Genomic DNA, 115,343 nt, shown 5'->3' on the forward strand with positions numbered 1-115,343 from the left:
GTTGGCGTTGGCGTTGGCGTTGGCGTTGGCGTTGGCGTTGGCGTTGGCGTTGGCGTTGGCGTTGGCGTTGGCGTTGGTGTCGGCGTTGGTGCTACCATTTTGAGATGGACAGTATTGGCATCACTGTAGTCTGGTACAAAGTCTACCAGCAGGCTATTATCAGTGAAGCTTTTAAATTCACCTACGCGAGTTGTGGCTTTTACAATATCCTTCCACTCATTACTACCAGTCATTTTCGTCACAGCTTCTGAGGCATAAACTTTTAGTTCGCCTTTACTGATGTCAGCCGTACCATTGACTAATAATTTACCATAACTGTCTAAATTACCTTCCTCTTCGACATCAAGAGCTATACCTAGCGAATCATTTGCCGCCATAATATAGTTGCCGTTTAACTTGAGAGTACCCTCTGTAATTAATGTCTCACCAGTCCATTGCTTGCTGTTAGTAGAGAGTTCTAAAGTGCCAGTGCCAACTTTAGCAAACCCTCCCTTAACATTTTCCCAATCTACAGAACCTACATTACCTGTCAATACTGCATTTGGATTAATAGTGACATTATTTTCAATGACATCAATTATCAGACCATTTGAACCAATTTTAATAGGTTGTTTATCTGTAAAGTTGGCAAAAAGATTAGTCTGATCATTTCCAATAGTTAAATCTGCATGATCGAAATAAACATCAGAAAGTGTCGAGTCAACACCGCGCGAAATATTATCAACAGCTAGAAATCCATTATTAACAACCCTTAGAGTCCCTGACCCTTCATTACCAACTATAAGGTTACCAGCATCGACAAGAGCACTATCAATATTGAGCTCGCCGATACCTGTTGTAGTATCACCAATAATGGTATCTTCTGAGATCTCCATTCCAATAGACCAAGCATCATCATCAACATCATAAGTGTTGTTAATGTTTACGATGCCTTTGCCTTCTCCGCCTATTACGAGACGCTCACTATCAATGCTACTCTCAAAAAAGTTTGAGCCGCCATCTAAATTAACAGTACCAACTCCTGTTGTAGCATCTCCCACTGTCATAAGGCTATTTACCGATACACTACCGCCATTTTTAACGTCAAGTGTACCTGTTCCAAATAAACCAACAGCAAGACCGTTATTACCAATGCTAATCGTTGATTTATCGACATTAACTGTACCTACAGAGCCATCGTTATAACCGATACGCATCTGGTCTGCAGTTAATCGAGACTGTTCGGTTACGTTCAAGTTCCCTTGAGTTTCTGCACCGACTAACACTTCATTGGCAATGTTAACTGTGGCGTTGTCAATATCGACATTACCTTTATTACCACCTTGGGCATTGGGCTCTTGATTACCAATCCAAAGATTATCTGCAGTAACTGAACCATTGCTTTTTACCAATAAATTACCACTACCGTCGTTCTGTCCAATGAGTATACCTTTTGCATTGAAAGAACTACCTTGGCCAGATACTTCAATGGTGGCATTGCCTACCACACCAGTAATGTCATTGACAGTAACAGTGCCTTTATTATTAATAGATAGCTCTGAGGGCTGTCCTGCTTCTGTTTTTTCCAAAATTAGTTTATTGACTCCTAGTTCAGTTCCTTCTTTGCTAACCGTATCGTTTTCAACAAAATATACATCATCATTTATAGTGGTCGTCTGACCATTATCATAAGTAACGGCCATCGCTGTCCCTGACAATCCCATCATCGCAATAGCAATTGGTGTAAGCAAAAGCTTGGTTGCTACTTGAGATTTGCCAGAAGACTTACCACGAGATTTGGCAAGCTCAGACACACACTGATAAACACCTAGAGAATGGTTAAACACAACACGATAGACATGGTTCATACATATACCTTGATAATGGGCGATGAGGACATAACAATTGCTTATAAAGTTACGAGTATATTACTCTAAGTAATGGTTTTGTCTATCTATTTTTACACAAATGTTTATATATAGAATTTTGGATATAAGTTAGTGATTTTATTACTCACAAAAAAAGCTCGAACCGAATAATTAGGTTCGAGCTTTGTTATAACTATCTATAGGTTATAAAGCCTACATCTCTTTAATTATATTACCAGTATCGATTAGATCGCCCGTTTTGGGTGTGACTTTGCCGCTAACCAGTTTTTTATTGGCGACATCTTTGTCCAGTCCTGCCGCATACTCACGAACGTTTTGTGTGATTTTCATCGAACAAAATTTCGGTCCACACATAGAGCAAAAGTGGGCTGATTTGTGTGCGTCTTTTGGCAGGGTTTCGTCATGAAATTCACGCGCCGTATCAGGATCGAGCGCCAGATTGAATTGATCATCCCAGCGGAACTCAAATCGTGCTTTGGATAGCGCATTATCTCGCGCTTGCGCACCTGGATGGCCTTTGGCAAGGTCAGCCGCATGGGCAGCAATCTTATAAGTGATGATACCGTCTTTGACATCTTTTTTATTGGGCAGACCCAAATGCTCTTTTGGCGTGACATAACAGAGCATCGCGGTGCCAAACCAGCCAATCATCGCCGCGCCAATAGCGCTAGTAATATGGTCATAGCCGGGAGCGATATCAGTCGTCAATGGCCCCAAAGTATAAAACGGCGCATCGGCGCAAAGCTCAAGCTGCAAGTCCATATTTTCTTTAATACGGTTCATCGCTACGTGCCCAGGTCCTTCGACCATCACCTGTACATCGTGTTGCCACGCGATTTGAGTGAGCTCGCCGAGGGTTTTTAGCTCAGCAAATTGCGCTTCATCATTGGCATCTTGCAGACAGCCGGGACGCAGACCATCGCCTAAACTAAATGCTACGTCGTACTGCTTCATAATCTCGCAAATGTCTGCAAAATGGCTATACAAAAAGTTCTCTTGTTGATGCACCAAACACCACTGCGCCATGATAGAGCCACCTCGCGAGACAATTCCTGTCAAGCGTCCAGCCGTCATGGGCACATAATCTAGCAGCACGCCTGCGTGAATGGTGAAGTAATCAACCCCTTGTTCTGCCTGTTCAATCAGCGTATCGCGATAAATTTCCCACGTAAGATCCTCTGCCACGCCATCTACTTTTTCGAGCGCTTGGTAAATGGGCACCGTACCAATCGGCACCGGCGAGTTACGAATTAGCCATTCGCGCGTTTCGTGAATATGGTTGCCCGTGGATAAATCCATGATGTTATCAGCACCCCAACGTGTCGCCCACGTCATTTTGGAGACTTCTTCATCAATAGATGAACCCAGTGCTGAGTTACCAATATTGGCATTGATTTTCACTAAGAAATTACGCCCGATAATCATGGGTTCAGATTCAGGATGATTGACGTTATTGGGAATAATGGCGCGACCTGCCGCTACTTCACTGCGCACAAATTCAGGGGTAATAACGGACGGGGTATTTGCCCCAAAATTTTCACCATCATGTTGACGCATATCCGTCAGCTCATGCTGCTTTTGTGTCTCACGAATGGCGATATATTCCATCTCAGGGGTGATAATACCGCGACGGGCGTAGTGCATTTGGGTGATGTTGCCTGTCTGACCAGCGCGTGCTTTGGCGCGGCGTGGCTTATCAATATGGGCGAATCTTAAATTAGCAGTACTGATATCGCGAGCACGAGCTTGACCGTAGGTGCTTGACAAACCGTGTAGTTGTTCGGTATCGCCACGCTCTGCAATCCAGCCTTCACGCAGTTTAGGTAAACCACGGGTCAAGTCAATCTCGACATCAGGATCGGTATAAACGCCTGAGGTGTCATAAACGTAAAAAGGCGAGTTCTGCTCCCAGTCATTTTCAGAGATTCCTTGCACAGGAGTAGGGTCAAGGATGATTTCGCGCATCGGTACTTGAATGTCAGGACGTGAGCCTTCGATATAGACTTTACGAGAGGCGGGGAGGATACGATGTAGGTCGCGAGCGTCTTCTTCAAAACGTGCGTCACTTGCCATGCGATGAGCAGGCGTTTTTAGCGCCTCTGATTTTTTGTCTGCTTTACTGCTGGCTGCATCAGTCGTCTTTGGGAGAACAGGCGTGTCGCTATCTGGGATAGTGGCTTGGGATTTCTGTACGTGTAACGTTGTCTGAATATTTGAAGGTTTCATATGCTGTCCTAGCGTGTTGGTTTTTGAATAAAATCAACACCGCCAGTAGCTGCGGGGGTAAGGCTATGAGGTATAAACAAATGCAATCATAAGACAAACGCACGCTCAAAATTAAACGTAGTGAGTCATTCTTCAATGATGGCTGGGCACAACTTATTATTAGGACGGTACACCTGCAAACAAAATGTTGGTAGATGTTGGCACTAATAATAAGGCATTTCTGCGCGCCCTTTGTACATATAAAACATAGTCTTAAGACTTCCCTGCGTCGGTACTAACCGCATCAGGTTCGGCGGGTGATCTCTCAGCGAATGCATCAAGGCCGCTACTTTAATAAATAAAGCAGGCCAATAATACACCGCACCCCGAGTCTGTCAGTGTTGTAAATCAACTTCATACTAGCAAAGTTCTACACTAACGGCTAATGATATTTAGTGATAAGTATCGTACTCAAAAGATGACAGCTTTATATATGTCGTTTATAAATAGGTATTTTAAGAAAAAAATTCATGTCGTCGGTTCAAAATAAAAGATTCATTCATTGTCATGAAACTGTCATAAAAACTTGTCAATATAGCTCGCATGTCACAAACAATATCTTTTTGTATCGTTGTTAAACTTTAGGAGTCTTACATGCGTTATTCGTTATTAGCAGTGGCCGTCAGCTGTACATTAGTACTTACGGCATGTAATAAATCGACCGATACAACAGAGCCAGCTGCTGATACGAGCAGTAGCGCCGCCGCAACCACCGAAACCACTGGCGCTGCAACGACCAGTACAGCCCCTGCAGCTGCCACAGGTTTTAAATCTGCTGAAAACATTGCCATGAATATCACTGGCGCAGGCGCTTCGTTCCCGCAGCCTATCTATGCCAAATGGTCTGCCGATTATAATGCAGCCACTGGTGGTCAGGTCAACTATCAATCAATCGGTTCTTCTGGTGGTATCAAACAAATTCAATCAAAAACAGTCGATTTTGGTGCCTCTGATGCGCCTATGACGCCTGAAGAGCTGGATGCAGCGGGTCTTATTCAGTTCCCGACGGTTATCGGCGGCGTCGTACCAATTGTTAACATCGACGGTATCGAGCCAGGCGCGTTGAAATTGGACGGTGAAACGTTAGCCAATATCTACTTGGGTAAAATCAGCAAATGGAATGATCCTGCTATCACAGCGATGAATCCAGATTTGAAACTACCTGATGCTGCTATTACGACGGTTTTCCGCTCAGACGGTTCAGGCACGACCTTTAACTTCACCGATTATTTGGCGAAAGTGTCAACGGATTGGAAAGATACGGTCGGTGTTGATAAAACCGTTAAATGGCCAACGTCTGCAACTGGTGCTGGCGGTAAAGGCAACGAGGGCGTTTCAAGTTACGTCAATCGTATGAAAAACTCTATCGGTTATGTTGAGTATGCCTACGCCAAGCAAAACAACATGTCACACACCGCGCTGAAAAATGCGGCGGGCAACATTGTTCAGCCATCTGCGGAAACCTTTGCAGCGGCAGGTGATATCGATTGGTCAAAACAAGAAGGCTTTTATAAAGTCATCACCAACTCTGGAACGGCTCAAGCATGGCCTATTGCTGCTGCTACTTTCATCTTAGTACATAAGCAACCAGAGAATCCTCAGCAAGTGGCTGGCGTATTGAACTTCTTTGATTGGGCTTATACCCAAGGTGATGATGACGCGATGGCATTGGATTATGTGCCTTTCTCAGATACCGCAGTGGCGTTATTCAAAACAAAATGGAATGACGTGAAGGGCAGTGATGGACAGCCTGTCTATAAGCCTGCACAGTAACCTGTTTATGGTAGCGCCTGTTTAATTGCTCTACCGTTATCCTCTCAAATCACTATTCTCCGGTAGTGATTTGAGAGGTTTTATCACAGCAAATTTAATCGTTATTCGGATAGATTTTATTGATAAATATATCCGATGATACTTTTGACGTTTGTTGTCATAAAACCTACGTAATACTCCTGATCTTTTGACTTGATCCTATTCAATGCTGAGACACTTATGAATGACTTAAGGTCCCAATTGGCCAAACAAAGACGTTACGATACGCTGTTTGTCAATGCAACTAAGGCTTTTGCCATACTGGTACTGTTATCTTTAGGCGGTATTTTAGTCTCCTTAATCGTCGGCGCGTGGCCGAGCATTCAAACATTTGGTCTTGGCTTTTATACCAGTAATAATTGGGATACTGTCGGCAATGAGTACGGTGCGTTAGCGCCTATCTATGGCACGTTGGTGACGTCATTTATTGCGATTATGATTGCCGTGCCAGTCAGTTTTGGTATCGCGATATTTTTAACTGAGATGTGCCCAAAATTCCTAAAAAAACCATTGGGTATCGCCATTGAGCTGTTGGCAGGGATTCCTTCTATTATTTATGGTATGTGGGGATTGTTTGTCTTTGCGCCTTTCTTTGGCGATCACATTCAGCCATGGTTTATCGAACACGTGGGACCTTTACCGATTATCGGCAAGCTATTTACTGGCGCGCCAATGGGACTGGGTATGTTCACCGCCTCATTGGTGCTTGCCATTATGATTATTCCTTTTATCGCTGCCACCATGCGCGATGTCTTTTCTGTTGTGCCTGACTTATTAAAAGAGTCGGCTTACGGTATGGGTGCAACGACATGGGAAGTCATGTTTAAGATTATCCTGCCTTATACCAAAGCGGGTGTCGTCGGCGGTGTGATTTTGGGACTGGGTCGTGCACTGGGCGAAACGATGGCAGTGACTTTCTTAATTGGTAACGCCTTTAATATTAGCCCAAGTCTGTTTACCTCTGGCGTGACGATTACTTCAGCCTTAGCCAATGAATTCGCTGAAGCATCGAGTGAGCTACATCTGGCCTCCTTACTACATTTAGGCTTAATCCTATTTGTCATTACCTTCATTGTGTTATCCCTTGCCAAGCTGATGCTGATGCGCATGGACAATAAAGCGGGCAACCGATAGTCATTCGTGCGCCTTGGGAAGTTTTAAGCGTTGTCGGTATTGACAAAAAAACGGGACACAAATTTTATGCTTTCTAACAATACAATCAATGCGCCACTGCCGGTTAAGACAGGTTTTGAAGGTCGTTATAACCGAAGTCTTTATAACAAGCGCCGCTGGGCCAATAAGCTTGGTCTTGGTTTTGCGATGTCGGCGATGATTTTTGGTTTGTTTTGGCTGTTTTGGATTTTGTTTACGCTGTTTGTCGAAGGTTTCCAAGGTATCGTACAGTTGCCAGTATTTACGGCTGATACCCCGCCGCCCATGAGCGCAGGCGGTTTACGTAATGCCATTGTTGGTTCGATAATGTTGGCATTTTCTGGACTGTTTATTGGTGCTCCTATAGGCCTTATGACGGGTATTTATTTATCTGAATTCTCACAAGGCAGTATGCTTGGCAAAGTGACGCGCTTCTTAAACGACATTTTATTATCTGCTCCATCGATTGTGATTGGTCTCTTTATTTATGCGCTGATGGTAAAAGGTCAAAGCTTCTCTGGTTGGGCAGGCGCGTTGGCATTAGCACTGATTGTCATTCCGGTGGTCGTACGTACCACAGAAAATATGCTCAATCTGGTGCCCAATAGCATTCGTGAAGCCGCGTATGCACTCGGTACGCCCAAATGGAAAATGGTGACGCAAGTGACTATTAAGGCGGCCAAAGCGGGCCTCACCACTGGGGTATTATTGGCCTTTGCCAGAATCACTGGTGAGACAGCGCCGTTGCTATTTACCGCGCTGAACAATCAGTATTTTAGTACAGACATGAGTCAACCCATTGCCAACTTACCCAATACCATCTATCAGTTTGCGATGAGTCCTTATGAGAATTGGCACACACTAGCGTGGGCTGCTGCACTCCTGATCACAACCTCTGTATTGGTATTAAATATTTTGGCTAGATTCATTGGTAGTAGAGGTCAGGCAAAATAAAGGCTGACAACAGAACACATGACACCAAGTATTTACTTGAACTGATATGAATTTTAATTGAGCTGGGTTGGATAACACTATGAATGACGTCATAAGCAAAACTCGTAAAAAAACGACAGCTGATCGTTTCAATGAGACCGTGAGCAATGAGATCGTGAGCAATGAAACAGCAGGCAATAAAGCAAAAGGCAATCTATTGAATAGAACGATGTCTACTAGCAAACAAATGGAACAACCAGATATTGCCACTTTGACCAAACAAACGCTTCATGACATTCCTAGAAATATGCCTGATGCAAAAATGCAGATTCGTGATTTAAGTTTTTATTATGGTGACTTTCAAGCGTTAAAAAATATCAACATTGATATTCCTGATAAAAAAGTGACCGCCTTTATCGGCCCTTCAGGGTGCGGAAAATCCACGCTATTGCGTACGTTTAACCGTATGTATGATCTATATCCAGGTATGCGTGCCGAAGGTAATATCAACCTTGATGGTAAAAACATCTTGGACAAAGACATGGATGTGAACTTACTGCGCGCGCAAGTAGGGATGGTTTTTCAGAAGCCCACACCGTTTCCGATGTCCATTTATGACAATGTCGCTTTTGGTGTACGTCTCTATGAAAAAATGAGCAAAGCCGAGCTTGATAACCGTGTGGAATGGGCATTAAAGAAAGCAGCATTGTGGCCAGAAGTAAAAGACAAACTAAAAGCCTCTGGATTGTCTTTATCAGGCGGACAACAGCAGCGTCTTTGTATCGCGCGCAGTGTCGCAACCAAGCCTGAGGTTTTGCTACTTGATGAGCCGACCTCAGCACTCGATCCCATCTCGACGGGCGCTATCGAAGATTTGATTGAAGACTTAAAAAACGACTATACCATCGCGATTGTCACCCATAATATGCAACAAGCAGCACGGGTATCGGACTATACGGTCTATATGTATTTAGGTGACATGATTGAGATGGGTGAGACGGATCAGATATTTACCAAGCCGAATCAAAAAGCGACGGAAGACTATATTACTGGTCGTTATGGCTAACGATGAGATTTGAGCAGGCATGTGATGCTCGATACGTCTAATGATATCTGATGAGTCGCTGCATTGGCTCAAAAAGCACACCGCCTTATTACCATATAGATTTTAGGGAATACCTCTTATGCAAAGCGAAAAGCATATCTCAAAAAGCTTCGATCAAGATCTCGATGAAGCCATCCGTCTGTTTTTATACATGGGTGACAGCGCTGCCAACCAAGTTGCCAAAGCCATTCATGCGCTTATCGATAAGGATGAGACGCTCGCAAAAGAGGTCATCGATATGGACTTCGAGATCAATCGAATGGAGGTAGAGCTGGACGAACATATCTTGTTATTGGTCGCCAAACGCCAGCCCGCTGCCAGTGATTTGCGCTTGGTGATGTCCATCAGCAAAGGGGTGGTTGATCTAGAACGCATCGGCGATGAAGCGGTCAAAATTGCTCAAATGGCCAAAAAAATCGCCGTACAAGGTAAGTCATCTTACGGTTATGCCGAAGTACAACACCTTAGCAACCAAGTTCGTCTCATGCTGCATAATGCGCTAGAAGCTTTTAGCCAATCAAATGCTGAGCAAGCGTTTGAAGTCATGCGCAATGACGATATGGTCAACGATGAGTACCAATCGGCCATTCGTGCTTTGATGACTTATATCATGGAAGATTCGCGGCACGTCTCAAAAGTGATTAACATTATGTGGGTATTGCGCGCGCTTGAGCGCATTGGCGATCATGCCCAAAACGTGGCTGAGTTGGTGATCAATTACATTAGCGGTCAAGATGTGCGGCATTCGGATTATGCACAGGTCGAAAAAGCCGTGCAAGAAGCCAATGACCGTATGGCAGCCCGTCAGGTCAGTACCTTACCAGCCAGCATATTAGCGACTGATTTTGAATCATCAGATAATGATAAAGGGTAAAAACATCTCGTTGGTGTTTTTATCACAATTATTTTTATATAGTCAGGGAAAAGTAATATCGATACATTACTCACTGCTGGAATCAATTTTTCTGGCTTGCTGTGCCTGCGCAGACAGAGGCTGCAAAACACTCATTAAAAAACATGGATTCCAGCGGTACCGTAGCGTTTTTAAAGTATTTTGACGATAGCAATTATCTTGAGTACAATAAAAAAACGCGCTATAGCAATATAGCGCGTTTTTTATGAATAGCAGAAAATAAAAAGCGATAATTAGCCTTCTGGTGTCCAGCCTTGTGCACGCTCATAATCTTCGTTATCTAAGAACTTATCACGTTGTTCAGTCAAGAAGGTTTTGGCCTTAGGATCCATCATGCTCAAGTGATTTTCGTTAATCAGCATGGTCTGATGCTCAAGCCATTCTTTCCATGCTTTTTCAGATACCGTTTCTTGCAGCTCTTGACCTTTTTTGTTAGGGAAGGGCGGATGCGGCATTTTTGGCAATTCTTGCTGATATTTACGGCAAAACACGGTATTGGCTTGCGGATTAAATGTCTCAGTCATAAAACGTTCCTTATTTATTATATTAAGCAAAAGCTTTTAAGCGTGCACGACCATTGACCACGGCTTGTTTCACTTGGTTGGGTGCCGTACCGCCTAAATGGTCACGGGCAGCCAATGAGCCTTCTAGTGTTAGATAATCAAAGACATCATCACCGATGGCATCGCTAAACTGTTTTAGCTGTGCCAAAGACAAATCGCTCAAATCAACGCCTTCTTTGATTCCTAAAGCGACCGCATTGCCGACCACTTCATGTGCATCACGGAACGCCACGCCATTGCGTACCAAATAATCTGCCAAGTCAGTGGCAGTTGCATAACCTTTCATGGTAGCGGCGCGCATATTTTCTTTATTTGGCGTGATATTCGGTAGCATGTCGGCAAAAGCCAGTAGCGAACCTGTCAATGTATCCACGCAATCAAAGAGGGGTTCTTTGTCTTCTTGGTTGTCTTTATTGTAAGCAAGTGGTTGGCTTTTCATTAGACTAAGCAAGGTCATCAGTTGACCAAATACGCGTGCCGCTTTACCGCGTACCAATTCTGGCACGTCAGGGTTTTTCTTTTGCGGCATAATAGATGAGCCAGTACAGAAGCGATCTGGTATCTGTACAAAATTAAACTGCGCTGACATCCAAAGAATGATTTCTTCACTCATGCGCGACATATGCATCATGAGAATAGAGGCCGCTGAGGTGAATTCAATCGCAAAATCACGGTCTGAAACCGCATCTAGTGAATTTTGACAGATACCTTCGAAACCCAGCAGCTCAGCGGTAATCGTCCGATCAATCGGAAAAGTCGTACCAGCGAGCGCTGCGCTACCAAGCGGCATCTGATTGATACGGCGGCGCGCATCGACCAAACGTTCGGTATCACGATACAACATCTCAAACCATGCCATGACGTGATGACCAAAGCTCACAGGCTGCGCGGTTTGTAGATGGGTAAAGCCTGGCATAATGGTATCGGTATGTTGTTCAGCCAAATTAAGCAAACCGCTTTGTAAGCGTACCAACAAGGCAATAATGTTGTCCGTCTCTTCACGCAACCAAAGACGAATATCGGTGGCGACCTGATCGTTACGACTACGCCCTGTATGTAGTTTTTTGCCGACCGCACCTATCATATCAGTGAGGCGTGATTCGACGTTCATATGCACGTCTTCAAGTGCAATTGACCAGTTAAACTCACCCGCTTCGATTTCGCGCAACACTTGCTGAAGACCATCGACGATAGTGGCCACTTCATCAGTCGTTAAAATATCACACTTTCCAAGCATGGTTGCATGAGCAATGGAGCCTTGAATGTCATGACGGGCAAAACGTTGATCGAAACCAACTGACGCAGTAAAAGCGGCAACGAAACTGTCGGTCGCTTCACTAAATCGTCCGCCCCACATCTGCTGACCCTGACTGCTGGTCGGGCTGTTTTTTGCCGCGTTGTTTATAGAAGTATCTGTGCTAGAATCAGAAATAGATGAATTCATATTCGATTCGGGATTACTAGGGTTTGAAAAATTGGCGTTCATATCGGTACAAGACAAGTCAAGAGAATGAGAACTCAAGTATAGCAAAGGATGAGGTTGCCTTACTAGCGGAGCGCTTAGAGTTTTTTATTCCCAAGCTTATGGAGATGCTAAAGCCTTGGCAGTGGCTATTGTACGTCTTTTTTTGGTCACTGTGCCTGACTGCAATTGAGCGTCATGGTCTAGCAACTTGGTCAGATTTTCTAATCAATTTTTTGTGTAGATGGATTCAAAACACCTTAATCGCTATTCCTTCATTGTATTTGGTAGATTATCTGCGGCCTCGCTTCAAACATGCCACTATATCGAGTGTGAGCGTACGTATCGTACTGTTGCTGATGTTTGCCTCCGTTATATCCATGACTTTAACTATGCTAATCATGGTTAATATGGGCTGGATGGAATATAGTTTACAAGGATTTATGTTTGATTTGCTGTTCGATACGTTAATCACTGGTGGCTTTACGGTTGTGTTTTTATTGTATTTTTTGCATAACTACCGTGAGCTAAATGCCCTTAAGTTATCGTTTGAGTATAAGCTAACCGCGCAAAATGACTTGATAAAATCTCGTTTGGCTCCGCATTTTTTCTTTAATACCATTAATACGCTGGTGTCACTTATCGAGTCCAATCCAGCAAAAGCGTCTTCTCTATTACAGCACGCTTCCGCGCTGTTCCGTGCTAGTTTTACAGGGCCGCATGAGATTAGCTTTGAAGAAGAAATTGCACTTTGTGAGCATTATTTAGCGATTGAATCCAGCCGTTTGGCGGATAAGCTTGATGTGAGTTGGGAGTTGCCTGACGAAGATGTCATGTATGACATGGTTATCACCGCCTTAACGTTACAAAGCGTGCTAGAAAAAATGCTGATTCATGTGGTTGAGATGACCACCGAAACTATCCATATCCATATTAAAGTAACGTGGCAGCAGCATCGAATTGTTATTACCATCGGTGTTGAGCTTCCTAAAAAAACACTCATAATCAATCATGATTTGCGTCATCAGATGAATTTTGATATTCAAGCTGAGCGTTTGCGTGCTTATTTTGGTCACAGCGCTGAGATCAATAGTGTCGTGACCAGCGCCCAAATTGTCACTACTATAGACTATCCTCTGCATGACGTTGGCTTATAACTTATTGTCTGGCACACTGACTTTTCGATGTTCTTCTTTAAATAAATAATCATGGCATATTTATTGCTTTATATTAATGGCATATTTATTGCTTTATATTAAATGTAGTAAACTTATTAATAATAGAGTTATATTGATTGTGATATAAATTAATAACTTATTAAATATTCAGTTTTTTATTACAAGTGGTTGGTAATGGCTGCTAACACGATTAAAAACATATTAAGTCTGTCCTAAGACGGGAGTTTGCATGCGTATTGTAGTTTGTGATGATGAGCCGTTGGCGCGTGAGCGTTTGGTCAGAATTGTAAAAGAGTCAGGTCATGAGGTCGTTGCTCAAGCCACAACAGGTTCAGAAGCCATTATTGCGGTAAAAAGCCAGCAGCCAGATATTATCTTATTAGACATTCGTATGCCTGAGATGGATGGCGTGCGCTGTGCTCAGGAGCTTGCTAAACTTGAGCATCCGCCAGCGATTATATTTGTTACCGCTTATGACCATTATGCGATAGCCGCTCTCAAGGCCAGCGCTATTGGCTATTTATTGAAACCTGCCAATAAAGATGAGTTGGTCGAGGCGTTGAATAAAGCGAAAAATCTAAACGCAGCGCAGTTAAATGAGATCCGTAAGCTTGAAAACCCAACCGCTCGGCCCGTACGCGAACACATTGCGGCTCGTACTCATCGAGGCGTTGAGCTCATTAAGTTCAAAGATATTTATTATTTTACGGCCGATCAAAAATACGTCAAAGTGCGTCACAAAGAAGGTATCGTGTTGATTGATGAGACTCTAAAAGAGCTTGAGCAAGAGTTCGGAGATAAACTCTTCCGTGTACATCGCAATGCAATTATTAATCTCAGTTTTTTAGATTTTTTAGAAACGTTGGATGCAGGGCAGTATCAGATACGCTTTAAAGGCATTACTGAGACATTGGCGGTGAGCCGTCGTCACTTGCCAGCGTTACGTGATAAAATTCAAAGCATGTAACTTTTGATGCTTATAACGAAATAATCATCCCATATCATCAAACCCTTATTTATGCTTAAATGGGGGTATTTTTTTGCGTTAGCATTTACGATCAATGGTTGATATCGCCTATTTTCTTTGGCAAATCTACCGTATTTTTAGGTACTGATAGTTGAGTGCTGACGTTTAATTACTAATATTCAAGTACTAACGTTTAAGTACTAATATTTGAGTGCTAACATTATATTATCGAACTTATCGAGATACTTTATGAGCAATTTGCAGCAACCTGCTTTGACTACCTTAACGATTGCCACGCGACAGAGCCCTTTGGCATTATGGCAAGCTGAGCATATTCGTGCTCGTCTACTAGAGATGTATCCTCAGTTGACGATTCACTTGCTAAAAATTGTCACTAAAGGTGACAAGATTTTGGACACACCTTTGGCCAAAATCGGTGGTAAGGGTTTGTTCGTCAAAGAGCTTGAGCAAGCTCTCTATGCCAAACAAGCCGATATCGCGGTGCATTCATTAAAAGATGTGCCGATGCAGCTGCCTGAAGGCTTGGCGCTTGGTGTCTATTGCAAACGTGCCTCACCAACCGATGCTTTTGTCTCTAATACTTACCATAGTATTGATGAGTTGCCACAAGGGGCCGTCGTTGGAACGTCAAGTTTGCGCCGTCAATGTCAAATCAAAGCCTATCGCCCCGATTTACAAATCAAGACCTTGCGTGGCAATGTGGGCACCCGTTTGGGTAAGTTGGATGCAGGCGAGTATGACGCTATCATCCTAGCGACCAGCGGATTGCAGCGCATTGAGCTGGACGAGCGCATACGTGGCGAGCTTGAGATTGATACGTGCTTGCCTGCGGTTGGACAGGGGGCGCTAGCGATTGAATGCCGTGAAGACGATGCTGACGTATTGAAGCTACTCGCGCCACTTAACGATGACAAAGCTCGTATTCGTCTCATCGCAGAGCGCGCGCTAAACCGTCATTTAGACGGTGGTTGTCAGGTTCCGATTGCTGCCTATGCTGTTTTACAAATGGCTGATGAAACAGGTGCCAATAATGACCATAATGGTGACAATGGCAATAACGATGATGGCAATGTGTTATGGCTACGTGGACGCGTGGGTCAATCAGATGGCAGCGAGCTATTAAAAGCAGAAAAACGAGTCACTTTGGTTGGTGCGCAAGACGAGCAAGAAGCACAGGCCAATCAACTGGGTATTGATGTTGCAAATATACTACTTGCTGATGGTGCTGGTGATATTTTATCTGCGATTTATCATCCTGAATAACGCATAAAATATTACAGTTACAGAGCAATCATTGCCTATATTGGTCTAATGATTCAGCCAATTTTATAAGCCTTTTGTCATGGTATGTCTATGTCATCGTCAGCTCAATATAATGCCACGGGTAAAAACCAACCCACGGACAAGTCTGTATCAGCGTCGCGAGTGGTTATCAACACGCGACCAGTAGAGCGCGCAGTCTCATTGACAAACTATTTACAAAAAGCTGGACTGACAGTGGTTGAGATGCCAATGTTGACGCTACAATCGCGGCCAACGACAGACAATGACATGGCACTGATGCGCCAATGGTTGACAGGTGATTACAAGGCGCTTGTTATCGTCAGTCCAACGGCGGCGGCTTCTGGTTTGGCGATTTGGCAGTCACTAGCGCATCAGCTTAAAGCAAAGGCCAATACTGATAAACAAGCGCAGATAGACCTTGAGGCTTTAGAAATACCAAGCCCTATCATTGCGGTTGGTGAGGCAACTGCTGCTGTACTGAATCATGCTGAGTTAAATACGGCAAACTATCAAATACGCCAGCCTGAAATTGCCAATAACGAAGGTATGCTAGCAATGCCTGAGATTGAAAGTCTGCAAGCAGGGGATAAAATATTGATATGGCGGGGACTTGGTGGGCGACGATTATTGGTCGATGCATTACAGGCGCGCGGTGTCCATATCGACAGTATTGCTTGGTATGAGCGCACCATGCCTATTGATGCGGCGACTCAATATCGACAGTGGTTACAAGCGTTTCTGACGTACAAGGCCATGCAAGATAGCACTCCATTAGAGCAGTCAAAGCCAATTGTTGTCATCAGTAGCGGTACAGCCTTCGAGCATTGGGCAACTATCGTAAAAGAAGTACGGGCAGAAACTTTGCAGGCGCAGTCAGATGATTTGTTAGCGAGCGCTATGGATAGCCCGATGGGACTCACTTTGTCAGACTTTACCTATATAGTATTGGGTGAGCGCTTAGCCAACCTAGTTGCTGAGCAACAATTAAGCTACTGGCGTGTGGATGATTTGGCACCAGAAACCATCCTTGCTGCTATCAGCTCGTAAACTTGATATTCATCCTCAACGGATTCGCTGTAAATATGTCCAAAATTATCAATAACGGTACTGCCTTATGTCAATGAATTCTGAATCGTTATCTAAGGATCCTTCTGCTGTACAGCAGCGCAGGCAGGCAACGGTGTTTTTGCTTCGTTTGCAGTGGTTGGTTATTCTATTACTAATCGCCGCATTATTATGGTTATATATTAGTCAACAGCGTTTTCAACATAACGTTAACGAGCGCTTGCAAAGTAATGAGCAGGTCGTTAGTCGATTGAATGAGATGGATGATCGCTTGTTTGCGGTGAGTCAGCAGCCTTTGTCAGCGCCTAACACCGCCGATAGTAACCAAGCCCAAAATCAGTTAGATCTATTGCGTATTCAGACACGAGCTGCGGATCGATTGTTGGCAGATAATAACAATGGTGCAGCGATAGACTTGTTGCGCGGTCTGCATTGGCAGCTTTCACAAAGCAGTAATGAGATTGCCCCAGCGCTTACTATCGTTATCAAGCAAGGTTTGATTAAAGATATTGAACGCTTGCAGGCAAAAAGCGCTCAGCCCAGTCCTTGGCAGCTACAAAATCTCGCCATTCAAAATATTCAAGATTTCTTGCATAGCCATGAACGGGCTACGAATGCGAATGCGCCGATTAAAGCCACCGATAATAATACGGGTCTAACGCGTAGACAGCTTGCGATTCACGAAGTCATCATGACCTTGAATCTCGCGAATCAAGCCAGCAATATGCGTGAGCGAGAGCAATTGATTGATTATCTGCAACAAGCGCGCAAACAGCTGCTGACCCTAGTACCGGAACAATCAACGCCAAAAACATCAACGCCAAAACAAGCCACCATTAATAATAATGCAAAAACCTCTCGTCCAGCGTTGACCGCCAAAACAAAAACGTCTGATGAGGACAGTTTATCAACCAAATCATCTCCTACTGATCTTCGAGAAGTCATAGAGTCGTTAGACCAACTGATTGCCAATGCGCCAAAAGCCACGGCATTGCTCACCACTCAAATTTTGGAAAAACCTCAACGCTAATGGCGGTTGCGCTAAAAACTTAAAAGACTTATGCATATAAAAATAAGAGAAACCAAGTTATGGATCGTTTCAAACAAACCTTGAACCCAACCTCTGATAGGTTAGAAGAGTACTGCCCTGACGAATTGGCACATTATCCCATTATTCATCATCAGCCCATACATTGGGGTGAAATGGATGCCTTTAATCACTTAAACAACGTGGTCTACTATCGTTATTCTGAGTCAGCGCGTATTGGCTATTTGCAAGCTTTGGGGATGTTCGATGGGAGTATGATAACGGTATTGGCTCAATCAAGCTGCCAGTATTTACGCCCCGTGACTTATCCTGACACGTTGTTGCTAGGCGTGCGCTGTCAGCGTTTGGGCAATACCAGTATCGTGATGGAGTATAGTTACTACAGTACTGCACAAAAAGTCGTCGTCGCGACGGCTGAAGCTGTCGTGGTGCGTTTAGCCAGCAATGGCAAAGATAAGCTGCCTTGGACACAAGAAGAACGTGAACGGTTGCTCGCATTAGAGGCAAAGTTTGATCATATATCTAAGTTGTGAAACTCTCGCTGACTTAATGAGTCGACAGTATTTATAAAAACTTGGGTATCGTGTTATATAGGTAGAGAACAATAAAATCACTACAGTACTACTGGAGTGAATTTTCGAAGCCTCTGTCAGCAACGACACAGCAAGCGAGAAAAATTTATACCAGTAGTATCTGACTATGAATGTATCGATTTAACTTTTCGTTGACTATAGCAATAAAAAAGGCACGCTAATATTAGATTAGCGTGCCTTTTTCTATGACTTATTTTTTCTATGAATCGTTTTTTCTATGACTTGTTTTTTTGAATCAATTGCTTAGCGAATTATCAGTCTTGCTGCGGCGCATGAACGAAATCAACCACATTTAGATCAAAGCCCGATAATGCATAAAACTTCATCGGTGATGATAGTAAGCGCATATCACGAACGCCAAGATGACGTAATATCTGTGCGCCCACACCGATACTACGATATGGCTGCTGCGTAATCGTCGATAGTGACTGATTGTTTGAGGCTTTATCTAACGCATCTCCCAGATCAACAGGTTGATGACTACCAACCCAGACCAAGACGCCGCGATCTGAAGCACTGATCTCTTGCAGTGCTGATTGTACGCTCCAGCCACCGCGACCCGTCATATCATTTTTAGCAGCAAATAAATCACGCAATGGATGGAACCCGTGTACGCGTACCGTACTGACGCCTTCGCTCACATCACCTTTGACCAACGCTAAATGCGTTTCTTCAGCGCCAAACTCACGAAAGCGATGCAAGGTAAAAGTACCATACTCCGTTTCAAACGGATGGGTTTCGATCTCTTCTACTGTTTGCTCGTTGGCGATACGGTAGTTGATGAGATCAGCAATCGTACCCATTTTGATGTTGTGTTCTTTGGCAAATATCTCAAGATCATCTCGGCGTGCCATCGTGCCATCAGCATTAATGATCTCTACAATCACTGCGGCAGGCTCTAGCCCTGCGAGGCGTGATAAATCGCAACCCGCTTCTGTATGGCCTGCACGGTGAAGGACACCGCCGTTTTGTGCCATAATTGGAAAAATATGCCCAGGCTGTACGATGTCTTCTGGCTTGGCTGAAGAAGACACGGCTGCTTGAATCGTACGCGCCCGATCCGCAGCAGAGATACCAGTGGTAACGCCTTCTGCGGCCTCAATAGACACCGTGAAATTGGTGCTAAATTTAGCTTCATTGCGATCTGACATCAGCGGCAATGCCAACTGTTGGCAACGCGCTTGCGATAGGGTTAAGCATACCAAGCCACGTGCATGGGTAATCATAAAGTTAATATCTTCAGGGCGGACATGGGTTGCTGCCATGATGATATCGCCTTCGTTTTCGCGGTCTTCATCATCCATCAAGATGACCATTTTGCCAGCACGAATGTCTTCGATAATCTCAGGAATCGTATTTAAACTCATAGTAAGTCTCGGTATTTTATTATTAATAAATAGATGTGATTTGGAATATAAAATGTTATCTGCTTATTGTAGCAGTAGATAGCGCAATGCGCTGTTGTGGTTGAGCAAAGCGCGCTGTACTCGAATAAAATAATTGAAGCTATTATAAAAGCTATCCACTCATGGCTTCTACATATCATTATGGTGACATTTTAACGCTTTTTGCCTCAGTGTGCTGCCTCAAAGCTAAACTATAACGCTTAGTCTCTCAAATATAGAGTTAAATATTATCAATATTCGGTAGTGGCAGTCTCTAAGCAATCGCTTTGGGCAGCCAGTCATTATCAATCAGTCATTATCAATCATTACTGGCCGCTTGGCTTTTTAGCCAATCCATAAACTGCTTACTGTGTTGCTCTCGCTGATTGTCCGCAAACTCGTAAAAGCTTGTCTCTATTAAGTTGTCTGGTAAATAACTTTGAGGATAATAGTGATTGGGATAATCGTGCGGATAGTTATAGTCTCGACCGTAACCTTGATTGCGCATTAGCTTGGTCACGCCATTACGCAAATGTAGCGGAACGGGTGATGCGTCTTTTTCTGCCAATGCCATCGCTGCATTGATGGCTTTATAAGTGCTGTTGCTTTTGGCACTGGTCGCTAAGTAGACCACCACTTGTCCTAAAATGATGCGTGCTTCTGGCATACCAATCGATTGCACACTGCGTAATGCTGCATCAGCAAGGAGTAGCGCATTGGGATTGGCATTGCCGATATCTTCACTGGCCAAAATAACCAAACGCCGCGCGATAAAATCGGCAGGCTCGCCACCAACCAGCATCCGCGCCATCCAATACAGCGCGGCATCTGGATCTGAGCCACGTACCGACTTTATCATGGCCGAAACGATATCATAATGCTGCTCGCCATCTTTATCGTAACGCACTAACGCTGTCTGCGCTACTCGAGCCACCAGTTCATCATCAATGATAATCGGTGATTGCTTGGTATCAGCCGTTTGAATGGCAAGCTCTAATATATTCAGTGCTTTTCTCGCATCGCCATGCGCCAATTGGCTGATGGTATCTTGAGCCTGTAAATCGATGGTCAGTTTTTGCAGCACGCTATCTTCCAAGATGGCCCGCTGCAATACCGCGCTGATTTGCTCAGGTGTCAAAGGCTCTAAACGATACACTTGGCAACGTGATAACAGCGCATTATTGACACTGAATGAAGGATTCTCCGTGGTAGCACCAATCAAGGTAATATCCCCAGACTCCACAGCGCCCAATAACGCATCCTGCTGGGCTTTATTAAACCGGTGAATCTCATCGATGAATACCACAGGCGACTCAAAGCTTAGCGAATCTTTGCTGTCTAATACTTCACGCAATTGTTTAACACCAGTATTGAGAGCCGACAGCGCATGAAAAGGTCTGCCAACCGCATCGGCCAATAACATCGCAATGGTGGTTTTACCGATACCTGCTTCACCATGCAATATAATTGAGGACAAATGCCCTTGTTCTACCAACCGTCGTAAGGGCGCGCCAGCTGATAATAAATGCGCTTGACCAATAATAGCATCAAGTGTAGTCGGGCGCATACGCTGAGCAAGTGGGGTGTCGGCATGAAAATTAGGCGGCATAAGACTCTCTATTGATAAATTTAAAAGCGATCTGTTGGATACAAATACAGGGATTGAAAGATTTTTATAGCCAATCTAAATAATGGCACACTACTATACATTTATCATTTTCATTGCCGTTGGGCGCTTTTACTTGTTTGGCATGATTCTCGCAGCAATTTTACAATGACAATGAATATTAGACATTCATAGTAATTAGACATTCATAGTAGAAGTAGGCTAATTTATAAGAATGCTGCTGGTTAGTTTTCATTAACGTACTAGGCTAACGCAAAAACATGTTAATGAAAGCTAACTAAGCGTATAGCTTATGTCCTTAAGACTTTAGTTTTCACAATTCATCTATATTAATAGTTTAATCGTATCGACAAGAGCAGTTGATCAAGCATCACTTCTCAGAAGTAAACGATCAAATATAAGGTATTACATTGATGATGTCTGAGCCAAATTTCAAGCGCTTCTTTAATCGACATGTGCGTAGCAGCTCAAAGCAGCAGTCGCGTTATCTGACGGCTGGAGAGATAACTCTGGCGCGTTCGGTGTTCGGTGACAGTATCCATCTCGATGAGGTTCGGCTAAAGACCACTTGGTGGGTACTAAAAAACTATGCGGTCAGCCCCAATGGCAATATTTACTTTCATCCAGCAGATTGGATTGTGGATTTTAGTGCCGCATCCCTTAGTAAACAAAGCTGGCTAATACATGAGCTAACCCATGTATGGCAGTTACAGCAAGGATTAAACGTTGTACGTGGCGCGGTTATCAATCGACGCTATGATTATGTGCTCAAGACAGGCAAATCATTTTTTAAGTACGGTATCGAGCAGCAAGCACGTATGGTACAGGATTATTTTGTGCGTCGTCAGCGTGGACAAGACTGCCAAGATTTAGAAACCTGCATTCCATTTCTAAGTCTAAAGTCTGCGGACAAAACGACGTAAAAAATTGGCAATGAGCTGCGTCGATCATGTTATTTGTTAAAATTTTGCCTTAATAAGGATATGTATTCTCATGTTTAAATTTTTGCCAGCGACGTTTGCTATTGACGCAAGCCATCAAGCCAGTACAGAGGTGATTTCTAAAACGCCTATGAAACAAAAGATTAATCCGCTACATCAATCGTCAACCTTGCTTATAGCAACGCTCACTGGCGTACTATTTTTGACTGGCTGTCAGCAGCAATCAGAAACACCGCCCGTGACAAAGGATACTCAACCTACCGAAAAGACCAGTGCTGAAGATAGCCAGCCGATGCAGCAAAGTGATTCGGCAGCGGCACGTATTGAACAATTTCAGCCTATATATCTCGCGCAAGTACAAGGATTGCAGCGCCGCTTACAAGCAGAGTATGAGTCTTTGCAAGCTGCTGATGCCTCAGACAGTGAAAATTCACTACTGTCAAATGACACAGTTGACGAGACCAGTGATGCTAGTAGCATAAATACTAGTAATATTGATACTAGTAATACAAATAATAATGACGAAATGGCGGGGAGTGATGGCGAGTCCATCACCGCTTCTAATAACATGAATGCCAATCAAGCAGCAGATGTCACTGCTACAGAGGGCGAAACTGACCCTGCTATTGAGGGCGACATCAATACCAGTACGGAAGTGGGCGAGCGTGATTTGACCGTGTTAAAGCGCATCAGTCTTGAGCCGCGTAAACCCACCATGCTGACGGACGATCAAATTATTGACCGCTACCAGCAAGCGATGGATGCGCTGTACCAGCCTGTGACGACACCGCTTGGTACAGAAGACGTTGAGACCTTAATTGATGTAGCGACTTTAGTGCCGCAGTTATTTGAACATGCAGAGATCGCTGGGCGAGTGAGTGCCAAGAGTCCTGCGCTGGCACGATTAATTATTCAACATCAGGTTTGGGAGCAGATACAAGCTCAGCAAATTATTGATATGCAGCAAATGAAAGTAAACCAGCACGAAGAGTTTGAAACGCTCATGGGTAAATTTAATGACACGATTAAAGGGTATGACGAGCAAATCGCCAAGTACGAACAGACATTGAGAACCTTTCAATAGTTAGGCAAGATAATATATTGAACAGATTATAACGATTTTTTATTATCCGTAAGCGATCAGAGACGTTTAATTCACTGCATTAAAGCAATAATAAAAAGAAAAGTAAGACCATAAAAAATCCCGCACGATGGCGGGGTTTTTTTATTCAAAAAATATTATTTATGCTTATTTGCGATCTTCGGCTTTTACAAACTCGCGACGCGTTTCACCTGTATATAACTGGCGTGGGCGACCGATTTTGAAAGGTGCGCTATGCATCTCTAACCAATGGCTGATCCAACCAGAAGTACGAGCCAATGAGAAGATAACCGTAAACATTGACGTTGGGATACCGATGGCTTTTAGGATGATGCCAGAATAAAAATCAACGTTTGGATATAGGTTACGTTCGATGAAGAACGGATCTTCTAACGCAATCTTTTCTAGTGCCATAGCAAGCTCAAGCTTAGGATCGTTGATACCAAGTGCCGCTAGTACCTCGTCGCAAGTCTCTTTCATTACTTGTGCACGTGGGTCAAAGTTTTTGTAAACACGGTGACCAAAGCCCATTAGCTTCACTTCACGGCTTTTCACTTTTTCCATGAATTCAGGCACGTTTTCAACTGAGCCGATTTCATCTAACATCTCAAGAACTGCTTCGTTAGCACCGCCATGCGATGGGCCCCATAATGCAGCGATACCAGCAGCGATACAAGCGTAAGGATTTGCGCCTGTAGAACCCGCTAGACGTACGGTAGAGGTTGAAGCGTTCTGCTCATGATCTGCATGCAATGTAAAGATTTTGTCCATTGCGCGAGTAATGACATCGTTGGTTTTATAATCAACATCAGCAGGCGTTGCAAACATCATATACAAGAAGTTTTCAGCGTAGTTGAAGTCGTTGCGTGGATACATGAACGGTTCGCCCTGTGAGTATTTATAACTCATCGCAGCAAGCGTTGGCATTTTAGCAATTAGGCGAATAGCAGTGAGTTCACGATCTTCTTCATTGCTCACATCTAAGTGTTCATGATAAAACGCTGATAAAGCACCAACGACACCAACCATGATAGCCATTGGATGCGCGTCACGGCGGAAGCCTTCAAAGAACTTACGTAATTGATCATGAACGCCTGAATGTTCGCGAATTTTTTGGAAGAAATCTGCTTTTTGCTCGCTGTTAGGGAGATCACCATGAATCAGCGCATAAGCCACTTCTAGATATTCTGCATTGTTTGCTAACTGATCGATAGGGTAGCCACGGTGTAATAGCTCACCTTTACCACCATCGATATAAGTAATCTTTGATTCAACAGGAGCCGTTACCATAAAACCAGGGTCATAAGACCAAAATCCTGATGCTTGTAGAGCAGCAATATCGATAACTGGGCGTCCTAAAGTACCTTGAATAATAGGCAGTTCGTATTCTTTACCATTGACGGTTAGTTTGGCATGAGTGTCAGCCATAAATTGCTCTCCATTGTTTATAGTTTGCTAGAATAAAATTATTACAGACGCATACCCTCGCGTCATCATTAGTCAAATAGTATATAACTCATTTGATACGCAGAGTATATTAGCAGCAATTCCTAATGATTTGAAAAGACTTTTACCAACAGTGGCGCTAATTGGCACGCTCTAGACGTGTTTATTCACTGTAATTTTTGTATCAAAATATGTCTGTTTGGTTATTTTGCTTAAAATTATACTTTTTATGACCACAATCAAAGCGACATTATTCATATAGTTTTTAGGAGATTTTACTAAAACAATGAAGTATGCCTTATAAGTTATCGTGTTAAAAACAGACAGAGTATGAATAATAGACGGATTGAGTTAATTCTAAATCTCGATGTAATCAGGCGATTTCGAAAAATTAGTATTACTTGTCTCTATTTGTTTGTTCATTCAGTGTTTATCTTTGATTACTTGGGGGATAAATTTGTAATTATCGTCCAGTCATTTTATAATTAGAGGAATATAACTGACACTAGCTTTGTGCGAATTGATAAGTGGTCATGATATAGTATCGTTTAGAGTCTTCTCTATTGATGCTGGATGACGATTCGACGATGTTTTGATAGACAAGAACAGCAATCAGTGGCTGGGATATTCTTGTTAACTGTTCTATTTTTAAGCACTTAGCGCAAATTTTAAGTACTTAGCGCAACGTTTTTATTGATAAAGTTGACAAAGTCACGTTACTTTTATTGATATACCCCATAAAAATAGACTAGTTAATCGATCTTCCTCATGTTTATTTTCTTTGCTGTATAATAGATGAATTGTCTTATACGTTTGTCATTTTGATAAGCGATATTAAACAGTGCATCCATAACTTGCATTACGTAATCGTTTTTTCATATTTAGCACAAACTAAATGAAGTCAGCTAGCTCTTCCTTACTTTATTCGTCTCGTGTGTTGCTCGCTGTTTGACACCATTTACGTCAATCATTGATAGCAGATACAGGAGTATAACCGCAAAAGGATGCCCGCTGTGAAAAGCAACCGACCTATTGATCTGCCTTTAAGCCAAGTGATTAGCGTTAATCGCTCACCGATCGCAATCGCCTCTATTTTGCATCGTATCTCTGGCATTATTCTATTTTTATTAATTCCTGTAATGCTGTGGCTACTACAGAACTCACTGGCATCGCCTGAGAGTTTTGAGACCGTATTTGACAACGTACTTGTGCGCTTTTTGGCATGGATATTTGTTGCCGCCATCGCATATCATTTTGTGATGGGTATCAAACATCTATTTGCTGATATGGGCATGAACGAAGAGCTGAAATCTGGCCGTACTGCCTCTATGGTCAGTTTTGTCATTGCAGCGATTTTAATTGTCGCGTCATTTATATGGGTGATGTTCTAATGATTAAAAATGATTCAGGAATTAAAAGTGCTACTGGTCTGACAGGTTCAGGCTCACGCGATTGGATTATTCAGCGTATTAGTGCTGTTGTTTTAGCCGTTTATAGTGTGGTGTTGCTGGGCTTTTTCTTGACCCACGGCGATGTCACTTATCTTGAGTGGTCATCATTTATGACTAGCCTACCGATGCGTTTATTCAGCTTAGTGGCAGTACTTGCGCTAGCTGGTCATGCTTGGGTTGGAATGTGGACAGTATTTACTGACTATATTACGACGGGCAAACTGGGCTCAAGCGCAGCAGGGCTACGTTTGGTGCTACAGTCATTGATGATTATCGCTATTTTAGTATTCCTATTTTGGGGCATCATGATTTTTTGGGGTAGCGGCTTCGGTGTCGTTGCTGTTTAACCATTGAATAACAAGCTTTAGTATCTATATAAGTATTTACATAAGTACTTATATAAGTATCTATATATAAAACGGATGCGCGCAGCTGATATGTCGGCTGTTAGAGTGTTTTAAAAGTGTCCGTTGATAGCCAAAAATAGCCATAGCATTGGACTGACACCGCCCGCTATTTAGATTGTAGCTGAATGAGCAATAATATTGAGCAGGCTTGGTCCAGTATAACGATAGATATGCAAATTAAAGTGGTCAAAAGTTGTTTTTGTTTTCAGCTTGAATATTGCAAGTATTGACTAGATAAAGAATATCTAGCCCTGCAATCAGATGATTCATAGAACAGCCTTTTTATCTACTTTTGAGCATTAACAGGCATTAGGAAAACCGTCATGGCAACTAGACAAGACAATACTATTAGTAACATAAAGACCCTAAACTACGATGCAGTTATCGTTGGTGGCGGCGGCTCGGGTATGCGTGCATCATTGCATTTAGCAGAAGCGGGCATGAAAGTTGCCGTTCTGACCAAAGTATTTCCAACGCGTTCGCACACCGTTGCGGCTCAAGGCGGTATCGGGGCAAGTTTGGGTAATATGAGTAATGACAACTGGCACTTTCACTTTTATGACACCGTTAAAGGTTCAGATTGGTTAGGTGATCAAGACGCTATCGAATATATGTGCCGTGAAGCGCCAAAAGTTGTTTACGAGCTTGAGCACATGGGTATGCCGTTTGACCGTAACGAAGATGGTACGATTTACCAGCGTCCGTTTGGTGGTCATACGTCGAACTATGGCGAAAAAGCCGTTCAACGTGCTTGCGCTGCTGCTGACCGTACAGGTCACGCGCTGCTACACACGCTATATCAGAAAAACCTAGAGCAAGGTACTGAGTTCTTTATTGAGTGGATCGCGCTTGATTTGATCAAAGATGACGCTGGCAATATCAACGGTGTTATCGCACTTGAACAAGAAACCGGTACTGTTGCCGTATTCCAATCACCAATTACTGTCCTAGCGACAGGTGGTGCGGGTCGTATTTTCGCTGCTTCTACCAATGCTTATATCAATACTGGTGACGGTATTGGCATGGCGGTTCGTGCTGGTATTCCGTTGCAAGACATGGAATTTTGGCAGTTCCATCCTACAGGCGTTCATGGTGCAGGCGTACTATTGACTGAAGGGTGCCGCGGTGAAGGTGCGATCTTACGTAATAAAGATGGCGAAGCTTTCATGGAGCGTTATGCGCCAACGGTTAAAGACTTGGCACCACGTGATCTAGTATCACGTTCTATGGACCAAGAAATCAAAGAAGGCCGTGGTTGTGGTCCTAACGCTGACCATATCGTCATGGATATGACGCATTTAGGTGTTGAAACCATCATGAAGCGTTTGCCATCAGTATTTGAGATTGGTAAAAACTTCGCGAACGTTGATATTACTAAAGAGCCTATCCCCGTTATTCCAACCATTCACTATATGATGGGCGGTATTCCGACGACGATTCATGGTCAAGTAATCACACCTGATCTAGAAGCGGGCGCTGATGAAGAAGGTCTATATACCAAGGGTACGGTCGTCAAAGGTCTTTATGCCATTGGTGAATGTGCTTGCGTCAGTGTTCACGGTGCCAATCGTTTAGGTACCAACTCACTGCTTGATCTATTGGTATTTGGTCGTGCAGCTGGTAAACACATCGTTGATGAGTTCCATCATGCTGATCACAACTATAAACCACTTGATCCTCGCGTACTTGATTACACCGTTCGCCGCTTAGACAAGTTACAACAGTCTACCGAAGGCTACAATGCACAAGACGTGGCGGATGAGATTCGTGCGACTATGCAGAAACATGCCAGCGTATTCCGTACGCAAGCGATGATGGATGAAGGTGTTGAAAAGATTTTAGCGATAGGTGATAAGATCGAGAAAATCCACTTGGGCGATAAATCACAAGTATTTAACACAGCGCGTATTGAAGCTTTTGAAGTGGCTAACTTATATGAAGTGGCAAAAGCGACAATGATATCAGCCGCCATGCGTCACGAAAGCCGCGGCGCACACAGTGTATCTGATTATGATCGCCCAGAAGATGATGACTACGCACCAAACGGTCGTAATGATCACGAATGGATGAAGCATACTTTATGGTATTCTGAAGGCAACCGTATCATTTATAAACCTGTTCGCAAAGTGCCATTAACCGTTGATTATATTGAGCCAAAAGTTCGCGTCTATTAATACTAGATCGTATAGCTGATATATAAAGACAGTGTTAACGTTTTATCCCTTATTAATTTATTAAAAAGGTGACCGCCAGCTACATGCTTATACTAGCGCTACTTATCGATAGCATTTGATGCCAGTCGATAGCTAGCGCGAATATGTTGCAACCTTTGTATGCCCGCCATCACCTACGTGTGGAGTTTAGCATTATGAGCCGAGGTACTCGCACCATCGAAATCTATCGCTACGATCCTGATCTGGACGCAGCGCCGCGCATGCAAACCTATACGATTGAGCTACTTGATTCAGATCGTATGTTGCTTGACGTGTTATTACGCCTAAAGAAAGAAGATGAAACACTCACCTTCCGTCGCTCTTGCCGTGAAGGCATCTGTGGCTCTGATGGCATGAACATTAATGGTAAAAATGGCCTAGCATGTCTAATTAACATGAATACTTTGCCAGAAAAAGTAACCGTTCGTCCGTTACCGGGCTTGCCAGTGGTTCGTGATTTGGTTGTCGATATGAACCAATTCTATGAACAATACGAAAAAGTACATCCGTACTTAATCAACGACCAGCCAGCGCCACCAACAGAGCGTTTGCAGTCACCTGAGCAACGTGACAAATTAAACGGTCTGTACGAATGCATCTTATGTGCCTGCTGCTCAACCAGCTGCCCATCATTCTGGTGGAATCCTGATAAGTTCTTAGGCCCATCAGCATTATTGCATGCTTATCGTTTTGTTGCTGATAGCCGTGATGGTGATACTCAAGCCCGTTTGGCTCGTTTAGATGATCCGTTTAGTCTATTTCGTTGCCGCGGTATCATGAACTGTGTATCAGTTTGTCCAAAAGGCTTGAATCCAACCAAAGCGATTGGTCATTTACGTAATATGCTCATTGACCAAGCGGGTTAATAGTTTATAATTGTATTGTTTTTTTGTAGATACAGTACGGAAAACACCACCTAATTAATTAGGTGGTGTTTTTTGTTAAATATCATCGTGACTTTTATAAGTAAAGCGATAGTAAAACTGTAGAGGCAATACGTTGGTCGTATGTAAGAAAACATAGTATATAGATAATCAAGCTATATAATTAGAAGTCGTAATAAGATAAGCAATCGTAATTCGCATAATCTTTTTATAAATGGGGTTGAACTAGTATATTAATTGAATAATAGATTCTAAGACTCGTGTGACAAAGGTTTTTATCGCGCATAAATACCTATATCAGATAATAATAAAATCTTAGAGACTATTAATAGTTAAGTACAATCAATAGCTAAGTACAATGAGCAGAGCAGTTTGATGAATCAAGCGTTTGGATAGAGTTAAAATATTATAAGAGTGGCTTTAATTTATACCACATATTCATTACATAAATACCAAGTATTGAACAAACAAACTATGTGGCAAAAGACAAGCGTGCTACTCTATACAGCAACGTATTCGCAGCTAAAATGAAACGATTTTCTTATAAATAAAAAGGATTTTCAGCGAAAATAGCCGATTTATAGGCTGGCTGAAAACACTGTTCACTGAGTAACACTGTTCATTGAGTCGTGACTTATCATTAATGAATTAGTTATGACTGATAGCAGTATATATAAATTAATGTTGTGGAACGAGTCGGATAAGAAAACTGAACGTTCACAAATAAATATATTATTAGTAGAAGTATTGCAATGAAACTTATTATCACTATTTAGCATTGTTAATGATCATCGATGATGACATTAAATTTTTATAGCGATAAGTAATTTTATCGAAAAATACGCTATGGCCTATGACAAAGTGTCGATTAGCGAAGTATCAAAAAAGTAAAAGTATCAGCACAGTAAAAGTCTCAGAATAACGAAAGTATCAAAATAGTTAATGTACGACAGATTACACAAAAATAAGCATGATTCCATTCATTTATCTATCAAATAGACGATCATTATGAATAGTATAACTAAAGAAGCAGCGCGCCCAGAACATACAGAACTGGCTGCTGATAACGCCAGCTATGTAGAAGCTCTTTATGAGCAATATCTAAACGATCCCGATAGTGTTGATGCAGATTGGCAAACGTATTTTGAACAATACAAATCGCCGAACGATGCACAGCATAATGCTATTAAAGACCAGTTCTTGTTGCTCGCTCGCAATCAGACGGCAAATAAAGGTAGTACTCAAACTACTGACGCAAACATTAACAGCTCATCAGAAAACTGTGCTGACCCGAAACAAATGGGTGTACAGCAACTGATTTCTGCCTATCGCCGCCGTGGCCATCGCCGCGCCAAGCTTGATCCTCTAGAGCTACATCCCCGCGCTGAAGTTGAAGACTTAACCCTCGCTTATCATGGTCTATCAGAAGCTGACCTAGACACCGTATATCCCACTAGTGACCTTAGTATTGGTAAAGCAGAAGCGCCACTCCGTGAGATTATCGAAATCATGGAGCGTATCTATTGCCGTTATATCGGTGTGGAATATATGCATGTGACCACCAGCACTGAAAAGCGTTGGATGGAGCAATATCTTGAGAGCAACTTAGGTTATATCAACTTTGATGAAGAAAAGCGTTTATCGATTCTTGAGCGCTTAACGGCAGCTGAAGGCTTAGAGAAGTATCTAGCTCGTAAATATACGGGTGTCAAACGCTTTGGTTTAGAAGGCGGCGAGAGCTTTATCCCTGCACTTAATGAAATCATCCAACGTGCTGGCGGTTATGGCACTAAAGAGATGGTCATTGGCATGGCGCACCGCGGGCGTTTGAACCTATTGGTCAACGTTTTAGGTAAAAACCCTGCCGATTTGTTCGATGAATTCGATGGTAAAGTACAGCCAGAAAAAGGCTCAGGCGACGTTAAATATCATAATGGGTATTCATCTAACGTCATGACCCCAGGTGGGGAGGCGCATTTAGCGTTGGCTTTTAACCCCTCGCATTTAGAAATTGTTTCACCTGTATTAGAAGGTTCGGTACGCGCCCGTCAAGTTCGTCGTCACGATACCACTGGTAATTTAGTATTACCGATTGTGGTACATGGTGATGCTGCATTTGCTGGTCAAGGCGTGGTGCAAGAAACTTTCCAGATGTCGCAGACACGTGCCTATACTACTGGTGGCACACTACATATTGTCATTAATAACCAAGTGGGCTTTACGACCAGTCGTCAAGACGATGCTCGTTCAACTGAATACTGTACTGATGTCGCAAAAATGGTACATGCGCCTATTTTACATGTGAATGGTGATGATCCTGAGTCTGTCGTATTTGCCGCACAGTTGGCACTAGACTATCGTCACAAATTTGGCAAAGACATTATTATTGATTTGTTTTGCTATCGCCGTAATGGCCACAACGAAGCAGATGAGCCGTCAGCCACTCAGCCACTCATGTATGCTGTCATCAAAAAGCTACCGACCACTCGTGCGCTTTATGCGGATAAACTGATTGAGTCAGGCATTATTAGCAGCGAAGAAGTAACCAAGTACGAAGATGATTATCGCGAATCACTTGATCGCGGTGATTATGTGGTTAATTCTTTAGTCCTTGAGCCAAGCACAGATTTATTTGTGGATTGGACGCCGTATTTGGGTCACGATTTGGTTGATGACTGGGACACCAGCGTTGATATCGAAAAGTTAAAAGCTTATGGTCGACGTATGGCAGAATTGCCAGATGGCTTTAAACTGCAACGCCAAGTACAAAAAGTGGTAGAGCAGCGTTTGGCCATGCAAACGGGTGAAGAACCTTTGAACTGGGGCGCTGCTGAAAATCTAGCATATGCCACACTAGTAGATAACGATGTACTAGTGCGTATCACTGGTGAAGACGTTGGTCGTGGGACGTTCTCACATCGTCATAGCGAATTGTTCAATATTGACGATGGTAGCATGTATGTGCCGCTGGCTCATATGAGCGAAACACAAGCCCGTTTTGCCACTTATAATTCACTGCTATCAGAAGAAGCGGTACTGGCTTTCGAATATGGCTATGCAACGACCGTACCAAACGCTTTGATCGTTTGGGAAGCTCAGTTTGGTGATTTCGTTAATGGCGCGCAAGTGGTCATTGACCAATTTATCGCCAGTGGCGAGACCAAGTGGCAACGTGTTTGTGGTCTGACCATGCTATTGCCGCACGGCTTTGAAGGTCAAGGTCCTGAGCATTCATCTGCACGTCTTGAGCGCTTTTTACAGTTATGTGCCGAAGACAACATGCAAGTTATTACGCCGACCACGCCTGCACAAATTTATCACGCATTGCGTCGTCAAGCGGTACGCCCAATTCGCAAACCATTGATTGTTATGTCACCAAAGAGTTTGTTGCGTCATAAGTTGGCCACATCGAATTTGGAAGAGCTTGCTAATGGTAAGTTTGAAACCGTACTACCAGAGATGGATGACCATAACGCGGACAAAATAACTCGCATGGTACTATGTGGCGGCAAAGTTTATTATGATTTACTTGAACAGCGTCGTGCTTTAGGTTTAGATCATGTCGCTATCGTTCGTATTGAGCAGCTCTATCCGTTGCCAGAAAAGCGTTTGATTGCTGAGATTGAAAAATATAGTAACTTGGCAGAGATCGTATGGACGCAAGAAGAGCCGCTTAACCAAGGCGCTTGGTATTATTTGGCACCGCATATGTTCCGTATCGTTGTACCACATCCAACCAAGGCGAGAGTCATGGAGCCCGTGGCACGTCCTGCTAGTGCAGCACCTGCGACAGGTTCACCAAAATTACACGCTCAGCAGCAACAAGCGTTGATTGCTGGTGGTCTTGGTATCAGTGTCGATGAGTTATCTAAGTAATACGCTTTAAAAATAAATGAATCAGGCGATAACAGTCAGCACGGTGTCACACTATCTAACATGGTGCTGACTGCTTATCACGACTTAATAATAAGTATGAATATCCAAATCTAAGGAGTATATCGATGGCTGATATCAAAGCCCCCGTTTTTCCAGAATCGGTTGCCGATGGCACAATCGTTGAATGGCACGTCACTGAAGGCCAACAAGTAAATCGTGATGATCTCTTGGCTGAAATTGAAACTGATAAAGTCGTATTAGAAGTGGTAGCGCCTGATAATGGCGTTGTTACCAAAATCGTCAAGCAAGTGGATGATACCGTTTTGTCTGACGAGCTCATCGCTCAATTTGAAGCGGGTGCAAGTGCTAGTGCGGACTCTGCGCCTGCAGTAGATCCAAACCAACCTGCTGCGCCTGTGCAAGCAAAACAAGCAACCGATGGTGGCGAGCCAGTTCAAGTCACTGACAAAAAAGACAGCAATGACGCGGATCATAAAGATCAAAGTCCAGCCGTCCGTAAAGCTGCTAAAGAAAGCGGCGTAGATCCTAAAGAAGTGGAAGGCAGTGGCCGCGGTGGTCGTGTGACCAAAACCGATATGGCAAATCCAACACTGAAATCAGACAACAGTATTAAATCTGATAGTGGCCGTCCAGTCGCTGAATCAACGGGTGAGCGTACTGAGAAACGTGTGCCAATGACACGTCTTCGTAAGACAGTTGCGAATCGTCTGCTAGCCGCTTCTCAAGAAACAGCGATGCTAACGACATTCAACGAAGTCAATATGAAGCCGTTGATGGACATGCGTGCTAAGTATAAAGACCAGTTTGAAAAACGTCATGGCGTACGCCTAGGCTTTATGTCATTGTTCGTGAGAGCTGCGACAGAAGCCCTTAAACGCTTCCCAGCCGTGAATGCTTCGCTAGATGGTGACGATATTGTTTATCATGGTTTTTATGATATCGGTGTAGCCGTATCTTCAGATCGCGGTCTGGTTGTTCCAGTATTACGTGACACCGATCGCATGAGCATGGCAGATGTCGAAAGCCGCATCCGTGAGCTTGGTGGTCTTGCTCAAAAAGGTAAGCTTGGTCTAGCTGATATGACTGGTGGTACCTTTACTATTTCAAACGGCGGTGTATTTGGCTCATTGATGTCAACGCCTATCTTGAATCCACCACAAACTGCTATCCTAGGTATGCATGCTATCAATGACCGCCCAATGGCAGTCGATGGTAAAGTTGAAATCTTACCAATGATGTATCTTGCCTTATCTTATGACCATCGTATGATTGATGGTAAAGAAGCGGTACAGTTCTTAGTCACTATCAAAGAATTGGTTGAAGATCCAGCCATGCTACTACTAGATTTGTAAGCTTCTAAGCTTGTATTGGCAACCGCTAATACAAGCTTTTTAACTTTGGTCTAGAAGTTGGGCTCGGCCTTTTGATAACCAGTCAGTTGATTGGTATATTGAATGAATGTAGTCACTGTTGTTTATCATTAATGAATGAACGAGCGTTTTTTACTGAAATAGTGTATTGACTGTTTATTGAAAATATTGCTTGTCCTTTATCAAAATAATCATCAGTTTGAATGACAAATAAAATTAGCATTTAAAACACTTAGCATTTAAAAATAGGAACGTACTATGAAAGACAATTATGATCTAGTCGTCATCGGCGGCGGTCCTGGTGGTTATGAAGCCGCTATCCGTGCAGGACAGTTGGGTATGAGCGTTGCTTGTATCGAAAAACGTGTTTATAAAGGCGAGCCAGCACTTGGCGGTACTTGTTTAAACGTCGGTTGTATCCCATCAAAAGCCCTACTTGACAGCTCGCATCGCTATGAAGCGACTAAACATGACCTTGCTGAACATGGTATTAGCACGGGTGATGTCGCGATTGATATTGAGCAAATGATTGCTCGTAAAGAAGGCATCGTTAAGCAATTAACGGGCGGTGTTGCGGCGTTATTGAAAGGTAATGGCGTTGACTGGCTGCAAGGCTGGGGCACGTTGGTTGACGGTACAGGCACTGATAAACAAATTAAATTTACTGCCCTTGCTGACGACGCAGAAAGCACCATTACTGCTAAAAACGTCATTTTAGCGGCAGGTTCTGTCCCTATCGATATCCCCGTTGCCAAAACTGACGGTGATCGCATTGTTGATTCTACAGGCGCCCTTGATTTTACCTCAGTTCCTAAGCGTTTAGGCGTCATTGGTGCTGGTGTTATCGGTCTTGAGCTTGGTTCAGTATGGCGTCGCTTAGGCGCAGAAGTGGTTGTTTATGAAGCGCTTCCAAGTTTCTTAGCCGCAGCGGACAAAGATATCTCTAAAGAAGCTGGCAAAATGCTGAAGAAGCAAGGTCTTGATATCCGTGTCGATACCAAAGTGACCAACGCTGAAGTTAAAGGCGATCAAGTGATCGTCACTAGCGAAAGTAAAGGCGAGTCATCTGAAGAGAGCTTCGATAAACTCATCGTTTGTGTTGGTCGTCGTGCCTATGCTGAAAAGCTACTTGGTGACAACAGCGGTATCACTTTGACTGAGCGCGGTCTTATTGACGTGAACGATCAGTGCAAAACCAATCTTGATGGTGTTTACGCCATCGGTGATTTGGTACGTGGTCCTATGCTTGCGCATAAAGCAATGGAAGAGGGCATGATGGCCGTTGAACGCATTCATGGCGAAAAAGCGCAAGTTAACTATGACACGATTATCAATGTCATTTATACACATCCAGAAATTGCATGGGTTGGTTTAACTGAACAAGAAGCTGAAGCAGCTGGCTATGAAGTTAAAACAGGTTCATTCAACTTGGCTGCTAACGGTCGCGCATTGGCTCAAAGCGAAGCGCAAGGCTCTATCAAAGTCGTTGCTGATGCCAAAACAGATCGTTTGTTAGGTATGCATGCTATCTCTGCTGGTGCTGGTGATATCGTCCATCAAGGTATGATCGCGATGGAGTTTGTCTCTAGTATCGAAGATTTACAGCTAATGACATTTGCACATCCAACGATTTCTGAAGCCGTTCATGAAGCTGCTCTATCTGCAGATGGCCGTGCTATTCACGCCATTCAGCGTAAAAAACGTAAGTAATTTTTATAGGGTTTAATCGCGTTTACAGCGCTTTTAGAAGTTTAAGTAACAAGCTATAGCTTGAGCGTGGCACCGTTTTATTATTGACGGTGCTATCGTTTGGGTCTCAAGTGCCGCAGCAGAAAATTGCTGCTGTGTACTTGTTTTCACTTTTTATTAATTGTAAAAAATAAAGGATACAATCAATGAATTTACATGAGTATCAAGCAAAAGAGCTATTAAAAAGCTACGGTTTGCCTATTCAAGAAGGCATCATTGCTTATAACGGCGACGAAGCTGCAGCAGCTTTTGATAAAACACCAACTGACATTGCGGTTATTAAAGCGCAAGTACACGCTGGTGGTCGCGGTAAAGCGGGTGGCGTAAAGCTGGTTAAAACTCGTGAAGAAGCCAAGCAAGTGACAGAAGAGCTTATCGGTACTAACCTAGTAACGTATCAAACTGATGCCAATGGTCAGCCAGTGAACTTTGTATTGGTTGCAGAAGATATGTACCCAGTACAGACTGAGCTATATCTTGGTGCTGTTGTGGATCGCGCTACTCGTCGCGTGACTTTCATGGCATCTACCGAAGGTGGTGTTGATATTGAAGAAGTGGCTAACAATACGCCAGAAAAAATCTTCAAAGTAAATGTTGATCCTTTAGTTGGCCTAATGCCTTTCCAAGCGCGCGACGTCGCGTTTAAGCTAGGTTTAGAAGGCAAGCAGATCAATCAATTCGTTAAATTGATGACAGGTGCTTATCAAGCATTTATCGAAAACGACTTTGCTTTAATGGAAATCAATCCATTAGCGGTACGTGAAAATGGTGAAATTGTTTGTGTTGATGGCAAAATCGGTATCGACTCAAACGCACTATATCGTTTGCCTAAAATCGCAGCGCTACAAGACAAGTCACAAGAAAATGAGCGTGAGCTTAAAGCGGCCGAATTTGATCTAAACTATGTTGCTCTAGAAGGCAATATCGGTTGTATGGTTAACGGTGCCGGTCTTGCAATGGCTACGATGGACATCATCAAATTGTACGGCGGCAAGCCTGCTAACTTCTTGGACGTTGGCGGCGGGGCAACCAAAGATCGCGTTGTTGAAGCGTTCAAAATCATTCTAGAAGACAGCAGTGTTGAAGGCGTTCTTATCAACATCTTCGGCGGTATCGTACGTTGTGACATGATTGCAGAAGCCATTATCGCTGCTATCAAAGAAGTTGACGTAAAAGTACCGGTTGTTGTACGTCTAGAAGGTAACAACGCTGAGCTAGGTGCAAAAATCCTAGAAGAGTCTGGTCTGAAACTGATCTCAGCTCAAGGTCTATCTGATGCTGCTCAAAAAATTGTCGATGCTGTAAAAGCATAATATATTTAAAGCAGAGTTCTATAAATATAGTTGCTTAAACATAGTAGTCAAAGCGTAATAGCGGTTTGTTGTTATAAAACTGATGGTTAATATTTAACGATCACTACATCATCAAATTGCTATTACATGACAACCGAATAAAGGAATAAATAATGAGTGTATTAATCGATAAAGATACCAAAGTATTGGTACAAGGTTTCACTGGTAAAAATGGTACGTTCCATTCTGAACAAGCCATCGAATATGGTACTAAAGTTGTTGGCGGCGTAACGCCAGGTAAAGGCGGTCAAACGCACCTAGGCTTACCCGTATTCAACACCATGGCGGAAGCGATGGAAGCCACTCAAGCTGATGCTTCTGTTATCTATGTACCAGCTCCATTTGTACTAGATTCTATCGTTGAAGCAATCGACGCTGGCGTTAAGTTGATCGTTGTGATCACTGAAGGCGTACCGACTATCGATATGCTAAAAGCTAAACGCTATCTTGAAGAAGCGGGTGATGTACGTCTAGTTGGTCCTAACTGCCCAGGTGTTATCACGCCAGGTCAGTGCAAAATTGGTATCATGCCAGGCCATATCCATCTGCCAGGTAAAGTGGGCATCATCTCACGCTCTGGTACGTTGACTTATGAAGCGGTTGCCCAGACCACGAAGCTTGGTTTTGGTCAGTCAACTTGTATCGGTATCGGTGGCGATCCTATCCCTGGTATGAACCAGATCGATGCATTGAAACTGTTCCAAGATGATCCACAAACCGAAGCGATCATCCTAATCGGTGAAATCGGTGGTACTGCTGAAGAAGAAGCAGCTGCCTACATCAAAGACCATGTGACTAAGCCAGTGGTTGGCTATATCGCTGGTGTTACCGCTCCAGAAGGCAAACGTATGGGTCATGCGGGCGCTATTATCTCTGGTGGTCAAGGTACTGCTGAAGAGAAATTCAAAGCCTTTGAAGATGCTGGTATCGCGTATACGCGTGATCCATCTAAGCTTGGTGATAAGCTAAAAGAAGTTACTGGTTGGTAATGTAGAATTAATTCTGTAACCTAGCTACTAAAACTATATTGAAAAAAAGTAAATACACCCCTACAATGGGGTGTTTTTTTGTTCACGTTTAATATTGATTAATATATGAGCAACTAGAGCTAATAACCAAGATTTTTACAATGCTTTAAATAAGCATCATCAAATTCGATCTAAAAGGAGTAATTGTATGTCTGATTTAAAAAATCATAATGAATATAAAGATGTTAATTCGGTTAATATTGAAGTAGTTGATACTAATAAAAACAATGTATTTGCTTTTTGGGAATCTGATGAGGAAATACCTGCATATCTAGAACTATGTAAAAAAACCTGGCATAAAAATATACCTAATTGTGAAATTCATATCATAAATTATAACAATATAAATCAATATATAGAGGGGATATATAATTTAGAATCACTGAAAAAAATTCCTTTGGCTATGCAGTCAGATATAATATCAGCAGCAATTTTAGAGAAGTTTGGGGGACTGTTTTTAGATATAGATTCAGTTGTGACTGATGACCTGTTTAAGATATTTAATACGATTTCTACTGAAAAGCTAATTGCTTTTGGTAATGAGCGCAAAGCCATTCATATTGCTGTTTTATATAGTAAAAAGCCAAACAATAGGATTTTAAGAGAATGGCGAAAGGGTGCACAAGAAAAATTAAGAATAGATATTCCTATAAAAATGAATTGGGATTATTTTGGAAATTCTATTGTTGAACCTTTTTTTAATAATCCAGAATATTATAAGGATTGTTATATTATAGAGCGTGCAATTAGTGGTAATATTTTAGAAGCAGATACAATGAAAGAGTATGAGTCAACAAATCTGATGAAATATAGATTTTTCTATTTTAATAAAATTTTTAACTTGAAACCTGAAGTGATGGACTTTATAAAGTCTGGCGTTGTTTCGCTACATAATTCTTGGACACCTGTTGAAATTAAGAAAATCAAAAACATTGAAGTCTTTCTTGATACTAAGATGCCAATCGTAGATTTATTAGAATATACTCTTAATGATAAAGTAAAGCCTGTATCATTTGAGAACCTAGTATTATTAGAATCCTATATAGTAGTTGGATTGCAAAATAACTCTTTAGACTATCAAAAAAGATATTATAATGGAATGCTTGTATTAGACTTTAAAGTTAATAATATTAATTTCGCCTTTGATATATGTGACAAAAATGATGGTTTAGAATGCTATTTGATTATTAGAAATAAAGAAAATATTGAGAAATATATAAAAATAGACAGTTTACTTTTCGAAGGCAATAAAGCTAAACTAAATCATATCAGTAGTAAAAAAGAATTATTAAAATTTATAGTTGAAGCTTATGAATACTATAAAAAATTACCTTCTGAAAATAGCTAAATTAGTAATTACAAATTAATTTATGAGTAGGTTTTTTAATATAGTTTATTCCAGGGCGTGTCCTCAATCTGAACAAAAGCAACTAAATGGGCTAAAAATAGCTAAATCTTGCCAAACTATGTCAAATAGCTAGTCAATATCTCGATATTATCTGCACTATTTTCCTTTTTTGGCTGCCATTTATCTTATTTTTATCACCATTTTCAGATTGAGAACACGCCCTAAATGAGAGAAGAAAGAAATTACAACGTATTGCTAAAATAGATTTTTTTCTTACTATACCTATGCAGACAGAGAATGTGGAATATTATCTTAGAGATTTATATTAATTTTATAGTCGATAGTATATAAATTGAATATGATATTAGGCCCATTCAATTTATTATCGGTAATAGACCTCTTGCAAAAGTACCAGTTTATTGACAGAGTTACGAGGGCTAACGATGACTTATGCAAGAGTCCTAATAACTTAACTTTTTATGTACCTAAATTATGTCTAACCAAATATATAATCGATTAAATATAATTTAACAAATAGCAAGTGTTGAGTTGCTTACAGATACGCACTACCGATGGTCAAAATATGATCAGCTGAAAATAAAATGATTGTATGGACTTAAATGCGCTACTGGTATAGTTTTTGCATCACCTTTGTCTGTATATGCAAAGCAAGCAAGAAAAATTTATACTAGTAACAAGTGGTGATATTTATACTTGTTTTATTTAGGGTTAAATATATGTTCAAATATCCAGTACGCTTCAGTTTTTCCTATATTATTTTAAGTATGTTTAAAAGATGATCTAAATATTAAGGTGTTAGTATGAAAAGTATAATAGATATTCTTCCAATAGAAGATAAAGCAGTTTTAATTCGAAGAATAAATAAACTTAAAAGAGATCCACGTGAATTTATTAAAGATTCCTATAAAAAACGTAGCTCTCAAGTAAGACATATTATTCCTATCAAATATAAAAGTTCTAATGATTTTACTGTTATATCAGCTGTGTATAATGTTGAAAAATATCTCGAAGAATACTTTAGTAGCCTCACAAACCAGTCTGTTAGTTTTAGAAAGCATATTAAACTAATTTTAGTTGATGATGGATCTACTGACAAGTCATTAAACATAATTAATAAATGGAAAAAAAAATATCCGAATAATATATTTTGTATCAGTAAGGAAAATGGCGGACAAGCATCAGCTCGGAATCTAGGCTTAGATTATGTAAAAACTGAATGGATAACTTTTATAGATCCAGATGATTTTGTATCATTAAATTATTTTCAGAAAGTTGATGAGTATCTATCTGATAAAAGAGAAATCTCTTTGGTTAGCTGTCCTTTTATATTTTATTATGAAGATTTAAAGATTACTAAAGATAGTCATCCTTTAAGATATAGATTTTCAAAAAACAATAGAACACTAAAAATAAAAGATATGAATAAAGATGTACAGTTATCTGTTAACAGTGCTTTTTTTAGATATAGTTTAATAAAATCAAGTAATATATCTTTTAATGAGGATGTTAAACCGAATTTTGAAGATGCGAGATTCGTAGGTGACTATCTATTAAATGATAATCAAAGTAATCAAATAGGCTTTATCTCTAAAGCGAGCTATTTTTATCGTAAAAGATCTGACGGAACATCTACTTTAGATGGCGCTTGGAAGAAGCCTACATTATTTACTACCGTAGTATCAGAAGGATGTTTAGAGCTATTAAAGTCATCTTATTTAGAGCTAGGTTATGTACCTATATATATACAGCGTACTGTTCTTTATCATCTCTCTTGGTACTTCAAGTATGTTGTAAATAATGAAAATGCATTAGATATATTAAGTGAGAGCGATAAGATTCTATTTGCTAGTTTATTAAAGGAAGTTTTTTCTTATATAGAAAATAAAACCATCATGGATTTTGAGTTGGCTGGTACTTGGTTTTTTCAGAAAGTAGCCTGGCTTGGTTCACTGAAAAATGAAAAGCCTCCTTTTCAAATCGTTTATATTGAAGAAATAGATATAGAAAAGAAACAAGTTTTGCTTTATTACTTTACCTATTTTGATGTTTTGGAAAGTATAACTATAGGTAATAGAGATATAGTGCCTACTTACTATAAAGTAAAGCAGTTTGATTTTTTAAATGAAAATTATGTATATGAAAAAAGAATGTGGGTTTCTTATGATGACACTAATAGCGAAGATTATTTAAAAATAGCTATTGATGGAGACAATGCAATATTATCTTTATTAGGTAAAAAATATAATAAAGGTATTGAATTTCAAAAAATTATTAATAGCTTTAAATCTAAAAAATATATTAATGATAAAGATATTTGGGTAATGATGGATAGAGATACTCAAGCAGATGATAATGCTGAGCACTTCTACAGATATATTCAAAATAATTATCCTGATAGAAAAATTTACTTCGCTCTGAGAAAGAATTCTCATGATTGGGAGCGCTTGAATAAAGAAGGTTTTAATTTATTAGATTTTGGATCTTCTGAATTTGAAACTGTATTACTTAAAGCGAGTAAGCTCATTAGTAGCCATCTTGATCAGTATATTAATGACTACTTTGGCGATGGTTTCGAGCATAGTAAGAAGTTTGTATTTTTACAGCATGGCATAACTATGAATGACCTATCGTCATGGGTAAATTCAAAGAAAAATTTACAATGTTTTATCACATCAACTGTTGATGAATATAAAGCTATTTCGAGTGACTATTCAAGATATAAACTATCTAAAAAAGAAGTCAACTTAACTGGTTTTCCTCGTCATGACAGTTTACTGAAAGGAAATGTAGTTGATAGCAATATACTATTAATTATGCCAACTTGGCGTAAGACGATAATTGGTGAGCCTATAGATGGTAATTCAAGGGCTATTAATCATGATTTTTCTATTACAAACTATGCTACTCATATACAAAGCCTGTTAAATAGCATCGATTTGAAGAGTATTATTGAAAATTACAATTATCGCGTTGTTTTTGCTCCCCATTTGAATATAGAGCCGTACTTAAATACTTTTAATATTCCAGATTATATCGAAGTTTGGCATTCTTCTAATGATGAAAATAGTATTCAAGAGCTTTTTCAGAAGTCTAAAATTATGATAACTGATTATTCTTCAGTGCACTTTGAGATGGCCTATTTAGATAAAGCAGTTCTTTACTATCAGTTCGATAAGGAGGATTTTTTCAAGGGAGGTCATGTTTTTTCACCTGGCTATTTTAGTTATGAAGAAAATGGCTTTGGGCCAGTAGTTGAGAGTGAAGAGTTATTATTAAAAGAGGTTGCTAAAATTATTGAAAACAATGGTGAACCTTTATATCCATATAGTAAGCGTATAGAAGATACTTTCCTTTTTAGGGATGCTAACAACTGTAAACGAGTCTATGAAAGTGTTATTGCACTTGACGAACCTGATAATTTAATAGACTTTGATATTATTTATCAATTCGCTAATCAAGCCTATAGTAACCAAGATTGGCAGTTAGTCGAATCGCGCAGTCAGTTACTAATCGAGCATGTAGGTAATGAATACGAGGAGTGGGCTAAATCTATATATATTGAGTCTCTATTTAATCAGCATGAGTTTTCAAAAATTATAGATTTTCTTAAAGCTAATTACAAAAAATCTCCAAAAATCATTAAGTTATGGGATATAAAGATAGCTTTTGAGACAGCTAATTGGTGGTTAGTAGTCAATGAAATGAGAAACTCTACTGAATTAAATATCCATGATCTAATTACACTAGCTTACAGTGCTTCTAAAGTTAGTGATCATAAGGTATTGGATAAAGCTTTACTGGAGTTGAATAATAAAGAACTATCTGTGGTTCAGTTTTATATGCTAGATGCATGGAAGTTAAGAGTGAACGAAGATTGGGAAAGTATTATTGAGTTTTTAAAAGATAAGGTTATTGAATTTAGTATTGATGAGCTTCGAATTTATCAACCTCAGGTACTAATGGCTGAAGCTTATCGTTATTTGGGTATGTACTTTGAGGCTCAGTCAAAATTAAGTAACTTTGAAAATCACACTTTACATAATCCAAGATGTCGTATCGAGATTGCTAGATTAAGGTATGATCAGAGAGACTATTCCAAAGCCGTAATGCAGTATTATGGAGCGCATGATAAGAATATAGAGTTATTATCTGAATCTTATGCAGTTGAGTATGTTCAATCACTATTTAATGAGAATAAAATAGAAGAAGCAGTTGAGGCTATTGAACGTTTAAGTCTACTGTATCCTGAAAATAAAGAGTTAAAATTAATTCATCTTAACTCTTTTGCAAAAATGTCAAGATGGCGTGAGGTTATTGAAAAGTTCTCTAAAATTGAATTAGAACAGCAGGCTGAATTGATTTATCCCATAGTCTTAGCTAAGTATCGTTTAGGGTTTATTGATGAAGCTTATAGTGATTCTGTAAAGCCTACTGTAAAGCATTCTTATGAGTATTGGAGCTTGATAGGAGAAATAGCTTTATTAGTAGAGGATATAGAGTTGGCTAAATATTGTTATAAAGGTATGATAGCAATATACCCTGAGCATGATAGTTCAAAAAATTGGATCAGATTTGATAGTTTGAAAAATAATTTGTGACTTATAAGATAGAGATGGGAAGCTAGGCGTCTGCCTAGCTTTTTTATTGAAAATTATGAGCAGTACAACCTCGAGAAATATGAGAGGAGACAAAGATGGAAGCATATAAACGTAAATTTAAAAAGCTAAGAAATAACCCTGGACCTTTCTTTCGGGATTATTTTAATAAACGCTACCCTGTCGTAAATACTGAGCTAGGTGTAGATGAAGCTATCGAAACTGCATTTGTAGAGTATTCCAATATTAATACTGTAGATATGCCTGATAACATGTCTATAGATATTGTATTTACTTGGGTAGATAATACTGATAAAGCATGGCAAAAGAAGTATGAGCAGTATAAAGCTAACAGTGAAAATACAAACCTAGGTCAGTATGCTACTGACAGTGCGCGCTTTGATAATCACAACGAGTTGTTCTATTCCCTAAAAGCTGTTAAAAAGTACTTACCTTGGGTTAGACAAATATATGTGATTACTGACAACCAAGTACCGAGTTGGTTAAGCAAAGTAAAAGGAGTCACTATTATCGACCATGCTGACATTATTGATAGTCAGTACTTACCAACCTTTAACTCACACGTTATCGAAGCTTTTTTGTACCGTATTCCTGATCTAGCAGAGAATTTCATTTACTTTAATGACGATGTATTTGTCGCTAAGGAATTGCCTCAGGAGCACTTTTTTTCCGCTAATAATATTAGCTCTTTATTCGTATCGACCAAAAACTTGTACGCTATGCAAAAGAAAGGAGTTGTCACTCCAACACTGAAAGCTTCATTGCAAAGTATTAAGCTACTAAAAAGACATTATCATTATAATATCGAAAACTCACTTATTCATACATACTTTCCATTAAAGAAATCTGGTTATGAAAAAGCATGGCAGCTTTTTGGTAAGGAAATAGAAGAATTTTTGCCAAATAGATTTCGTGGTCATAATGACATCAACATGGCCTCGTTTTTAGTGCCTTGGCTACTATACTGTGAATCTAGAGCTATTGAAAAGGTTGATATTTGTTATTACTTTAATATCCGTTCACGCCATGCATTGACACGTTATGAGAAGTTGCTGAAGCTAAAGAAATTAAATGCTTCACCTCATTCTTTTTGCGCGAACGACTTCAAGAGCGATAGTGAGAATAAGTTACCTGATTATCATGAGCGTTTAATGAGTATGTTAAAGCGTTATTATAAGTAAAAAGCTACCACGAGCAATTATGATAATGACTTACAGCGTAAAATTTTTTAGCTGTATTAATTTCTATAGTTGCATAAAAAGGTCGCCCTAATACGGTGACCTTTTTGCCTCTCAATAGTGCTTCAAACCCACCTAATGAGGTAATCGTATAGACATGATCGATGGTCTCCAAGGCATCGACCAAATGAATAGACTGAGTGAGAATAAGACAATCTAACTCAGTGAGGGTACTAATTATAGAAGGATCATCCAAAGTCATTGGATGTGGTTTTACGATGATTTGTGTGTCAGGGTTTTCTAAAATTGCTTTATTGACCACATCAAGTAAAGTAATACCAATGCCGCCACCGTATTTCAATGAATCATCATAGGGTACTTGGCCTAATACCAAAATACGCTTTCTAGTCTTAATTCCATAGATTGGTACGATATCGACATAAGGTTGATGATTGTATTTACTCACTCTATGAGAAACGTAATAATTGAGCATCTCTTGTGCTAGGGTCTCATCATAGCCACTCTGCTCAAAGTCAAAATTAGCAATTAAATCGGTCAAATCGTTTGGACGCGTGGTATCGAAGTAGGGTGCTTGACTATCCATCACGATAGATAATGGCGGCGCACCACTTTCATCATCAGGGCCAGAACGAATAAAACCATCTTCTAAAAAGAAAATATCTAGCTCTTGCTCGCGTATATATTCAATAAAATAATCAGGTGCTTTATAACCCCAGATATAAATAACCGGATTTACCTTGTTGATAAAGGGTTTTAACCATAGATCGAAATAGCGCTGATCAAAGTGGCGCTGTATCTGAATATGAGACACTTCAAACACCCAATCGCCAACCAAATGCTTCCATGGTTTCATACCGACGACCAAGGCTAAACGCTGTTTAGGCTGACGATAGTGTTGATAGTAGCCTAATAATAGTGGTCGGATATAAGCGTTAAATTTCATAGTATGATTGATAGCAGTAGAGTAGATATATATTATGAGGTATTTATATTGGTAATGCTTTGTCGTTACCAGTATAGTTGCATTTATAAACGAATGACGAATTTTAAAGAGTAACGGTGTTTTTTATGAAAAACAAGATATTAGTCACAGGCGGTGCAGGATATATTGGCTCGCATACTTGTATTGCACTCTATCAGGCAGGCTATGACGTCTTAGTATACGACAATCTATCAAATAGTAGTCACGAAGCAGTAAATCGTGTTGCTAGTCTTATCGGTCAGCCAATTGACTTTGTTGAAGGTGATATCCGTGATGTGGTGTTACTTAGACAGGTTTTTTCTGACAATCAATTCTTCGGCGTCATCCATTTTGCCGGTCTTAAAGCCGTTGGAGAGTCAGTGGCCAAACCATTGATGTATTACGACAATAACGTTAGTGGCACGATTACCTTGTTAGAAGTCATGGAAGAGTATGACGTTAAAAATCTGGTATTCTCATCGTCAGCGACGGTTTATGGTGACCCTGAAACCCTACCTATTGATGAGAGCTCGAAGCGTTCTTGTACCAATCCTTACGGACAAAGTAAACTGACGGTCGAGCATATCTTAGAAGACCTAGCTGTATCTGATAAAAGCTGGAACCTCATTCCTTTGAGGTATTTTAATCCGGTAGGCGCACATCCATCAGGGCAGATTGGTGAAGACCCTAACGATATCCCAAATAATTTAATGCCTTATATTTCTCAAGTAGCGGTCGGTAAACTGTCTAAGCTCAGTATCTTTGGTAATGACTATCCAACCATCGATGGTACAGGGGTTCGTGACTTTATTCATGTCACTGATCTGGCACAAGGTCATGTTGCTGCGCTTGATTATTTAGAAAGTCAAACCAGTGTAGAAGATGATAGCTCAAATGAGAAAAATACGGATAATAAAAGCTCAATTGGTTTTTTACCCATTAATTTAGGTACGGGTAAAGGAACTTCTGTCTTAGAGCTAGTCACGGCATTTTCTAACGTATCGGAACAAGATATTCCTTATCAGTTTGTGAGCCGCCGTGCTGGTGATATAGCGAGCTGTTATGCTAGTGCTGATAAAGCGCGGGATTTGTTAGGATGGCAAGCCAATTTATCAATTACCGACATGTGTCAAGATAGCTGGCGTTGGCAAAGTATGAACCCGAATGGCTATAATATTGTTTAGCTTTTTTTATAAAACATAACTTTCATCTCACTTTTCTTTTAAGACATTTTAAACATTATGAAAAAAATCAATCACGCCGTTATTCCCGTTGCAGGTTTCGGCACACGTATGTTGCCATTGTCCAAATCTGTGCCAAAAGAGCTATTACCACTGGGCAATCGTCCTGCCATTCATTATGTGGTGGAAGAGGCGATAGCGGCTGGTATTAAGCACATCGTCTTGGTTGGTCACGCACAAAAAAGTGCGATCGAAAATTACTTTGATATCAATGCAGAGCTGGATAACCAGTTGCGCCAAAAAGGCAAAAATGAGCTGGCGGATAGCTTAAACTGGCTACCAGAAGATGTAACAGTTTCTATGATACGCCAAGGTAAGCCATTAGGTTTGGGTCATGCGGTACTCGCTGCTCGTCCCATTATTGGGGAACATGATTTTGCCGTAATGCTTCCAGATGTGGTGCTCGATCCTTTTGCGGGCAATATGGCTGCTGATAACTTAGCCTTTATGATTGATGCCTTTGCCAAAGATAACCATTCTCAGATATTGGTCGATAAAGTCGCCGATGAGGACGTGCATAAGTATGGTATTGCTAAGCTTAGTGACAATAGTGATATGAATAATCAAGCAGATGTGAATGCTAGCTTTAGCGTCGCTGGTTTTGTAGAAAAGCCCAGTTTAGCTGATGCCCCTTCGCGTCTAGCGGTTGTCGGTCGTTATGTGTTTAGTAATCAAATTTTTGATTATTTGGCTAATACGACTGCTTCAGTCGGTGGTGAGATTCAGCTGACTGATGCCATCGATGCTTTGATTAGTGAACATGGTGTCAATGTGACAACCATGTGCGGTGATAGTTATGATGCAGGTGATATGCGCTCTTATATGCAAGCCTTTATCTACTTTGCCCAACAACAACTAGACAATGATAAGTAGCCGATGAATAGTTCACTATCTTATAGTAACGACCTAGCTAGCAGTGAGATCAATAATCACTATCCTAATGCACGTGGCTCTAAGCACTGGACAGATTTACAGCTGCACGCTGAGCAGTCTTGGTCGTTGGCGGAGTTGTTTGCGCAAGATAAGACTCGCACTGAGCGTTTTAGTACGCAAGCAGGTGCGCTGTATATGGATTATAGCAAGCAGTGTATCAATGATGAGGTGCTAGCAAGCTTGCTCAATTTAGCAAATAGCTGTGATTTAAATGCCCGTATAAAAACTTTGATGCAAGGGGCGACAGTTAACACCAGTGAAGAGCGTGCGGCTCTGCATACAGCGCTACGTTTGCCTGAGGGCGCAAAACTGCAAGTAGGCTCTCAAGATGTGGTCAGTGATGTCCATAATAGTCTGGCGCAAGTAGCACGATTATCGCAGCGTATTCGCAGTGGTAATTGGCGTGGGTTCTCTGGAAAAGCAATCACTGATGTGGTTAATATCGGTGTTGGTGGCTCTGATTTAGGCCCATTAATGGCAGCTACGGCCCTTGATGAATGGGCAGATACTGACATTGTCGTCCACTTTGTCTCTAATATGGACGGTAGCCAACTTGATAATTTGCTCAAACGCCTAAATGCAGAGACCACGCTATTTATCATTTCCTCTAAATCCTTTGGTACCGTTGATACGCTCTCTAATGCCAAAACCGCATTGTCATGGTTATTAGCTACGGCTACGCTACGGGCGGGCACTCAAGACAGCGTCTTACGTCGGCATTTTATCGGTATATCTGCTAATAGTGAAAAAATGAGCGCCTGGGGAATTCATTCTGAGCATCAATTGCAATTATGGGATTGGGTCGGCGGTCGCTTCTCTTTATGGTCAGCGATTGGACTGGCGATTGCTATTCGTATTGGCATGCCGCAATTCCGTGAATTATTAGCGGGCGCACACAGTATGGATGTGCATTTTGCTACGGTTGATTTTTCAGAAAATCTACCTGTATTATTAGGATTACTAGCGGTTTGGAATAGTACTTTTTTACATATTCATGCGCATACGGTATTGCCTTATGATGGCCGCTTGGGCTATTTGCCTAGCTACTTAACTCAGCTTGAGATGGAAAGTAACGGCAAATCAGTTACTCACGGTGGCGAGCATGTCGACTACGATACTTGTCCTATTCTTTGGGGTGAGATTGGCTCTAATGCTCAGCATGCTTTTTATCAGCTGTTGCATCAAGGTACTCAGCATGTCTCTTGTGATTTTATTGCCTGCGTGCGTCATTATAGTGACGAAGCGCAAAATGCTTCACTGCAACATCAACATGAGTTATCGCTAGCCAATTGCTTAGCACAAAGTCGAGTGCTGGCCTTTGGTAATGCGGCTATAGCTAACGTTGCAGACAGTTGTGAAGCCGATAAATATAAGCATTATCGTGGTAATCAGCCCTCGACTACCTTATTAATAGATGAGCTTACACCGCACAGCTTAGGTGCTTTAGTAGCGCTGTATGAGCACAAAGTTTATGTGATGGCCAGCATCTGGGATATTAACCCCTTTGATCAATGGGGCGTTGAGATGGGTAAGCAGATGGCAGAGTCGGTGTATCAGGCGCTACAAGACAGCAGTAGCAGCGTATTTGATACTTCTACCAATCAGTTGCTGGCGCATATCAGACAACTGTCCTAATAGTGCGATAAATATGCGCAGCATTTATACCAAGTTATATCAGTAATATAAATTATTACGAAAATAAAAATACAAAAAGGTAGCGCTATGACCTCTGATTTTATCCAAAACGCTAGTCCCTATGACGCTGAACATTCAAAAGTCTGCGTTATTATTGGCCATGATATCGAGGCTATTACTAGTAGCGTCGTGCTGGCAAGTTTAGGTCGAAGAGTGCATTTATATGCAGATGGAAAAATATTAAAGCAGCAGTTGCAACAGTACGGCTTTGAGCACCATTTGCAGGCTTTATGGCAGTTGTATACTCAGCAGCAGAAAATTAGTAACCGAGAGTTACCTGAGAGTGCTGATCAGCTGATTAAAAGCTATGAGCAAGGCACAGCTCCTAATCATTCTGCTACCTCAGTAGCCTTATATTGGGTGTTTTTAGATAGTATTAAGACTGTATGGTTGAATGATCATTGGATTATGGCTTTTAATCACAGTCAACAGCAAACCTTACCGATTATTATTAGCGGCATTGAGCCATTGGGCTACATTCCTACATTAGCTGAGCGTCTGCAACGGCCTTGGGTGTATTATGTACCGTTTGTATTTTTGCAAGATGGCGAGGCTTATAGCTCGATGCTGACCCCTTCACTTTGGCTAATTGGTGAAAAGACGCCAGACAGCAGCCAGCATCTAACTGTGTTACAGCCATTAATTCAACATGCTCAAGCGTATCACCATGCCGATATCGCAACTATAGAGTTTGCGCGCAGTAGTATCATGGCAATGCTGGCGACTCGCGTTAGCTTTATGAATGAGATGTCGCGTTTGGCTGACAGTCATCGAGTCGATATCCAAAAAGTTAGTGGTATTATGGGACTTGATGCACGAGTGGGCGGTAGCTACTTGCAGGCGGGATGGGGGTTTGGTGGTAATACGCTACCTACGGAGCTTGATAAATTACAGCAATCTGCACAAAGCAATAGCGTTAACATGCCATTGCTACAGTCCGTTATGCATATTAACGAAGATCAAAAAGAGCTTATATTCCGCAAGTTTTGGCAGTACTTTGACGGTTTTATCGACAACAGAACCGTCATGATATGGGGAGCCAGTTATAAACCGGGATCAGGACGCACAGCTGGTTCAGCGATCCATCCGCTATTAGAGCTCTTGTGGTCTTATAATATCCGCACTATCATTTATAGCGATAAGGCCAAAAGTGAGCTTAGCGATCGTTACCGCGAGCAGCCGCTATTAGAACTCGTTGACAGTCCTTATGAGCAACTTAATGCAGCGCAAGCAGTGTTTATCATTACCTTATCACCGCAACATAGACTCGATGTGGCGCAGCTTAATCAACAAGCCATGCCTATATTTGATGCTCAAAATGCGCTGACACGGGCACAGATTGATGCTTTAGTAGGTGATTATCTTGGGATTGGTCGTACTAAATAATATTTTTGTCGTAGCCAAAGCCACTGTATAGATAAAGCTTTCATAAGCTAAATAACAAATAAGCGCCAGTTAATCTAAACGTTAACTGGCGCTTATTTGTTATAAATTTATAACTGTTTATAACAATTATAAGTACTTAAGCTGGTACAGCACCTTGCGCTGCTAACCATTGCTGAATCTCTTGCGTTTTGGTAACTAACAATAACTCATCGCCGCGACTTTCAATATTTAATCTGATAAGCGGCTCGGTATTGGAGGCACGCAGATTAAATCGCCAATCGCCAAAGTTGAGACTGAGGCCATCAAGGGTCGATTTGGTCGGATTCTCGGTGCTAAATTTTTCCTCGATAGCATTAATAATCATCGACGCATCATGAGTGGTGAGATGAAAATTAAGCTCACCTGAACTTGGGTATGCTTGAATATAGCCAGTAACCAACTCCGAAAGTGTTTTACCGGTGATAGACAACAGCTCAATCGTTAAAAGCCATGGAATCATGCCGCTATCGCAATAGAAAAAGTCGCGAAAGTAGTGATGAGCAGACATCTCGCCGCCATAAATAGCACCTGATTCACGCATGACTTGCTTAATAAATGAATGTCCAGACTTACTAATAACAGCCTTACCGTTATGCTCTTTAATCACCGCTTCAGTGTTGTATATCACTCGTGGATCATAAACGATCGACTCATTTGGATACTTATTTAAGAAGGCTTGAGCGAGCATCCCAACGATGTAGCTACCATCAATAAATTCACCACTTTCATCGAATAAAAAACATCGATCAAAATCACCATCAAAGGCGATACCAAGGTCTGCTTCATTTTCTAGCACGGCTTGCTGAGTGGCGATTCTATTGGCTTCAATCATCGGATTGGGAATACCATTTGGAAAGCTGCCATCTGGTGTATGATGCAGCTTAATCACCTCAATGGGCGCACCTGCTTGTAGCAACTTATCAACTAATAAATCAACCACGGGTCCCGCACTGCCATTGCCTGAGTTGATGACCAATTTTAACGGCTGCAATTTATCAGTATCGATAAAAGTCATCACATGATCGATATAAGCAGTTTTATCCGTGAGCAATTGCAGTTTGCCGAGCGTATCAGCAGTGGTAAACTGCCCTGATTCTGCTAGCATTTGAATCTCTGCTAAACCGTCATCAGCGCTAATCGGTTTTGAGTGTTCCTTGACTAATTTCAAGCCATTATAGTTGATAGGATTATGACTCGCTGTCACTTCTATACCACCTAGCGCTTGATAGTGACTGGTGGCAAAGTAGACCTCTTCTGTCCCAGTCATGCCCAAATCGATGACATCGACGCCCGCATCTAACATGCCTTTGATGGAGGCTTGTTTTAATTGCTCGCTTGATTGGCGAATATCACTACCGATAACGATAGCAGGCTGTAGATTTGTCATGTCACTGGCTTCAGCTACTGTTTGATAACGCTGATATAAAATCTGCGCAAAGGCACGTCCGATACGGTAAGCGATATCTTCGTCAAGACTGACGCCAAGCTCGCCGCGGATATCATAAGCCTTAAATGAAGAGATCGTAATAGGGTTAAATTCAGTTGCTGGTTGATAGCCAGTTGTCGCAGAAGTGGACATAATAAGGTTCCTTGCGCGTGAGCAGTGGTAAAATAATAAAGTAGATAGCACCATTATAGGCCAGTAAGCGTTCAATGCTACACTAACGACAAAATCGTTATAAACTTAATATGGTTCTACCTAATAACCAATAAAAGTATAAGAGCATCTTTTATGAGTAATTTAAAAAATAAAGTTAACGTACCCATGCCAGTACAAGGAACACCAACTGCCAGTGGTGAATTAGACGATTTATTGGCTTTGATGGCAAGGCTACGGGTTGACTGCCCTTGGGATAAAAAGCAAAGCAATCATAGCTTAATTCCTTACGCTATCGAAGAAGCCTACGAGCTGGGCGAAGCGGTACAAAGCGATGATGATGAAGACATTAAGGGCGAGCTTGGCGACGTATTATTGCAAGTGGTTTTTCATTGTCAGATGTATGCTGAACAAGGGCGTTTTGATATGAGTGACGTCATTACGACCTTGCAAGAGAAGTTGATTCGTCGTCATCCGCATGTCTTTGAAGCCGAAACCCTCAAAGATGAAGCGGCGGTAAAGGTACGCTGGGATGAAATCAAGGTAGAAGAGCAGCAAGCTCGCGAAGCACGTGGTAAACCGACGCGTCGTTTGGATAAGATCAAAGCGGGCAGTGCGCTCATGCAAGCGCAGGATATACAAAAGCAGGCGTCAAAGCTTGGTTTTGACTGGGAGGGCGTAAGCGGTGCTTTCGATAAGTTGGATGAAGAAATTGCCGAGCTCAAGAACGAGCTAGCAGATAAGCCCAAATATGAGGTCAAAGCCAATATTAGGGACATTGAAAAAGAGCTGGGCGATTGCATGTTTGCGCTGGTCAATGTTGCGCGCAAGTTAAATCTTGACGCCGAGACAGCGACATTGACTTGTGTGCATAAATTTAAATCACGTTTTGGCTATATTGAAGATCAATTGACAGCGGCTGGCAAGCGTTTAGAGGACAGCGATATAACAGAAATGGATGCACTGTGGGACGCGGCCAAACGACATGAACGTTCATCATAAATACTCATTTGCCAGCTTAACAATGAGCTTTGTTGGCTCGATAACGAACGCTGCCTTAGGCCTCGCTTTAGTTGTCATGATGCTCAGTAACGCGAACGCTACGCCCTGTTTTGATGATCCTCAACGTGCTTACCAGTATTTGTTAGCAAAAGAAGCCGCGACCGTACAAGCGCGTGATCAAAAAACAGTTGATATCAATCGCGCTAGCGAAGGTGAGCTCACGTCACTGCATGGTATTGGCAGCAGTAAAGCACAGGCAATTATTTTATATCGTGAAATGTTTGGCAGTTTCAAAGCCGTTGATGAATTGGCAAAGGTTAAAGGCATTGGTGCAAAAACCATCGAGAATAACCGAGGACGTTTGCGAGTGCAGGTGAGATAGCTATATTTTGCATTAATTAAGCCCCATATTGACAAAATAGCACGTAAGTAAATGTCTAAATACACCTACTAAGCGCAAAATTTGTTAAACTAGCAGTTACATCCGCCTGATAAACGCTGTGTTCATCAGGGGTGGTCAAAGAATACTGGCGAGGAGTAGATGCATGGCCGAGCGTGCCGCCAAGCAGTTAGAACTGAATAAATCTGAATTACCCAATTCCATTACTGAAGTAATTGCCACCTTGACCCGAGCTGGGTTTGACGCCTATATCGTCGGTGGTGGTGTGCGCGATACCTTATTGGGTCTGCGCCCAAAAGACTTTGACGCTGTCACTGATGCCAAGCCGCACGAGATTAAAGACGTCTTTGGCAAACGCTGCCGCATTATTGGACGCCGCTTTCAATTGGCACACGTGTATTCAGGACGAGAACTCATTGAAGTGGCGACTTTTCGAGGCCCACCAACCAGTGATGCTAATACCAATCAAGACGGTATGATCCTGCGTGATAACGTCTGGGGCGATATCAAGCAAGATTTCTCTCGTCGTGATTTCTCCATCAATGCGCTTTATTATCAGCCGCTCAAAGGGGTGGTTCATGATTTTTGCGGGGCACTTGAAGACATTGATAATAGAATTATTCGCCTATTGGGCAATGCGCCCGTTCGTATTGAAGAAGATCCTGTACGCTTGCTGCGTGCCTTACGTTTCAAAGCCAAGCTAGGCTTTGAATTTGACGACGCATTGTCCGAGCAATTTCACGATGGCAATTGGGCGCTACTTGAACAGATATCACCGCATCGTCTTTATGATGAAACGCAAAAAATGTTTACTGGCGGCTATTTGGTGCCATTATTGCCACTCTTGTTTGAGTCGGGCGCGATTGACAGCCTAATCATTTATCCACCCTCTGAGCCTAGTGCGCTGGTCAAACAAGTGGCAGTCAATACGGACAAACGTATTGCTGCGGGCAAAAGTATCAATCCAGCATTTTTCTATGCCGCTTTATTATGGGAAAATTATCTGCATCAGTTAGCAAAAGCCAAAAAGCGTAATATGCCATTTGCTGAAGCGCAGATGCATGCCGCTAGTAAAGTTATCGACCGTCAACGTATCAAGACGGCGATTCCTAAATTTGCTGAGCAGTTTATTCGTGATATTTGGGTGTTACAGCCAAAATTGGCCGCCCCGCGTAGCAAACAAATTGTTCAACTCTCTGAACATCCACGTTTTCGAGCGGGTTTTGACTTTTTATTATTGCGCGAACAGTGCGGTGATGCGGAGCATCCATTATCAGAGTCGACCAATGATATGGGCGAGTGGTGGCAGACGTATCAGACATTGTCAGAGCAAGATCAGCAGCAAGCTATTGACGAATTCGATGAAAACATTCGTCGCGGTGCTTATAAACAAGGACAGCGTGGTCGCGGGCGTAATCGTCAAGCGGCAGAGTCAAATATCGTTGATGAGTCAGCGTCTATTCAACAGAACACAAAAAACAGCAAAACCAATGATGGTACTGAAAAAAGTGTGAGTCAGCAGACAATGGTAAACGATCCGTCAAATATTCCGTCACGCCGTCGCCGCGCTGCCAGCCAACCTACTTCTGCTAAGCAGTCTAATGGCAATAAGAGTAGGGATGGCAATACGCAGCAGACAAAACAAGACAGCAGCGAGCTTGCACAGTTACAGCAGTTATCTCTTGCCAATAGTAACGGTAATCAAGCGGCAAATAAACGTCATGATGCAAAGCCCGCGCCATTGTTTGTTATCGAGCACGAAAAAGTGGTGCCGCCTTTACAAAAGCAGCTGTCAGGTGATGAAAAATCTGAACGTGTAAAAGCCTCTAGGCAGAAAAAACCAGCCACTAAGCATGTATCGGCTGAGGAAAATTCACGCAAGCAGAATGCAAAATCTGATAATAACGTTGAGCGCTCAAATAATGCTCAGCAACCCAAGACAGAACAAGCTGAGGTTAAGGCTTCATCTGCTAAAACCAATACGACTCGTTCAGTAGCAACGTCGCCGGCATTAGTTAGCATGAATAATGAGCCGATTCCATATAAACGTCGCCGTCGTCAACCTACTGTGGATAGTACCAACGGTTTAGAAGCTCCAAAGATTAATAACGGTGATCAAGCAGCTGCAAAATATGCGAAAAAAGCGCCGAAATTGGTTGCTCAATCAAGTGATAAAGTAGCGACTAAAGCTAACAAACCAGCCAAATCAATAGAAACAGAGCCAGCTAAAACTCGTTCTACTAGAAGCCGTTCTACTAAAAACGGTCAAGCTGTCTATAGTCAGATTACTGCTAGCAAAGCGTCTGACAGTAAATCGTTTGACAGTAAAATGACTGACAATAAAGGCCCTGTTCCATCGAAGCGCCGCCGACGTCAGCCAAGTGCTGACAACGCTTAGTGTTGAGGGTAGATGTTGACTTCGAATTTTAGAGTGAAGTGATAACCATGGATAGCTTCGAGAGCCGTGCTCAGCCTAGTAACACACAAACTGAGTCCGATATTGATGGTAGTAAGGATGAGAGCATTTGGGTCACCTGCTATGCTGGCTTGGGTAGCAACCTAATGAATGAGTTAGGTTCACCAGTAGAGCATTTGCAGCAAGCACTTGCAGGTATGCGAGAGCATAAAAATATACGTGATGTTAGCGTTTCTTCTTTTTATGCATCAGCACCTATGGGACCACAAGATCAGCCAGATTTTGTCAATGCAGTGGCTGGTTTTGAGACGACGTTGACAGCGTTTGAATTGCTTGCGTTTTGCCAGCAGTTAGAAGCGATGGCCAAACGTGCGCGCATACGGCGTTGGGGTGAGCGTAGTCTAGATGTCGATATTTTATTGTATGGCGACACACAGATGACCGAGCCGAAACTCACCATACCGCATGCTGGATTGTCTGAACGTAATTTTGTTTTGATACCGCTACGAGAGTTGGTTCCAACTTTGAATATTTCAGGGATATCAATAAGTGATTATCCACAAAGTGCAGACTGGACAGGCTTAAAATTATTATAGTCGACTCACTTTAAAAGTGGTGTAGTGCGACTGGCATGAATTTTTTGCCGCCTCTGTATTAGCAGCAAGCAAGAAAAATTTATGTCAGTCGCACATGCCCATTAACGTATCGATTTTATTTAGAACTGCCTATATAGAAAGATTGGTTGAGAAACCTTAATGGTTGAAAGTTAAAGGCATCGTGAGCTAATTGAGGGTCATATGACAACGTTATCTACTTTAAATAAATTTAAAAAAGACGGTACCAAGTTTACTTGCTTGACGTGCTATGACGCTATGTTTGCAAGAATGATGGATAAGGCGCAGATTGATACTATTTTAATCGGCGACAGTTTGGGTATGGTTGTACAAGGCCATGACTCAACATTGCCCGTGACAGTCGACGATATGGCTTATCATACGGCTAATATTGCTCGCAGCAACAATCATGCTCTAATTTTGGCTGACCTACCGTTCATGAGTTATGTGACGTTACCAGAAGCGGTGGCTAATAGTCGGCGCTTGATGCAAGCGGGTGCGCATGTCATTAAAGTTGAGGGCGGTAGCGAGCTGTGTGATTTAATCACGACCTTGGCGCAAACGGGCACACCCACCTGTGTACATTTAGGTCTGACACCGCAATCGGTCAATGTCTTTGGCGGCTATAAAATTCAAGGTCGCGGCGATGCAGCGGCTGATAAGTTGCTGACCGATGCTAAAGCTGTGGTTGCTGCTGGTGCTGCTTTGCTGGTTCTAGAGTGCGTACCAGCTGAGCTTGCCAAAATAATAACGGAATCCGTGACAGTACCAGTGATTGGCATTGGTGCGGGTGCAGATACTGATGGTCAAGTATTGGTCATGCATGACATGCTAGGTATGGCTCATGGCCGTGTACCACGCTTTGTTCATGATTTTTTGACTGATGATCGTAACAGTACGCGTAGTATTGAAGGGGCATTTGCGCTCTACCACCAGTCCGTACGGGACGGTAGTTTTCCCACTGAACAGCACCAATTTAGCTAGGGCCTATTTGATTATTCACAAGAAGGCACTGCTGATAGCTAAAATGGTTCTAGTCTAAGTGGAAATCGCAGGTAATGCAGATGCGTTGGCTGGATTTTTACAATGACTAGGGCGATTTTAGTATCAGCCTTCATTCAATAAACAGGGACAAAACTCTTTTCTGTCGCTTCCTTGTTAAAAAGAGACGCTTAGAATGACTAAACTTACTATTTTTAACGTCGAATCGTCTAAAAGACAGTCTCTGTCAGTGCCACGGTGGAATGTTCAACACGCCCTAACCTTATTTAAGATTTGAAACAGAAGAACATTGAACCATGCCAATTATTCATCACTATATCTCAGCACTGCGCGCCGCCTTACAGCCTTATCGCGGCCACCAAAATGACGGTAAGATGGGCTCAAAACGTATTGCTTTAGTGCCAACAATGGGCAATCTGCATGATGGTCATTTAGAACTGGTAAAAATTGCTAAGCAGCAGGCAGATATCGTGGTAGTGAGTATCTTTGTTAATCCTACTCAGTTTGGAGAAGGAGAGGACTTTAATAGCTATCCTCGCACGTTAGATGATGATGTGGCAAAGCTCGCCACGGTTGGTGCAGATTATGTTTTTGCGCCCAGTACCGATGAGATGTATCCCGTGTTGCCACCACCGACTACCGTTCTCGCGGGTGCTATTACGGCTCAGTTGTGTGGTCAATCTCGTCCTGGTCACTTCGATGGTGTTGGTATTGTCGTCTCTAAACTATTTAACATTGTACAACCTGACATTGCTATTTTTGGACAAAAAGATTATCAGCAATTAGCAATTATTAAGCAGTTAGTGCGTGATTTAAGCTACCCAATTGAGATTATTGGCGCACCTATTATTCGTGCTGATGATGGTTTGGCATTATCATCGCGCAATCAATACTTAAATGCAGCTGAACGTCAAATAGCGCCTGTGCTACATCAAGAAATGCAGCGGTTGTCACAGCAGCTAGAGAATGACGATCAGAGTCAGCCAAAAATCAAGTCATTGCTAGCAGAGACCTATGCACGTATTACCGATGCGGGTTTTATTATTGATTATTTAGAAATAAAGACCGACGAGCTAGATTCTATCGCTACTGATTCTGCTAGTTTTAATGCAGAAAATAAAAAACTCATTATTCTGGTTGCGGCTTGGCTAGGGCGTGCACGTTTGTTAGATAACCAATCGGTGACAGTGAATCAGAAATTTTGACACAGTAACTTGCAGGATGCAATCGACTAAAATGGGTGGATCATGGATGTAAGTCAGGACAAAAGCAGCGATCAGTCTGAGCAGGTAGCACATAAAGTAGCAACCGAGAAGCTCAGTATCTTAGTTGTATCAGGACGCTCAGGATCAGGTAAAACTTCAGTATTAAATATCTTAGAAGATTTAGGATATTACTCTATTGATAATTTGCCGTTGTCCTTGTTGCCGCAAGCCGCCCATAAACTGGTCAATGAAAGCGGTATTCTTCGCATTGCGCTCGGTGTTGATATTCGAACACCGCATGCTGATTTGTCCAATTTTGCAGAAACATATCAGTCTCTAGAAGAGACGTACGGTGCACATGCAGTAAAAGTGGTGTACGTGACAGCGCAAGAGAGCACGCTGATAGCGCGTTTCAATGCGACTCGCCGTGTACATCCCTTGATGTCGCAGGATGTTGATAGTGATAACGCTAAGCACATTGCTTTTAATCTACCTGCTGCCATCAAAAAAGAAGCAGATTTATTAGAGCCAATCGCTGTTTACGCTGATATTACGATTGATACCAGTAGCCTGAATATTCACCAGTTAAAAGATAATTTGCGTGACTATATTGGTATGGACAATCAGATTGTTATCAATTTGCTGTCTTTTGGCTTTAAGTATGGCAGCCCTATTGATGCAGACTTTATATTTGATGTGCGGATTTTACCGAATCCGCATTGGAATCCTGAACTACGTACGTCGACGGGTCTTGACGCTGAAGTTTCCGCTTTTTTTGCGGATTATCCGGAAGTGGCAGAGATGAGCGATGATATCGATAAATTTTTGACACGTTGGCTACCTGAGTTTTTACACAACAACCGCCATACGGTGACAGTGGCGATCGGTTGTACGGGTGGTAAGCATCGATCCGTATTCATTACCGATAATTTACAACGTCGTCTTGCCGAAAATATGCCAAAAGGTATCAAAGTACTGGCAAAACATCGTGAAAAAAATCGTTGGTAGTTATTAGTTATTAGTTATTAGTTATTAGTATAGATCAAATACGATTCATTTTATTATTCATTATTTTGGAAAGGTTTTATGATTGACTGGTCAGAACAGGATATGCGCGTCTCGCGCACAGAACTCAAAAAAGCCCATGAACGCTTGCAACAGCTATCGATACCGCTTGCTAGTTTGTCGAAAAAGCAGTTAAAAATGTTGCCTGCCAGCGATTATTTTATGGCAGAGTTGATGGCATTGGCTGATATTACCAGCGCCACTGCTCGTATTCGTCAGACCAAGCGCGTCGGTAAGCTTATTAGCGAAGAAAATCGCCACGAGTTGGTGAAAGCATTGTTTGATGCGTTTTTCCCTAAGGAACAAATAGCGAAAATAGAAAGCTGGTCTGAGCGTTTAAATATCAACGATGAAGGCACGCTTAAGCAGTTTGTAAAACAATATAAAGCCTCTGAGCAAAACAGCATGTATCAATTACTGCTATGGATTGAATATGCGAAACACACGCAAGATAATGAGCTGATGGCAGAGTCTAAAGAAGATTTGGCAAGTTATATACGCGAAGTCGCTATCTTGTCTCATTTAAAGAAATAGTGATAAAAGGCAATTTGACTATAGTCGACGAAAAGTTAAGTCGATATGTAATTAAGTCGATGAAAAGTTAAGTCGATACATCAATAGTCAGATACTACTGGTATAAATTTTCCTCGCTTGCTGCGGCTTTGCAGACAGAGGCTTCGAAAAATTGATACCAGCAGTACCGTAGCGTTTTTAAAGTATTTTGACGATAAATAATTTATGCAGTATTAACAATATATTGAAATGCAAAAAAGCCAATCTTCAAAAGATTGGCTTTGTTATGCGTGAATCGATAGATATTTTTGTGAATCATCTACAAACAACAGGCGCGAAATTATTTCTTTTCAGCGCGTGCTTTATCAACCAAATAATCAACGACTTTAGTTACTTTAGCATCTTCACCAGTCACGACATATTTACCTTGTACGACAACGGCTGGCACACCAGAGAGCTGATAGCGCTTAGCGCCAGCTTGTGAGCGACCGATTTTTGTACCCACGGCGAATGAGTTATAAAGACTGTTGAATTTCTTTTCGTCAACGCCTTTAGAGCCGTACCATTTACTCAATGACGCTTGATCAAATAACTTTTTGCCATCTTTATGAATTGCGTCAAATAATGCACTATGGGTTTTGTTTTCAAATCCTAAAAGCTGCGCTGCATAAAAGCCACGAGCATTGGCTTCCCAGACTGGGTTAAGCGCTGCTGGAGTCCTAAAAAACGCCACATCTTTGTCTTTAGTCTTTGCCCATTTTGCCATATGCGGGTCAAGTACATTACAATGCGGGCAGCCATACCAAAAAAATTCACGAACAATAATAGCATCACCGCTGACTTTTTCTGGATTGTCCAGCACGCGATAGTCTTTTCCAGCGACATAGTCCGCAGCTTGTGCGCCCATGGTAGCAAGTCCGATGGCCATAGCTAGACCAGTCAGTGTAATGACACGTTTCATACTTTATCCTTGAGGTGTGAAAACTTGAGTTTTTTGAGTGTTTACATATCGATGGTTTTGGGTACATAAACGATAGAACGTCAGGTACAATCTAGCCATAGTAGTACATTCACTATGATAACGTAAAACATGTGCGCTTGTGAATTCGTTTCTTAACTAATGGTTGTAAAGCTGTCAGTGATTATTTAAGTTACATTGCTAATGGCTTTTGGTACTTATCACATACTACCGGCGTGCTGACACTATGAGCGCATGGTATCTAAGCGTCTCGCTAAGACTACTCACAATCAGTGACGATGTACTTACGACAAAGCTGTCGCTCTCATGGTAATATTAGGCACATAATCGTGAACGGTATACGATGATAACAATAATGACGATAAAGGAAAAATGCTATGAGCTCAGCTATATCTTCTTCACCTTCTTTGAATAAGCAAGCGAACAGCAGTCGCAATGATACAACGGCTACCGCTATCAATGTGGATCCTAGCGAAATCGAAAAATTCAATAAACTGGCTAGCGAATGGTGGAGTAATACTGGCGCATTTGCAACTTTGCATGAAATCAATCCACTACGTTTGAATTGGATAGAAGAAAATGTTAAACGCAGCTATCAAAATGGCAGCGCTAATAATGACAGTGCTAATAAAGAGGTGAATAAAACAGCTGAGACAGGGCTGGCTGGTAAAAAAGTGCTGGATGTCGGTTGTGGTGGCGGTATATTGTCAGAATCAATGGCACGTCGTGGCGCTGATGTGACAGGGATTGATTTGGGTACCGAAAACCTAAAAGCGGCGGCGCTGCATGCAGAGCAAAGCGGTTTAGAAGCCACTTTACGCTATCAGCATATCCCCATAGAAGAGTTGGCAAAAACGCATGCTGGTCAGTTCGATGTGGTGACTTGTATGGAGATGCTTGAACACGTGCCTGATCCAAGCTCGATTGTGCAGGCTTGCTTTGAGCTATTAGCCCCAGGCGGCGTTTGTGTACTATCAACGATTAACCGCAATCCCAAGTCGTATCTGTTTGCTATCGTTGGCGCCGAGTACGTCTTACGCTTGCTTGACCGTGGTACGCATGACTATGCCAAATTCATTACCCCAGCTGAGCTAGACAAAATGGCAATTAATACGGGGTTTGTACGCAAAGACATCATCGGTTTGCATTATAATCCACTGACCAAGCGCTACTGGCTGGCACAAAACGTCGATGTCAATTATATGATGGCCGTACAAAAGCCAATTATCTAAACCGTATTTGGTTGCTGTACCTCCTTATCTCTCACTCAACACGTTATCAACTTTAAGAGCGTTCATTATGAGCCAATTTATAAAAGCGGTTTTGTTTGACCTTGACGGCACATTAATCGATACTGCTGCCGACTTTGTCCGTATCATTGGTAAAATGAGCCGCGAAAATGATTGGCAAGTGCCTCCTGAAACAGATATTCGCGAACAAGTCTCTGCGGGTGCGTCGGCGATGGTAAAGTTGATGCTACGACACAACGATCAGCTTGAAGTTGGTGAAGAAGCCTTACTTGATTTTCGCCAACAGTTTTTAGATGATTACGAAGCGGAGATATGCATCGATAGTTGCGTGTTCGCTGAATTAAATGAGGTGTTGGCTGTGCTTGAAGAAAAAGGCGTGCCATGGGGAATCGTGACCAATAAGCCGCGTTATTTAGCAGAGCAGTTATTGGCTAAGATGGCGTTAGATGAGCGCTGCGCCGTTTTAATCTGCCCTGAGGACGTCTCTCGTCCCAAGCCTGATCCAGAGCCAATGTACATGGCGCTAGAAAAGCTTAGCATACCTCGCGGCGCCGCTGGCTGTGTTCTATATATTGGCGACCACATACGCGATATCGAAGCGGGTAATGCGGCTGGCATGCCAACGATTTTAGCCGCGTATGGTTATATTCCTGCCGAAGATCAAAAAAACCTAAAGTCGTGGGGTGCAGATCATATCGCCGATACGCCTAAACAATTGAATAAATTGTTACTGTCTTCTGGTAATTTTGATTATTTATAAAACGTTATTTGTGACGAGTATTTTTATCAATCTCAGTTCATTATTGATTTAAAATATATGATTAAGCAACGATTTTTATATCGTCAGTTCTAAATAAAATAAGGTTAAATATTATCACGCGCCACTGGTATAAATTTCCTTTGCTTGTGCAGACAGATGTGGCGCAAAACCTATCCCAGTAGCACTGTGTTTATTTTATAGTGGATCGACTATATGAGTAATTTTTAATTGATAACGTTAATTCGATAGCTTTGACTCAATAATTTTACGCAATTATTCCTAACTATTACCAGTATTCCCAACTATTAAATGATAAATAGTGAGCAATGCCATGAGCACAACGATTACCCAATCAGCTGACCAGCAAAATAATCAAAAAAATAATCAACAAGCCACTCAATCTTTAACGCATGGCGACATTCGCAGTTTCTTGCCACCTGACAACTGCTTAGATGGTAAGACTATTTTGGTGACCGGTGCGGGAGATGGTATTGGTCGTGTGGCGGCATTGACCTATGCTCGTTATGGCGCTACTGTTTTATTGTTGGGACGTACCAGCAGCAAGCTTGAATACGTTTATGATGAGATTGAAAGCTTGGGCGGCAAGCAGCCCGCCATGCTTCCGATGAATCTAGAAGGGGCAACTTACGCTGATATGCAGCAGCTAGAAGGACTGATTAATAAAGAGGTCGGCCAGCTGGATGGTATATTGCATAATGCGGGTATGCTTGGACAATTGACGCCGCTTGAGATGTATGACGTTGATACGTTTGACCAAGTGATGAAGGTTAACTTTACCGCGACCTTTATGCTCACGCAAGCACTACTACCGCTACTGAAAGACGCGGATAATGGCTCTATCGTCTTTACCTCTAGCACAGTAGGCACTCACCCTCGCGCATTTTGGGGTGCTTATGCGCTATCAAAGCAAGCGGTGGAAGGCATGAGCGATATCTTTACTCAAGAGACGCAAAACACGACCAACTTGCGATTTAATTGTATTAATCCGGGTGGTATCCGCACGAACATGCGCGCTCATGCTTATCCAGGAGAAAATCCTATGAGTTTAAAAACGCCGGAAGACATCATGCCAGCCTACGTCTGCTTGATGAGTAACGAAAGTATTGGTGTACGCGGGCAAGTGGTTGAGCTACAGCCAAAAGATTAACAGTACTGTATTTGTGGCTGACATTAGAATTTTTTATATGGTTTTTACGTCCACTAATAGCTTGTAATTAACGGTTAAATGCCCCATCTATTTGTTATTAAAGAATTTATCTATAAAGTAATGATCAATAAAAAATAAATAGGATGGGATTATGGCAGGTGGCTGGTCAAGAGATGGTGCTGAGCACGAACAGATGGATGCAACGGTCAATGATGCTCTAGACAGAGTACGCAGTGCACTACCGAAAGGGGAGAGTGCAGAGTTCTGTGATGAATGTGGCAAGCCTATTCCAGAGGCGCGGCGTATCGCTGTTCCTGGCGTGCAGCACTGCGTGAGCTGTCAGACGGAGCTTGAGCAAGAAGCGCGCGCCGCTGAGTTGTTTAATCGCCGCGGTAGTAAAGACAGTCAATTGCGTTAATTAAAAAACGCTCTCTACAATTAAAAAATGCCCTCTACTATTTTATAAAGTAGAGGGCGTTTTTTTGTATTGATTCTAACGTGTAGCGTTTATCTTGCTACGCTCATTTTTGAAAGATCTTGTCATATGACCATCGCCATCAGTTCACGATCACACGCTTCCCAGTCTATTGACGTTAGCAATTCTTTTTTATCGTTAGCATTGTCGTTATCTTCATCTAACTGCAAAATAATCTCTAATCGACTATCTGCCTGTGCCCTGACTGTACTAGTGGTCAAGCTATCAGGAGTAAAGTTGATTTGTAGCCAGCCATCAGAGGTATTTACAACCCCTTTGATACGTTGCCAGTTTGGCAATGTTAATAACCAACTCTGTAAATCATCCGCTTTTAACACATAGTGCGCTGGTAGTCGCCAACCTGCGAGTAGGATGTCTTGCTGTTTTTCGTGGTAACGATAAGGTTGCTCAAGATCTGGATTGGATAGATCGTCATCGTTGACACTATAAGGGCTTGAAAGAGAGCCAATTGATAAAGGTTGATTAAGCGGCTGTAGGTTAATAGCAGATTTTTGAGTATGAGCGATATTCACAGTGCGTTGTTGTGATATAGCACGACTGATTTTGGTCAGCTGGGCGTTTAATGCTGATACATAGCTGTTTGAGGCATTTGCGTCATCAGAATTGGGCGGCGTCGAGACTGCCCAAATGATGTCCACCTGTGAATTAAGCGTGGCTATCCATGCTTGCAAGGATTGTTTTTCGCTATCATCTAGTTGAGCGTAACGATTAATCACCAAAACATCAGCATCGCGGACATGCGCCTTAAAACCCTCATGCGATCGATACTTTTCTTTTTGCCATTGAACGCCACTGAGTACGGTAATCACTGCCTGCATCTTGAGCGCCGTCTGCCAATGCGGCGCACCAAGTTGACGTATTAGCTCACGTGGATGAGCAAGCCCTGTAGGTTCGATGAGTAGCCGCTGCGGATGATGTTCACTGAGCAAACGGCTAATAGCAATTTGGAGGGGGAGTTGACTCGTACAACAAATACAACCACCGCTGACCTCGCGAATGGCGATATCGTTTTTCCCAGTCGTACCCTCTTGAGAAATGGCCAGTAGCGAGCCATCAATACCAATACGACCAAACTCATTAATCAATAAAGCCCAGCGCTCATCGATCGGTTTCGTCGCCAGTAACTGGTTAATTACGGTGGTTTTACCCGCACCCAAAAACCCTGTCACCAAGGTGCAGGGTATGTTTTGGAAAACAGTAGTTTTTTTTGAAGCACTCACGATACAAGCCAAATCAAGTGATTACTACTCACTCTTAGCGGCTTCAATATCGGCTTCATCAGGAACGAATACATAGCCCACACCCCATACGGTCTGGATATAACGCGCTTGTGAAGGATTGTCTTCAATTAAACGACGCAGACGTGAGACTTGTACGTCGATAGAGCGCTCCATCGCACCCCACTCACGACCACGCGCAAGGTTCATCAGCTTGTCGCGAGTCAATGGCTCACGTGGATGCTGGACCAACGCCTTTAGTACTGAAAACTCACCAGTCGTTAAAGTGACGACATTACCGTCACGTTTGAGCGTACGAGTCGATAAATCAAGCGTCCATGGTCCAAATTCAACCACTTCAAGCTGATGACTTGGCGCACCAGGCAACTCTCGATTCTGGCGGCGCAATACCGCTTTGATACGAGCCAATAACTCTTTTGGGTTAAAAGGTTTAGGCAGATAATCATCTGCACCAGCCTCAAGCCCTGCGATACGATCGGCGTCACCACCTTTCGCGGTCAGCATAATAATCGGAATATCACCATTGTTTTCACGCAGACGCTTACAGATACTGATACCGTCTTCGCCCGGTAGCATCAAATCTAGTACCACTAAAGAGAAAAGCTCACGCTGCATCAATTTATCCATCTGACTGCCATCATGCGCTGTACGGACGACAAAACCATCGTCTTCTAGAAAGCGTTGCAACAAAGAGCGCAGACGTGCGTCATCATCGACGACTAAAATACGCTGAGTCAAAGTATCAGGGCTGTTATTATCAGTCATACAGGCATCCTCTTATAAAAATTATTATTAGCAGAAACGGTTAACTATTAGTAAAAATGTGATTGTTCATAAAATAATGTCATTATTTATACAGTCGTTACTTGATGTTCAATCCATTGATTGATAAAAAATCCTATAAAAATAACTACATTTGTTCAATATAGCAGTAATCAGCAATACTTGTGCTATTGATACTTTAGTGTATAAGATTGCAGTCATAATTGCATCACCCATAAGGAAAAATGCTGTATGCGTTTGTTTAACGAGAATACAGAACTTATGATATAAGGCGATTTTTACTATAAAACAGGTGATAAATAACGAAAAGATAAAAAGGATTTTTATTCATGCAGCTTTTGCTATAATGCAAAACTACATTTCTCAACGATTGATACGTATATGAGTAGCACTGATACCTTAACGCCATCTCAAACCTCGACAAATGCACAGGTTTTGGATGCAACCACACACGCGAATATTCACGACAAGCTTGCTCGCGCGCTTGGCATTAAGACTGCTCAAGTCAATGCGTTTGTGAAACTTTACGATGAAGGCGCGACTGTTCCGTTTATTGCCCGTTACCGCAAAGAGAAGACTCAAAATCTCGATGATGCGCAGTTGCGAGCGTTAGAGAAGTCGCTTAATTATGAGCGTGACATGGCCACTCGTCGCCTCAAAATTACCGAGCTACTAAGCACGCAGGGCAATTTGACTGATGAGCTACAGACACGCATTGATAATGCAACGTCTAAGCTTGAGCTTGAAGACATCTACTTGCCATATCGTCCGCGTCGTCGCTCACCTGCTGCTAAAGCACGTGCTGCGGGTCTTGATGTTGCCGCCCAAGCGATTCTAACTCAAGAGATCTCGCCAACTGATGCCTTGGCTGATTATCAAATTCAGTCAAGTGTCACGGATGATAGTGGTAATGAGATTGAAGTCGACTTCAGTGATATTGACAAGCAGCTGGCTGGTGTACAAGCCATCATCATTGATGAGTGGACACAATCCTTAGATTTGCTCGATAACTTGCGTAATGGGTTTGCCAAAACAGCCAGTATCGTGTCAAGCGTTGCGAGTGAAGAAAAACGTGAAGTCGGTGAGAAGTTCAAAGATTATTTTGAGCACAGCGAAAGTCTGGCGCGTCTACCAAATCACCGTTTATTAGCGATGCTGCGCGGTCGTCAAGAAAATATCTTGGGTCTGAAAATTGAAGGTGAAGACACGCCCTTTATCGAAAAAATTATTAATCATTTCGACATTGATGCAAAAGCCCCTGCTGCCCGTCGTGAGTTTTTGGCAGAGGCCGCCAGCAGTTTGTGGAAAGACAAATGGCGTCCACATATTGAACATCGCTTGTTAACTGAAAAACGTCTAACCGCTGAAGCCGATGCGATTGATGTTTTTGCAAATAATTTACAGCATTTATTAATGTCAGCACCCGCAGGTCGTAAAGTGATCTTGGGCGTTGATCCTGGTATTCGTCATGGCGTAAAAATGGCCATCGTTGATGCTCAAGGCCACGTGATGTTAGATGGCGAAGATAAGCCTGTCATCGCCACGGTTTATCCGTTTGCTCCTGATAATAAGATGAGTGAGGCCAAAGTCGTCATTGACGAGCTACTAGACACTTATCACGTCGATTTAGTGGCGATTGGCAATGGCACTGCCAGCCGCGAAACAGACGCGATGATTAAAGAGATTTTGGCAGCCAATGACACGCTAAAAGCCAAAGCGGTAATCGTTAACGAATCAGGTGCGTCAGTCTATTCAGCCAGTGAGCTGGCTAGTGATGAATTGGCCAATTTAGATGTATCAGTACGCGGTGCGGTTTCTATCGCTCGTCGCTTACAAGATCCATTATCCGAGCTAGTGAAAGTTGATCCAAAGGCCATCGGTGTGGGTCAATATCAGCATGACGTCAACCAAAGTCAATTGGCAGATAGCTTGGATAAAGTGACTCAAGACAGCGTCAATGCCGTTGGTGTTGATGTGAATACGGCAAGTCCCGCTATATTAGCGCACATTGCTGGTTTGAATAAAAACGTCGCCCAGCAAATCGTCACTTACCGCAAAGAGCATGGTGCTTTTGATAGCCGTGAGGCACTGAAAAATGTTCCACGTTTAGGGGTGAAAACCTTTGAGCAAGCGGCAGGTTTTTTACGTGTACATGGTGGCAGCAATCCATTAGACGCAACAGGCGTGCATCCAGAAAGCTATGCACTGGTCGATAGCTTATTGGCGCAAACCGGCAAAGCATTGCCAGAAGTCATCGGTAATGATGGCGTGTTAAATGCGATCGATACCACTGCGCTAGCGGCCAACGATGACAATATCAGTATAAGAGCAATCCTAGATGAGCTTGCAAAGCCAGCACGTGATCCGCGTCCTGAGTTTAAGACGGCGAATTTCCGCGATGATGTCAACAGTATCAAAGATTTGACTGAAGGTATGACGCTAGAAGGCGTGGTTACTAATGTCACAGCTTTTGGCTGCTTCGTTGATGTTGGTGTTCACCAAGATGGTTTGGTGCATATCTCACAGATGGCCAACGACTTTGTCGCAGACCCGATGAATCGAGTCAAGCCAGGCAATATCGTCTCAGTACGTGTGATCTCTATCGACGAAAAACGTGGTCGCATTGGTTTTAGTATGAAACCCGAAGCTGAAAAAGTAGCTCGTCCAGTAAAGGCGTCTGCTGATTCAAACGCGGGTAATGATGATAAAGTCAGTCGTCCGCGTAGTAATCATTCAAATAGCAATCGCCCAAATAATAGCCGTCCAGCTGCTGACAAACGCTCGTCAAAGCCACGTAGCAACCGTCAGGACAAGAACAGTACCAATGACAGTGTCAATAATCGTAGCAAAGCACCTAAAGCTGAAAAAGCCGAAGCTCCTAGCAAAATGGGTACGCTTGGTGCCTTGTTGAAAGAAGCTGGCGTGACTAAAGATAAAAAATAGCGGATATCGACATTAATAATTATAAGTAATAAAAAGGCAGCCTAATGGCTGCCTTTTTTATTATCTGATATATCTTTTAGCGCGTGATCATATTTGTATTATTTCATTTGGGACTGGCTATATATTCAGTAAAAATTGATATCAGCAGTACCATAGCGTTTTTAGGGTATTTTGATTATAGGCGTTTCTTAGTTTGCCATACCATCTTGTGAGTCTTCTTCTTGCATCATGTCTTGTTGTGCGTCTTCTTCTTGTATCATCATATCGTTAGGATCTTGCATATCATCAGGGTTCTGCATATTTTCTGGGTCTTGCATATCTTGTTGTTGAGCTTGCAGCGGCATATCTTGTTGTGGCTGTTGGGTTTGTAGCTCGGTAGGCATCGCCTGTGGATTAGCGTTGTTATTGATACTACTAGTGCTGGATCTTGAGATTCTTTGCGTCTCATTAATTGCAAATGGGCTAGATTGGTCTGCACCCATCTCGCTATCGGCACGTGCTGTTTCAACTTGCACCGCATTGTCAGCGGCTGCCCCTTTTACGTCTGTTTGTGTAGGCGCTGCCATGGCTAAACTTGGGATAGTAAGTGCAGCACCGATAAGTAGTGATAAAGATAGATTTTGTTTGTTCATAATAAATTCCTTAATTTATAATCTTATAACGTCAGTTTAAAGAAATTCAAACTTGACTTGTATTTAGCATTCTTTTACATATCACTAATTTATTTAGTATTTTGAATATATATATTTAATATATCTAACATTGAATTTATAGACAAAATAAAATCATGATAACCAGCAAGCGATTACCATGATCGATTCGGATAAAGAGTTCCGTAAGCCAAATTAAACCAGTTACAAACTCTAGAAGTGAGAGTATCAACTAAAGTACCACTAGTTCAGTAGTGCATAGATTACAAGTCTCACAGATAAATGTTGGCAGGTGATTTTGTGCAACTATTGTATTCTTATTGTCATACTGAAACGCCACGTAAAAATTGTATTCCTAGAATTATCGCGACTCAAGCTCAGTTACTGCAATATTTGGCTAGAGAAGTTCGCTAGTAATGCGTATTTTAATATATGAAAAAACTGCAAAGCTGTAATATTTTTTACCTAAAAAGTACGTTTTTATTGTTTTTTAAAATTAATTATAAAAATTTGTAGATAATAAAAAACCGCATCCTGCCAGCAAGAGACGGTTATTTAAGTAATCAATTAAAAAAGTGATAATTTACGATGTGTTGACTTGAGTAATTCTAATACTCAATGGCTTCAACCCTAAATGACTGTAATCTTCAATTATCTTAATCCTCAACGACTTTAATCTTCAATGACTTTGAAGCTCAAACCTGCATACTCTTCCAAACGAACCAAAAGCTTATCGCCCATTGCTGAGACGGGTGTCCAAAAACCGCCACCGACATCATCTTTGCTGATATCTTGTGCCAAGCATAAGGCGGCTTGCGACAACATGCGTGAGGTACTGCCATAACCAGGATCTTTATCACCCGTCACTTTGGTGGTAATGGTTTCCTTTTTGGCCGTTTGTCCAAAGAGGCGAATATCAAAATAGCCGTTTTTTTGCTCTTCTTGAGACGGCCCAGAGCCTGATTTGGGTAGCACGTGCTTGGATAAAAACTCACGGCTTGGTTTAATCATCATGGCGGTGGCAAAACCAAACAAGCCGGTACTCATGGCATAACTTGATAATTGACCTTTTACCCCATCTTTCATCCACATCGCTTCATCATATTTAAAGTCGCGGCCATACTCGTAGCCAAGCAGTTGGTTGGTACGATGGACGATACGAGTATTAATGCTTGCCATGACAAAAGGCGCCAACCAGCGTTTGTGCTCGTCATCATATGCTGGTTTGGTGACATTGTCTTGACGCACGTTTGGTGCCTCTTTATCATCATTCAGCAGATAAGGATTTGCTACTTGCTTACGACGTGATTTGTCTTGCCCGACTTCTTCAAAGATAGTGGCCATCGACGCAATAGTGCCGCCCGATATACCACCTTTTGCCGCTTTTACCCGCATATGAATCACATCACAAGCCGTGCCGAATTTTTCTTCTGCTTGGGTTTGGGTAAAGTAAACGCCTAAATCGGATGGAATAGAGTCAAAACCACAGGAGTTGACAATACGAGCGCCGCTTTGCTTGGCAGTGTCTTGGTATTTATCCATCATGTCTTTGATAAAAATAGCTTCGCCTGTGAGATCGACATAGTCGGTACCGTTTTCAGCACAAGACTTAATCAAAGGCTCACCATATTTAAGGTAAGGACCGACGGTTGAGATGATGACTTGAGTTTGTTTGGTCATCTCGTCAAGGCTCGCCGCGTCCTTACTATTAGCAAGGATAATATCGACTTCGCTAGTAAGTTCAGACTGCAACTCATTCAGTTTTTCTTGGTCACGACCCGCTATCGCCCAAGATACGTTATTGCCATCTTTGTCTTTATTATTAGACAAAAATTCTACTAAATAATGTGCTGTGATTTTTCCAACGAAGCTGGTCGCGCCGTACAAAACGACCGCATAAGGACGCTTCTCACTGCTGCTCTGTGGGGTAGTATCTGAATGGTCTGTATTGGTGCTCATATTTATTATCCTTATTGGGTGTTTTGACAAATGGGGTTTTAGCGAATGACCAAGTATCAATATTTTTAGCAAATTATAAAAGAAAAATGCTCGTTATCCATCAGTGGTTAATCATATCTATATATCAGCCCTATAAAGCAAGACAAAAGCTATACAACACTAAGATTTGCTACAAAGGTTACATAACCTACCGATATTATTACCAAAATGAACGTTTTCTGCCGACAAATATTGCTACTCTATAATCGTAAGTAATTATGACTGGTATTTTTAAAACTAGTATTAAAAAAACAAAAAGTAAAACAATATTAGATGATTTAGGGCAGATGCTAATAGTGATTGTTTTGGTAATTATTTTATAACTAAAAATCACTATATCTCCTTATTTATCTAATCTTTTAATAACAATTTTAGGAGAATATTATGTTTCGTTGGGCTATTATTTTTGCAGTGATCGCATTGTTAGCAAGTCTACTAGGATTCGGCGGCGTTGCTGGCTTGTCTTCTAATTTGGCTTATATCTTCCTGGTAGTTGCTGTTATCCTATTTATCGTAGCGTTTATAGGCCGTAAAATGTAGCATTAGGTCGCATATTGTTCAATAATAAAAAAGTCCTCAATTGAGGACTTTTTTGTGCTCTGTACTTATTGTTTTCTATAAAATAAGGACATGTACTAGGCTAAAAACGTTTGGGCTGGATGATTTGTTCCATTCGTTTCGCTAGACGAATATCCAAGCTAGAGATCCCGCCAGTATCGTGATTGGTAAGACGTACATCTACTATGTTATAGACATTGCGCCATTCGGGATGATGCTCAAGCGCCTCAGCATGAAAAGCCGCTTGATTCATAAAGCTGATGGCTTCGATAAAATCGCCAAAGTGATAGCTTTTGACAATACTATTACCATCTCGCTCCCAACCTGCTAGATCTTCTAACTGCATATTGATTTGTTCGTCTGATAAACTACTCATATTAATAACCCTTATTGTTATGTTGGATTGGTTTATTAAAATTATATTAGCGACAAAAATATAGATGTTCGCTCTGTCTAATATCGTCCTAATCACTATTTTAATCGTACTATTGATTCAACATTATAAAAATAGAGGTTTTCTATTTTATAAGCGGTTTTATTCTACAACCAATATAGCGCATAAAACCCACCTATATTTGCCATCTTGCCATAGATTCAAAGATAAATATATGAGAGAAGATAGTAAAAAAATAGGAGGGTAATATCGTGTTAATACTTAAATATTATTAGCCAAACTGAGTGCTATCAAGTGCACCATAAGCCTTTATACGAATCGTGATGTTTTCTTAATCAGCTTAATTTTATATGTCTAATTAGATCATGTTAAATTACAGCAAATCTTGATATTCAGAATGGCTGTTGATGTATGACGATACAAATGAGCATTGTGGTACCACTTTTTTATTGTGCTCGCGTGCATAATCTAGCGCATGTTTGACCAGAGCTGAACCGATACCGCGTCCGCCTAATTCTTGCGGCACGATTGTGTGATCGTAGACCAATTTGCCGTCACGCTTTTGATAGCTGATATAACCAGTCTGATTATCAACAGACACCTCAAAGCGCTTTGCTGCTTGATTATGGACAATATCTAGATTGGGTTTAGAGGTTTCGCTGCTCATAAATACACTCCATTATTAGTTATCGAATATCTATGGTTTATTAGGCTAGATAATTTTATGACACCCGCCTATATAAAATCATAATATGACCTATATTAAGGTCAGTATGAGTCATTGATAGACGTCAATCTAGGCAATTACCGTAAGATTAGATAGTGTGACTGTTAATATTTTTAGCATCGGCTCGGTTTGTCTAGACAGGTACTGAATGGACAAACCGTTGAGCTAGCGAATACTTACTTAAATAACTCACCATGCATACGATAAGGCTTGACGAACAATCGGCGGAATAAACCGACCGAGACCACGAGTGTCCTGACTATCGGGCTTAATATTATTAGAGGCAGCGTTGGCAGAAGCGGCGTTAGATATATTGGACATCGATTGCTTATGCGCATGCCATTCTTCTGCACTGGGTTTGCTAAAATGATGAATACGTCCCAGTACTTGGCGAAACTGAGTACTGAAGCGACCTGTGTTGTAGGCCAAGTTATATTTGGCACATAGGGCCTGTACTTGCGGAGCAATGCGGGCGTAATGCTTGGCAGGCATGTCAGGGAATATATGATGTTCAATTTGATGAGATAAATTGCCTGTCAAAATATGAAACCACTGACTGCCTTGAATATTACTGGAACCCAAAATCTGGCGCACGTACCAGTCGCCTTTGCTCTCGTCAGCATCAAGCTGAGTATAAATGTGTGCTTGCTCTGTGAAGTGTCCACAAAAAATCACCGCCCAAGTCCATAGGTTGCGGACGATATTGGCAGTCATATTGCCACTCAATGTACTTATGGCACCACGACGACCCGATACTATGGCTGCTATGGCTGGCAGTGCAACGTAGTCTTTTCCTACTTGCCGGCCAATTTTGGCAAACAGTGCGCGAGATTTTTGTTGCATGATTTTATGAAGTTCAGGAGAGTCGGCATATTCATCGACACTGATCTGAATGTCATGAAAGGCAACTGCCCATTCAAAACCAAAGGCCAACGCGGCTGTACTCAGTAGATTGTAGCGGTCTTCTGGTGTCCAAGGCTGCTCATCGGTCACCCGAATCAAATGATAGCCCACGTCATGATCACGGCCAACAATATTGGTAAAAGTGTGATGCAGATAGTTATGAGAGTGTTGCCATAATGGGGCAGGGCAGACAATGTCCCAGTCAAACTTTTGACTGTTCAGGTGTGGATGCTGCATCCAGTCGTATTGACCATGCATGACATTGTGCCCAAGCTCCATATTGTTGAGTATTTTGCTAAAACTAAGTAAAGAAGTCCCTAGTAGCCAAGTGCCCACTTGCGAACGTCGTGACGACAATCGTCCTGCTATGACCAGTAATCCTCGAGCAACCAGTTCACTATATACGACAGTGGCATAAATTCGCTGAAGGTATTTGGCGTCATCGCTACCCAATGAGTCCATCACACTTTGATAAAGTGCGTTTAATTCTTCAGCGAGCGCTTCGGTCTGCGCTTTTGCTAATGGCGTACTGGTCAACGTCGGATAGCGCGCAGTTTTGGGTCGCGCACTTGCGTCAGTGTTGCTTTCGTCTATCGCTATGTCCTCATGATGAGAGTCGATAGATTGCGGCTTTAGGGTGAGACGCGCTTGCATCGCCAATTGCGCATCGGTGAATTCAGTCAAAATGGGTACAGCAGAGTGTGCTTTGATGATAGGCGGAGATAAACGCATAAATAATCCTTAACCGAAACAGCCCAAATAAGCAGCATTGAATCCGGTTTAATAAGTCGTCTAAGTTCTAGAATACAGTAAGATTCAATATCAAATGGCTTTTAAATGTCGTTCACGTTATGAGTATTTGGATTTTATAATCGCTGTAATGTATAGTCGCTGTACTGATATAGTGATTTCACTAAATATCTAGTACCACGTCAGTCATAGCAACATTGATGCACGTTTGAATAGATTCATAGCCATCATGGCTTAGCTTACCAGTTTGAATATTTTTAACCACACCACTAACTTTATTGCAGCGACACAATTGGCAAATGCCCTGTCTACAACCATGAGTTAGGCGAATTTCTGCTTTTTCAGCCGCCGTTAGCAGAGTCGTATTACTGCTAAACTGCCGTTGCCGTGCCCGTAAATAGATCGTTTTCTCTTCTACCGTTCGTGTCTCGTCATGGTTTTTATCACTATCTAAACTGAAATCAAGCAATCCATTACCGAAGCTTTCTATAATGACGTTGTCGCGTAGCTGGACGTTCGGAGACAAGGTTATGTCGTCTATAGCCTTGTATAAACCCGTCAACAATGGCTGTGCACCGCAGGCAAAGATTTGCGTATCTGCCAGTGGCAAATTGAGTGCCAATAGACTGTCTGTACTTATATGTCGTGTGCTTACCAAGTAAGTATGAGCGTCTTCTGTGTTAATCAAATGATAAGTAAAATCTGGATAGATAGCAGCCAATTGTTGCCATTGGTTCTGAAATACAATAGTACGATTATAATGTAATAAAGTTACTTGATGTCCGTGTTGCAGTGCTTGCGTGATGAGTCCCAGCATTGGAGTGATACCGCTACCACCCGCAATAAATAATAATGCGGCTGGCTTCTTAAGCATTGAGTTTGCGGTCGCATGTCCACTGAGCGCGTTTGCTTGCTTTGTTAACGATGACTGTGCCAAAGTAAACGAGCCAGTTGGGGCACTGCTATTTATTATCATGCCAATTGGCATTTGCTTGGTTAAATAGTTTGAAACCAATCCTTGTGGTTTAATGGCGATCGTAACCGTCGAGCCCTGTCTATTTTTGCCTGTACTGTCATCGATGATAGCCTCTTGCCACCAGAGTGATTGCTCGGGCAGTCCCACTATCGAATAGCTGCGCTGATGATAAATCCCATCGATAAAAACGCTTAAATTGAGATGTTGTCCACCTTGCCAGCCACCTTGTAAACGAAACGCTTGTTTTTTAAACGCATGATTGATCTCAAACTGTAGCGCTATTAAGTCGTCACTAAGGCAATGCCGTGCTAAAAGGCGTATCTTAGGGACAGTCAATGACCAAAACGGATATAGGCGCGATCCGATAAAATCGACAAACGCACTTTGGAGTACTTCAGGGCGATAGCCAGTGGCCATATTATTGATACCTTTATAAATGCTGTTAAAATGCATGGAATCGAAAAATGATGTTAGCGATGGCATCTCAAATTATTTTGTCCGATTCTATTAAGCTACCCTAATATGCTAACGGCTATTGATTAAATTTGCGAAAGTTTTGATGCTATTTTTTGTGGACATTAGCAAACAGTAATGAATCAAAATGTTAAGCATGTCATTTCCATCATACATTTGTAGCATTTTTTGTGAATAAAGTACCATTATCAATGACAAAAGGTGTGAAACAGGGGCTAAAACGACCTGTCAGCTTGCAGGGTATGCGCCACAATGCGATAATGACCTATAATTTGTAACCCTGATTTTGAGGTACGGCACGCTTGGCATCATCGCTGAGTTGCATTTGCTGTTCTCTTCTATGCAGTCTATCGGAGTGTTAATGGCTCAATATATTTACACGATGAACAACGTGTCAAAACTTGTTCCACCTAAGCGTGAAATCTTAAAAAATATTAATTTGTCGTTTTTCCCTGGTGCCAAAATTGGTGTCTTAGGTATCAACGGTTCAGGTAAATCAACTTTGCTCCGTATTATGGCAGGCGTTGACACTGAGTTTAGTGGTGAAGCACGTGCACAAACGGGCACCAAAATCGGCTATTTGCCACAGGAACCACAGCTTGATGACAGTAAAGACGTCCGTGGAAATGTCGAAGATGGTATGCGTGAAGCCTTAGATGCGCTGGCACGTTTAGATGCTATTTATGCAGAATATGCTGAGCCTGATGCTGATTTTGATAAATTGGCTGAAGAGCAAGGCAAGATGGAAGACATCATCCAATCGTGGGATGCTCATAACTTAAACAATCAGCTAGAAAAAGCGGCTGATGCGCTTCGCCTGCCACCATGGGATGCGGATGTTAGCAAGTTATCAGGTGGTGAAAAACGCCGTGTGGCATTATGCCGTCTGCTGCTGTCACGCCCTGACATGTTATTACTAGACGAACCGACCAACCATTTGGACGCTGAATCTGTCGCATGGCTAGAGCAGTTCTTGCAGAACTATAGCGGTACAATCGTTGCTATTACCCATGATCGCTATTTCTTGGATAATGTCGCGCAGTGGATCTTGGAGCTAGATCGTGGCCATGGTTATCCGTATGAAGGCAATTATACTGAATGGCTAGAGCAAAAGAATACGCGTCTAGAGCAGCAGAATAAGCAAGAAGAATCGTTTGCCAAAGCGCTGAAAAAAGAGCTTGAGTGGATTCGTAAAAACCAAAAAGGCCAAACAGCCAAGTCTAAATCTCGTGTACAGCGTTTTGAAGAGCTGAACTCAACAGAGTTCCAGCAGCGTAATGAGACCGCTGAAATTTATATTCCACCTGGTCCGCGTTTGGGCAATAAAGTTATCGAAATAAACGATATTGCCAAATCATTTGGTGATCGTTTGTTGTATGAAAACTTAAGCTTTAATGTGCCTGCAGGTGCGATCGTCGGTATTATTGGTCCAAATGGGGCGGGTAAAACCACGCTATTTAACATGATTACCGAACGTGATACGCCAGATACGGGTTCAGTCGATTTGGGTGAAAGTGTCAAAGTCGCTTATGTGGGTCAGGTTCGCGATAACTTAGACGATAGCAAAACGGTTTGGGAAGAAATTTCTGACGGTCTTGATATTATCACCGTTGGTGAATATACGACACCAAGTCGTGCCTATATCGGACGCTTTAACTTTAAAGGCTCAGATCAGCAGAAGCACGTTGGTCAGCTATCGGGTGGTGAGCGTAACCGCTTGCAACTGGCGAAGACGTTAAAGCAAGGCGCAAACGTATTGCTGCTTGATGAACCATCAAACGATTTAGATATCGAAACCTTACGTGCGCTAGAGGATGCAATTCAAGTATTCCCCGGTACGGTCATGGTCGTGTCGCATGATCGCTGGTTCCTTGACCGTATTGCCACTCACATCTTGGCATTCGAAGATGAAGGCCCTGTTTGGTTTGATGGCAACTACTCTGAGTTCGAAACCTATCGTAAGAAGACAATGGGTGATGATGCCAGTCCTAAGCGTGCAAAGTATAAGAAAATTACAAACTAATAGGGCTGTTTAGTTAGTATATTTAAATCCAACAAAAAAGACCTCTAATGATTAGAGGTCTTTTTTTATGCTTAATTCAACGAGCGATCAATTAACGTTTACGCCCAAATTTACGCTGTTTTTTATTGCTAATCTCAGTAATCGCATGCGTAATTTCTTCTTCATTTAAACTGGCGACTTGATGTAAGATTTGCATCATATCAGGCGTCAAGACGTACTTGGCATGATGGGCAATATCATTGATACGATGATCAAAGGTCAACACGCCCGTTTCCTCATCTTTTTGTAAGTAATCAAGACGGGTCAATGCACTGATGAAACTGGTAAATAACGCACGGTCAAAGAAGTCAGGAATGTCATCGGCATATAACACAGACAAACGCTGACCAAGCAGATGACACAGGTCGACAACTTCGTTTTCGGTCAAATTACCTGAGCCTTGCTGAGCGAGTAGGGCAAGGGTCATAAAGTAACGCTCTAGGCTTTGTCCAACGGGAGTCGCCAGTACTTGCAGCTGCTGATAGCACTTGCTGTTAGACTCAGGAACGCTGAGTATGCCATCATCCAACTCTACAAATAGTCCATGAGAGAGCAGATTGTCGACTTTTTGATTCAAGGTGTCGGCTAAGCCATGCGCTGGGTAATATAAAAACAACTCACTTTGTAAAAATGGATAAAGTTGTTCGGCAATACTATCTAAACGACTGCGTTTGATACGACCATTACGCGCCACCAAGGCTGCTAAGAATGACAATAGGATAAAGACATGCAAGATATTATTACGGAAGTAGCTAAGCAAAGCCGCTTGCTTGCCTGCTACCTGAATGATATCACCTAAGATATGCGGTATCCGTTCGATAAGCTTTAGCTTAATACCATAATCAATGATTTGCTGCGGACTCATATCTGTGATGACAGTGTCATCTGAATAGGCCAACTGCTGTGCCAGACCTTGATAAAGCGCAATTTGCTCGCGGCAAATGGTTTCATCTAACGCCGCTTTGGGTGCAGATAGTAATACCAATGACAACAGTGATACTGGCGTGACTACCGCGGCTTTATTGATGTGCTGCATAACTTTCACACCAATATTATCAACCATCGCACTGGTTTTACTATCCAGCGGCGTATCGGTGCGATCAGCAGGCAAGCTATTGGCTGGCACATCGAATTTGTGCATGAATTCGCTTAAGTATAATGGTTTACCAAAGCTCAAATGCACCGTACCAAAGATACGTTCAATCTTACGACCCACTTTGAGTAAACCAAGCAAAGATTCAGACTCTTTTGGCTTACCTTTTAGCTCACCAATATAAGTCCCACCTTCCATGATGCGCTCATAACCGATATACGTTGGAATGAATACCACCGGCTTATTGGTCTCGCGCAATTGGCTATGTACCGTCATTGCCAGCATGCCCATTTTCGGTGGTAACAAGCGCCCTGAACGCGAGCGACCGCCTTCAATAAAGTATTCAATCGGTGTATTGCGAGTGATAAGGGTGTGCATATATTCACGTAATACCGCTGTATAAAGCGCGTTGCCACGGAAGCTACGACGGATATAAAAAGCAACGGCGCCGCGCAATATAGGGCCTAATACGGGCACATCTAAATTGTCACCCGCCGCGATATAAGGAATGCTTAAACCACGCTTGTAGATGACATAAGACAGTAATAGGTAATCGACATGGCTACGATGAGAAGGCACATAAATCAATTCGTAATCAGCGGCAAGTTCACGCACGCGCTCAAAATGATGCACTTCCACACCGTCATATAACTGCGTCCACAACCAGGTCAAAAACTTATAAAAACCGCGAATGATAGAATGCGAGTAATCATTGACCATCTCATTGGCATAACCTTTGGCCAAAATACGGGCATCACGAACACTGGTGCCTGTCTCGGCAGCTTCTGCCTCTATCGCATGCTTAATTGCTGGCGAGTAGATCAGCTTGTCTACTAAATTGCGTCTGTCTGATAAATCAGGACCGAGCATACTGGCACGCTGCTTGTCTAAATAAATCGTCAGCTGCTGCTGCAACGTGCGTACCAACTCACGATTGCCATCAGCCGACGCGACTAAAGCATAATTTGGCGATTCGTTGGTCTCGTTTTTGATGTCACTGTCAGTATTGTTTGACGCAGAATCTTCTGTATCATCTTTTAGGGTGTCATTAATAATAGTGCGCAAATCTTGTGGTGGATGGAACTGTACAAAGGTATCACGTCCCATCACACCGATATTAAATAGCTGCTTGGTCATACTGGGATCTTGCCAGTTATCAGCAGTCAGCAACTTAAATAGTGAGTCTTCCTTTTCTGGCGCGCGTCCCCAAAGGATAGACACTGGCACCAAACGTACCTTTAGCTCTGGATACTGCAATACCGCAGACACCAAACGAGAAAGGCGCGGCGACAACTGATTGTCTTTAGCACTTGGGTGATGTAAAAATATAATCGCAGCATTTTCTTTAATATTATGGGCGGCATCATTTACCCCAACCAACGCGGGTTGCAATTTGTGCTCTTGCGTCTGCAAATCAATCAAGATACTGTTGGAGCGTGAGTAATCTTGCAGCACATAAAATTTCAGAGTTTGATCGTCTGCATCGAATTCAGGCAACTCACCTAAAAGCTTGGGTTTGACAGCGACGTCAAGCAGTTGCCCCGATAGCTTACGATATAGCTGATTGATCGGGGCATTGGCGTAAGGCTTAGGGGTGATGGGATTGGCTTCAGCAGCAGAAGCGTTGTCGGTTGCGACTGGGGCTTTAACAATCCGTTTTTTCAAGAACTTCGGTATCATCATCAGTATCAAAAATAGTCAAATATGTTGCGCTTATAATGCCATAAAAGCCATCAAAGCGATATATATAGTCAAAGCATTTCTAAATGGATAAGGTGTAAAACTCACCTGCCGTGTCGTTGCTGATAGCGTTTTCGAAAAATTTATCCTAGTCATACTGTATCGGTTTTAAAATGAATCTACTATAGTGCTTCTACGACGCTTCAATTAGAGTAAGCTAAATGCTATTGAATAGACTATCAGTTATTTGTTAATACATTCAATTATTTGATAATCAGATGGTTTGGCGTACTATATATTGGCACAAAATACGATGTATCATATGTATGCCTACTCATTAAGTTAATAAATTAAGTTACCAAATCAAGTTACTAAGTGAAGTTAAAATATTATGACTCCAGCTATCGATCTTGCCAAACAACGTGGTCTTGATTATCAATTGCACGAATATAGTCACGACAGTAATGCCGCCTCTTTTGGGTTAGAGGCCGCTGAAAAACTGGGTGTCGATGTCTCGCAGGTTTTTAAAACTTTAGTGGTAGCGACAGATACAGGCGCACTTGCTGTGGCTGTTTTGCCCGTTGATAAAACCTTAAACTTTAAAAAAATGGCCAAAGCCTTATCTTCTCACAAATTGCTGCCCTGCAAAAAAGTGCAAATGGCAGATCCCAAGCAAGTAGAGCGTAGTACAGGCTACGTGCTGGGCGGTGTCAGTCCATTAGGACAAAAAAAGCGCTTAGCGACTATCATCAATGACTCCGCTCAAAATCAATCTACCATTTATGTGAGCGGCGGTCGCCGTGGTTTGGAGATAGAACTGCCACCTGCGCAATTGGCTGATACCCTTGCTGCCCGCTTTGATGCAATTACCGATGATTAACAGATAGACGAGCGAGTTTATTGTTAGTTATCGGACAATTTTAACATTACGCAACCAATGATTTTTCATCCCTCATTCATATTACAAGGATATATTTATGCCAAATTTAACCATTCAAGCGACACCTAATGTCACGATTCCTCATGAAGAATCGTTGCTCAAATCTTTGAATAAGGTATTGTGGGAAAGTGGACGTTTTGGTCAACCAATTGATATTAAATCTCGCCTGCTACCTATTGATACGTTTTTGGTGGGTGTTGAGGATGATGAGCAAGCAAACGGCTTTATTTATGCGAATTTAAAAATAATGGCAGGTCGTAGTTTGGACATCCGGAATCAGCTGGCAGAACAGTTGGTTGCTACTATAGAAGCCGAATTAAGCGGGCATCAATCTGGGCGCGTTGCCTTACAGATATGCGTGGAAGTTGAAGAAGTTAGTGCGGTTTATCACAAGAAAATGCTGGGCAGTTAAGCGTCAAAAAGTTTGTGCTACCAAAATTTTTCCACTCTATTTGATATAATTTAAGTTGATACAATCTAAAAAAACACAGCACTGCTGAGATAAAATTTTCACAGATTTTATAGTACAAAATATACAGTGAGTGAAAAAATATCTCAGCAATCTGCTATTCAAAACATGTTTCTTTTACTTTGAATTGATGATTACTTGCATAGTGACTCACTAGCGTATTTAGGTAGTATCATCGTTTCTATCTTATAGCCTGCAGTTTTACCTTGGGTTGCCATCAGATTGCGTGCGATACGTAATCGATATTCTCCTTTTGCGGGTAAGCAGCCTTGATAAATAATACCGCCTTTAGTCCCTTCTTGAGTGCCATTTGGCATGTCGAGCACGCCCACATTTGCGGTCTCACTCGTGCCTGCAAGCGGCAAAATATTAATCACGGCATATTGCTGACTCTCTGCTTGAAAACGATACCAGCGATCATCTTCCTTGGGACTGAGTTTACCCGTAGTCGTACTACTGATAGCGCCTTTTGCAAAGTGAATAGTGGTGTCAGTATTTTTAGCAACAGCGCTATTGGCTGTCATGACCAGCGCTGTATTGAGCAGCAGAACCGCTATACTTTTTATTGTTAAAGACATTACTTTATGATTGATGGATAACATAATTTGCTCCGAATATTATTATATATAGTCAAAATACCCTAAAACACTACGCTACTGCTGATATGCATTTTTTTAATGAGTGTTTTGCAGCCTCTGCCTGCTTAGGCACAGCAAGCAAAATTGATACCAGCAGTGCGGGATATATCGATATTATTTTTCACTGACTATAGCGGTTGTGGTTAAAATGATTGCTACAAAAGTACAATGACAAGGCGGCAAAAATATCTTATTTCGACATGATTTATTATCGTTAATCAGCGAACGTTGAGATTCAGTTAAGCATAAAAAAGCGCCTAAATGCTAGGCGCTTTTTTATCAGTTATCGTATCACTTGTATCTAGGGGGTGTCCCCAATCTGAACAAAAGCAACTAAGTGGGCTAAAAATAGCTAAATCTTGCCAAACTACGTCAAATAGCTAGTCAATATCTCGATATTATCTGCACTATTTTCCTTGTTTGGCTGCCATTTATCTTATTTTTATCACCATTTTCAGATTGAGGACACGCCCTAGTCTTAGTCTAAGAAAGCAAAGTGTTCGATTTCCATCGACGTCATGCTGTCGCTTGGTGCGACCATTGCTTCTGCGTGACCAGATGTGCGTGGTAATAGCTTATCAAAATAGAATTCAGCGGTTTGAACTTTGGCTTTGTAGAATTCTGGTGCTTCAGTGCCGCCATTTTTGAGCTTGTCATAAGCGATAGCCGCCATACGCGCCCAATGATAACCCATCATGACATAGCCTGAGTACATCAAGAAATCCTCTGATGCAGCTGAGATGATTTCACGGTCTTTACGAGCCATTAGCATCAAACGTACTGTTAGGGTGTTCCACTCAGCACATAACTTGGTCAATGCCCAAACAAATTTACGCATGTCTTTGTCAAGCGCGTACTCACCACACCATTTCATGATGCTTGAGGTGTAATCACGAATGATTTTGCCTTTAGACTGCAAGATCACTTTACGACCCAGCAAATCAAGCGCTTGTACGCCAGTTGTGCCTTCGTACAAAGTGGCAATACGAGCATCACGAGCGATTAGCTCCATGCCCCATTCTTTGATATAGCCATGACCACCATAGATTTGCTGACCATGTTTCGCCGCTTCGATACCCAGTTCAGTGAGGAAACCTTTTAGGATAGGCGTGTAGAAGCCCAGTTTGTCATCCCATTTTTCGAAGGCTTCGTCATCACCATTTGCGATGCCTTGTGCCATTTTATCGGCATAGCGTGCTGAATGATAAATCATTGAGCGGCCACCTTCAGCAAAGGCTTTTTGTGTCAGTAGCATACGGCGTACGTCGGCATGATGAATGATGGCATCAGCGACTTTTTCAGGGTCTTTGGTACCCGATAGCGTGCGCATAGAACGGCGCTCTTTTGCATACGGTAACGCGTTTTGGAAAGACAATTCAGTGTGTGCCAGACCTTGGATACCAGTACCGATACGAGCCGTGTTCATAAAGGTAAACATTGCCTTTAGGCCTTTGTTTGGTTCACCAATGAGGTAACCGGTCGCACCATCGAAGTTCAGTACACAGGTAGAAGACGAGCTGATACCCATTTTGTGTTCTATTGATCCACAAACAACGGCGTTGCGCTCACCCATTTCCCCTTCAGCAGTGGGGGTGAATTTTGGTACGATAAATAGTGAGATACCGCGCGTGCCTTCTGGCGCATTCGGTAGACGTGCTAAAACGATATGGACGATGTTTTCTGTTAAATCGTGCTCGCCACTTGAGATAAAAATCTTGGTACCACTAATTTTATAAGTACCGTCATCTTGAGGGATGGCCTTTGATTTAACCTGTCCCAAATCAGTACCACACTGCGGCTCTGTCAAGCACATGGTGCCAGCCCAAGTACCTTCAACCAGCTTAGGTAAATAAAGCGCTTTTTGCTCGTCAGAACCATACTGTAATAGCGTGTTGATACAACCGATAGATAGACCAGAATACATCGCCCATGGCCAGTTTGCAGTGCCGATTATCTCACCTTTAATCAAGTTAATTGACATAGGTAAGTTCATACCGCCATATTCTTCAGGATACGAGATACCTTGCCAGCCACCTTCAACAAACTGATTGTAGGCTTCTTTAAAGCCTTTAGGTGTGGTCACGACACCATTCTCAAAATGACAGCCTTCTTCATCAGCGGATTGATAAATAGGCGCGAGGACATTTTCGGCAAAATCAGCCATGCCTTGCAAGATCATATCAACGGTTTCAGGATCTGCGTTTTCGCCATTATCCAAGTCTTTATAATGCTTTTGAAAATCAAAAACATCGTTGATCAAAAATTTGATATCACGTAAAGGTGCTTTGTAAGTTAACATAGTCGCTCTCTTTATTTATTCATTATCATAGATTGTGGGCTGAATTATTCGGCCATGGGTAACATAAAGGGTTGTTTAATTATTTGGGATGAAGTGAGGCCGTATCTTTGACTGTCACTTAGCGTTATTAACAACAAAAATTATTAAAAAAAGATAAATGATTTTGATGGCTAATCCAGACTTGTTTGATAAAAACGGCATCACAGAAGTAATCTCAGTATAAGTCTTCTATGACGACAAATATATAACCAATAACTAATATTCATAATATATACCTAAAAAATAAATAATAAGTTATCAATCGATTGGTTTGTTTTTTATTTATAGTCATTGCTATAGTCAATCCAAAATGATGTCAATACAAGCAAATCGAGTGCCAGTCGTAGATTAGTATGATAAGCGAGGTCGACGCTGTAGTAATTTTATAGTGGTCAGACTATAAGCATGTCTTTACAATAGATCTCATCGTATTAAAATAACGACATTTCAGTGTGTCTACAATATAAGGAGCACCAATGATGAGTGCGCTTAAGCACGAGCCAAAACCAGCTTCTTGGCTGACAGAATTGTTTGCTCGCATAGAGAGGTTAATCAGTGGTGAGCTAAGTCATCTATTGATGGTTAACCATAGTAAGCGACCTTGGCATATGCCAATTATCGCGGCGATTACCATTAGCTTCCCCGTATTCGTGGGTGCCTATTTTGGTGCGTTGCCATCAGGTATTAAGGCATCTTTGGGCGCAATGGTTTTTTTAAATACCCCATTGGCTGGCAAACTGCCTTATCGGCTAGTGACGGTAATGGCGTGGGGGTTTGCCATGTCGTTATGCTTTGCATTGGGCTTAATTGGTCAGCAAATCCCCTTATTAAAATTGCCGATATTTGCTTTAATGGCCTTTGGTATCGTCATTTTTGGACGTTATTATCGTCAACCACCGCCAGCAGGTTTATTCACCATGATGGCAGGTGCTATTGCGTTATTTATACCACTGCCTTTAGAGGACATTATGCCAGCAATAGGTTTGGTGATGCTGGGTAGTGGCTTTGCTCTCGTCATGTCGCTGCTGTATTCGCTGTTTTTATTAGCGACGCGCCCAGCTACGCCGACGCCTACCTATTGTTATGAGCCAGACACGATTACTGAAAGTATCGTTGTGGCTGGGTTTGTCAGTCTGGCATTACTCTTAGCATTACTCCTAAATCTGACCAATCCATATTGGGCAGCAATCAGCTGTTTTCTGATTATTCAAGGTATTCATTTACGTACCATGTGGATTAAGCAAATACATCGTTTGCTGGGCACCATCGTAGGCATGGGGCTGGCGGGCTGGATGTTGTCTTGGGGTTTATCGATATGGGGCGTGGCACTGACCGTTTTGATTATGATGCTTTTTATTGAGAATTTGGTAGATCGGCATTATGGCTTGGCCGTGATATTTATTACGCCGTTGACGATATTTATTGCTGAATATGGCAGTGGTTTGCCCTTGTCTGAGCAAGTCTATCAATCGGTGATTCAGGCGCGCTTATTCGATACGGCGATTGGTTGCTTGGTTGGTCTCAGTGGCGGGGTAGTGATACATTCGACCAATCTGCGTGTGCCGATACGGCGCATGGAAAATTGGCTGCTGGCGCGTTTTGGCTAAGGCGTTTTGGTTGGAATAAAAAGAGAGGCAATCAAGGCGTATAAACTGAATTTATACGCCTTTTTTTATTGACTACGTTACTTCTGAATATGTTGTCTATAATTATTTCATCTATAACTATAGTCGATCCACTATAAAGTAGATACAGTGCTACTGGTATAAATGTTGCGCTGCCTCTGTCTGCATAGGCACAGCAAGCAAGGAAAATTTGTCTCAGTAGCGCGTGATAATATTTGTATCTCTTTTATCTAGAACTAACAATATTTCATCTAGCTTTTATTTAAGATTTTAGTTGCTTGTGCCACATCAATAGTGTGCCCCGTCCAATGCTCAAAACTTAATGCCGCTTGTCCAATAAGCATGCCATAACCGTCGGATATCTGCGCGCCGCGTGCGGCAAAATGCTGCAAAAACGGCAACGTTCGCCCATACATCATGTCGTAGGCATACTGACAGTTTAGCGCTGCACTAAGTGGTAACGTAGCATCTGATAAGCCAATGGATGTGGCATTGATAATGAGATCAAACTGTCCGCTTAACTCCGCTGTGCGACAAGTTTTAATCTGCTGCTCATTAATGATAGGACTGGCATTGCTCAGCTCATTGACCAAATCTGTCGCCTTATTTAAGGTGCGATTGGCGATGGTAAGAGTGGCAATACCTGATTCAATCAGTGGCATTATGACACCGCGCGCCGCGCCACCTGCGCCAATGAGTGCAACGTGAGCGCCATCAAGCGGCCAACTCAAGCTCGTTATATGGTTGACCAATCCTTGACCGTCTGTGTTGTCACCGTAGACGGCCTCTGCTACCGACGCGCCATTGTCTAACAATGTTTTATTTAACAGTAACGTATTGACCGCGCCTGTCACTTTGGCATGCTCTGATAGGCCGCCACGCGCCAAGCAGCAATCATAAGCGACTTGTTTAAACGGTACCGTAACGTTGGCACCCACACCGCCGCCACGAAAAAATGCCTCAATGACTGCTATAAAGCTGGCCTCATCATCAGGGCAATACTGACGTTGATAGCGAATATCAATGCCTGTTTGCGTGGCAAATAGCGTATGAATTTCAGGGGATTTACTATGGGCAATTGGATTGCCAATAACGATAAAGTGCTGAGTCATAAATGGTCCGCTGGCTGTGGGAGACAAAATTATTACTAAATTTTTTACTAAAATATAGTCAGTCCTAGATAAAAGAGATACAAATATTATCACGCGCTACTGGTATAAATTTTCCTTGCTTGCTGTGCCTGCGCAGACAGAGGCAGCGCAAAATTTATACCAGTAGCACTGTGTCTGTTTTATAGTGGATCAACGATAGTGGTTAGAACTCACTTATCATAAGGGATACTGTTATATTTAACAAACCGAAGACTGAGCAAATAAGCGCTTGAATAGAAAAGACGTTTTGATACGTTATATCTTTAACAAATCTGTACTCTCTAGGAGCGTTATCCGTAACGTAAAGGGTAGTCAATTGTTACGCAGTTGGGTAAACTATAGAATATGCAAAATTATTAATATTCTTTAGTGAGTGTTCGACTATAAAAATCCAAATGCTAAGATAGGTGGTTAATAAAAAACATTGTTTATTATCAGCGGCATATCTGCTCGCTCGTTAATACTATATTGAGACCAATCTAAAATTGTGAGTAAATTGTCCATGTGGAATACTACCCTACAGACCTTTTTGGTCGGTACGATAATGGCGGTTGGTGTGTCGTTAAGCGGCTGTAATAGCAGTACAGACGATGCCCAAAATCAAGACACTAACGCAAGCACCAGCGAACAGACAGTCGCTAATGACACGACAGCTCAGAACAGTGTTCCGGCGAAGGGGGATTTAGATGGAGCGACGACTCAGCAAGCCACGCCAGTGAAGTATGATGTCTTGGCATGGGGTGCTGACAGCGTTAAATCGCTTAGCATTGACGAGTTGGATGGTATAAAATCGACTTTTGGCAAAGTGGTGAGCACCGATAAAAACAGCCTAGATTATGCTAGTAATCCTGCGACTAAATATCGCTTTATGAAAACCGATGCGCCTTATTTGGATATTATTGATTCCGAAAAGTACCTTGAGCTTGGCTGGTATTATGCCAATCCTACCGACTCTGACAAAGAAAAAAAGCTGAGCCAAAACCATGCCAAAAAAGCGCACAAACTGGCGCGCCAATTGATGGGTGACGAGGGTGGTACGATGGTTGCTGATATGCTCAACAATCAAATCACCAAAAATAAAGTCGTCGGTGGTCAAAAAGTAGAACTGGCAAAATGTGAGTTTTATAGTTGTATGCTGATCATCAATAAATCCGCTGCTCAAACAGATAATAGCTAAGCGGTGGTGGTCATAACGCCGTCGCCTAGCAGCTGGCTCTGTCTACAGTCATCAGACGATATGACAGATGTCCCAAATGCCACCATGCCATTGGACAATCGTGGATTGGCATACGGCGATGGTTTTTTTACCACTATGGGCGTTATTGATGGGCTGATATTATGCTCAGACCATCATCATCAGCGCCTTATTTCTCATGCTAAAGCCTTGCAATTTAATTTAGATAGCCATTCACTACTAACCACATTACAAATCCATGCGCAGCGCCTACGACAAGGCGTGCTAAAACTTATCGTGACTCGTAGCACGCAAGAAGTTCGTGGTTATGGCTATACGGTCAGCGACGCTGGCAGTGCTTGCGAGGTTTGGCTAAAATCCTCTGAAATGACGGTCGCTACTACCGAGCAGCTGCGACTAACTGACGGAAAATTCATCCCTGTACAGCCTATCAGCGCTGCCATTTGTTTGTCTTCGCAGCTTGCCTGCTTGCCGCCGCCACTGGCAGGTCTTAAAAGCCTCAATCGACTCGATACCGTGCTGGCAAGTGCGGAGCTACAACGCATCAAAGCCGATCCATTAAAATCTCATGCAGAACAAAGTATCGGCGAGGGGCTGCTGCGTGATATGAGCGGGCGCTGGGTTGAGGGTACGATGAGTAATGTGTTTTATCAGTTGTCAGAGTCAAAAAACACCGTTGACGCTGATAAAGGCGATACCAATTATCTAACCGCTGGTCAATGGTACACGCCATCTATGGCAAAATCAGGCGTCGCTGGCGTAATGCGGCAAGTGATTATCGACGCCTTATCCAACACAGAACAGCCAGTTATCATTAGGTCATTACAAGATGAAGATTTGCCAAATTTAAAGCAGTTATTCTTTTGCAATGCACTGCGCGGCATCATGCCCATGAAAAGTCTGACGTTATTGGCGGATGAGGTTATAGGTTTTTAACCAGTTCAATCGTATTTAAAAATATTAAATTGAGATTCAGATTTATAGTTTGCGGCAAGATGTCGATTGAAATGTAGATTCATAATGAGTTTTCTTTGTAATAGATAAACTAGGGCATGTCATCAATTAGCACACTTAATCATTTAGTGGTCTTAAAATGGCTAAATTTTGCCAAACATCGTCAAATAACGGGTTAATATCTCGATATTATCTGCGTTATTTTCCTTGTTTAACTGCCATTTATCTCATTTTAAGCCTCACAATCTAAATGATGACACGCCCTAGAAATATCAATAAAAGCGCATAAATATTGAACCACATAAATGCGTATTAATACCAAGTTAATTCACAAGCTAAGCAAAACCCATTGAAAATCACACGGTTCAGTGCTAAATTCTAGCAAACATCTGCCTCGCGAGTTGCCATGAGCAAGCCTACATCTGAAACGCCTCCTGAACGTCCTAATGATACGCCATCAAATAATCAAGATAGCACCGCTCAGGAGCGTGTTGATACCACGCTACCAGACTCAAAACCCGTCGAGAATGGCGTAAGAGAAACACCTGCAACAGATGTCTCGCTCATCAGTGGGGACAGCAAACCACGCAAATATAAAGCAGACAATCCATCGTTTTTTATGCAGCGTGGTTATCAGGTATTACTTGTTCTTGGGCTTATTGCCGCGTTTTTCTTAGTGATGGTTTACCAAACGTTGTTTGGACGTATTGAGCAACCACAGCAGATGGTTACGATAGAAAAAGGTCAGACCTACTACGGATTATTGCCGCAGTGGCAACAGCAGATTCCACTATTTTCTGCCAGTGTTGCCAAGCTTTATATCAAATCGCAAGTAGGTGCGCCATTACATGCCGGTATTTATCAACTACCAGAGAACCCAACCATCGCTGAGGCGTTGCAAGTGCTTGCGCAAGGTGCAAAAGCGGCAATGGTAAAAGTGCAAATTATCGAAGGCAAAACCTCCAAAGATTTATATCAGGCACTACGTGACAATAATGGCCTCAAAAAAGAAGTACTGACCCCTGATAGCGACAATACCAGCATTGCGCAGGCTTTGGACTTGGTTGGCATATTGCCCGATAGCGTCGTCAATAGTGGCGATCCTATCGTCAATCATAATCTGGAAGGCTGGTTTGCCCCTGATACTTATTATTATGGTGAAGGTACCAGTGATAAGCAGGTATTGATGGACTTGTATAAACGTCAGCAGCAAGCACTTACCAAAGCGTGGGAAAACCGCGCAGCAGATTTGCCTTATAAGAGCCCTTATGAAGCATTAGTAATGGCGTCCATTATCGAAAAAGAAACCAGTGTGGCAGAAGAGCGTGCCATAGTATCAGCGGTGTTTAAAAATCGCTTGAATAAAGGCATGCGTCTGCAAACCGATCCAACGATTATCTACGGTATGGGCAGTCGTTACGAAGGTAATATTCGCCGTAAAGATATCAACGAAAAGACCTCGTATAATACTTATCAAATTGATGGTCTACCACCAACGCCAATCGCTCTGCCTTCTGCTGCTTCTATCGAAGCGACGTTGCATCCAGCAGATAGTGAGGCGTTGTATTTTGTGGCAACAGGCACAGGTGGGCATAAATTTACCAATAGCTTGACTGACCACAATCAAGCGGTCAAAGATTATTTAAGCGTCATGCGTGAAAAGAAAGCGCAAATGCCGCCACAGTAAGTTAGTTTTTTACAGCAGTACCTATTTGTGAATTTTCAACACGCCCTAAGCAACTTATCATTTGATGAGTGTTATAAAAAATATAACGCTCATGAGTGACACAAGGTCATATCATGTCAGCACCTATAAAAACCAGTTCGATATCAGCTAATTTTTCTGAAACCAATCTCTCTGAAGCCAATTTGTCTCAAACGTCCATTAAGCCTAATCAAGGGCGCTTTATTAGCTTTGAGGGAACCGAAGGCGTGGGTAAAACGACGGCGATTGAACAGCTGTGCGCGCGCTTGCAAGATAGTGGTATTAAATATCAGCGTACCCGTGAGCCAGGCGGTAGTCCATTTGCGGAGCGTTTGCGCGAGATATTATTGGATCCAGCCACCGATATTACTGACGATACAGAGCTGCTGCTGCTATTTGCGGCGCGAAGCGATCATATGCAGCAAGTGATTCTGCCAGCCCTGCAACGCGGTACATGGGTGATATGTGATCGATTTACTGACTCTTTATAATCCGTTATTTTTTATGTAAACTCGTGATTAGTGTTTGAAAAGCAGGTTATCCCTTAGGTCTAAAGATCTAATGCCAAAATATAGGCTATAAATGTAAACATATTAGGTTATTCAATTTATATAGTCTTTTGGAAACTAAAGTAAACGAAACAAGAGCCTAAATTTGATCATCAGATTCTGAAAATGTAAACATGGTGGATGGGCTCTATCGTATACAAATTTTAAAAGTTAGCACTTTTACAAGCGACTCGAATTCAAGATACAACTGATTAGAGACTCGTTATAGGTTGACCAATTGGTTGTACAGTAAGTTTTGGTTGCAGATTTATTCATCTGATAATTATTTTTATAAATAAGACATTATTGATAGATTTTTGCAACAAAGCCGATTATAAGTAATCTTTATTTTATAAATGGTCAGGGGATGAGTGTGAAAAATTTACCTAAAGAAGGTGATAGCCAAAGAATTGGACGATTAGCGAAAAAAGCTTTGTCTAATCATATGCCCCTTGATTGGATAGATAAAGAACTAGATGGTGATTCAGACTTTGGAATTGATTATCTAATACAGTTGAAAAATGACAGTAGTCAAGTCGAGTTTAGCTTCTATCTACAGCTCAAAGGTACTATGTCACCAACATATAATAAAACTCATACATCTATCTCTTACGACTTCAAAACCACTACATTAGCATTTTATCACCAACAAGAACCTCTTGTGATGGTAGCGGTTGTAGATATTCGAGATGAAAAAAAGTTTTATGAGTGTCCTATTTATTATTTTTGGCTTGATGAGAAATGGTTTGACGAAAATGCTAAAAAGTTGAATAGTCAAAAAACTATTTCGATAAACATTCCTACTACGAACCTGCTAAATCAGGAATTAAATATATATAGTTTTTATGCGAATAGATTTCAAGAAAAGCTAGCATTCTCCGAGATTAGAAAGGGTATTAACGGATTAGAAAGACCTGTGTTGGATACTTTAAGTTTAATTGCAAAAAATATCGATGAAAAGCCTATTTTTTTAAAATCGATTGAACTGAAAAATGAAGCCCCTTGGATTGATAATCCTAAGGATGAGGTTTCAACTGATTTAAAGATGTGTTCAGATTATTTATCAAATAATCGCATACAGGCTGCGAAAGTAGTATTAGACAAACTAAATACTAAAAAAGATAACTTTAGTACTCATGAAATGGCAGAGTTTTACTATCAAAGAGGTAATATTCTGTCTCATGAAGGATTTCGTGATGATGCGGAAAAATACTTTAAGTTAGCACAAGAGAAGAGTTCTAAAGATCGATATCGTTTGGCATACTTAGAGTCAAAATTTAAACTAGACTCAACACTTTCACAAGATGAGCTCGAAGAATCACTTGATACACTAGGGAGTAGCAGTCTTCCAGAATGCGCACTGAAAGCTAAAATTCTAGCAATGCTTAAGAGACCTACAGAGGCTCTACAACTGCTAAAACGATATTACCCCACTGAAATTATGATGCAAATGGTTATATGTACTATAGGATTTCTTCATGAAGAACTAGACCTCATCATTGAAGAAAATTTAGGCCATGAATTTGAGGATGATAGAAAAACCTATATTTTTAATGCACTAGCTGCTAGAAGGTTATTCCAGAAATCTTCAAATGATGTGGGAATATATGGAGAGATTCTTCCTATTGAGGGGAGACCTGATTACGATCTAGAAGGGATGAAGCAAGCATTTAGTTCATTACAGAAAGCATGGGTTGCAGCTAAAAAGCTAGGATATCCAAATGATATTACTATGCTTATAGATATAAGTGGATTAATTTACGGATATTTTAACAAATTAGAAGAGCTTACCTGTTATTTTGATGAGATTTTAAGTGAAAGAGCATCACATTCAGAAGTCATACGATCATATGTTCGTATATTATTTAATTGTGGGCAACATACAAAAGTAATCGAATTACTTGAAAAGCTAGAATCACTAGATGGTGATGAATGTGGTATGCACATCCTCTCATGCCATAATTTAAATAAATCTAAACTATGTTTGTCGTTAATTCAAAAATATGAAAGTATTTTATTAAGTTCTTCTAGAGAAAATATTCCTGCTATTTTTTGTATTGGGGCTGAAATTGCTGACTCAATGTTCGACAAAAATTTAGCTACCCGATATGAGGAAATTGTAAAGTCGCTCCCAGACGGTGAAGCATTCATCGCGATTCAAGATTTTGTCAATAAGTCCAACCGAGATAAAAGTAGACATAAGGAGTTTACCCAAAACTTATATCAAAAATATATAGATTTAGATAAGCCTTTAGTTATTGCTGCACAACTGATTAGATATTTAAATCCTCGGGACAGTATGACTGCTAATCAATTAATTGAGTTAGCAGAGAGTATATTAGAAACAAGAGAGTTGAGTAAAAATAGATATTTAGACCTAGCACAAGCTTTTATTACTACAGGGCGCTGGGCTGATGCAGAAAGATTAGCAGAAAAAAATATTGCTAAAGGTATAGCTATTTCAAAATGGAAACTAGTACAAGCGGCAGCTTTACAAAATCAAGGTAGGGTAGGAGTTGCCTATCAGATTATTGCAGATGTAATTAAGTTAGAGGACATAGGAAAGCAAGAAAAAGATTTTTTTATCAATCTATCTCTTTCATTAGGCTTAATTGATAATGTAGTCGAACTACTTGAAGAGAATTTAGCAAATTCGTCTAATATAGAAGATAAAATCTTTATTATTAGACAACTTATTAGTATCTATCCAAACAGAGCTGACTATACGGAAAAAACAAAGACTGCGGTTTTAAGATATGGAACACTTGTAGATCAAAATAACTGTGATCAGGAAGGTGATTATTTACAGTTATGCATGCTTTTGAGCCCATTTGAAAATGATAAACAGTTTACAGATTATACAGAAAGACGAAATGAATATACCAAAAAATTTCCTAACTCTAAAGTTTTTAAGATAGGGAATATCAATACGGATGAAGGTGCTGAAGGATTATTAGAATCTTTGAGAGATATGGCGGGTATTACTCCAGAACTGATTGAATTATGGGAAAGTAACAAGCAAAAGCTTAGAAGTAGGGAATTACCTATACCTTTTTTTATGAGAGGACTATATCTACAGGATACTAGAGATATTTTTACTACTTGGTTTTTATCAAAATCTTCTACAGATCAAGAATTAGAATTTAAAATTATACATTCTCCTCAGTTAAATAAAAATGATTTTAAAGACCTAATAGATACGTCTAATATTTTATTAATAGAGGAAACTTCAATACTAGTTCTCAATGAATTAGGGATTCTTAATAGCTTCTTGGAGTCCTTACCAAGATTTTCTATCTTGGAAACGTTCTTTAAAAAACTTAACCTTACAGCTCATGCTCTACTTTCCCCTTATAATAATATTGCAGGAGAAATTTTAAAAGCTATACAAAATAATCTGACTAAGTTAGATTTGATACACTTAGATGAGGAAAATTTATTACAGTATGGCAAATCATTAAAGGATAAGAGAGGACTTTTAATTACTGATGATTTATACGTTAACAAATTGGTTTCTATAGAAAATAAAGGTGTTCAGACTGGAAATATTTTTAATATTCTAGAGTATTTAGGTGATAAACATTTGTTAGACAAGAGTGTTTTACAAGAAAAAATAGTTAGTACCAGTAAGTTAGGTATTATAGACTTAAATATGAGATTAGATTTTCTAGGTGATTCAGTAGATTACTTCTTAGGAAGACCGGAAGTTCTAGATTATAAAGATACAGATTTTCAATATATTTTTGACAAGATAATGCTATTTCATACAAATTTCAAAATAAAATATAAGTTATTTTTAGATATTTTTCTTTATGTTGATGTGCAGAAAATTAGTCCACAGACTTTACTAACTCTAGTCTATAAACTCATTGAGAGTGAAGATAATTACGAACCGCAGGCAGTTATTACGACGTGGTTAATCCACTCTGGGCTTGGAAGGAAATGTGAGAAAGGCATGGAGACTAATTTTAGTTCTGAATATTTAATCTTGTGGAATAAATATATATCAGTTATGGGAATATTAGATCCTGAAAATTCTTCAATTATATCTTTATTAGAGAAGGTGGTGTCTGTAATACTGAATTTAGAACCAGAAATTAAAAGTATAGCGTTTAACAACTTAAAAAGTGGATTTTCTTCAGATTCAATAGAATATAGTAACTTAAAAAGATTAGATCGTTTTTTCAATCTATAAAAATGAGCCTCATAATGGCTCATTTTTATAATTTCGTATTAATAGTTACTGCAGACCATCTCGAATTCTGTGCAACTGCCATTTAGATTAAATACTTACTAATACGGTCATCAAACATAATTACAAAGCGATTTAAAGCAGACGTCCAGTTAAGGATCGACATTGACCACTTTTTGGATGCTTGCTGTGTTGCTAGATATACCACTTTAAAAGCAGCTTGATCAGACGGGAACCCCTTACGCTTATTCACCGCCGTACGAATCACACTGTTTAGTGACTCTATCCCATTAGTGGTATAAATCGCCTTTCTGATGTCTTTAGGATACTCGAAGAACACCGTTAAGCCCTCCCAGTTATTGCGCCAAGAGGTAACCATGTGCGGGTACTCTCTTTACACCAAGTCTTATCAAAGTGCTCAAGGTTTGCCTGTGCTATCTCAAGCCTATCAGCGGCATAGATAGCTTTTAAATCAGCCGCTACTGCCTTTTTATCCGTCCATGGTACAAACTTCATTGAATAGCGCACCATATGTACGATAAACAGCTGAACCTTGGCTCTGGGATAAACGGTATTGATGGCATCAGAGAAGCCCTTTAGACCATCGACACAGGCAATGATGATATCTTGCACCCCGCGGTTTTGCAATTCAGTGAGAACACCAAGCCAGAACTTGGCTCCTTCATTCTCTGATAACTACATGCCAAGCAGCTCTTTTTTTACCGTTAAGAGCGACACCTAAAGACAGATAAATAGCCTTGTTGATAATCTGCTTATCTTGGCGTACTTTGACGACAATGCAGTCTAAATAGACGATAGGATAGATGCTGCTCAGTGGCTGGTTCTGTCAAGCGGCGATGTCTTCTAAGATGTTATCTGTGACTCTTGAGACAAGAGAGCTTGATATATCGACGTCATAGAGCTCTTTGATGGTTTCGACGATCTCAATGTTGGTTTGGCCTTCAGCGTAAAAGAATATGATTTTGTCATTAAGGCCACTAATACGACTTCGATGCTTACGCACTAGGACAGGTTCAAAAGCGCCTTCACGGCCTCTTGGAGATGAAATCTCAAGATCGCCTGTGTCGCCACGCACTGTCTTTTTAGTGTGACTATTGCGCTTATTAGGCTTGTCTGTCTTCTCATGCTTAGGGTAGCCTAGATGATCTTCCATCTCAGCTTCTAAGGCAGTGTCGATAAAAGATTGTATGAGTTGCTTTTGAAAGTCTTTGATGTCATCAAAGCTGTTCATGCTACCAGCCATCTGCTGGGCTATTTTCTTAAGGTCAGATTGGTTAGTCATTGCTTATTCTCCTGTTAGTGGATTATAAGCAGTTGCACAGTTTTTATGAAACTTCCAGTTACCAATTTTCTTAGTTACAATAGACTTCTTTTGATACATTCAGTTAGCTAAGTCTACTTGTACGGTATCTTCTACATAACTTGCTTTTCTATATGCTTTCAGGTTCCATGTCATTAAGCATTTCTTGAACTGTTTTTTGAGGTGATGTTAGTAACTCATGAACAGTCCCTTGATGTGCTGAATATACTAGTCTAGCCATATCTATGTAGTATTTGTAAGTGGTTTCTAAATCTTCATGCCCCATCTGGTTTTTTAAGGCTTCACCGAAAGCAGCGTAAAGAACCTCTGAAGATTCATTAAGAAGCTTTTCCTTAAAAAATTCAATTGCAAACATTGTTGGCCACCAGTGCCTAGCTTCATAAAAAGTAATTTTTTCTCTAAAATCAGGATAAAACTGTATCGCTTTTAATTTGGCATCATTTGAGCGTCTTGAAATCATCATTGGAGTTATAGGTTTGCCAGATTTGTTCAAAAACAAAACTGAAGGTGGGCAAGCAACACCATGTCTTTCTCGGTATAGTTTTCTTCTTTCATTATAAAAAGGTTTGATATAGGTATTATCTAGTTCTTTTAAATCTTTGAGATTAATGATGACAGTTCGGAGTTTTCTACCTTTTCCAACCACTTTGAATTCTACAGTAGCTTTATCTTTATCCATTTCAGAATAAGGCATAATGCTTTTATTATCTCCATTTCCAATATATGGAAATTGAACCAGTTCTATAGGGCGCATTCCAGTACCAAGTGATAGCTTGAATAATGCAGAATAGACGGAATCAGCATAGGCATCAAGAAGAGCTTTAATCTCTTGATTTGTAATTAGAGATTTTGAAGATTTTTGTCTTCTTTCCTTATCTAAAATGCTTATATTTTTAGCATCTGTGACTTGTTTAGCTTCTTGTTGAATATAATTTAGCATTCTCTTATTTTTGAAATTTGCAATCCAATCTTTATGCTGTACTGAAACATTCGTAATATATCCAGCATTGTGTAGCCACTTAACATAATTTAAAAGAATTCTTGCGTCTTCAAAAATCGTCTTTGAAGTAGGTTTAATAGACTGTTTTTCTACTCGCTTGATTTGGCGATAAATTTGCCATTTTCTGATGTCATGGTTATCAATAAGAACATGATATTTACCAATATCAATACTACTAAACTTGTCCTCTGTAGATAAATATGAATAAAATTGCGATATGATGTTTGCATAACGCCTGGATGTGTTAACTGTCCCATTTGTTTCATTGTAAAGAAATAAATTAGGATGGCTGAGCAATATTTCTTTATCATTATGAAGTAAAGCTTTTAAAATGTAATGCTGAGCATTACTAAGCGTATCAATGCTTTTATACTCAATAAGTATTGTCTTGATTACTATCATTAATCCCCCTGATTGATTCGATATTGGCAAACTGTATCAAAACCATCCTGAACTGAGGGTATGAATGACTTATCAGCTGCTTGTAATTCAAGCTCAGGTACATTTTTGAAAAAGAATTGACGTTGTGTTTTAGTAATTGCTTCTGACTCTGAATAAGGAATATAGATTTTTATCTCTACTTGACAGCTAAGTCTTTTTAAAATTAACTTCAATTCCGATCTTGAATGTATAGGTAGTCTGGTGAATAGATGGAATGTTTCAGAATCGAATACATAACGTTCTACGAATTTTTTAAAACTACATAAATACCTTTCCATGAATAAGATAGTAATAACTTTTCTATTTGCTGAAAGTTTATTCAACTTAGTTATTATATGATCAATTTCGTTATCTTTCTCATCTTCGAAAGTATCAATACCATCCTTATCAATATAATTTCTAAAGATTAATCCGAAATTATCTTCTAAAATTTCAAAGTTAGCAGATGAGAGAGTTATTACAGGCTCAACATTTTGTTTTATATGTTGTTTGCTTAGCTCAATTTGCAAAGTATTTATCTTATTAAGCAGTTTATCATTATGTAAACTTTGTTTCTGCAACTGTAATCTAACAGCGTCTGCATCATACAAAGTAAGATCATTATTCATTAGTGAAGTTGTTATACTATTTTTTATATTAGCTACTTCTTTAATATGCTCTCCTTCAATATTATGAAGCTTGCTCTGCAACTCAATAATTTTTGATTGGTAGGTACATAATAACTGATTAGAAGAAATTTCATCTTCACCCTCAATTAATTCACTTATAGGTTTTTCACCTTTCATATAGGGTTTTAAGTCAGAATAGTATCGGTTAAATGATTGTCTAGATATTTCTACGATTGCGCATATATCTTGTATTTTCAGTTTAACGCTAGGATTCTTGACCTTTTCTTCAACGATAGCGCTAACAATTTTAGATCTGGTTATTACTGAACTCATAATTGTACCACTTTCATTTTAAGAGTCTTTTTGACTCTGTGATGATTCATATCTAATTCTTCTAGGTGCTTTTCATTTGCAGCAAGTTTTTTACGAATCATTTTCCCAGCTTTCTTACCAATGTTATCTGTAGATTCTAAAACACTATGATAAAAGTTAATATTGTCAGAGATAGCTTTCCTTGATTTTTCAATCGCGACACAATATTGACAATCCAACTGACAGTTAGTTACATCAGGACTTAAAAATTGACCCAAATTTTTCTTTCCAATTAGACATGGAGGTAGGTCGTCTTTCTTTATTTCCCCGCTATGAATGCAGTATGTTCCCAATGCAGATCTGTGGATAAACCACATCTCTCCACTAGAAAGTATGTGAGATACATAGTTAATTACTTGAAGTTTAAGTTGTTTACCCACGAATTTTTCTGGAGTCTTAATCATAGCATGTGCAATTTTTTCCGCTGATTTACCAGAATAAGATTCATCTCTAATACTTCTTACTACTTCATGAAAGTCCTTGGTAAAATTCACCTCAATAGCTTCTGCAATAGCATTAACCATAAATGGATTTCTAGCTATATACTTCAGTGTCATTGCATAGCTCTCATGCCCAAATAGCATCCGAATTAAATCGATATTCTTTTCACTTCGATTAATTAATATTTCAGCTATTGTTTTTCTGAACCGATGGTTATGAACTCTTTCTATTCCAGTAAATCGTTTGATCTCATTTGTGATGAGTTTAATCTGTGCATCTGTGAAATTATTTAGAACCTTTCTGCCTTTATTAGACTGAAACAAATAACTTTCCTTATTAAAGTCGGATAAGCTTTTCAAATGCTTGAAAGAAGATACACAGTCACCGATAAAAGAAGGAATCGGAATTACTTCAGTTTCACCTTGATAATTTGAGTCATTGGTCGTTTTAAATCGTGTAATGTTAATCCAGTATTCTCCGTTATTATCAATGTAGATATCATCTAGCATGATTTGTCCAATCTCTCTTGCTCTCATTCCTATAAGAAGACCAACAAAGATAAACAAAGCATTCCTAACGTGATCTAAGGCTATCGCATATTGATTTTTCCATGTATAAGAGTAAGGTTTGCTCCAATTTTCAAGTGTTATTTTCGAGTAAATTCGACTACTAGACATTACGTTTATTTCATGTATTGTGATATTCGTAAGTTTTTCAAATTCTTCATTTGGCTCCCATGAATAGAAAGTAGCACTACTTTTTTTAGCTAAATCTAGTCCACCGAGATAATCACGTACATTTATTAATTCTGGTAATGCACTTTCGAGCCAGAACAGTGAATATTCCATTAATTTTGCTAATTCACTTTCAGAAAATGGTACCCAAGTAGATACTATGCCTTGAAAGTGATTAACAACATCCTTGTGCCTCTTTTTGTTATCAACAGACGTAAAATCAATATCTAGTCTATACTTTTCAGGTATGGATCGTTGACGTGATAGGGATAACCATAATCTGATCATACTAAACATTGAAGAATAATGCCTTGGGGCATCATTATTATTTTTGGCTCTATCAAGAGCTTCATTTAACATGTTTGGAGTAATGCAATCTATATCGGTTCGATCATTTGCTGATAAATGATTATGCTTAAAAACATAGGATATAAAGATATTAAAGAGATTAGAGTAAGATTTAGTGGTGTTGTAACTTTTAATAGTGCCGGAAAGAGAGAAATCTGGAATTGCGTAATATAATAATACTCGTTTTAAACCATTGTATTTTTCGTCTTCTTTGTAAAAATATATTTTTGTAGGGTTTTTGCCAGTAGTGTATTCAAGCAACCAAACATTGTCTCTATATAAAGAGTATTCGGAAATAGGAAAGTCATGGCTAGAATGTTCCCTTAGTTTTACAGAAAGTGAAATAGCAGAGCCAGATGTTTTCCCGCACGTTGTTTCTAAAGAGTGATTACATTCTTTATTAGCAGATTCACCTTCATCTCTCTGTAAAGATTCAATGGTAAAATATCTATCTAGATCAAGCATCATCATCCTCAAAAATAACCTTTAAGTCATTTAGATTTCTAGGTAAAAGCGGTGAATTTTTTCTTTGATATCTTGCTGAATGTTTAATGTGATCATCATCATTCCAGTTATCTAGAATTGACTCGATAATCAGTTTTTCATCATTTAAAATAGAGTGAGACTCAAATGTCTCATTCGTTAAGTCTCTTATATGTAGTAATCTCTCCATCAAATAAGGTACGGAGTCTTCAAAGAGTCGAATTTGTTTGCAGAAAATACAATTTTGAATTGAGTAACATTTTTCACCGTTAGAAATTTCATTTTCTGCCTCAAGCCATGTTGGGTCATATTGATTAGAGCATCCCCATAGAGCGCCTTTTTGTCCAGGTATATGAAAAATCTTTAGCCCTATGTTTGTATTTAGATTTTCATCGTTTTTTGTTCCAACAATACCTTTGAATTTCCTATTTCTAAGTAAAGTAACGATCTCTTCTTGTTCTATTCTTAAACGGTTTTTTCTATCTTGTTTTGCTATGCCAGAATTGTCGTAATATTGATCAGTAGTGTTTTTTGAATTATGTCCTTGAACTAGTCTCACGACTGTCAAAGGAAGATTTTTCCGTTTGATTTGCATCCAAGTGATACGAATTCTCGAAGTAAGATCGCCAATTGCAGAAATTTGCGTTCCATGCTCTTTAATTTCATGTTTGTTAATAAAATGTTTGATTGCGGTTTGGAAGGCTTTGTTTTGAGATATCGAAGTATGTCTTCCTCCTTTGGAAACCCAGTCGGCCCAATATCTAAGACATGTAAATAGAGGGTTTAAATCATCTTTTTGATGATGCATAGGGATATAATCAAATGAATATCTCTCAAGAGGTGCTACAATATTTTTTGCTAATTGAATAATATTGTAGATTGAATATCTATCATCCTTATTGCTTGGAGCTATAAATTCCTTCGAATTACTATAAGGTAGGTTAGAATCTTGGCTTCTATGTTTTTCTGAGAAGATAATGGATTGATTTTCGTTTAAAGCACCAGTTAATACATGCTCATAATTGTTAGGATCAATTGCTAAAACAGTCTCTTTATTCCACCCAGTTTGAAGTGCGAGCATTAAGTAGATTGCAGCAGAATCAATCATAGAAGGGAAATACATTCCTAAAAAAGCATCCCAATTGTCTATTTGGGGGTGCTTATATTTTTTTTGTGAACGGGATATTCGCAAGATCAATAGTTGGATAATATCCTCACACTCTCCTATAGCGATGCAAGAATCAGCCGAATATTTTGCATCAATTTCATCCAGCGTCTTTTGCATTGGATAGCCATTAGCGATTAAGGTTTTTAATCCCCTCAAGACATCAAAATTCCAGTTACTTAAGCCAAATCCTTGCTGTTTTTTTAAATGCAGAGTTGTTTGAGAAGTATTGATTAATGTTTTATCTCTTTCATAAATAGCTCTGAATTTATCAAGTATTTTCGGATCACATTGTTCCATTAACTCCGACAACTCAGTATCTATGCAATCTTTTAATTTTATAGAGAGAGTCTGTATATTAAGTCTAGTAGAAACCTCTCCACTGAGTATCATCTCATACCATGCAAAAACACGTTCTTTAGTCATGGGTGGGAATATTTCTGAATGAGCTTCAGCTAATGTATATGGCTCTGCCTTATTAACCTTTTCAATAAAATTAATTTTTTCGTAGAGGCGATCTACTTCTGATTTTAAAGCTTGTGTCAAATCGTCATAACAAATTTTATCTAATGGTTCTGTTGGCTTGTTTTTGCTTTTAAAAGCTGTAACATTGGGTAATGAAGGGATTGGTATTAACTTTGTTTTTTCAGAAAAATCAATAATTGCAGCTTTCAGTTTTGATGGGATCTCTAGGTTTATTTTGTTTTTTTGGCAATATCTGATATAGGCTCTAAATGCTTCAGAGTGTACTTTTGAAAGAGAGTCTACTTTAAGCTTATTAGGTTGTTTTTCGTTATACTTATTTATGAATACAAAAAACGTTTCAATTGCTTGATTCAGAATATACGCTGACGTATTGACCCTATCCTTAGAGTGAAAAAGGAATAACCTGTGAAGCTCAAGGCATAATTCATTATCAAGTTCAAAGCCTGAAATACTCAAATATCTTGCTTTAATAACATGACCAGAGGATGTTTCAACAGATATAACATTCCGAATATCTCTTTCATTCACGATTAGTCTTTCCCCATTCTTTTTCAATGATTAGTTCTAAATCCATTAAGGAACCATTATTGTTAATGACAATGTCTCCTTGTTTTATTTCTATTCCTCTTTCAGAGGAGTGACTTATAACTTTTGCTGCATTGTCTCGCTTAACGTGCCATATATTGCCGTTGTGAGACCGTATGAAGTCAGCCTCATTCTCAAATCTAACATCTTTGATTACAACAATTTTGTCTTTTCCATAAGCAGGAATTTCCCTTGAAGGGAGAGTCAAAGGTATTTCTGATCTTAATAAGCGATAGTTACTGAATTCTAAGTAAGCATGGCTATAGAGAAATTCAATCATTTGATTTGGTGTCATATCCCAATAGTTATGATTATTCTCTAGTAATAAAGGATTCCATGCTTCTTCTTGAGTAATCCCAAAAATAGCTTGCGCAGCCAACCTGAAAGGGGCTTTGGGGTCGGTAAAGTCAATTCGCAATTTATCAAATTTATTGGTTTCATTTTGGTTAAATGCCAAGTTTGCTCTTAATAACCAATGATCAGAATCCAATTCTCTAAGCCAATCAGTTCCAACCGTTTGAAAAATTTTTCTAGGTGACCATCCCCAATGAGGGATTATTTTCTCTTTAAGATCATCATCCCAAGTTTCGGCATCGGTTAGCCCAAATAATATTTGGCATCCAATTTTTAACGGGTCGGCTAAGGCATATGTAGTTACATCTTCATGTTTTAATAATATAGAAGCTACTGTGTCTTTACCTGATCTAGCTATAGCTGCAATTCCAATTACTTTAGTCATTCTTAATTTACTTCCCATCACCTAAGCTTAATTTCTATAAAAACATCTCTTATTAAGCTATATTGTTTTAGACTTTAAATAAGGTTGTTTGTTTTATAGCACATTAGTAGTTTACATTATAGTATATACGGATATAAAGCTTATTAGTTTACAAATTGTTAGAACGGAAGACAAGACTCGACCATTGCGTATCAAGGTTACGGGCGCGCACATGGTGACGATGTCATGCGTGCCAAGATTGATACGCTTATCAATCAGTTTGTTCCACAATTACCAGATTTGACATTATGGTTGGATTTGCCTGTATTAGAGGGTATGGCGCGCGCCAATAAACGTAGCGCTGCCGATCGGTTCGAGCAACAGGCTACTGAGTTTTTTACTTGGGTACATAAAGGATTTAGCACCCTTGCTAGCGAGTACCCTGCGCGTATACAGCGTATTGATGCGTCAGGTAGTACCGATGAAGTTAGCGCGCGCGTGTGGCAAACGGTGCAAGATACGTTAGCTATAGTTAGAGCGTGTCCTCAATCTGAATAAAAGCGATTAAATGGGCTAAAAATAGCTAAATCTTGCCAAACTACGTCAAATAGCTAGTCAATATCTCGATATTATCTGCACTATTTTCCTTATTTGGCTGCCATTTATCTTATTTTTATCACCATTTTCAGATTGAGGACACGGCCTAATTTACTGCTTGCTTGCTTGCTTGCTTGCGCAGACAGAGGCTACAAAACACGCATTAAAAAATACACATACCAGCAGTACCATCGCGTTTTTATCATTTAGCATAATAGGTTATTTTTAAAAGGTGTCATCACACAAAAGCCCCAGCATAATGCTAGGGCTTTTGTATTTTATAAATTATTAAAACGATCGCTAATAGAGCGACAGTTATTACTTATCCGCGTTTTTATCTGAGCTGTCAGGGTCATTATTTTTCGTGACATCGATGTCAGAGGCGGCGTTATCTTGACTAGAGTCAGGTAAACGATTGGGGTCAAGCGATCCCTTTTTATTTTTAGGGGCACTGCCATTACCATTTTTGCTACTATTGATAGAAGCCTTGGTTTTCGACGTTGCTGTCGAGTTTGCAGACATAACGCCTTTATTCACCGTCTCAGCAGATAGATTTTTTGGCTCTGTCGCTTGGTCATTGGCTGTCTTTGAGGTGCTCGATAAAGACTCTGAGCGACTGCTGGGCTTAGTCGATGAATCGCCAGCGGCATTTTGCTCAGTATTTTTCTCGCTACCCACGACAGATTCTGGCTGCCCTATATTATCACTGACATTTTCTTCGTTTAACTCTTTTTCTTTACGCTTTTCAGGCGCTTTTGAGCCGGACTCAAAATTCGCGTCTGCTGCCATGCGCGCTTGCTCTTGCTTGGGCGTGACGTCTACTGGCTTTGGCTGCACCTCATCTTCTACCACCAATGAGATAAGCTTGCGATCACGCGGTACAATGCCATCAAATTTATCCGTAATGACGTGTAGCGTGCCTTCTTTGTCGATGGTATAAAGCGGGACAAACTGCTTGTTGTCGGCTTTATACTGCTCAAAACTGTAGCTATCTGTGATATTGGTGATTTTGATGCGCGCCTTTTTTGACAGCATACTGGCAAGCTTGGTATAAGTTGCATCTTTGCCAAATAGCCACTGTGAGTGAAAGTTTGACTGCTTGTCCTCACGCTCGCTTCTGACTTTTTCGTCACTGAACTTTAAACGATACAATTTGCGCTCGCCAAATTCATGACGATAATGAATCTCAGACAAGGTGTTCATCTCTTTATCCATACTCATGGCAAACAGACGGCCAATACCGATAAGGTCAAGATGATGATCCGCATGGTCAGAGATGGGATTGCCAAAATAAGTACGCAGGCCGCTCATACGTGCGCGAGCAATATTGGTATAGTTATTGTGCGCGACGATGACATCAAATCCCTGATCTTTTAGAGAAGTGGCTATGAGAAGGGCAATTGGATTTGAGCCGACGATAAGAATACCATTGGTTTCAGGTTCCCGTACCCCCAGCATATTGCCGACGATTTTTGCACCCAGACCCTGAATCATCACTGTGCCGATGATGACCATAAATACTAAGGGCACCAGTAACTCAACCCCTTGAATATCATACTCTTGCAGACGAATAGCAAACAATGATGAGATGGCAGCCGCGACGATACCGCGAGGTCCAATCCAGCTAATCATCAGCTTTTCACTGGTTTTGAGGTTGGAGCCGATAGATGAGGCCCATACTGATAATGGGCGTGCCACAAACATAACCACAGCAAGTAACACCAAGCCTGCGAAACCAACACTCAGTAAGCTTGCCAGCTCCACACGAGCGGCTAAAATAATGAAGAGTACAGAAATCAGCAGAATGGTTAATGATTCATTGAACTCTAAAATCGTATCGCGTGGGAACTTAGGCCAGTTTGCCAAAGCAACGCCCAATACGGTAACGGTTAATAGGCCAGATTCATGCTCCAAATGATTCGATACAGAAAATAATACCAGCACAAAAGCGAGTGTAAACACATTGCGCAAAAACTCAGGAATCATATGGCGGCGCATAAGGAAGGCCAGTACCCAAGCACCCGCCATACCAAGCGCCGTCGCCAATATCACAATTTTGGCAAACAGTAAGATACTGCTGGCTTCGCCGCCTGAGATGATATATTCATAGACCAATACCACCGCGATTGCGCCGATTGGGTCAATGATAATACCTTCCCATTTTAGGATATTGGATATGGTTTTATTGGGGCGCACACTACGCAGTAGCGGCATAATCACGGTTGGACCTGTGACGCACACCAGCGCACCAAACAACAACGCAATCAGCGGATCGACATCAAATAATAAATAAGTCGATAACGCGACGATAGCGATGGTGATAAGCACACCAACCGATACCAGCATTTGCACAACGGTACCGTGTTGTTTAATCTCATCAAACTCTAAAGTCAGCGAGCCTTCAAATAAGATAATCGCCACACCCAAAGAGATGAACGGAAACATGAGTTCCCCTAACACCAAGTCAGGATCGAAAACACCCAGCACGGGTCCAACGACAATGCCAATTAGTAATAAAAATAAAATGGATGGTTGCTTTAAATACCAAGCCAACCATTGGGCGGCAATGCCAATCCCAACCACGCCGGATAATAATAGGGCGGTATCCATAAGTTGATCCTTTTATAATCTTGTCATATTTTATGTCTATCAATAGCTTTTATAGAAATAACTGTGACAGCCACTTTAATCAGTAAGTAGATGCCAATCTCTACAGCGTCTGAACGACAACAATGAGAGCCATTATGGATCACAACATGAGCTAGATATGATATATATTATAAAGTACAGTCAACATCCTATAAATCTGCTACATCGTCAGCCCCGCTTGATGTACTACTTGTACTATCTGTACGTGGCTTACTTGTATCGAAATTATTTGGATTCGACTATAGTAAAGACAAAAGCATTCTTTGAGACATAAGCCACTTTAGAAATGCAAAAGATGAAAAATAAGAGTGATGATGGTCACTTTGATAAATTCACTATTAGTAAATTTAACGTTTGTTTCTTCGGAAATTATTTGGTTGCTATCATAACATGATTTTATTTCTTACCTATCAGGACTGGACTGATCACGATACTATCCACCAGTCATGAAGTTGTGCCACGTCATTATGAAATAACACTGCTGTAGGTTATCCTAGCGATACTTTGTAATGAATGTGCTTATTTTTTTAGGCTCAACTATATAGAAACATTAATAATCGATAGTATAAAGTTATAAAAGCATTAAAACATGGATATAGGTAGGCGGGTAATAGTAAACTGACCAATAGCCATTAAAAGCACACTCTATAAAAACACCTTGTCTCATATAACGCACTGCTGACAACCAATAAAGCTTGAACCCTAACAATAATAATTGACCATCATACAGAGGACGATATGCCTAATAATATGTTTAAATCGCAATCTAAGTTTAGGATGCAGCATTGGTTACAGCGTAGTGCGCTGGCGCTCGCTGTCAGTACCGCGATGATTGCTGGTATTACTGCCACGGCAATGACTACGGCACAAGCAGCGGTGACCACTGCGGACTTCTCTGATTTGGTACAGCAAGTGACACCAGCGATCGCCCGTGTGAATGTCACAAAAACGGTCAGTGAAGCCGAACTGGCCAAGGCGCAAACTGCTGAATTGCTGAGGCAGTTCTTTGGTGATCGTCTACGTATTCCTGATCAGGCGACCACACCAGCGATTGAGCATGCGTATGGGACTGGCTTTTTTGTCACATCCGATGGCTATATGTTGACCAACCATCATGTGATAGACGGCGCTGATAAAATTACGGTCACGCTCAACGATAGAACGGAGCTTGATGCAACCTTGGTTGGTAGTGATGAGCGCTCAGATGTAGCTGTCCTTAAAATTGCAGGCAGTCAGTTTCCCGCATTGCCTATCGGTGATTCAAATGCTTTGAAAGTGGGGGAGCCAGTATTAGCAATCGGTTCACCGTTTGGTTTTGATTATTCAGCATCCGCTGGTATTGTCAGTGCCAAGTCTCGCAGCTTTTCGCGTGAGACCAGTGTGCCATTTATCCAAACCGATGTCGCACTAAACCCTGGTAACTCAGGTGGCCCGCTATTTAATCAGCGGGGCGAGGTCATCGGTATTAACTCGCGTATCTTTAGTGGTACTGGTGGATATATGGGTCTGTCGTTCTCTATTCCGATTGATGCTGCAATGGATATTTATGAGCAGCTAAAAACAGATGGAGAAGTGGTGCGTGCTTATTTGGGCGTTTATCCACAAGATATCGATCGCAATTTGGCTGAAGCTTATAATTTGGCTCGTCCGCAAGGCGCTCTGCTGACCCGCGTATCGCCAGACTCACCAGCACAAAAAGCGGGGCTGAAGGCTGGCGATATTATTCTACAGTATAACAATGTGCAGATTATGCGCGCCTCAGATTTGTTAAACCTACTCAATCGTGCCAAACCTAACGACACATTTCGCACGCAGATTCAGCGTGATGGTAAGCAGATGATCGTTAACGGCATGCTGGCTTACGCGCCAAGCGACGTCAGAGCACAAAGCGGTGATCAGCAGAATAATGAGGTGCAGTTGGGTTTGCGTCTACGTAATTTGACTGCCGATGAGCAAGCAGAAGTCGCCCCAGACAACAAATCGGGCATCTTAGTGACCACGGTTGATCCGACTGGTTTGGCAGCACGCTCGGGTATCTTGGCAGGGGATGTAATTACCAACTTCCACCAAAAGCCGATTAAAAAAGTGACGGATTTTTCAAGCGCCATCTCATCATTACCTAAAACAGGTGTGGTGACTATTGAGGTACTGCGTCAAGGTATCCCTGCCATCATTGGTCTACGTATTGAATAAACACTGATATGACCGCCTGCGCTGACATCACAAATAGCATAACTGTCAGCGTTGATAATTATACTTGTCTATCATAGAGCTCGACCTCTATAATGGCTGATTTTTTTATCAAATGACTCAAAATGACCGAACAATGTCATTAACTTATCCCATGAGTGATATATTTATCGCTCAAGACGCTTTAATATAGGGTAAACCGTCGATAGGTTTATACCCTTACATAAACATCAGGTAATTATGACTGACCACACTTTTTATACGCTAAGTATCTTTACGGCAGCAGCATTGCTAGCGTACATTTTACTGTGGTCAGGGTTACAGACATTCAACGCCAATCCTACCAACCGTTTTATGCGCATCTGGTTTAAGCTGATGCTATATTATGCCGCTTATACGATGCCAGTTTGGGCAATAATGTTGGTGATAGGTTGGTCAGAATATGAGCTACCGATGCTGGCGCCGTTCTCAATGCCGCTCGTACTACTGGCTGTATTGTCCATGGCGCTCTACTTTCATACAGTGATTGTACAGCCCAATCGGTTACGCTTAGAACATCATGCGGTTGACTTGGATTTGTCTACACCGCTTACAGTTGCTGTATTGGCTGATTTGCGTATTGGATTATATAGCGGTAAGCCTCGTCATATTCGTAAGCTTGTCGCCACCATTAACGCATTATCAGCAGATGCAGTGCTGATTACTGGCGATTGGCTGTATTATCCAAGCGCGGATTTGGTTGGGCAGATTATGCTGTTTAAAGGGCTAAACAAACCCGTTTATACAGTGATGAGTATCTCAGATTTGCGCTATCAGTCGATGAACACAAACAAGCAAGGCCAACCACTATTAGAAGATACGTTAGCCAGTGCCTTTGATATACTTGATATCAGTTATATTGGCCAGCAATGCACCTCTTTGCCACTAAAATGTGTGAAAAATAAAGAGGGTCAATCAGTAGCGAATCAATCAAGCCATAGAGATGATGCTCAACCTAGTATCAGGCAGAAGCGCTTAGCAGACAGTTCAGCGGTAGCAGTGCTTTGCGGCTGGCAAGACACGCCTAGGCAACTTACAAATATCGCTGATAAAGCAGCGCTGGGTGCTGAAATCGCTAAAGCCACTAAGCCGGTCATTATTCTAGCGTCACGATTCGATAGTATTAGCCATTTGCCAAAAACCTTACAACCACGACCTTTATTGATCACAGGTG

At 41.1% G+C, this 115,343-nt stretch carries 82 protein-coding genes, 2 pseudogenes and 1 riboswitch (1 of these 85 running past the window's edge); of the genes and pseudogenes, 55 read left to right on the top strand and 29 right to left on the bottom strand.

The window, feature by feature from the left end:
• Both JMX48_RS06065 and thiC read right to left on the bottom strand, forming a co-directional pair.
• The coding region (locus JMX48_RS06065; protein WP_201535576.1) for an ESPR-type extended signal peptide-containing protein at positions 1–1,847 on the bottom strand (1,847 nt) is incomplete at its 3' end.
• A 213-nt stretch (positions 1,848–2,060) separates the two neighbouring features.
• The gene (gene thiC, locus JMX48_RS06070) at positions 2,061–3,941 is read right to left on the bottom strand and encodes a phosphomethylpyrimidine synthase ThiC (protein WP_227687930.1); all 1,881 of its coding nucleotides are present in this window, start codon (positions 3,939–3,941) and stop codon (positions 2,061–2,063) included.
• A 396-nt stretch (positions 3,942–4,337) separates the two neighbouring features.
• A riboswitch (TPP riboswitch) is annotated at positions 4,338–4,472 on the bottom strand.
• A gap of 255 nt (positions 4,473–4,727) precedes the next feature.
• Here thiC and pstS point away from each other — a divergent pair.
• From pstS to phoU, 5 genes are all read left to right on the top strand, one after another.
• Positions 4,728–5,906, top strand: a complete 1,179-nt coding sequence (pstS, locus tag JMX48_RS06075) for a phosphate ABC transporter substrate-binding protein PstS (RefSeq protein ID WP_201535579.1) — start codon at positions 4,728–4,730, stop codon at positions 5,904–5,906.
• A gap of 219 nt (positions 5,907–6,125) precedes the next feature.
• The gene (gene pstC / locus JMX48_RS06080) at positions 6,126–7,079 is read left to right on the top strand and encodes a phosphate ABC transporter permease subunit PstC (RefSeq protein ID WP_201535581.1); all 954 of its coding nucleotides are present in this window, start codon (positions 6,126–6,128) and stop codon (positions 7,077–7,079) included.
• A gap of 186 nt (positions 7,080–7,265) precedes the next feature.
• Entirely contained in the window at positions 7,266–8,051 is a 786-nt protein-coding gene (pstA, locus tag JMX48_RS06085) for a phosphate ABC transporter permease PstA (RefSeq protein ID WP_227687931.1), read from the top strand.
• Between the two features lie 286 nt (positions 8,052–8,337).
• The gene (pstB, locus tag JMX48_RS06090) at positions 8,338–9,096 is read left to right on the top strand and encodes a phosphate ABC transporter ATP-binding protein PstB (protein WP_227687932.1); all 759 of its coding nucleotides are present in this window, start codon (positions 8,338–8,340) and stop codon (positions 9,094–9,096) included.
• Between the two features lie 118 nt (positions 9,097–9,214).
• Complete coding sequence (gene phoU / locus JMX48_RS06095) at positions 9,215–10,009, top strand: phosphate signaling complex protein PhoU (protein ID WP_201535583.1); 795 nt, start codon at positions 9,215–9,217, stop codon at positions 10,007–10,009.
• 272 nt (positions 10,010–10,281) lie between these two features.
• On the opposite strand, the gene JMX48_RS06100 is transcribed toward phoU, so the two are convergent.
• Both JMX48_RS06100 and argH read right to left on the bottom strand, forming a co-directional pair.
• On the bottom strand, positions 10,282–10,572 hold the full coding sequence (locus JMX48_RS06100; protein WP_201535585.1) for an oxidative damage protection protein: 291 nt from the start codon (positions 10,570–10,572) through the stop codon (positions 10,282–10,284).
• Between the two features lie 22 nt (positions 10,573–10,594).
• A complete protein-coding gene (gene argH, locus JMX48_RS06105; protein ID WP_201535851.1) occupies positions 10,595–11,968 on the bottom strand; it encodes an argininosuccinate lyase in 1,374 nt (457 codons plus the stop codon).
• Positions 11,969–12,078: 110 nt separating this feature from the next.
• Between argH and JMX48_RS06110 the strand changes: the two genes are divergently transcribed.
• From JMX48_RS06110 to JMX48_RS06135, 6 genes are all read left to right on the top strand, one after another.
• Positions 12,079–13,230 (top strand): sensor histidine kinase, encoded by a 1,152-nt coding sequence (locus JMX48_RS06110; protein WP_201535587.1) that lies wholly within the window; start codon positions 12,079–12,081, stop codon positions 13,228–13,230.
• Positions 13,231–13,480: 250 nt separating this feature from the next.
• Positions 13,481–14,218 carry a LytR/AlgR family response regulator transcription factor gene (locus tag JMX48_RS06115; RefSeq protein WP_201535589.1) on the top strand — a complete coding sequence of 246 codons (738 nt, stop codon included), beginning with the start codon at positions 13,481–13,483 and terminating at the stop codon, positions 14,216–14,218.
• A gap of 249 nt (positions 14,219–14,467) precedes the next feature.
• A complete protein-coding gene (gene hemC, locus JMX48_RS06120; RefSeq protein WP_201535591.1) occupies positions 14,468–15,502 on the top strand; it encodes a hydroxymethylbilane synthase in 1,035 nt (344 codons plus the stop codon).
• 90 nt (positions 15,503–15,592) lie between these two features.
• On the top strand, positions 15,593–16,570 hold the full coding sequence (locus JMX48_RS06125; RefSeq protein WP_227687922.1) for a uroporphyrinogen-III synthase: 978 nt from the start codon (positions 15,593–15,595) through the stop codon (positions 16,568–16,570).
• A 67-nt stretch (positions 16,571–16,637) separates the two neighbouring features.
• Entirely contained in the window at positions 16,638–17,618 is a 981-nt protein-coding gene (locus JMX48_RS06130; protein ID WP_201535597.1) for a hypothetical protein, read from the top strand.
• A gap of 59 nt (positions 17,619–17,677) precedes the next feature.
• Positions 17,678–18,169: an acyl-CoA thioesterase gene (locus JMX48_RS06135; RefSeq protein WP_201535600.1), complete on the top strand. Its 492-nt coding sequence runs from the start codon at positions 17,678–17,680 to the stop codon at positions 18,167–18,169.
• A gap of 314 nt (positions 18,170–18,483) precedes the next feature.
• Here JMX48_RS06135 and ribBA read toward each other — a convergent pair whose 3' ends face one another.
• Together ribBA and JMX48_RS06145 are read right to left on the bottom strand one after the other, a co-directional pair.
• Positions 18,484–19,596, bottom strand: a complete 1,113-nt coding sequence (gene ribBA / locus JMX48_RS06140) for a bifunctional 3,4-dihydroxy-2-butanone-4-phosphate synthase/GTP cyclohydrolase II (protein ID WP_201535603.1) — start codon at positions 19,594–19,596, stop codon at positions 18,484–18,486.
• Positions 19,597–19,933: 337 nt separating this feature from the next.
• Complete coding sequence (locus JMX48_RS06145; protein WP_201535605.1) at positions 19,934–21,223, bottom strand: replication-associated recombination protein A; 1,290 nt, start codon at positions 21,221–21,223, stop codon at positions 19,934–19,936.
• A gap of 434 nt (positions 21,224–21,657) precedes the next feature.
• Here JMX48_RS06145 and JMX48_RS06150 point away from each other — a divergent pair, with 434 nt between their 5' ends.
• Entirely contained in the window at positions 21,658–22,164 is a 507-nt protein-coding gene (locus tag JMX48_RS06150; protein ID WP_201535854.1) for a type IV secretion protein Rhs, read from the top strand.
• A gap of 70 nt (positions 22,165–22,234) precedes the next feature.
• Positions 22,235–23,266 (top strand): hypothetical protein, encoded by a 1,032-nt coding sequence (locus tag JMX48_RS14070; protein WP_227687923.1) that lies wholly within the window; start codon positions 22,235–22,237, stop codon positions 23,264–23,266.
• A gap of 165 nt (positions 23,267–23,431) precedes the next feature.
• On the opposite strand, the gene gltA is transcribed toward JMX48_RS14070, so the two are convergent.
• Positions 23,432–24,712 carry a citrate synthase gene (gene gltA, locus JMX48_RS06160; RefSeq protein ID WP_201535607.1) on the bottom strand — a complete coding sequence of 427 codons (1,281 nt, stop codon included), beginning with the start codon at positions 24,710–24,712 and terminating at the stop codon, positions 23,432–23,434.
• 1,022 nt (positions 24,713–25,734) lie between these two features.
• Here gltA and sdhC point away from each other — a divergent pair.
• From sdhC to JMX48_RS06220, 12 genes are all read left to right on the top strand, one after another.
• Complete coding sequence (gene sdhC, locus JMX48_RS06165) at positions 25,735–26,121, top strand: succinate dehydrogenase, cytochrome b556 subunit (RefSeq protein ID WP_201535609.1); 387 nt, start codon at positions 25,735–25,737, stop codon at positions 26,119–26,121.
• Positions 26,122–26,141: 20 nt separating this feature from the next.
• On the top strand, positions 26,142–26,528 hold the full coding sequence (gene sdhD / locus JMX48_RS06170) for a succinate dehydrogenase, hydrophobic membrane anchor protein (RefSeq protein WP_227687933.1): 387 nt from the start codon (positions 26,142–26,144) through the stop codon (positions 26,526–26,528).
• A gap of 383 nt (positions 26,529–26,911) precedes the next feature.
• Positions 26,912–28,762 carry a succinate dehydrogenase flavoprotein subunit gene (gene sdhA, locus JMX48_RS06175; RefSeq protein WP_201535613.1) on the top strand — a complete coding sequence of 617 codons (1,851 nt, stop codon included), beginning with the start codon at positions 26,912–26,914 and terminating at the stop codon, positions 28,760–28,762.
• A 194-nt stretch (positions 28,763–28,956) separates the two neighbouring features.
• On the top strand, positions 28,957–29,667 hold the full coding sequence (locus JMX48_RS06180; RefSeq protein ID WP_201535615.1) for a succinate dehydrogenase iron-sulfur subunit: 711 nt from the start codon (positions 28,957–28,959) through the stop codon (positions 29,665–29,667).
• A 1,026-nt stretch (positions 29,668–30,693) separates the two neighbouring features.
• On the top strand, positions 30,694–33,561 hold the full coding sequence (locus JMX48_RS06185; protein ID WP_201535618.1) for a 2-oxoglutarate dehydrogenase E1 component: 2,868 nt from the start codon (positions 30,694–30,696) through the stop codon (positions 33,559–33,561).
• A 125-nt stretch (positions 33,562–33,686) separates the two neighbouring features.
• Positions 33,687–34,934, top strand: a complete 1,248-nt coding sequence (gene odhB, locus JMX48_RS06190; protein WP_201535621.1) for a 2-oxoglutarate dehydrogenase complex dihydrolipoyllysine-residue succinyltransferase — start codon at positions 33,687–33,689, stop codon at positions 34,932–34,934.
• Positions 34,935–35,210: 276 nt separating this feature from the next.
• Complete coding sequence (gene lpdA, locus JMX48_RS06195) at positions 35,211–36,662, top strand: dihydrolipoyl dehydrogenase (RefSeq protein WP_201535624.1); 1,452 nt, start codon at positions 35,211–35,213, stop codon at positions 36,660–36,662.
• A 185-nt stretch (positions 36,663–36,847) separates the two neighbouring features.
• A complete protein-coding gene (gene sucC, locus JMX48_RS06200; protein WP_201535627.1) occupies positions 36,848–38,014 on the top strand; it encodes an ADP-forming succinate--CoA ligase subunit beta in 1,167 nt (388 codons plus the stop codon).
• Between the two features lie 152 nt (positions 38,015–38,166).
• Complete coding sequence (gene sucD / locus JMX48_RS06205) at positions 38,167–39,042, top strand: succinate--CoA ligase subunit alpha (RefSeq protein ID WP_201535630.1); 876 nt, start codon at positions 38,167–38,169, stop codon at positions 39,040–39,042.
• A 163-nt stretch (positions 39,043–39,205) separates the two neighbouring features.
• Positions 39,206–40,429 carry a capsular polysaccharide synthesis protein gene (locus JMX48_RS06210; protein WP_227687934.1) on the top strand — a complete coding sequence of 408 codons (1,224 nt, stop codon included), beginning with the start codon at positions 39,206–39,208 and terminating at the stop codon, positions 40,427–40,429.
• An 821-nt stretch (positions 40,430–41,250) separates the two neighbouring features.
• Entirely contained in the window at positions 41,251–45,048 is a 3,798-nt protein-coding gene (locus JMX48_RS06215) for a CDP-glycerol glycerophosphotransferase family protein (RefSeq protein WP_201535637.1), read from the top strand.
• A 95-nt stretch (positions 45,049–45,143) separates the two neighbouring features.
• Entirely contained in the window at positions 45,144–46,247 is a 1,104-nt protein-coding gene (locus tag JMX48_RS06220) for a Stealth CR1 domain-containing protein (protein WP_201535639.1), read from the top strand.
• Positions 46,248–46,251: 4 nt separating this feature from the next.
• Here the strand turns inward: JMX48_RS06220 and JMX48_RS06225 are convergent, their stop codons facing one another.
• Positions 46,252–47,208: a hypothetical protein gene (locus tag JMX48_RS06225; RefSeq protein WP_201535641.1), complete on the bottom strand. Its 957-nt coding sequence runs from the start codon at positions 47,206–47,208 to the stop codon at positions 46,252–46,254.
• A gap of 125 nt (positions 47,209–47,333) precedes the next feature.
• On the opposite strand from JMX48_RS06225, the gene galE reads away from it, so the two are divergent.
• The 4 genes from galE to JMX48_RS06245 all read left to right on the top strand — a co-directional run bounded on the left by galE (position 47,334) and on the right by JMX48_RS06245 (position 52,481).
• Positions 47,334–48,410, top strand: a complete 1,077-nt coding sequence (galE, locus tag JMX48_RS06230; protein ID WP_201535642.1) for a UDP-glucose 4-epimerase GalE — start codon at positions 47,334–47,336, stop codon at positions 48,408–48,410.
• Positions 48,411–48,467: 57 nt separating this feature from the next.
• Entirely contained in the window at positions 48,468–49,340 is an 873-nt protein-coding gene (locus JMX48_RS06235; RefSeq protein ID WP_201535644.1) for a UTP--glucose-1-phosphate uridylyltransferase, read from the top strand.
• A 3-nt stretch (positions 49,341–49,343) separates the two neighbouring features.
• Positions 49,344–51,035 (top strand): glucose-6-phosphate isomerase, encoded by a 1,692-nt coding sequence (pgi, locus tag JMX48_RS06240; protein WP_201535646.1) that lies wholly within the window; start codon positions 49,344–49,346, stop codon positions 51,033–51,035.
• Positions 51,036–51,122: 87 nt separating this feature from the next.
• Positions 51,123–52,481, top strand: coding sequence for a UDP-glucose/GDP-mannose dehydrogenase family protein (locus tag JMX48_RS06245; protein ID WP_201535648.1), 1,359 nt, complete (start codon positions 51,123–51,125; stop codon positions 52,479–52,481).
• 136 nt (positions 52,482–52,617) lie between these two features.
• Here JMX48_RS06245 and JMX48_RS06250 read toward each other — a convergent pair whose 3' ends face one another.
• On the bottom strand, positions 52,618–54,099 hold the full coding sequence (locus JMX48_RS06250; RefSeq protein WP_201535650.1) for a phosphomannomutase CpsG: 1,482 nt from the start codon (positions 54,097–54,099) through the stop codon (positions 52,618–52,620).
• A gap of 153 nt (positions 54,100–54,252) precedes the next feature.
• On the opposite strand from JMX48_RS06250, the gene mazG reads away from it, so the two are divergent.
• The 8 genes from mazG to yjgA all read left to right on the top strand — a co-directional run bounded on the left by mazG (position 54,253) and on the right by yjgA (position 62,355).
• Positions 54,253–55,119 carry a nucleoside triphosphate pyrophosphohydrolase gene (gene mazG / locus JMX48_RS06255; protein WP_201535653.1) on the top strand — a complete coding sequence of 289 codons (867 nt, stop codon included), beginning with the start codon at positions 54,253–54,255 and terminating at the stop codon, positions 55,117–55,119.
• The gene (locus JMX48_RS06260) at positions 55,103–55,501 is read left to right on the top strand and encodes a ComEA family DNA-binding protein (RefSeq protein ID WP_201535656.1); all 399 of its coding nucleotides are present in this window, start codon (positions 55,103–55,105) and stop codon (positions 55,499–55,501) included. The genes mazG and JMX48_RS06260 overlap by 17 nt, the downstream gene beginning before the upstream one ends.
• Positions 55,502–55,664: 163 nt before the next feature.
• Complete coding sequence (gene pcnB, locus JMX48_RS06265; RefSeq protein ID WP_201535659.1) at positions 55,665–57,917, top strand: polynucleotide adenylyltransferase PcnB; 2,253 nt, start codon at positions 55,665–55,667, stop codon at positions 57,915–57,917.
• A gap of 47 nt (positions 57,918–57,964) precedes the next feature.
• On the top strand, positions 57,965–58,531 hold the full coding sequence (folK, locus tag JMX48_RS06270) for a 2-amino-4-hydroxy-6-hydroxymethyldihydropteridine diphosphokinase (protein ID WP_201535662.1): 567 nt from the start codon (positions 57,965–57,967) through the stop codon (positions 58,529–58,531).
• Between the two features lie 201 nt (positions 58,532–58,732).
• Positions 58,733–59,533 (top strand): 3-methyl-2-oxobutanoate hydroxymethyltransferase, encoded by an 801-nt coding sequence (panB, locus tag JMX48_RS06275; protein WP_201535665.1) that lies wholly within the window; start codon positions 58,733–58,735, stop codon positions 59,531–59,533.
• A gap of 314 nt (positions 59,534–59,847) precedes the next feature.
• Positions 59,848–60,756, top strand: a complete 909-nt coding sequence (panC, locus tag JMX48_RS06280; RefSeq protein ID WP_201535668.1) for a pantoate--beta-alanine ligase — start codon at positions 59,848–59,850, stop codon at positions 60,754–60,756.
• A 42-nt stretch (positions 60,757–60,798) separates the two neighbouring features.
• Entirely contained in the window at positions 60,799–61,764 is a 966-nt protein-coding gene (rapZ, locus tag JMX48_RS06285) for an RNase adapter RapZ (protein WP_201535671.1), read from the top strand.
• A 78-nt stretch (positions 61,765–61,842) separates the two neighbouring features.
• Positions 61,843–62,355 (top strand): ribosome biogenesis factor YjgA, encoded by a 513-nt coding sequence (gene yjgA / locus JMX48_RS06290; RefSeq protein WP_201535674.1) that lies wholly within the window; start codon positions 61,843–61,845, stop codon positions 62,353–62,355.
• Positions 62,356–62,674: 319 nt separating this feature from the next.
• Here yjgA and JMX48_RS06295 read toward each other — a convergent pair whose 3' ends face one another.
• Positions 62,675–63,295 carry a thiol:disulfide interchange protein DsbA/DsbL gene (locus tag JMX48_RS06295; RefSeq protein WP_201535677.1) on the bottom strand — a complete coding sequence of 207 codons (621 nt, stop codon included), beginning with the start codon at positions 63,293–63,295 and terminating at the stop codon, positions 62,675–62,677.
• Between the two features lie 395 nt (positions 63,296–63,690).
• Between JMX48_RS06295 and ubiG the strand changes: the two genes are divergently transcribed.
• From ubiG to JMX48_RS06315, 4 genes are all read left to right on the top strand, one after another.
• A complete protein-coding gene (ubiG, locus tag JMX48_RS06300) occupies positions 63,691–64,545 on the top strand; it encodes a bifunctional 2-polyprenyl-6-hydroxyphenol methylase/3-demethylubiquinol 3-O-methyltransferase UbiG (protein WP_201535680.1) in 855 nt (284 codons plus the stop codon).
• Positions 64,546–64,612: 67 nt separating this feature from the next.
• Entirely contained in the window at positions 64,613–65,323 is a 711-nt protein-coding gene (locus tag JMX48_RS06305; protein WP_201535683.1) for an HAD family hydrolase, read from the top strand.
• 331 nt (positions 65,324–65,654) lie between these two features.
• A complete protein-coding gene (locus JMX48_RS06310) occupies positions 65,655–66,491 on the top strand; it encodes a YciK family oxidoreductase (protein WP_227687924.1) in 837 nt (278 codons plus the stop codon).
• Between the two features lie 151 nt (positions 66,492–66,642).
• The gene (locus JMX48_RS06315; RefSeq protein ID WP_201535685.1) at positions 66,643–66,909 is read left to right on the top strand and encodes a DksA/TraR family C4-type zinc finger protein; all 267 of its coding nucleotides are present in this window, start codon (positions 66,643–66,645) and stop codon (positions 66,907–66,909) included.
• A gap of 122 nt (positions 66,910–67,031) precedes the next feature.
• Here the strand turns inward: JMX48_RS06315 and JMX48_RS06320 are convergent, their stop codons facing one another.
• Together JMX48_RS06320 and ompR are read right to left on the bottom strand one after the other, a co-directional pair.
• Positions 67,032–68,207: a CobW family GTP-binding protein gene (locus JMX48_RS06320; protein ID WP_227687925.1), complete on the bottom strand. Its 1,176-nt coding sequence runs from the start codon at positions 68,205–68,207 to the stop codon at positions 67,032–67,034.
• Between the two features lie 24 nt (positions 68,208–68,231).
• On the bottom strand, positions 68,232–68,990 hold the full coding sequence (gene ompR / locus JMX48_RS06325; protein ID WP_201535696.1) for a two-component system response regulator OmpR: 759 nt from the start codon (positions 68,988–68,990) through the stop codon (positions 68,232–68,234).
• A gap of 399 nt (positions 68,991–69,389) precedes the next feature.
• Between ompR and JMX48_RS06330 the strand changes: the two genes are divergently transcribed.
• Positions 69,390–71,951, top strand: a complete 2,562-nt coding sequence (locus JMX48_RS06330) for a Tex family protein (protein ID WP_201535698.1) — start codon at positions 69,390–69,392, stop codon at positions 71,949–71,951.
• Positions 71,952–72,139: 188 nt separating this feature from the next.
• On the opposite strand, the gene JMX48_RS06335 is transcribed toward JMX48_RS06330, so the two are convergent.
• Both JMX48_RS06335 and JMX48_RS06340 read right to left on the bottom strand, forming a co-directional pair.
• A complete protein-coding gene (locus tag JMX48_RS06335) occupies positions 72,140–72,583 on the bottom strand; it encodes a hypothetical protein (protein ID WP_201535700.1) in 444 nt (147 codons plus the stop codon).
• A 690-nt stretch (positions 72,584–73,273) separates the two neighbouring features.
• The gene (locus tag JMX48_RS06340; RefSeq protein ID WP_201535702.1) at positions 73,274–74,560 is read right to left on the bottom strand and encodes a saccharopine dehydrogenase family protein; all 1,287 of its coding nucleotides are present in this window, start codon (positions 74,558–74,560) and stop codon (positions 73,274–73,276) included.
• A gap of 423 nt (positions 74,561–74,983) precedes the next feature.
• Between JMX48_RS06340 and JMX48_RS06345 the strand changes: the two genes are divergently transcribed.
• The gene (locus tag JMX48_RS06345) at positions 74,984–75,139 is read left to right on the top strand and encodes a DUF1328 domain-containing protein (RefSeq protein WP_201535704.1); all 156 of its coding nucleotides are present in this window, start codon (positions 74,984–74,986) and stop codon (positions 75,137–75,139) included.
• Between the two features lie 100 nt (positions 75,140–75,239).
• Here the strand turns inward: JMX48_RS06345 and JMX48_RS06350 are convergent, their stop codons facing one another.
• The 4 genes from JMX48_RS06350 to JMX48_RS06365 form a co-directional block, all read right to left on the bottom strand.
• Entirely contained in the window at positions 75,240–75,533 is a 294-nt protein-coding gene (locus JMX48_RS06350) for a 4a-hydroxytetrahydrobiopterin dehydratase (protein ID WP_201535707.1), read from the bottom strand.
• Positions 75,534–75,924: 391 nt separating this feature from the next.
• Positions 75,925–76,218: a GNAT family N-acetyltransferase gene (locus JMX48_RS06355; RefSeq protein ID WP_201535710.1), complete on the bottom strand. Its 294-nt coding sequence runs from the start codon at positions 76,216–76,218 to the stop codon at positions 75,925–75,927.
• A gap of 249 nt (positions 76,219–76,467) precedes the next feature.
• Positions 76,468–77,913 carry a fatty acid desaturase family protein gene (locus JMX48_RS06360; protein WP_227687926.1) on the bottom strand — a complete coding sequence of 482 codons (1,446 nt, stop codon included), beginning with the start codon at positions 77,911–77,913 and terminating at the stop codon, positions 76,468–76,470.
• 181 nt (positions 77,914–78,094) lie between these two features.
• Complete coding sequence (locus JMX48_RS06365) at positions 78,095–79,324, bottom strand: flavin reductase family protein (RefSeq protein ID WP_201535713.1); 1,230 nt, start codon at positions 79,322–79,324, stop codon at positions 78,095–78,097.
• A 418-nt stretch (positions 79,325–79,742) separates the two neighbouring features.
• On the opposite strand from JMX48_RS06365, the gene ettA reads away from it, so the two are divergent.
• Positions 79,743–81,404 (top strand): energy-dependent translational throttle protein EttA, encoded by a 1,662-nt coding sequence (gene ettA / locus JMX48_RS06370; RefSeq protein ID WP_201535715.1) that lies wholly within the window; start codon positions 79,743–79,745, stop codon positions 81,402–81,404.
• A 91-nt stretch (positions 81,405–81,495) separates the two neighbouring features.
• Here ettA and plsB read toward each other — a convergent pair whose 3' ends face one another.
• The gene (gene plsB, locus JMX48_RS06375) at positions 81,496–84,216 is read right to left on the bottom strand and encodes a glycerol-3-phosphate 1-O-acyltransferase PlsB (RefSeq protein ID WP_201535863.1); all 2,721 of its coding nucleotides are present in this window, start codon (positions 84,214–84,216) and stop codon (positions 81,496–81,498) included.
• A gap of 391 nt (positions 84,217–84,607) precedes the next feature.
• Between plsB and ybaK the strand changes: the two genes are divergently transcribed.
• Positions 84,608–85,096: a Cys-tRNA(Pro) deacylase gene (gene ybaK / locus JMX48_RS06380; RefSeq protein WP_201535717.1), complete on the top strand. Its 489-nt coding sequence runs from the start codon at positions 84,608–84,610 to the stop codon at positions 85,094–85,096.
• Between the two features lie 97 nt (positions 85,097–85,193).
• The gene (locus JMX48_RS06385) at positions 85,194–85,568 is read left to right on the top strand and encodes a 5-carboxymethyl-2-hydroxymuconate Delta-isomerase (protein WP_201535719.1); all 375 of its coding nucleotides are present in this window, start codon (positions 85,194–85,196) and stop codon (positions 85,566–85,568) included.
• A 191-nt stretch (positions 85,569–85,759) separates the two neighbouring features.
• Here JMX48_RS06385 and JMX48_RS06390 read toward each other — a convergent pair whose 3' ends face one another.
• Complete coding sequence (locus tag JMX48_RS06390; protein WP_201535721.1) at positions 85,760–86,227, bottom strand: hypothetical protein; 468 nt, start codon at positions 86,225–86,227, stop codon at positions 85,760–85,762.
• A 514-nt stretch (positions 86,228–86,741) separates the two neighbouring features.
• Complete coding sequence (locus JMX48_RS06395; protein ID WP_201535723.1) at positions 86,742–88,562, bottom strand: acyl-CoA dehydrogenase C-terminal domain-containing protein; 1,821 nt, start codon at positions 88,560–88,562, stop codon at positions 86,742–86,744.
• Between the two features lie 518 nt (positions 88,563–89,080).
• Here JMX48_RS06395 and JMX48_RS06400 point away from each other — a divergent pair.
• On the top strand, positions 89,081–90,208 hold the full coding sequence (locus JMX48_RS06400) for an FUSC family protein (RefSeq protein WP_201535725.1): 1,128 nt from the start codon (positions 89,081–89,083) through the stop codon (positions 90,206–90,208).
• Between the two features lie 269 nt (positions 90,209–90,477).
• Here JMX48_RS06400 and aroE read toward each other — a convergent pair whose 3' ends face one another.
• A complete protein-coding gene (aroE, locus tag JMX48_RS06405) occupies positions 90,478–91,338 on the bottom strand; it encodes a shikimate dehydrogenase (RefSeq protein WP_201535728.1) in 861 nt (286 codons plus the stop codon).
• Between the two features lie 541 nt (positions 91,339–91,879).
• Here aroE and JMX48_RS06410 point away from each other — a divergent pair.
• The 5 genes and pseudogenes from JMX48_RS06410 to JMX48_RS06430 all read left to right on the top strand — a co-directional run bounded on the left by JMX48_RS06410 (position 91,880) and on the right by JMX48_RS06430 (position 99,974).
• A complete protein-coding gene (locus tag JMX48_RS06410; protein ID WP_201535731.1) occupies positions 91,880–92,554 on the top strand; it encodes a hypothetical protein in 675 nt (224 codons plus the stop codon).
• A gap of 60 nt (positions 92,555–92,614) precedes the next feature.
• The gene (locus tag JMX48_RS06415; RefSeq protein WP_227687927.1) at positions 92,615–93,508 is read left to right on the top strand and encodes an aminotransferase class IV; all 894 of its coding nucleotides are present in this window, start codon (positions 92,615–92,617) and stop codon (positions 93,506–93,508) included.
• A 424-nt stretch (positions 93,509–93,932) separates the two neighbouring features.
• On the top strand, positions 93,933–95,213 hold the full coding sequence (gene mltG, locus JMX48_RS06420; protein ID WP_201535734.1) for an endolytic transglycosylase MltG: 1,281 nt from the start codon (positions 93,933–93,935) through the stop codon (positions 95,211–95,213).
• Between the two features lie 113 nt (positions 95,214–95,326).
• Positions 95,327–95,716: pseudogene (gene tmk / locus JMX48_RS06425) on the top strand (dTMP kinase); the annotation flags it as partial.
• Positions 95,717–96,146: 430 nt separating this feature from the next.
• Entirely contained in the window at positions 96,147–99,974 is a 3,828-nt protein-coding gene (locus tag JMX48_RS06430; RefSeq protein ID WP_201535737.1) for a DUF4365 domain-containing protein, read from the top strand.
• 82 nt (positions 99,975–100,056) lie between these two features.
• Here the strand turns inward: JMX48_RS06430 and JMX48_RS06435 are convergent.
• The 6 genes and pseudogenes from JMX48_RS06435 to JMX48_RS06460 all read right to left on the bottom strand — a co-directional run bounded on the left by JMX48_RS06435 (position 100,057) and on the right by JMX48_RS06460 (position 108,733).
• Positions 100,057–101,274: pseudogene (locus tag JMX48_RS06435) on the bottom strand (IS256 family transposase).
• A gap of 148 nt (positions 101,275–101,422) precedes the next feature.
• Entirely contained in the window at positions 101,423–102,715 is a 1,293-nt protein-coding gene (locus JMX48_RS06440) for a tyrosine-type recombinase/integrase (RefSeq protein WP_201535740.1), read from the bottom strand.
• Entirely contained in the window at positions 102,715–103,695 is a 981-nt protein-coding gene (locus JMX48_RS06445) for a hypothetical protein (protein WP_201535742.1), read from the bottom strand. Before JMX48_RS06445 ends, JMX48_RS06440 begins: the two co-directional genes overlap by 1 nt.
• Complete coding sequence (locus JMX48_RS06450) at positions 103,692–105,728, bottom strand: tyrosine-type recombinase/integrase (protein WP_201535744.1); 2,037 nt, start codon at positions 105,726–105,728, stop codon at positions 103,692–103,694. The genes JMX48_RS06445 and JMX48_RS06450 overlap by 4 nt, the downstream gene beginning before the upstream one ends.
• Entirely contained in the window at positions 105,715–107,919 is a 2,205-nt protein-coding gene (locus tag JMX48_RS06455) for a hypothetical protein (RefSeq protein ID WP_201535746.1), read from the bottom strand. Before JMX48_RS06455 ends, JMX48_RS06450 begins: the two co-directional genes overlap by 14 nt.
• Positions 107,912–108,733 (bottom strand): deoxynucleotide monophosphate kinase, encoded by an 822-nt coding sequence (locus tag JMX48_RS06460; RefSeq protein WP_201535748.1) that lies wholly within the window; start codon positions 108,731–108,733, stop codon positions 107,912–107,914. Before JMX48_RS06460 ends, JMX48_RS06455 begins: the two co-directional genes overlap by 8 nt.
• A 165-nt stretch (positions 108,734–108,898) precedes the next feature.
• Between JMX48_RS06460 and JMX48_RS06465 the strand changes: the two genes are divergently transcribed.
• Positions 108,899–109,252 (top strand): dTMP kinase, encoded by a 354-nt coding sequence (locus JMX48_RS06465; RefSeq protein ID WP_227687935.1) that lies wholly within the window; start codon positions 108,899–108,901, stop codon positions 109,250–109,252.
• A gap of 357 nt (positions 109,253–109,609) precedes the next feature.
• Here the strand turns inward: JMX48_RS06465 and JMX48_RS06470 are convergent, their stop codons facing one another.
• Positions 109,610–111,901, bottom strand: coding sequence for a cation:proton antiporter (locus JMX48_RS06470; RefSeq protein ID WP_201535750.1), 2,292 nt, complete (start codon positions 111,899–111,901; stop codon positions 109,610–109,612).
• A 777-nt stretch (positions 111,902–112,678) separates the two neighbouring features.
• Here JMX48_RS06470 and JMX48_RS06475 point away from each other — a divergent pair.
• Together JMX48_RS06475 and JMX48_RS06480 are read left to right on the top strand one after the other, a co-directional pair.
• Complete coding sequence (locus tag JMX48_RS06475; RefSeq protein WP_201535752.1) at positions 112,679–114,133, top strand: Do family serine endopeptidase; 1,455 nt, start codon at positions 112,679–112,681, stop codon at positions 114,131–114,133.
• Between the two features lie 237 nt (positions 114,134–114,370).
• On the top strand, positions 114,371–115,343 hold the 5' portion of the coding sequence (locus JMX48_RS06480) for a hypothetical protein (RefSeq protein WP_201535755.1). 221 nt of this gene lie beyond the right edge of the window; 973 of the gene's 1,194 nt are visible here — the first part of the coding sequence; the start codon lies at positions 114,371–114,373; its stop codon lies beyond the right edge, outside the window.

It is taken from the genome of Psychrobacter immobilis (genome assembly GCF_904846225.1).
Lineage (GTDB): Bacteria > Pseudomonadota > Gammaproteobacteria > Pseudomonadales > Moraxellaceae > Psychrobacter > Psychrobacter immobilis_F.

Bases quoted from the DNA above. Each gene is read 5' to 3' on its own strand.
- JMX48_RS06360 (WP_227687926.1), bottom strand. From the start codon at position 77,913: ATGCGTTTATCTCCGCCTATCATCAAAGCACACTCTGCTGTACCCATT.
- ubiG (WP_201535680.1), top strand. From the start codon at position 63,691: ATGAGCTCAGCTATATCTTCTTCACCTTCTTTGAATAAGCAAGCGAAC.
- thiC (WP_227687930.1), bottom strand. From the start codon at position 3,941: ATGGCAAGTGACGCACGTTTTGAAGAAGACGCTCGCGACCTACATCGT.
- JMX48_RS06305 (WP_201535683.1), top strand. From the start codon at position 64,613: ATGAGCCAATTTATAAAAGCGGTTTTGTTTGACCTTGACGGCACATTA.
- JMX48_RS06450 (WP_201535744.1), bottom strand. From the start codon at position 105,728: ATGATGATGCTTGATCTAGATAGATATTTTACCATTGAATCTTTACAG.
- JMX48_RS06430 (WP_201535737.1), top strand. From the start codon at position 96,147: ATGAGTGTGAAAAATTTACCTAAAGAAGGTGATAGCCAAAGAATTGGA.
- JMX48_RS06100 (WP_201535585.1), bottom strand. From the start codon at position 10,572: ATGACTGAGACATTTAATCCGCAAGCCAATACCGTGTTTTGCCGTAAA.
- lpdA (WP_201535624.1), top strand. From the start codon at position 35,211: ATGAAAGACAATTATGATCTAGTCGTCATCGGCGGCGGTCCTGGTGGT.
- JMX48_RS06145 (WP_201535605.1), bottom strand. From the start codon at position 21,223: ATGCCGCCTAATTTTCATGCCGACACCCCACTTGCTCAGCGTATGCGC.
- JMX48_RS06260 (WP_201535656.1), top strand. From the start codon at position 55,103: ATGAACGTTCATCATAAATACTCATTTGCCAGCTTAACAATGAGCTTT.
- JMX48_RS06245 (WP_201535648.1), top strand. From the start codon at position 51,123: ATGACCTCTGATTTTATCCAAAACGCTAGTCCCTATGACGCTGAACAT.
- JMX48_RS06125 (WP_227687922.1), top strand. From the start codon at position 15,593: ATGTCATCGTCAGCTCAATATAATGCCACGGGTAAAAACCAACCCACG.
- sucC (WP_201535627.1), top strand. From the start codon at position 36,848: ATGAATTTACATGAGTATCAAGCAAAAGAGCTATTAAAAAGCTACGGT.
- JMX48_RS06215 (WP_201535637.1), top strand. From the start codon at position 41,251: ATGAAAAGTATAATAGATATTCTTCCAATAGAAGATAAAGCAGTTTTA.
- pstC (WP_201535581.1), top strand. From the start codon at position 6,126: ATGAATGACTTAAGGTCCCAATTGGCCAAACAAAGACGTTACGATACG.
- odhB (WP_201535621.1), top strand. From the start codon at position 33,687: ATGGCTGATATCAAAGCCCCCGTTTTTCCAGAATCGGTTGCCGATGGC.
- JMX48_RS06415 (WP_227687927.1), top strand. From the start codon at position 92,615: ATGACAGATGTCCCAAATGCCACCATGCCATTGGACAATCGTGGATTG.
- plsB (WP_201535863.1), bottom strand. From the start codon at position 84,216: ATGATACCGAAGTTCTTGAAAAAACGGATTGTTAAAGCCCCAGTCGCA.
- hemC (WP_201535591.1), top strand. From the start codon at position 14,468: ATGAGCAATTTGCAGCAACCTGCTTTGACTACCTTAACGATTGCCACG.
- panC (WP_201535668.1), top strand. From the start codon at position 59,848: ATGCCAATTATTCATCACTATATCTCAGCACTGCGCGCCGCCTTACAG.
- JMX48_RS06295 (WP_201535677.1), bottom strand. From the start codon at position 63,295: ATGAAACGTGTCATTACACTGACTGGTCTAGCTATGGCCATCGGACTT.
- JMX48_RS06310 (WP_227687924.1), top strand. From the start codon at position 65,655: ATGAGCACAACGATTACCCAATCAGCTGACCAGCAAAATAATCAAAAA.
- JMX48_RS06470 (WP_201535750.1), bottom strand. From the start codon at position 111,901: ATGGATACCGCCCTATTATTATCCGGCGTGGTTGGGATTGGCATTGCC.
- sucD (WP_201535630.1), top strand. From the start codon at position 38,167: ATGAGTGTATTAATCGATAAAGATACCAAAGTATTGGTACAAGGTTTC.
- JMX48_RS06400 (WP_201535725.1), top strand. From the start codon at position 89,081: ATGAGTGCGCTTAAGCACGAGCCAAAACCAGCTTCTTGGCTGACAGAA.
- JMX48_RS06345 (WP_201535704.1), top strand. From the start codon at position 74,984: ATGTTTCGTTGGGCTATTATTTTTGCAGTGATCGCATTGTTAGCAAGT.
- JMX48_RS06475 (WP_201535752.1), top strand. From the start codon at position 112,679: ATGCCTAATAATATGTTTAAATCGCAATCTAAGTTTAGGATGCAGCAT.
- galE (WP_201535642.1), top strand. From the start codon at position 47,334: ATGAAAAACAAGATATTAGTCACAGGCGGTGCAGGATATATTGGCTCG.
- JMX48_RS06115 (WP_201535589.1), top strand. From the start codon at position 13,481: ATGCGTATTGTAGTTTGTGATGATGAGCCGTTGGCGCGTGAGCGTTTG.
- JMX48_RS06130 (WP_201535597.1), top strand. From the start codon at position 16,638: ATGTCAATGAATTCTGAATCGTTATCTAAGGATCCTTCTGCTGTACAG.
- pstB (WP_227687932.1), top strand. From the start codon at position 8,338: ATGCCTGATGCAAAAATGCAGATTCGTGATTTAAGTTTTTATTATGGT.
- folK (WP_201535662.1), top strand. From the start codon at position 57,965: ATGGATAGCTTCGAGAGCCGTGCTCAGCCTAGTAACACACAAACTGAG.
- JMX48_RS06185 (WP_201535618.1), top strand. From the start codon at position 30,694: ATGAATAGTATAACTAAAGAAGCAGCGCGCCCAGAACATACAGAACTG.
- yjgA (WP_201535674.1), top strand. From the start codon at position 61,843: ATGATTGACTGGTCAGAACAGGATATGCGCGTCTCGCGCACAGAACTC.
- sdhC (WP_201535609.1), top strand. From the start codon at position 25,735: ATGCCCGCTGTGAAAAGCAACCGACCTATTGATCTGCCTTTAAGCCAA.
- JMX48_RS06225 (WP_201535641.1), bottom strand. From the start codon at position 47,208: ATGAAATTTAACGCTTATATCCGACCACTATTATTAGGCTACTATCAA.
- JMX48_RS06330 (WP_201535698.1), top strand. From the start codon at position 69,390: ATGAGTAGCACTGATACCTTAACGCCATCTCAAACCTCGACAAATGCA.
- ybaK (WP_201535717.1), top strand. From the start codon at position 84,608: ATGACTCCAGCTATCGATCTTGCCAAACAACGTGGTCTTGATTATCAA.
- JMX48_RS14070 (WP_227687923.1), top strand. From the start codon at position 22,235: ATGTTTAAATTTTTGCCAGCGACGTTTGCTATTGACGCAAGCCATCAA.
- pcnB (WP_201535659.1), top strand. From the start codon at position 55,665: ATGGCCGAGCGTGCCGCCAAGCAGTTAGAACTGAATAAATCTGAATTA.
- JMX48_RS06385 (WP_201535719.1), top strand. From the start codon at position 85,194: ATGCCAAATTTAACCATTCAAGCGACACCTAATGTCACGATTCCTCAT.
- mazG (WP_201535653.1), top strand. From the start codon at position 54,253: ATGAGTAATTTAAAAAATAAAGTTAACGTACCCATGCCAGTACAAGGA.
- JMX48_RS06410 (WP_201535731.1), top strand. From the start codon at position 91,880: ATGTGGAATACTACCCTACAGACCTTTTTGGTCGGTACGATAATGGCG.
- mltG (WP_201535734.1), top strand. From the start codon at position 93,933: ATGAGCAAGCCTACATCTGAAACGCCTCCTGAACGTCCTAATGATACG.
- JMX48_RS06355 (WP_201535710.1), bottom strand. From the start codon at position 76,218: ATGAGCAGCGAAACCTCTAAACCCAATCTAGATATTGTCCATAATCAA.
- JMX48_RS06460 (WP_201535748.1), bottom strand. From the start codon at position 108,733: ATGGGAAGTAAATTAAGAATGACTAAAGTAATTGGAATTGCAGCTATA.
- ompR (WP_201535696.1), bottom strand. From the start codon at position 68,990: ATGACTGATAATAACAGCCCTGATACTTTGACTCAGCGTATTTTAGTC.
- JMX48_RS06250 (WP_201535650.1), bottom strand. From the start codon at position 54,099: ATGTCCACTTCTGCGACAACTGGCTATCAACCAGCAACTGAATTTAAC.
- pstS (WP_201535579.1), top strand. From the start codon at position 4,728: ATGCGTTATTCGTTATTAGCAGTGGCCGTCAGCTGTACATTAGTACTT.
- JMX48_RS06440 (WP_201535740.1), bottom strand. From the start codon at position 102,715: ATGATAGTAATCAAGACAATACTTATTGAGTATAAAAGCATTGATACG.
- JMX48_RS06365 (WP_201535713.1), bottom strand. From the start codon at position 79,324: ATGGCCACTGGCTATCGCCCTGAAGTACTCCAAAGTGCGTTTGTCGAT.
- JMX48_RS06220 (WP_201535639.1), top strand. From the start codon at position 45,144: ATGGAAGCATATAAACGTAAATTTAAAAAGCTAAGAAATAACCCTGGA.
- gltA (WP_201535607.1), bottom strand. From the start codon at position 24,712: ATGGCTGACACTCATGCCAAACTAACCGTCAATGGTAAAGAATACGAA.
- pstA (WP_227687931.1), top strand. From the start codon at position 7,266: ATGTCGGCGATGATTTTTGGTTTGTTTTGGCTGTTTTGGATTTTGTTT.
- JMX48_RS06235 (WP_201535644.1), top strand. From the start codon at position 48,468: ATGAAAAAAATCAATCACGCCGTTATTCCCGTTGCAGGTTTCGGCACA.
- phoU (WP_201535583.1), top strand. From the start codon at position 9,215: ATGCAAAGCGAAAAGCATATCTCAAAAAGCTTCGATCAAGATCTCGAT.
- pgi (WP_201535646.1), top strand. From the start codon at position 49,344: ATGAATAGTTCACTATCTTATAGTAACGACCTAGCTAGCAGTGAGATC.
- JMX48_RS06445 (WP_201535742.1), bottom strand. From the start codon at position 103,695: ATGAGTTCAGTAATAACCAGATCTAAAATTGTTAGCGCTATCGTTGAA.
- ettA (WP_201535715.1), top strand. From the start codon at position 79,743: ATGGCTCAATATATTTACACGATGAACAACGTGTCAAAACTTGTTCCA.
- JMX48_RS06340 (WP_201535702.1), bottom strand. From the start codon at position 74,560: ATGAGCACCAATACAGACCATTCAGATACTACCCCACAGAGCAGCAGT.
- JMX48_RS06180 (WP_201535615.1), top strand. From the start codon at position 28,957: ATGAGCCGAGGTACTCGCACCATCGAAATCTATCGCTACGATCCTGAT.
- panB (WP_201535665.1), top strand. From the start codon at position 58,733: ATGACAACGTTATCTACTTTAAATAAATTTAAAAAAGACGGTACCAAG.
- ribBA (WP_201535603.1), bottom strand. From the start codon at position 19,596: ATGAGTTTAAATACGATTCCTGAGATTATCGAAGACATTCGTGCTGGC.
- JMX48_RS06350 (WP_201535707.1), bottom strand. From the start codon at position 75,533: ATGAGTAGTTTATCAGACGAACAAATCAATATGCAGTTAGAAGATCTA.
- argH (WP_201535851.1), bottom strand. From the start codon at position 11,968: ATGTGGGGCGGACGATTTAGTGAAGCGACCGACAGTTTCGTTGCCGCT.
- JMX48_RS06315 (WP_201535685.1), top strand. From the start codon at position 66,643: ATGGCAGGTGGCTGGTCAAGAGATGGTGCTGAGCACGAACAGATGGAT.
- JMX48_RS06135 (WP_201535600.1), top strand. From the start codon at position 17,678: ATGGATCGTTTCAAACAAACCTTGAACCCAACCTCTGATAGGTTAGAA.
- JMX48_RS06335 (WP_201535700.1), bottom strand. From the start codon at position 72,583: ATGAACAAACAAAATCTATCTTTATCACTACTTATCGGTGCTGCACTT.
- sdhA (WP_201535613.1), top strand. From the start codon at position 26,912: ATGGCAACTAGACAAGACAATACTATTAGTAACATAAAGACCCTAAAC.
- rapZ (WP_201535671.1), top strand. From the start codon at position 60,799: ATGGATGTAAGTCAGGACAAAAGCAGCGATCAGTCTGAGCAGGTAGCA.
- aroE (WP_201535728.1), bottom strand. From the start codon at position 91,338: ATGACTCAGCACTTTATCGTTATTGGCAATCCAATTGCCCATAGTAAA.
- JMX48_RS06395 (WP_201535723.1), bottom strand. From the start codon at position 88,562: ATGTTAACTTACAAAGCACCTTTACGTGATATCAAATTTTTGATCAAC.
- JMX48_RS06390 (WP_201535721.1), bottom strand. From the start codon at position 86,227: ATGTTATCCATCAATCATAAAGTAATGTCTTTAACAATAAAAAGTATA.
- JMX48_RS06150 (WP_201535854.1), top strand. From the start codon at position 21,658: ATGTCTGAGCCAAATTTCAAGCGCTTCTTTAATCGACATGTGCGTAGC.